The organism is Methylocystis sp. MJC1 (assembly GCF_026427715.1).
Taxonomy (GTDB): Bacteria; Pseudomonadota; Alphaproteobacteria; order Rhizobiales; family Beijerinckiaceae; genus Methylocystis.
The window spans coordinates 3508044-3623386 of record NZ_CP107558.1; the positions used below are offsets into that span (position 1 = coordinate 3508044).

89 protein-coding genes and 1 tRNA gene (2 of these 90 cut by a window edge) are annotated in these 115343 nt (G+C 64.6%); 46 read left to right on the top strand and 44 right to left on the bottom strand.

Translation table 11 applies throughout. From position 1 onward, the window contains the following. Nucleotides 1-865, bottom strand: partial view of a serine hydroxymethyltransferase gene (glyA, locus tag OGR47_RS16935; protein ID WP_165052260.1) — the 5' portion only. 395 nt of this gene lie to the left of the window's left edge; 865 of the gene's 1260 nt are visible here — the first part of the coding sequence; the start codon lies at nucleotides 863-865; its stop codon lies off the left edge, out of view. A 365-nt stretch (nucleotides 866-1230) separates the two neighbouring features. Here glyA and OGR47_RS16940 point away from each other — a divergent pair, with 365 nt between their 5' ends. Beyond that, nucleotides 1231-3066 carry a M3 family oligoendopeptidase gene (locus OGR47_RS16940; RefSeq protein WP_165052256.1) on the top strand — a complete coding sequence of 612 codons (1836 nt, stop codon included), beginning with the start codon at nucleotides 1231-1233 and terminating at the stop codon, nucleotides 3064-3066. A 298-nt stretch (nucleotides 3067-3364) separates the two neighbouring features. Here OGR47_RS16940 and OGR47_RS16945 read toward each other — a convergent pair whose 3' ends face one another. After that, on the bottom strand, nucleotides 3365-3733 hold the full coding sequence (locus tag OGR47_RS16945; protein ID WP_165052254.1) for a hypothetical protein: 369 nt from the start codon (nucleotides 3731-3733) through the stop codon (nucleotides 3365-3367). Between the two features lie 191 nt (nucleotides 3734-3924). Between OGR47_RS16945 and OGR47_RS16950 the strand changes: the two genes are divergently transcribed. Next, nucleotides 3925-4587 carry an O-methyltransferase gene (locus OGR47_RS16950; protein ID WP_165052252.1) on the top strand — a complete coding sequence of 221 codons (663 nt, stop codon included), beginning with the start codon at nucleotides 3925-3927 and terminating at the stop codon, nucleotides 4585-4587. A 216-nt stretch (nucleotides 4588-4803) separates the two neighbouring features. Here the strand turns inward: OGR47_RS16950 and OGR47_RS16955 are convergent, their stop codons facing one another. The 8 genes from OGR47_RS16955 to OGR47_RS16990 form a co-directional block, all read right to left on the bottom strand. Next, nucleotides 4804-5238, bottom strand: a complete 435-nt coding sequence (locus OGR47_RS16955) for a hypothetical protein (RefSeq protein WP_165052250.1) — start codon at nucleotides 5236-5238, stop codon at nucleotides 4804-4806. 161 nt (nucleotides 5239-5399) lie between these two features. Next, entirely contained in the window at nucleotides 5400-5792 is a 393-nt protein-coding gene (locus OGR47_RS16960) for a DUF2946 family protein (RefSeq protein WP_165052247.1), read from the bottom strand. A 55-nt stretch (nucleotides 5793-5847) separates the two neighbouring features. Then, the gene (obgE, locus tag OGR47_RS16965) at nucleotides 5848-6909 is read right to left on the bottom strand and encodes a GTPase ObgE (RefSeq protein ID WP_165052245.1); all 1062 of its coding nucleotides are present in this window, start codon (nucleotides 6907-6909) and stop codon (nucleotides 5848-5850) included. A gap of 7 nt (nucleotides 6910-6916) precedes the next feature. Further along, nucleotides 6917-7519, bottom strand: coding sequence for a GNAT family N-acetyltransferase (locus OGR47_RS16970; RefSeq protein ID WP_165052243.1), 603 nt, complete (start codon nucleotides 7517-7519; stop codon nucleotides 6917-6919). A gap of 190 nt (nucleotides 7520-7709) precedes the next feature. Continuing rightward, nucleotides 7710-7976, bottom strand: coding sequence for a 50S ribosomal protein L27 (gene rpmA / locus OGR47_RS16975; protein WP_165052241.1), 267 nt, complete (start codon nucleotides 7974-7976; stop codon nucleotides 7710-7712). 57 nt (nucleotides 7977-8033) lie between these two features. Next, complete coding sequence (rplU, locus tag OGR47_RS16980) at nucleotides 8034-8336, bottom strand: 50S ribosomal protein L21 (RefSeq protein WP_165052238.1); 303 nt, start codon at nucleotides 8334-8336, stop codon at nucleotides 8034-8036. 212 nt (nucleotides 8337-8548) lie between these two features. Further along, nucleotides 8549-9544, bottom strand: a complete 996-nt coding sequence (locus tag OGR47_RS16985; protein WP_165052236.1) for a zinc-dependent alcohol dehydrogenase family protein — start codon at nucleotides 9542-9544, stop codon at nucleotides 8549-8551. A gap of 288 nt (nucleotides 9545-9832) precedes the next feature. Continuing rightward, nucleotides 9833-10279, bottom strand: a complete 447-nt coding sequence (locus OGR47_RS16990; protein ID WP_165052234.1) for a GNAT family N-acetyltransferase — start codon at nucleotides 10277-10279, stop codon at nucleotides 9833-9835. 7 nt (nucleotides 10280-10286) lie between these two features. Here OGR47_RS16990 and OGR47_RS16995 point away from each other — a divergent pair, with 7 nt between their 5' ends. From OGR47_RS16995 to cydB, 4 genes are all read left to right on the top strand, one after another. Next, entirely contained in the window at nucleotides 10287-11255 is a 969-nt protein-coding gene (locus OGR47_RS16995; protein ID WP_246729695.1) for a polysaccharide deacetylase family protein, read from the top strand. A gap of 372 nt (nucleotides 11256-11627) precedes the next feature. Next, nucleotides 11628-12047: a DUF2267 domain-containing protein gene (locus OGR47_RS17000; protein WP_165052231.1), complete on the top strand. Its 420-nt coding sequence runs from the start codon at nucleotides 11628-11630 to the stop codon at nucleotides 12045-12047. Nucleotides 12048-12483: 436 nt separating this feature from the next. Next, complete coding sequence (locus OGR47_RS17005; RefSeq protein ID WP_165052399.1) at nucleotides 12484-14091, top strand: cytochrome ubiquinol oxidase subunit I; 1608 nt, start codon at nucleotides 12484-12486, stop codon at nucleotides 14089-14091. A 1-nt stretch (nucleotide 14092) separates the two neighbouring features. Then, a complete protein-coding gene (gene cydB / locus OGR47_RS17010; RefSeq protein ID WP_165052229.1) occupies nucleotides 14093-15238 on the top strand; it encodes a cytochrome d ubiquinol oxidase subunit II in 1146 nt (381 codons plus the stop codon). An 11-nt stretch (nucleotides 15239-15249) separates the two neighbouring features. Here the strand turns inward: cydB and OGR47_RS17015 are convergent, their stop codons facing one another. Together OGR47_RS17015 and OGR47_RS17020 are read right to left on the bottom strand one after the other, a co-directional pair. Further along, entirely contained in the window at nucleotides 15250-15645 is a 396-nt protein-coding gene (locus tag OGR47_RS17015; protein ID WP_165052227.1) for a helix-turn-helix domain-containing protein, read from the bottom strand. Nucleotide 15646: 1 nt separating this feature from the next. Further along, entirely contained in the window at nucleotides 15647-15901 is a 255-nt protein-coding gene (locus OGR47_RS17020; protein ID WP_323809330.1) for a plasmid stabilization protein, read from the bottom strand. Nucleotides 15902-16158: 257 nt separating this feature from the next. Here OGR47_RS17020 and secA point away from each other — a divergent pair, with 257 nt between their 5' ends. After that, the gene (gene secA, locus OGR47_RS17025; protein ID WP_165052224.1) at nucleotides 16159-18978 is read left to right on the top strand and encodes a preprotein translocase subunit SecA; all 2820 of its coding nucleotides are present in this window, start codon (nucleotides 16159-16161) and stop codon (nucleotides 18976-18978) included. Between the two features lie 525 nt (nucleotides 18979-19503). Here the strand turns inward: secA and OGR47_RS17030 are convergent. Next, entirely contained in the window at nucleotides 19504-20034 is a 531-nt protein-coding gene (locus OGR47_RS17030; protein ID WP_165052222.1) for a CYTH domain-containing protein, read from the bottom strand. A gap of 103 nt (nucleotides 20035-20137) precedes the next feature. After that, the gene (locus OGR47_RS17035) at nucleotides 20138-21400 is read right to left on the bottom strand and encodes a methyltransferase domain-containing protein (protein ID WP_165052220.1); all 1263 of its coding nucleotides are present in this window, start codon (nucleotides 21398-21400) and stop codon (nucleotides 20138-20140) included. A 362-nt stretch (nucleotides 21401-21762) separates the two neighbouring features. Here OGR47_RS17035 and OGR47_RS17040 point away from each other — a divergent pair, with 362 nt between their 5' ends. The 10 genes from OGR47_RS17040 (at nucleotide 21763) to modC (ending at nucleotide 33792) form a co-directional block, all read left to right on the top strand. Next, nucleotides 21763-22980: a 6-phosphofructokinase gene (locus OGR47_RS17040; RefSeq protein ID WP_165052217.1), complete on the top strand. Its 1218-nt coding sequence runs from the start codon at nucleotides 21763-21765 to the stop codon at nucleotides 22978-22980. 312 nt (nucleotides 22981-23292) lie between these two features. Further along, nucleotides 23293-24558 (top strand): ATP-dependent Clp protease ATP-binding subunit ClpX, encoded by a 1266-nt coding sequence (gene clpX, locus OGR47_RS17045; protein WP_165052215.1) that lies wholly within the window; start codon nucleotides 23293-23295, stop codon nucleotides 24556-24558. 299 nt (nucleotides 24559-24857) lie between these two features. Then, entirely contained in the window at nucleotides 24858-27284 is a 2427-nt protein-coding gene (gene lon / locus OGR47_RS17050; protein ID WP_165052212.1) for an endopeptidase La, read from the top strand. A 500-nt stretch (nucleotides 27285-27784) separates the two neighbouring features. Continuing rightward, the gene (locus OGR47_RS17055; protein ID WP_246729694.1) at nucleotides 27785-28066 is read left to right on the top strand and encodes an HU family DNA-binding protein; all 282 of its coding nucleotides are present in this window, start codon (nucleotides 27785-27787) and stop codon (nucleotides 28064-28066) included. Between the two features lie 253 nt (nucleotides 28067-28319). Beyond that, nucleotides 28320-28395, top strand: a tRNA-Val gene (locus OGR47_RS17060). 240 nt (nucleotides 28396-28635) lie between these two features. Then, nucleotides 28636-29313, top strand: coding sequence for a hypothetical protein (locus tag OGR47_RS17065; RefSeq protein WP_165052207.1), 678 nt, complete (start codon nucleotides 28636-28638; stop codon nucleotides 29311-29313). Between the two features lie 38 nt (nucleotides 29314-29351). Beyond that, a complete protein-coding gene (locus tag OGR47_RS17070; RefSeq protein ID WP_165052205.1) occupies nucleotides 29352-30887 on the top strand; it encodes an acyl-CoA carboxylase subunit beta in 1536 nt (511 codons plus the stop codon). A 558-nt stretch (nucleotides 30888-31445) separates the two neighbouring features. Beyond that, on the top strand, nucleotides 31446-31766 hold the full coding sequence (trxA, locus tag OGR47_RS17075) for a thioredoxin (protein WP_165052202.1): 321 nt from the start codon (nucleotides 31446-31448) through the stop codon (nucleotides 31764-31766). Between the two features lie 266 nt (nucleotides 31767-32032). Next, entirely contained in the window at nucleotides 32033-32719 is a 687-nt protein-coding gene (gene modB / locus OGR47_RS17080) for a molybdate ABC transporter permease subunit (RefSeq protein ID WP_165052200.1), read from the top strand. After that, nucleotides 32716-33792 (top strand): molybdenum ABC transporter ATP-binding protein, encoded by a 1077-nt coding sequence (gene modC / locus OGR47_RS17085; protein WP_165052198.1) that lies wholly within the window; start codon nucleotides 32716-32718, stop codon nucleotides 33790-33792. The genes modB and modC overlap by 4 nt, the downstream gene beginning before the upstream one ends. On the opposite strand, the gene OGR47_RS17090 is transcribed toward modC, so the two are convergent. Next, complete coding sequence (locus tag OGR47_RS17090) at nucleotides 33787-35112, bottom strand: MgtC/SapB family protein (protein WP_246729693.1); 1326 nt, start codon at nucleotides 35110-35112, stop codon at nucleotides 33787-33789. The genes modC and OGR47_RS17090 overlap by 6 nt on opposite strands. Before the next feature lie 159 nt (nucleotides 35113-35271). Here OGR47_RS17090 and OGR47_RS17095 point away from each other — a divergent pair, with 159 nt between their 5' ends. After that, the gene (locus tag OGR47_RS17095; protein WP_165052196.1) at nucleotides 35272-36441 is read left to right on the top strand and encodes an aminotransferase class I/II-fold pyridoxal phosphate-dependent enzyme; all 1170 of its coding nucleotides are present in this window, start codon (nucleotides 35272-35274) and stop codon (nucleotides 36439-36441) included. 274 nt (nucleotides 36442-36715) lie between these two features. On the opposite strand, the gene OGR47_RS17100 is transcribed toward OGR47_RS17095, so the two are convergent. Beyond that, the gene (locus OGR47_RS17100) at nucleotides 36716-39757 is read right to left on the bottom strand and encodes an Rne/Rng family ribonuclease (RefSeq protein ID WP_165052193.1); all 3042 of its coding nucleotides are present in this window, start codon (nucleotides 39755-39757) and stop codon (nucleotides 36716-36718) included. Between the two features lie 716 nt (nucleotides 39758-40473). Between OGR47_RS17100 and OGR47_RS17105 the strand changes: the two genes are divergently transcribed. From OGR47_RS17105 to OGR47_RS17115, 3 genes are all read left to right on the top strand, one after another. Beyond that, the gene (locus OGR47_RS17105) at nucleotides 40474-41733 is read left to right on the top strand and encodes an N-acetylmuramoyl-L-alanine amidase (protein WP_165052191.1); all 1260 of its coding nucleotides are present in this window, start codon (nucleotides 40474-40476) and stop codon (nucleotides 41731-41733) included. A 355-nt stretch (nucleotides 41734-42088) separates the two neighbouring features. After that, on the top strand, nucleotides 42089-44497 hold the full coding sequence (locus OGR47_RS17110; RefSeq protein ID WP_165052189.1) for a penicillin-binding protein 1A: 2409 nt from the start codon (nucleotides 42089-42091) through the stop codon (nucleotides 44495-44497). Between the two features lie 78 nt (nucleotides 44498-44575). Continuing rightward, complete coding sequence (locus OGR47_RS17115; RefSeq protein ID WP_165052187.1) at nucleotides 44576-45376, top strand: enoyl-CoA hydratase; 801 nt, start codon at nucleotides 44576-44578, stop codon at nucleotides 45374-45376. Nucleotides 45377-45494: 118 nt separating this feature from the next. Here OGR47_RS17115 and ccmB read toward each other — a convergent pair whose 3' ends face one another. Then, nucleotides 45495-46166 (bottom strand): heme exporter protein CcmB, encoded by a 672-nt coding sequence (ccmB, locus tag OGR47_RS17120; protein WP_165052185.1) that lies wholly within the window; start codon nucleotides 46164-46166, stop codon nucleotides 45495-45497. Next, the gene (ccmA, locus tag OGR47_RS17125; RefSeq protein ID WP_165052182.1) at nucleotides 46163-46825 is read right to left on the bottom strand and encodes a heme ABC exporter ATP-binding protein CcmA; all 663 of its coding nucleotides are present in this window, start codon (nucleotides 46823-46825) and stop codon (nucleotides 46163-46165) included. Before ccmA ends, ccmB begins: the two co-directional genes overlap by 4 nt. A 217-nt stretch (nucleotides 46826-47042) precedes the next feature. On the opposite strand from ccmA, the gene OGR47_RS17130 reads away from it, so the two are divergent. The 5 genes from OGR47_RS17130 to OGR47_RS17150 all read left to right on the top strand — a co-directional run bounded on the left by OGR47_RS17130 (nucleotide 47043) and on the right by OGR47_RS17150 (nucleotide 52893). Continuing rightward, on the top strand, nucleotides 47043-48287 hold the full coding sequence (locus OGR47_RS17130) for an aminotransferase class I/II-fold pyridoxal phosphate-dependent enzyme (protein ID WP_165052179.1): 1245 nt from the start codon (nucleotides 47043-47045) through the stop codon (nucleotides 48285-48287). A 67-nt stretch (nucleotides 48288-48354) separates the two neighbouring features. Beyond that, nucleotides 48355-49497: a hypothetical protein gene (locus tag OGR47_RS17135; protein WP_165052177.1), complete on the top strand. Its 1143-nt coding sequence runs from the start codon at nucleotides 48355-48357 to the stop codon at nucleotides 49495-49497. 271 nt (nucleotides 49498-49768) lie between these two features. Beyond that, nucleotides 49769-50755 (top strand): fatty acid desaturase, encoded by a 987-nt coding sequence (locus OGR47_RS17140; protein ID WP_165052174.1) that lies wholly within the window; start codon nucleotides 49769-49771, stop codon nucleotides 50753-50755. Nucleotides 50756-50759: 4 nt separating this feature from the next. Continuing rightward, complete coding sequence (locus OGR47_RS17145; RefSeq protein WP_165052172.1) at nucleotides 50760-51407, top strand: sterol desaturase family protein; 648 nt, start codon at nucleotides 50760-50762, stop codon at nucleotides 51405-51407. Between the two features lie 142 nt (nucleotides 51408-51549). Continuing rightward, nucleotides 51550-52893, top strand: coding sequence for a (Fe-S)-binding protein (locus OGR47_RS17150; protein WP_165052170.1), 1344 nt, complete (start codon nucleotides 51550-51552; stop codon nucleotides 52891-52893). A gap of 367 nt (nucleotides 52894-53260) precedes the next feature. Here the strand turns inward: OGR47_RS17150 and ligA are convergent, their stop codons facing one another. The 3 genes from ligA to OGR47_RS17165 all read right to left on the bottom strand — a co-directional run bounded on the left by ligA (nucleotide 53261) and on the right by OGR47_RS17165 (nucleotide 59293). Further along, nucleotides 53261-55378, bottom strand: coding sequence for an NAD-dependent DNA ligase LigA (gene ligA, locus OGR47_RS17155; RefSeq protein ID WP_165052168.1), 2118 nt, complete (start codon nucleotides 55376-55378; stop codon nucleotides 53261-53263). Between the two features lie 433 nt (nucleotides 55379-55811). Then, nucleotides 55812-56408 (bottom strand): 2-hydroxychromene-2-carboxylate isomerase, encoded by a 597-nt coding sequence (locus OGR47_RS17160; RefSeq protein ID WP_165052166.1) that lies wholly within the window; start codon nucleotides 56406-56408, stop codon nucleotides 55812-55814. Nucleotides 56409-56422: 14 nt separating this feature from the next. Continuing rightward, a complete protein-coding gene (locus tag OGR47_RS17165) occupies nucleotides 56423-59293 on the bottom strand; it encodes an EAL domain-containing protein (protein WP_165052163.1) in 2871 nt (956 codons plus the stop codon). Nucleotides 59294-59729: 436 nt separating this feature from the next. Here OGR47_RS17165 and ptsP point away from each other — a divergent pair, with 436 nt between their 5' ends. The 3 genes from ptsP (at nucleotide 59730) to OGR47_RS17180 (ending at nucleotide 63555) form a co-directional block, all read left to right on the top strand. Continuing rightward, complete coding sequence (ptsP, locus tag OGR47_RS17170; RefSeq protein ID WP_165052161.1) at nucleotides 59730-61994, top strand: phosphoenolpyruvate--protein phosphotransferase; 2265 nt, start codon at nucleotides 59730-59732, stop codon at nucleotides 61992-61994. 51 nt (nucleotides 61995-62045) lie between these two features. Next, complete coding sequence (gene prfA, locus OGR47_RS17175) at nucleotides 62046-63116, top strand: peptide chain release factor 1 (RefSeq protein ID WP_165052159.1); 1071 nt, start codon at nucleotides 62046-62048, stop codon at nucleotides 63114-63116. A 175-nt stretch (nucleotides 63117-63291) separates the two neighbouring features. After that, nucleotides 63292-63555, top strand: a complete 264-nt coding sequence (locus tag OGR47_RS17180) for a hypothetical protein (protein ID WP_165052157.1) — start codon at nucleotides 63292-63294, stop codon at nucleotides 63553-63555. Nucleotides 63556-63612: 57 nt separating this feature from the next. Here the strand turns inward: OGR47_RS17180 and OGR47_RS17185 are convergent, their stop codons facing one another. The 3 genes from OGR47_RS17185 to OGR47_RS17195 form a co-directional block, all read right to left on the bottom strand. Beyond that, nucleotides 63613-63933 (bottom strand): cellulose-binding protein, encoded by a 321-nt coding sequence (locus OGR47_RS17185; protein ID WP_165052155.1) that lies wholly within the window; start codon nucleotides 63931-63933, stop codon nucleotides 63613-63615. Nucleotides 63934-64038: 105 nt separating this feature from the next. Continuing rightward, the gene (gene purH, locus OGR47_RS17190; RefSeq protein WP_165052153.1) at nucleotides 64039-65631 is read right to left on the bottom strand and encodes a bifunctional phosphoribosylaminoimidazolecarboxamide formyltransferase/IMP cyclohydrolase; all 1593 of its coding nucleotides are present in this window, start codon (nucleotides 65629-65631) and stop codon (nucleotides 64039-64041) included. Nucleotides 65632-65777: 146 nt separating this feature from the next. Further along, entirely contained in the window at nucleotides 65778-67436 is a 1659-nt protein-coding gene (locus tag OGR47_RS17195; protein WP_267270092.1) for a heparinase II/III family protein, read from the bottom strand. A 268-nt stretch (nucleotides 67437-67704) separates the two neighbouring features. Between OGR47_RS17195 and OGR47_RS17200 the strand changes: the two genes are divergently transcribed. Continuing rightward, nucleotides 67705-68238: a gamma carbonic anhydrase family protein gene (locus OGR47_RS17200; protein ID WP_165052150.1), complete on the top strand. Its 534-nt coding sequence runs from the start codon at nucleotides 67705-67707 to the stop codon at nucleotides 68236-68238. 3 nt (nucleotides 68239-68241) lie between these two features. On the opposite strand, the gene OGR47_RS17205 is transcribed toward OGR47_RS17200, so the two are convergent. Beyond that, nucleotides 68242-68868 carry a transglutaminase-like cysteine peptidase gene (locus OGR47_RS17205; RefSeq protein ID WP_165052148.1) on the bottom strand — a complete coding sequence of 209 codons (627 nt, stop codon included), beginning with the start codon at nucleotides 68866-68868 and terminating at the stop codon, nucleotides 68242-68244. Nucleotides 68869-69056: 188 nt separating this feature from the next. Here OGR47_RS17205 and OGR47_RS17210 point away from each other — a divergent pair, with 188 nt between their 5' ends. Continuing rightward, complete coding sequence (locus tag OGR47_RS17210; protein WP_165052146.1) at nucleotides 69057-69341, top strand: hypothetical protein; 285 nt, start codon at nucleotides 69057-69059, stop codon at nucleotides 69339-69341. A gap of 4 nt (nucleotides 69342-69345) precedes the next feature. Here the strand turns inward: OGR47_RS17210 and OGR47_RS17215 are convergent, their stop codons facing one another. From OGR47_RS17215 to ccmI, 9 genes are all read right to left on the bottom strand, one after another. After that, the gene (locus OGR47_RS17215) at nucleotides 69346-69975 is read right to left on the bottom strand and encodes a transglutaminase-like cysteine peptidase (protein ID WP_165052144.1); all 630 of its coding nucleotides are present in this window, start codon (nucleotides 69973-69975) and stop codon (nucleotides 69346-69348) included. Nucleotides 69976-70367: 392 nt separating this feature from the next. Further along, nucleotides 70368-71192 (bottom strand): MipA/OmpV family protein, encoded by an 825-nt coding sequence (locus tag OGR47_RS17220; RefSeq protein WP_246729691.1) that lies wholly within the window; start codon nucleotides 71190-71192, stop codon nucleotides 70368-70370. Nucleotides 71193-71344: 152 nt separating this feature from the next. Further along, the gene (locus OGR47_RS17225) at nucleotides 71345-72535 is read right to left on the bottom strand and encodes an FAD-dependent monooxygenase (RefSeq protein WP_165052142.1); all 1191 of its coding nucleotides are present in this window, start codon (nucleotides 72533-72535) and stop codon (nucleotides 71345-71347) included. An 86-nt stretch (nucleotides 72536-72621) separates the two neighbouring features. After that, nucleotides 72622-72873, bottom strand: coding sequence for a zinc-finger domain-containing protein (locus tag OGR47_RS17230; RefSeq protein ID WP_165052140.1), 252 nt, complete (start codon nucleotides 72871-72873; stop codon nucleotides 72622-72624). A gap of 117 nt (nucleotides 72874-72990) precedes the next feature. After that, on the bottom strand, nucleotides 72991-74079 hold the full coding sequence (locus tag OGR47_RS17235; protein WP_165052138.1) for a lipase family protein: 1089 nt from the start codon (nucleotides 74077-74079) through the stop codon (nucleotides 72991-72993). 275 nt (nucleotides 74080-74354) lie between these two features. Beyond that, nucleotides 74355-74810: a cytochrome c-type biogenesis protein gene (locus tag OGR47_RS17240; RefSeq protein ID WP_165052135.1), complete on the bottom strand. Its 456-nt coding sequence runs from the start codon at nucleotides 74808-74810 to the stop codon at nucleotides 74355-74357. A gap of 182 nt (nucleotides 74811-74992) precedes the next feature. Next, complete coding sequence (locus OGR47_RS17245) at nucleotides 74993-76969, bottom strand: heme lyase CcmF/NrfE family subunit (RefSeq protein ID WP_165052133.1); 1977 nt, start codon at nucleotides 76967-76969, stop codon at nucleotides 74993-74995. A 139-nt stretch (nucleotides 76970-77108) separates the two neighbouring features. Continuing rightward, nucleotides 77109-77546 (bottom strand): cytochrome c maturation protein CcmE, encoded by a 438-nt coding sequence (ccmE, locus tag OGR47_RS17250; protein ID WP_165052131.1) that lies wholly within the window; start codon nucleotides 77544-77546, stop codon nucleotides 77109-77111. Between the two features lie 181 nt (nucleotides 77547-77727). Further along, nucleotides 77728-78849: a c-type cytochrome biogenesis protein CcmI gene (gene ccmI / locus OGR47_RS17255; RefSeq protein WP_165052129.1), complete on the bottom strand. Its 1122-nt coding sequence runs from the start codon at nucleotides 78847-78849 to the stop codon at nucleotides 77728-77730. Between the two features lie 104 nt (nucleotides 78850-78953). On the opposite strand from ccmI, the gene OGR47_RS17260 reads away from it, so the two are divergent. Beyond that, the gene (locus OGR47_RS17260; protein ID WP_246729690.1) at nucleotides 78954-79463 is read left to right on the top strand and encodes a DUF2721 domain-containing protein; all 510 of its coding nucleotides are present in this window, start codon (nucleotides 78954-78956) and stop codon (nucleotides 79461-79463) included. Between the two features lie 110 nt (nucleotides 79464-79573). Here OGR47_RS17260 and purB read toward each other — a convergent pair whose 3' ends face one another. Beyond that, complete coding sequence (purB, locus tag OGR47_RS17265) at nucleotides 79574-80881, bottom strand: adenylosuccinate lyase (RefSeq protein ID WP_165052127.1); 1308 nt, start codon at nucleotides 80879-80881, stop codon at nucleotides 79574-79576. An 843-nt stretch (nucleotides 80882-81724) separates the two neighbouring features. On the opposite strand from purB, the gene OGR47_RS17270 reads away from it, so the two are divergent. The 3 genes from OGR47_RS17270 to OGR47_RS17280 all read left to right on the top strand — a co-directional run bounded on the left by OGR47_RS17270 (nucleotide 81725) and on the right by OGR47_RS17280 (nucleotide 85209). Next, nucleotides 81725-82351: a VIT1/CCC1 transporter family protein gene (locus tag OGR47_RS17270; RefSeq protein WP_246729697.1), complete on the top strand. Its 627-nt coding sequence runs from the start codon at nucleotides 81725-81727 to the stop codon at nucleotides 82349-82351. A gap of 87 nt (nucleotides 82352-82438) precedes the next feature. Further along, the gene (locus tag OGR47_RS17275) at nucleotides 82439-83680 is read left to right on the top strand and encodes an NAD(P)/FAD-dependent oxidoreductase (RefSeq protein ID WP_165052124.1); all 1242 of its coding nucleotides are present in this window, start codon (nucleotides 82439-82441) and stop codon (nucleotides 83678-83680) included. Nucleotides 83681-84090: 410 nt separating this feature from the next. Continuing rightward, on the top strand, nucleotides 84091-85209 hold the full coding sequence (locus tag OGR47_RS17280; protein WP_165052122.1) for an acyltransferase family protein: 1119 nt from the start codon (nucleotides 84091-84093) through the stop codon (nucleotides 85207-85209). Nucleotides 85210-85279: 70 nt separating this feature from the next. Here OGR47_RS17280 and OGR47_RS17285 read toward each other — a convergent pair whose 3' ends face one another. Then, the gene (locus OGR47_RS17285; protein WP_165052120.1) at nucleotides 85280-86578 is read right to left on the bottom strand and encodes a FecR domain-containing protein; all 1299 of its coding nucleotides are present in this window, start codon (nucleotides 86576-86578) and stop codon (nucleotides 85280-85282) included. Between the two features lie 156 nt (nucleotides 86579-86734). After that, nucleotides 86735-87385: a PilZ domain-containing protein gene (locus OGR47_RS17290; protein WP_165052117.1), complete on the bottom strand. Its 651-nt coding sequence runs from the start codon at nucleotides 87383-87385 to the stop codon at nucleotides 86735-86737. Nucleotides 87386-87604: 219 nt separating this feature from the next. On the opposite strand from OGR47_RS17290, the gene OGR47_RS17295 reads away from it, so the two are divergent. The 8 genes from OGR47_RS17295 to OGR47_RS17330 all read left to right on the top strand — a co-directional run bounded on the left by OGR47_RS17295 (nucleotide 87605) and on the right by OGR47_RS17330 (nucleotide 102223). Further along, on the top strand, nucleotides 87605-88336 hold the full coding sequence (locus tag OGR47_RS17295) for a cytochrome c biogenesis CcdA family protein (RefSeq protein WP_165052115.1): 732 nt from the start codon (nucleotides 87605-87607) through the stop codon (nucleotides 88334-88336). After that, the gene (locus OGR47_RS17300) at nucleotides 88333-89508 is read left to right on the top strand and encodes a DUF1624 domain-containing protein (protein ID WP_165052112.1); all 1176 of its coding nucleotides are present in this window, start codon (nucleotides 88333-88335) and stop codon (nucleotides 89506-89508) included. The genes OGR47_RS17295 and OGR47_RS17300 overlap by 4 nt, the downstream gene beginning before the upstream one ends. 130 nt (nucleotides 89509-89638) lie before the next feature. After that, on the top strand, nucleotides 89639-92239 hold the full coding sequence (locus OGR47_RS17305) for an MMPL family transporter (protein WP_165052110.1): 2601 nt from the start codon (nucleotides 89639-89641) through the stop codon (nucleotides 92237-92239). A 78-nt stretch (nucleotides 92240-92317) separates the two neighbouring features. Beyond that, nucleotides 92318-92953: a DUF2147 domain-containing protein gene (locus tag OGR47_RS17310; RefSeq protein WP_165052108.1), complete on the top strand. Its 636-nt coding sequence runs from the start codon at nucleotides 92318-92320 to the stop codon at nucleotides 92951-92953. 209 nt (nucleotides 92954-93162) lie between these two features. Then, entirely contained in the window at nucleotides 93163-94719 is a 1557-nt protein-coding gene (locus OGR47_RS17315) for an efflux transporter outer membrane subunit (protein ID WP_165052106.1), read from the top strand. After that, nucleotides 94716-95975: an efflux RND transporter periplasmic adaptor subunit gene (locus tag OGR47_RS17320; protein ID WP_165052104.1), complete on the top strand. Its 1260-nt coding sequence runs from the start codon at nucleotides 94716-94718 to the stop codon at nucleotides 95973-95975. Before OGR47_RS17315 ends, OGR47_RS17320 begins: the two co-directional genes overlap by 4 nt. 12 nt (nucleotides 95976-95987) lie before the next feature. Further along, the gene (locus OGR47_RS17325; RefSeq protein ID WP_165052101.1) at nucleotides 95988-99125 is read left to right on the top strand and encodes an efflux RND transporter permease subunit; all 3138 of its coding nucleotides are present in this window, start codon (nucleotides 95988-95990) and stop codon (nucleotides 99123-99125) included. Further along, nucleotides 99122-102223 carry an efflux RND transporter permease subunit gene (locus OGR47_RS17330; protein WP_165052098.1) on the top strand — a complete coding sequence of 1034 codons (3102 nt, stop codon included), beginning with the start codon at nucleotides 99122-99124 and terminating at the stop codon, nucleotides 102221-102223. Before OGR47_RS17325 ends, OGR47_RS17330 begins: the two co-directional genes overlap by 4 nt. Nucleotides 102224-102404: 181 nt before the next feature. Here the strand turns inward: OGR47_RS17330 and OGR47_RS17335 are convergent, their stop codons facing one another. From OGR47_RS17335 to OGR47_RS17360, 6 genes are all read right to left on the bottom strand, one after another. After that, nucleotides 102405-102692 (bottom strand): hypothetical protein, encoded by a 288-nt coding sequence (locus tag OGR47_RS17335; protein WP_165052096.1) that lies wholly within the window; start codon nucleotides 102690-102692, stop codon nucleotides 102405-102407. Between the two features lie 141 nt (nucleotides 102693-102833). After that, complete coding sequence (gene bluB / locus OGR47_RS17340) at nucleotides 102834-103571, bottom strand: 5,6-dimethylbenzimidazole synthase (RefSeq protein ID WP_165052094.1); 738 nt, start codon at nucleotides 103569-103571, stop codon at nucleotides 102834-102836. Continuing rightward, nucleotides 103571-104584: a threonine-phosphate decarboxylase CobD gene (cobD, locus tag OGR47_RS17345; RefSeq protein ID WP_165052092.1), complete on the bottom strand. Its 1014-nt coding sequence runs from the start codon at nucleotides 104582-104584 to the stop codon at nucleotides 103571-103573. The genes bluB and cobD overlap by 1 nt, the downstream gene beginning before the upstream one ends. Beyond that, nucleotides 104581-106038 (bottom strand): cobyric acid synthase, encoded by a 1458-nt coding sequence (locus OGR47_RS17350; protein WP_165052090.1) that lies wholly within the window; start codon nucleotides 106036-106038, stop codon nucleotides 104581-104583. Before OGR47_RS17350 ends, cobD begins: the two co-directional genes overlap by 4 nt. Further along, nucleotides 106035-106796 (bottom strand): cobalt-precorrin-6A reductase, encoded by a 762-nt coding sequence (locus OGR47_RS17355; RefSeq protein WP_246729689.1) that lies wholly within the window; start codon nucleotides 106794-106796, stop codon nucleotides 106035-106037. Before OGR47_RS17355 ends, OGR47_RS17350 begins: the two co-directional genes overlap by 4 nt. Before the next feature lie 101 nt (nucleotides 106797-106897). Beyond that, nucleotides 106898-110413 (bottom strand): indolepyruvate ferredoxin oxidoreductase family protein, encoded by a 3516-nt coding sequence (locus OGR47_RS17360; protein ID WP_165052088.1) that lies wholly within the window; start codon nucleotides 110411-110413, stop codon nucleotides 106898-106900. A 390-nt stretch (nucleotides 110414-110803) separates the two neighbouring features. Between OGR47_RS17360 and OGR47_RS17365 the strand changes: the two genes are divergently transcribed. The 3 genes from OGR47_RS17365 to OGR47_RS17375 all read left to right on the top strand — a co-directional run bounded on the left by OGR47_RS17365 (nucleotide 110804) and on the right by OGR47_RS17375 (nucleotide 114314). After that, on the top strand, nucleotides 110804-111445 hold the full coding sequence (locus OGR47_RS17365) for a DUF1007 family protein (RefSeq protein WP_165052086.1): 642 nt from the start codon (nucleotides 110804-110806) through the stop codon (nucleotides 111443-111445). Beyond that, complete coding sequence (locus tag OGR47_RS17370) at nucleotides 111442-112449, top strand: nickel/cobalt transporter (RefSeq protein WP_246729688.1); 1008 nt, start codon at nucleotides 111442-111444, stop codon at nucleotides 112447-112449. The genes OGR47_RS17365 and OGR47_RS17370 overlap by 4 nt, the downstream gene beginning before the upstream one ends. Before the next feature lie 134 nt (nucleotides 112450-112583). Beyond that, nucleotides 112584-114314, top strand: a complete 1731-nt coding sequence (locus tag OGR47_RS17375; protein ID WP_165052084.1) for an AMP-binding protein — start codon at nucleotides 112584-112586, stop codon at nucleotides 114312-114314. 153 nt (nucleotides 114315-114467) lie between these two features. Here the strand turns inward: OGR47_RS17375 and OGR47_RS17380 are convergent, their stop codons facing one another. After that, nucleotides 114468-115343 carry the 3' portion of an adenosylmethionine--8-amino-7-oxononanoate transaminase gene (locus OGR47_RS17380; RefSeq protein WP_165052082.1) on the bottom strand. It continues 390 nt past the right edge of the window, so the window shows 876 of its 1266 coding nt (coding positions 391-1266); the start codon falls outside the window, past its right edge; the stop codon is at nucleotides 114468-114470.

Genomic DNA, 115343 nt, shown 5'->3' on the forward strand with positions numbered 1-115343 from the left:
CGCGAAACGCCGGCTGCAGCGCCTCGCCCAAACACGCCGCCTTGCCCGCCACGGCGTGCAGCATGACAGAGCCCTGCACGCCGGGAAATATGCCGGCGTCGATGCGCTTGGCGAGCGCTTCGTCATTCCACAAAACCATGCCGCCGCGCGCGCCGCGCAAGGATTTATAGGTCGTCGTCGTCACCACATGCGCATGCGGAAAGGGGTGCGGATAAAGCCCGCAAGCCACGAGCCCGGCGACATGCGCCATATCGACGAGAAGATAGGCGCCGACCTCATCGGCGATGGCGCGCAGCCCTGCAAAGTCGATCGCGCGCGGATAGGCCGAGCCGCCCGCGACGATCAATTTCGGCCGCGCCGCGCGCGCGAGGTCGCGCAATTCATCGAGGTCGATCAGCTCGCTCTCGCGATTCACGCCATATTGCGTGATCGAATAGTCGCGCCCGGTCAGCGTCGCGGAGTGGCCATGGCTGATATGCCCGCCCGCCGCGACATTCATGGAGAGGATGGGCTCGCCGAGCTTCAACAGGCCGAGAAACACGCCGGCATTGGCGTTGGAGCCCGAATGCGGCTGCACATTGGCGAAACGGCAGTTGAACAGCTTTTTCGCGCGGTCGATGGCGAGCGCCTCGATGGCGTCGACGAATTCCGCCCCGCCGTAATAGCGGGCGTAGGCCGCGCCCTCGACGGTCTTGTTGGTGAGGACGGAGCCCTGCGCGGCGAGCACGAGACGCGAGACGATGTTTTCGGAGGCGATCAGCTCGATCCCGTCGCGCTGGCGCATGAGCTCGCCGGTGATCGCGGCTTCGAGTTCCGGGTCGGCTTCGAGGCCGCGCGTGAAATAGCCTGAGGGCGGCTGGGGCATGAAATGGGCTCCTATATTAAGGGATCCAGAGCCAAATCAGCGCCGGCTCTGCTCTAGAACGACGCTGTGCGCAGTCAAGTCGCCCAAAGAAAAGCATATCGGCGGGCAAGCGCGAAAGGCGTGGCGCTGCGTTACCCCCTCCCCAACCCTCCCCCGCTTTGCGGGAGAGGGAGCAGATTGTGGCCTTCATCTACGGTGTCGATCGTGAGCGTCCCCTCTCCCGCAAAGCGGGGGAGGGACAGGGAGGGGGCCGTGCAGCGCCGCCGTGCGCTTGCCGTCGCGGGTTGATCGCCCTCGGGCTTTGCTCATATGAATAAAGCAATTCGCCGCAACGACGTCCCCAACTCTCCCGATGGTTTCTCACAATGCGCTTCACCTCATCCGTCACATTTTCACCCGCGGACGCCGCCGCGGGCCTTTCCGAAACCCTGCCTGAGTGGAACCTCGCCGATCTCTATGAGGGAACCGACTCGCCCCGGCTCAAGGCCGATCTGGCGCGCGTCGCCGAGGATGTGACCCAGTTCGGCAAGGATTATCGCGGCAAGCTGTCAGACCTCGCGACCAGTGCGCAGGCCAGCGCGACGCTCGGCGAGGCGGTCGCGCGCTATGAAGTTCTGCAGGATCTGCTCGGCCGGCTGATGTCCTTCGCCGGGCTGCTCTACAGCGGCGACACCACCGATCCGGCGCGCGCCAAATTCTATGGCGATGTGCAGGAAAAGATCACCACCGCCTCGGCGCAACTGCTCTTTTTCCAGCTGGAGCTCAATCGTCTCGACGACGCCGTGCTGATGGCCGCGGCCGACAAGGCGCAGCTCTCACGCTGGAAGCCCTGGCTCGAAGATATCCGCAAAGAGAAGCCCTATGAGCTCGACGACAAGCTCGAGGAGCTGTTCCACGAAAAATACATTTCGGGCGCGGCCGCCTGGAACCGCCTCTTCGACGAGACCATCGCCTCGCTGCGTTTCAAGGTCGGGGCCGAGGAGCTGGCGATCGAGCCGGTCCTCAATCTCATGCAGGATCAGAGCGAAGACAAACGGCGCGCGGCAGCTCAGGCCATTGGCGTGACGCTGAAGGCCAATTTGCGCACTTTCTCGCTCATCACCAATACGCTCGCCAAGGACAAGGAAATCTCCGACCGCTGGCGCGGCTTCAAGGACGTCGCCGACTCGCGCCATCTGTCCAATCGCGTCGAAGGCGAGGTGGTGGAGGCTTTGGCCAAGGCGGTGACGCAAGCGCATCCGCGCCTGTCGCATCGCTATTACAAGCTGAAGGCCAAATGGTTCGGCAAGGATGCGCTGGACTATTGGGACCGCAGCGCGCCGCTGCCGACGACGCCGTCCAAGCGCTACTCCTGGGAGGAGGCGCGCGGCATCGTGCTCGGCGCCTATCAGGGCTTCGCGCCGCGCATGGCCGAGATCGCCGGCGATTTCTTCGACAAGCGCTGGATCGACGCGCCGGTGCGGCCGGGCAAGGCGCCGGGCGCCTTCTCGCATCCGACCGTCCCCTCGGCGCATCCCTACGTGCTGCTCAACTACCAGGGTCGGACGCGCGACGTGATGACGCTCGCCCATGAGCTGGGCCATGGCGTGCATCAGGTGCTGGCGGCGCCGCAGGGCGCGCTGATGGCGCCGACGCCTTTGACGCTGGCGGAAACGGCGTCGGTCTTCGGCGAAATGCTGACCTTCCGTTCGCTGCTGGCGCAGGCCCCCGACACGACGCAGCGCCGCGCGCTGCTCGCCTCCAAGGTCGAGGACATGCTCAACACGGTGGTGCGCCAGATGGCCTTCTACGCCTTCGAGCGCAAGGTCCACATCGAGCGCCGTAACGGCGAACTGACCGCCGACCAGATCTGCGAGATTTGGATGAGCGTGCAGGGCGACAGCCTCGGGCCGTCGATCCGTCTGGGGCCGGGCTATGAGACCTTCTGGGCCTATATCCCGCATTTCATCCATTCGCCCTTCTATGTCTACGCCTATGCCTTCGGCGACTGCCTGGTGAACTCGCTCTATGGCGTCTACCAAAAGGCGCATGAGGGCTTCGCCGAGCGCTATTTCGCGCTGCTCGAGGCCGGCGGCGCCAAGCCTTACGACGAGCTGCTGAAGCCCTTCGGGCTCGACGCGCGCGATCCGGCCTTCTGGGGCATTGGGCTGGAGATGATCGAGGGGCTGATTGACGAGTTGGAGGCGATGGAGGGCGCGTGAGGCCGCTAGCGCCGGCGCGTCCTCCCTCGTCATGGCCGGGCTCGTCCCGGCCATCTACGCCGTGCAATGACGGCTCATGCCGGGGCGGGTGGGTCTCGTCCCTCCAAATCGAACGTGCCTGGATTGGTCCTTGGCGTAAACCTCGTCCCGTCCCCTGGGTAGCCGCGCCCCTCGGCGTGGATGGCCCGGACGAGCCCGGCCATGACGGTCAGACCATTATCCGGGTAGGAGAAAATCAGCGTTCCAAAAATTAAAACGCCGGCCAAAGGCCGGCGTTTGGTCATCTCTTTAGGACGGCTTATTGCACGCCGGCGCGGATCGTGAACTTCTCGCTGCCGCACTGAACCGGGCCCTCATAGACCTTGCCGGACTCATTCGGCTTGCCGGTCCAGACGCAGTCCTTCTTGCCGTCGGTGCGGTCCTTGAGGTTCAGCGTGTAGACGCCGCCCTCGACCTTGCCGTCGATCTTATAGGTAACGACCGAGCCGTTATCGAGCTGCATGTCGGCGGCGCCGGCAACCTTGTCGCCTTCGGTGCTCAGCTTCCACGTGCCATTGGCGCGCTTGATGCCCGACGTGGAAATTTCCGTGACGCTGTAGCTGGCGGCGAACGCCGTGGCGCTGAAAGCCACGACGGCGATGGCCGTGGTCAAAGCAAGCTTGATCATCTGTTTCGCTCCCATAGATTTCGGCTTGGCGCGCCGGCTCGGCCGCAGGGAGACTGAGGCGCGAGACATGGCCATCCAGCCTTCCCTGTTCCGCCGCATGCTGCGAGCGAGAACCGCGGCACTTCGCACGAAGCGTCGGCCGAGGTCAAATGGTTTCGAGAATGTGGTTCAGCTTGGAATAAGGAGCGGAAATGATAAACCAATGGCGCGCAGTTGATGACTATATCTCGGATCGCCTGATCCCTCCCGGCGAGCGGCTGGGCGCGACGCTGGACGCGAACCGGGCGTCCGGCCTTCCGGCGATCGACGTTTCCGCCCCGCAGGGCAAGCTGCTGCATCTGCTCGCGGCCTCGATCGGCGCGCGGCGCATTCTGGAAATCGGAACGCTGGGCGGCTATTCGACCCTATGGCTGGCGCGCGCGCTCGCTGATGGCGGCAGGATTGTCACCATTGAATTCGATCCGCGCCACGCCGAGGTCGCCCGGCAAAATATCACGCACGAGGGCTTTTCGGCGAAGGTCGATCTGCACGTCGGCGCGGCGTTGGATATTCTGCCGAAGATCGAAGCCGAAGGCGGGGCGCCTTTCGATCTTTCCTTCATCGACGCCGACAAGGCGAACAACGCCGGCTATTTTGGGTGGGCGCTCAAACTGTCGCGGCCGGGGTCGCTCATTATCGTGGATAATGTGGTGCGCGACGGCACGGTCGCCGATCCCCATACGACGGACGACGGCGGCCTGGGCGGCCGCAAGCTCTTCGATCTCGTCGCTGCCGAGCCGCGCGTGACGGCGACAGCCATTCAGACGGTGGGCTCGAAAGGCTGGGACGGCTTTCTGATCGCCCTGGTGAAGTGAGCTCTCGTAAGAACTCTATCGACCAGCGTTGGCCCTTGTCATTCCCGACGGGCCGAAGGCCCGATCGGGAATCCAGGGGCAAAAGAGCGTTGGTTTTGCTCTGGATTCCTTATCGCTCGCCTTGCGAGCGTCGGGAATGACAGCGACGCAACCAGTGGATTTCCTATCAAACAAGTGCGCCCCCGCATCTTTGACGCGGGGGGCGGCGGTTCACCTTTAGACTTCGGCCGGCCATTTGACCGGGCGGTCGATCGGCGCGCCATCGACGCCGAAAAAGGCGGCCTCGACGCGCCGGCCCTCGTCGTCATAGCGCCAGGCGATGCGCGCGGCGCCGACGTCCTTGGGGGCGGTCGGCTTGCCCTCCGTGTTGAAATAGGCCTCCTCGACCTGATTTCCCTGAGCGTCATAGGCCCGCGAGACGCGCGCGGCTCCTAGGCTCTTGCGCTTGATCGGGCGCCCGGTCGCGTCGAAATACATCTCCATCACCTCGACGCGGCCTTTCGCCGTCGCCTCAGCGGTTTCATGCGCGATGCGGATGGAGCCTTCGATCGCTTTGCTCAGCTTGCCGTTCTGCGAGCAGCGATGCTCGCGGGAGGAAACGCGGGCGACGGTTTTGGTCGGCTTTCGCGTGGGTTGGGTTTTCTGTTCCATTGATCCGAAGTCGCTGAACGCGCTCCAGCCGGCCATGGTCGCGACGCGCGGTCCTTCGACCCGCGAGGTGAACGCCGATAATTGCCGGTGAAGTCGCTGCCTGAGAAGAGCCGCCCGTTTTAAGGGAACGGATCGTTCGACGCCGCTCTCCGCGGCGAGCTTCAGATCAGGGCTGGGGGCGCGCGCGAGCCGAGCGGCGGCGTCGCCGCCTCGGCGTTCGGAAGGGCGTGACCGAAAGCGAGCCGCGCCTCGACATAGGAGAGCGCCGGCGGGGTCTCGCCCACGAAAGGCGAGGGAGCCGCCGCGCCGCCGAAGGAGGCCATATGGACGACGCAGCAGGCGTCGCCATGGCGGCTGGTCCGGATCGGGGCGCCAGGAGCGCTGTCGAGCGCGCCGGAGGCTTTGCTTTGACAAATGGCGTCGGCAAAGAGCGCCGCGCCGCGGGCGCTGGTGACGGTACCCGCCGCGAGCCCCTGCAGGATAAGCAAATAGGCGACGAGCAGCGTCGCTGCCGTCGAGCCGAAGTGCCTATGTTTGTCGCTGCGGGTGCTCATATCCTCTAATAGCTAGTGAGTGACCCTGTTAAGGTCAATGGCGCGAGGGTGCGGCTCAAGGTCGCCATTCGACGGGTTCGACCTCTATCGCCTCCGCCGTTTTCGAGGCGTCAATCGCCGCGCTGACAGCGCGCAAAACCTCAGTGACGCCGGCCCCCGAGGCCGAAGACAACGCCAGCAAGGGTCCTCGCGCCTCCGGCGACGGGCCGGCGCTGGCGATGGCGCGCTTCAAGCGCTCCCGCTGCTTCTTGAGCTGCTCGGGTTCGATCGCGTCGACCTTGGAAAGCGCGACGATCTCGAGCTTCTCGTCGAGCCCCGCGCCATAGGCGGCGAGCTCGCCGCGCACGGTCTTGTAGTCCTTGCCCGCGTGCTCGCCGGTGGCGTCCACGAGATGCAGCAGGACGCGGCAGCGCTCGACATGGCCCAGAAAACGGTCGCCCAGGCCATGGCCCTCATGCGCGCCCTCGATGAGGCCGGGGATGTCGGCGAGCACGAACTCCCGTCCGTCCCGGCGCACGACGCCCAGGCCCGGGTGCAGGGTGGTGAAGGGGTAATCCGCGATCTTAGGCTTTGCCGCGGTCACGCTCGCCAGGAAGGTAGATTTGCCGGCGTTGGGCAGGCCGACGAGGCCCGCATCGGCGATGAGCTTCAGGCGCAGGATGATGGTGCGCTCCTCGCCCGGCTGGCCAGGATTGGCGCGGCGGGGCGCGCGATTGGTCGAGGTGGTGAAATAGGCGTTGCCGAAGCCGCCATTGCCGCCCTTGCAGATCACGACCCGCTGCCCGACCTCGGTGAGATCGGCGATCAGCGTTTCCTCGTCCTCCTCGAAGATCTGCGTGCCGACCGGCACTTTCAGCACGGCGTCGGAGCCGCGCCCGCCGGCGCGGTTCTTGCCCATCCCGTGCATGCCGGTCTTGGCCTTGAAATGCTGCTGATAGCGATAATCGATGAGCGTGTTGAGCCCGTCGACGCATTCGGCCACGACGTCGCCGCCGCGACCGCCGTCGCCGCCATCCGGCCCGCCGAATTCGATGAACTTCTCGCGCCGGAAGGAGACGCAGCCCGCGCCGCCGTCGCCCGAACGCACATAGACCTTGGCTTGATCCAGAAACTTCATGTCACGCTCACGTGGACGTCAATTTAGGGCGCCTTGCGCCGAAGGCGGTATGGGCGGCGCCGCGCGAGAGCCGCGTCCGCTCGACCTTGATCCGCCCGCCGCGCGCCGGGGCGTCGATCTCGACTTCGCCGAGGCGCGTGAAGCCGAGCTTCTCCTGCACCCGCCGCGAGGCGACATTGCCCGGCAGCGAGTCGCAGACGATTTCGCCCAGCGACGAGACGCCGTAGATCAGGTCGACGAAGCCGCGCGCGGCTTCCGTCATCAGCCCCTGGCCCCAGAATTCGCGCCCCAGCCAATAGCCGAGATGCGCGGTTCCCCGAAAGGCCGAGCCATGCGCGCCGATCACGCCGATCGGATCGTTCGGCTCTTTCTTGAAGGTCAGGGCCAGGACGAGTCCCTGCCCCGATGCATTCTCTGCGCGGGCGCGGCGCACGAACTGCTCGGCGTCGTCGATATTATAGGGGTGGGGAATGATCGCGGTCTGCGCGGAGACATCCGGATCGCCGGCGCGCTTCGCCAAGGCCTCCGCATCGGAAAGGTGCGGCCAGCGCAGCCACATCCGCTCGGTTTCCAGCCTGAAAACGTCGTCCTGGGTAATCTCGGGGAACATAAAAGACTCCAAGCGAAAGACCGATTGTGGCCCCGGAACGAACAAGGGGAAAGCGTCGGCCGCTTTCCCCTAGAGACCCTTTGGGCCTTTTTTCCGGACATTTCGCTCAGGAGCTTCTTGCTCCCTCGGGTCGAAACGACCTGTCCGCCGGGGAAGGACCGGCGGCGGGTCGCTTGACGATCCGTCCGCCTTACTCTGCGGCCTCAACGGCCGGTACGACCGATACGCTGGCGCGGCCGCGGGTGGATTTGAACTCCACGACGCCGTTGACAAGCGCAAAGAGCGTATGATCCTTGCCCATCCCGATATTGCGGCCGGGATGCCATTTCGTGCCGCGCTGGCGAATGATGATATTGCCCGCGACGACCGATTCGCCGCCGAATTTCTTGACGCCGAGGCGCCGGCCGTCCGAGTCGCGACCGTTGCGCGACGAGCCGCCCGCTTTCTTGTGAGCCATTGTCCTGCTCCGACTTGTTCCTGTTTGGCGACGTCAGCGCCGCCTGAATTCTGCTGCTTAGATCGAGAGAATCTTGACGAGCGTCAAGTCCTGCCGATGACCGCGCTTGCGCTTCGAGTTCTGGCGGCGGCGCTTCTTGAAAGCGATCGACTTGGGGCTGCGCGCCTGCTCGACGATCTCGCCGGCGACGCTCGCGCCCGCAATCGTGGGGGCGCCGACCTTGGGGGTGTCGCCCCCGATCATCAGCACCTCGTCGAAGGTGACCTTGTCGCCCGGCGCGCCATCGAGCGCCATGACCGTAATAATATCGCCAGCGGACACGCTATATTGCTTGCCGCCGGTTCTGATGACTGCGAACATCGTTTTTTCCTGTGTTCGAGCCCGGCTCTCGCATGGCTGTAACGTGGTGCGTTACGCCAGCGGGCCGGCTTTTTGCAGTAGGACCGGTTGCGCTTCGTTTCCGAAAAACGAAAAACGCGGCGAGACCGCCGCGACGAAGCATTGGGTTCTCTAACTTGCTGGCAGGGCGGCTGTCAAGGCGATCGCGAGGATCATTTCGGACGACTGAGGCTTCAAGGAATCAGCACTGCTGCTCCCTGCAAGCGGCCCGCGCGCAAATCGCTCAAGGCCTCATTGGCCTGCGATAGCGGATAAGGGATCGCATGCATCTTCAGCGGAAGGGTCGGCGCGAGCGACAGAAACTCCCGCGCATCCCCTCGCGTCAGATTGGCGACCGATTGCAGCCGGCGCTCGCCCCAGAGCAGCGCATAGGGAAAGCCCGGAATGTCGCTCATATGGATGCCGCCGCAAACGACGGCGCCGCCCTTCTTCACGCTGGCGAGCGCGCGCGGAACCAGCCCGCCGACGGGCGCGAAGATCAGCGCGGCGTCGAGCGGCTCGGGCGTCGGCGCGTCCGACCCTTGCGCGCTCGCCGCGCCGAGCGAGAGCGCGAATTGCGCCGCCGCATGGTCGCCGGGGCGCACGAAGGCGTGCACGCGCTTGCCCTGCAGGATCGCGACCTGGGCGATGATATGGGCGGCGGCGCCGAAGCCGTAGACGCCGATCGTCTCCGCCGGCCCCGCCATTTTGAGTGTGCGCCAGCCGATGAGCCCGGCGCAGAGCAACGGCGCCAAAGCCGCGGCTTCGCCCGTCTCGGGCAAAGCGAAACTGAAGGAAGCGTCGGCGATGACATGGGTGGCGTAGCCGCCGTCGCGCGTATAGCCGGTAAAGAGCGGGTCGTCGCACAGGTTCTCGCGCATCGTGACGCAATAGGGGCAATGGCCGCATGTGTGCCCGAGCCAGGGCGCGCCGACGCGCTGGCCAATCGCAAAGCCCGAGACGTCGGGACCCATCGCCTCGACGCGGCCGACGATTTCATGGCCAGGGACGATGGGGAGCTTGGGATCGGGCAGATCGCCGTCGATGACATGAAGATCGGTGCGGCACACGCCGCAGGCCTCGACGCGCAGGCGCAGCTCACTGGGGCCGGGCGCGGGCAGCGGACGCTCTTCTATCACCAGGGCCGTGTCGGGGCACCGCAGGACCATGGCTTTCATGGTTTCGGTCATTGCTCCTTCCCGCATTCCTCGCTCCGGCCATTCCGGGGCCCGTCTTGGCCGAGCTGGTCCTGGCAACCCACGCCGAGGGACACAAACTCTCAGGGCGGGCCATTGCTATGGACGAAGATACGCAGGCTTCGAGACGCCTCCAAATCCTGCGTTGTAAATTGCTTGCCACGCAGGCCCCCCGCGTCCCGTTCACCCAGCGTTGCTGTCACCTGCATGGCGTGGGTGGCCGGAACAAGCCGGGGCCATGACGCGGGTGGAAACCGCCTCTTCACCCAAAAATTTCAAGACTTATTTGTCGTCGCCAACGAGCCTCTTGCTCAGGTAAATCCGCTTCGCGCCCGGAGGGAAATCCGCGATTTCGCCGCAACGCGCATAGCCCTGCCGCTCATAAAACCCCGCGACCGCCGGATCGAATGTATCGATATAGGCGCCGATCGCGCCTCGGGCGCGCGCCTCGCGCTCCCCTGAGTCGATGAGATTTTTTGCAAATCCCCGGCGGCGCCATGACGGCGCAACCCACAGATGCCTTATATAAAGCCATCGCCAATGGATGACGCCATTGAGCCCGCCCAGAAGCGCGCCAGCAGCGTCGCGGAGGGCGAGGGAAAACGGCGCCTCCTCGCGCGGGCCGAAACGCGCCGCGATCTCAGCGCCGAGATTTGCGGCGACTTCGGCGGATTCCGCCGCCTCGATGACGAGGTTCGGCTTCTCGAACTCAGGCTTTTTGCTAAACATCGCGCCCGTGAAACTGACTCTCTCCGGCCTCGTATTTTGCGCGAGCATCTCAGCCGCCGCAACGGCATGGGCGCAGGAGGATTGTGGCCCGGCGGTAATTTCTCCCACGGCCGGCGCGACCGGGGCGCGCGTGCATGACTATGAGGCTGTGTTCGAGAGTTGCGCGAGGGAGGGCGACACGCGCCTCGCGACGCGCCGCTTGCGCATCGACAGCGAGAAGCTGTTGCTGACGGTCGATCCGCAGTCTCTGAAAACCTCGCTGGAGCGCGCCGCCTGCTGGCGCTGCGTCGAGACGGGCGACGCCGAACAGGCGGAAACCCGCTTCATGCAGGCGGTGCGTCCGCCGCAAGACCCGGGCCGGCCGCCGGCTTTGGTCAACGCCGGGCTCATCCATGGCAAGGGCGCGGGCGCTTTCATTACAGGCGATCTCTGCCCGAGCCACAAGCCGCTCGACCGCGGCTTCATCGAGGAAGTCGCCGCGCAGGGGCCGGGAACGCCGCTGACGCTCGCGGTCTCGGGCGCCTGGATCGCGCAGCATGGCGAGGATTTCGCCTGGCTGCAGGAGAAGGCCCGCTCGGGAGCGCTGGACATTACCTGGGCCGATCACTCTTATTCGCACCCCTATATTCCTGGGCTGCGGGATGCGCAGAACTACCTGCTGCGCCCTGGCGTCGATCTCGACCGCGAGATTTTCGAGACGGAGAAAATCCTCATCGCCCATGGCGAGACGCCGTCGGTCTTCTTCCGTTTTCCCGGCCTCGTATCGGACGGCGCGCTGCTCGAGAAGCTGAAGGAGCGCCATCTCGTGGCGCTGGGGGCGGACAGCTGGCTCGCGCTTGGCCCGCCGCCTAAATCGGGCTCCATCGTGCTGGTGCATCCCAACGGCAATGAACCGGGCGGGTTGCAGATTTTCTCTCGGCTATTGAAGAGCGGGCGGATGCCAAAGCCATTTCGGGCGATCAACGAGGCTCCGTAAAAAGCGTTGCATCCGTGGCGGCGCGCCCTCCTCAGAATGCTAAGAGAGTCGGGGGCCGTCATGGCCGGGCTTGTCCCGGCCACCCACGCCCAGGGGCACAGCCCAACAAGACGCGTTATCGCTATGGATAAAGCTCATACAGAGCTTTGGAGGCTCCGAAGCGTGTTCTTCTTGCCGACGCAAACGTATACCCAGCATTAGCTGCGAATTGCTTGGCGTGGGTGGCCGGGACAAGCCTGGCCATGACGCGGGCAGCGACATGAAGATGTGTGCGTGCGGCAACCTCAGCGTGAGCCCCAAGGGTTTGGCTCAGGGCAAGAAAAACTCCACTAGCGGGGCCCAGTTCAGCGGCCGAACAAGAGTATGTGCTTGATGCCCATACCCATGGATGTTCAACATGCCTCGGAGCAATTCGAGAAGTTTCTTGCCGATGCCCGCGACATCTCAGGTCTTGCGACCCGCAATCAGACCTACACGATGGTCGAAGGCGTACTACAAGTGTTTCGCCGCCGTCTCTCGCTCTCCGACGCGATCCGCTTCGCAGGGGTGCTGCCGCCAATCCTGAGGGCGATCTTCATCTCCGACTGGGACACGGACGAGATCAGGGCGCCCTTCGGCGATCTTGCGTCGATGGCCCTGGAGGCCCAGGCCTTACGTCGCGATCACAATTTCTCCCCGCCGTCCTGTATCAGCGATGTCGCGGCCGCCTTGCGCAATCATGTCGACGTGGCCGATTTCGAAAGGGTTCTGGCGTCGCTGCCGGACGGCGCGGCGGAATTTTGGCGCGTCTAGCAAGCGCTTCGCCTTGAGCGTGGCTCCATGTGGAGGCGACTAAGGTACGTCGTGGCGGGGCTGTCATCCCCGGTGGGCTGAAAGCCCGACCGGGGATCCAGAGCCACAACAGCGCTGGTTTTGCTCTGGATTCCCGATCGCTCGCTGTGCGAGCGTCGGGAATGACACCGAATACTGCGCGGAAGCCGTCTCGAAGCGCAGCGCCTTTTGTCAGCAATCTGAAAGCGGCAGCCCCCTCTTTAGGAACAACATTCTCGCCCGGGCGTTCGGTTGCTTTGGGAGAGCGTTTCATGCCGGCGCGTAACCAAAACTTTGCCAGAGAGATAACCGCGGTTCTGATTGCGAAGGGAATGGCCCTCGCCTTTCTGTATCTGGCGTTTTTCGCTTCCGCTCCCACCGTGCCGCGCGCTGCGGCGTGGCTTTTCGGGGCGCCGTGATGGACGTCGCCGAGCTTTCACGACTGCAATTCGCCCTCACCGCGCTTTATCATTTTCTCTTCGTTCCATTGACGCTCGGGCTCTCGGTTCTGCTGGCGATCATGGAGAGCGTCTATGTCATGACCGGCCTGCGCGTCTGGCGGGACATGACGATATTCTGGGGCATTTTGTTCGGCATCAATTTCGCCATGGGCGTCGCCACCGGCATTACGATGGAATTCCAGTTCGGCACGAACTGGTCCTATTATTCGCAATATGTCGGCGATGTTTTCGGCGCGCCGCTCGCCATCGAAGGGCTGATGGCCTTCTTTCTCGAGGCGACCTTCATCGGCCTGTTTTTCTTCGGCTGGGACCGCCTCAGCAAGCCCGGCCATCTCGCCGTCACTTGGTGCGTGGCGTTCGGCTCCAATTTCTCGGCGCTGTGGATTCTCGTCGCCAACGCCTGGATGCAAAATCCGGTCGGCAGCCGCTTCAACCCCGACACGATCCGCATGGAAGTCACCGATTTCATGGCGGTGCTGTTCAATCCGGTGGCGCAGTCGAAATTCGTGCATACGGTGGCGGCCGGCTATGTCACGGGCTCGATCTTCGTTCTGGCGATCGGCGCCTGGTATTTGCTGAAAGGACGCCATCGCGCTTTCGCGCGGCGCTCCATGACTGTCGCAGCCTCCTTTGGTCTCGCCTCCGCCCTGTCGGTCGTCGTGCTCGGCGACGAGAGCGGCTACAACACGACCGAACATCAGAAGGTGAAGCTCGCGGCGATCGAGGGCATGTGGCGCTCCGAGTCGCCGCCCGCCGCTTTCACGATTTTCGGCATTCCCGATCCCGAGCGCCGGGAGACGCACTACGCCATCCAGGCGCCGTGGATGCTCGGTCTGATCGCGACGAGATCGCTGACGACCATTATTCCTGGAATCTTCGAGTTGGTGGATGACGCAAAGGCGCGCATCGGTCGCGGCGTCGAGGCCTATGGCGCGATGCGCAACCTCAACAACGCCGAGCCGACGGCGGATGTGCGCCAGACGATCGAAGAGCGGCAGAGGGATCTCGGCTACGCCTTGCTGCTGCGCCGCTATACGGACGATCCCGCGAAGGCGACGCCCGAGCAGATCGAGCGGGCGGCCTGGGACACGATCCCCAATGTGCCCGTCATCTTCTGGTCCTTCCGCGTGATGGTGGCGCTGGGCTTCTACTTCATCGCGCTTTTCGCCGTGATGTTCTACGTCTCGTCGCGGCGCGCCTTCGAGCGGCGACGCTGGCTGCTGCGCCTCTCCTTCTGGTCCCTGCCCTTGCCCTGGATCGCGGCGGAGCTCGGCTGGATCGTCGCCGAATATGGGCGCCAGCCCTGGATCATCGAGGGCGTGCTGCCGACGTTCCTTGCGGCGTCGCCGATCCCGGCGGCAAACGTCTGGCTGAGCCTCGTCGGCTTTTTTATCTTCTACTCCGCGCTGCTCGTCGTCGACATCTTCCTGATGGCGAAATATGTGCGGCTCGGCCCCGCGGAGACCTGGGAGATCCCCGATCTCGCGACCCGGCAGGCGCCGCCCGGCGGCGTCGCCCTCGACGACATCGCGCGCGGGATAACGCCTTCGACCCCTGGGGGCTGATATGCATGTCCCGATCGACTACGACACGTTGCGCGTCATCTGGTGGGCGTTGCTCGGCCTATTGCTGATCGGCTTCGCCGTCTTCGACGGCTTCGATCTTGGAACCGCGATCCTGCTGCCGTTCCTCGGGCGCAGCGACATGGAGCGGCGCATTCTCATCAACTCCATCGGCCCGGTGTGGGAAGGCAATCAGGTATGGTTCATTCTTGGCGGCGGCGCGTCCTTCGCCGCCTGGCCGCCGGTCTACGCCGCCTCTTTCTCCGGCTTCTATGTCGCGATGTTCGTTACCTTGCTGGCGTTGATCCTGCGGCCCGTGGCGTTCAAATTCCGCGGCAAGGTCGACAACGCGTTATGGCGTTCGATCTGGGACTGGGCGCTGTTCTTCGGCGGCCTGGCGCCCGCGCTCATCTTCGGCGTCGCCTTCGGCAATCTTCTGCAGGGCGTGCCGTTTCGTTTCGATCAAGACCTGCGGGCGGTCTACACGGGGGGCTTCTTCCAGCTCCTCAATCCCTTTGCGCTACTGTGCGGCCTCGTGAGCGTCTCCATGCTGGTCATGCACGGCGCGGCCTATGTGCAGGCAAAGACGATCGAGCCGATCGCCGGCCGGGCGCGTCGGGCCGGCATGATCGCCAGCATCGTGACCCTTGTGCTGTTCGCCCTCGGCGGCGTCTACGCCTATTCGATGCTGGACGGCTATGCGATCACGAGCCAGATTGCCGCCAATGCACCCTCCAATCCGTTACGCAAAACCGTCGAGGTCGCCGCGGGGGCCTGGATGCGCAACTATGAGCGTTATCCATGGTCGCCGGCCGCGCCGCTCCTGGGTCTCGTCGGCGCCTTGCTGGCCGCGGTGATGTTCGCCTTCCGCCGAGAGACGGCCGCCTTCGTCATGAGCGCCGCGGCCGTCGTGGGCATCGTGGCGACGCCGGGCCTCGCCATGTTTCCTTTCATCATGCCCTCGTCCAGCGAGCCGAATGCAAGCCTCACCGCCTGGGACGCCTCGTCGAGCCATCTGACCCTGTACGTCATGCTCATCGCCGTGGTGATCTTCCTGCCGATCGTTCTCGGTTATACGGCATGGGTCTATCGCCTGCTGCGCGGAAAGGTGCCGTCCCATATTTTCGAGCCGGGCGGGCATGCATATTGAGTGCAATCGCCTCAACGCAGCCATTCTTTCGGCACGTCAAGCGCCAGCGCGATGCTCTCGCGCGCTTCCGGGGAGCCCTGGCTGCGCCCCCGTTCGATATCGCTCAGATAACCCTGCCCCAGCCCCGCCTTGGCGGCCAACTCCTGCTGCCGCACGCCGCGCCAGTCCCGCAGCGCGCGCACCAAGGTCGCGCCCCGTAATAGGGCTGCACTGACCTCTCGCGGCAAGACAGCCTTGGGGTTTTCCTCCAACTCGGCCATGCGCTGGTCGAAAACCGCGACATCCGCAGCCTCCTCCTCTTCCTCCAGCAATTCCCCCGTTCGGAGAAGAAGCGCCTCATATTCGGCGCGCGGTAGGACCACCAACTCCTCGCCTCCGGGGGTGCGGATGATTTGGACCTTGCTCATCTCAGCTCCTGGAATAGGTGGTGGTCTGCCGTCGCCCGACGTAAATCGCGAGGATTGTTGAAAGGTCGGCAGTGAAGAGGACGCGATAGGCCCCAACTCGCAACCGATAGCCTTCGCGGCCAGTAAGCTTCTTCACGTCTCCAACGCCTTCAACAGCGAAGCGCGAGAGCGCCTCGACCACTTGCTCGCGCGCCTCGAGCGGGAGAGCGTTGAGGTCCCGCGCAGCGGCTGCGGTGAATATAATCGTTTTCATCATTGCCTGTAACGATAATATCGCAAAATATCGCGCCAGCGCTGGCGCCGACGCCACAAAATGCGCCGCTACCCCTTACATTGACAAGGGTCCCCCACCCTCTTATCTCTCCGGCGGAAATGCCGCGTCGACCCTGACGCCCGGTGAGCCGGTCGCTGTCGCAAGCGGTTGCTTTTCCATGACATTCGCGTGCTTCGCCCCGCCCGCCGACGACCGGCGCAAGCGTTGAGCGGCGGCGCGCCACAGAAAGGTTCGCGGGAATGCTCGGCGCCCTCGCCAAGAAAGTTTTCGGCACGGCCAACGACCGCCGCCTCAAGACCTATGCGCCGAAAGTCAAAGCGATCAACGCGCTGGAGCCCGAGCTCGCCGCCCTTTCCGACGAGGAGCTGCGCGCCCGGACAGTCGCATTCCGCGAGCAGATCGCCGCCGGCGCCTCGCTCGACAGCCTTCTCGCTCCCGCCTTCGCCACCGTCCGCGAGGCGGCCAAGCGCACGCTCGGCCAGCGCCATTTCGACGTGCAGCTCATCGGCGGCATGGTTCTGCACGAAGGCGCCATCGCGGAGATGCGCACCGGCGAAGGCAAGACGCTCGTCGCGACCCTCGCCGTCTATCTCAACGCGCTCGCCGGCAAGGGCGTGCATGTCGTCACGGTGAACGACTACCTCGCCAAGCGCGACAGCGAGTGGATGGGCCGCATCTATAACTTCCTCGGCATGAGCGTCGGCTGCGTGATCCACGACCTCGCCGACGACGAGCGCGCCGCCGCCTACGCCTGCGACATCACCTATGGCACCAACAACGAATTCGGCTTCGATTATCTGCGCGACAATATGAAATATGAATTCGCGCAGATGGTGCAGCGCGGACATCATTTCGCGATCGTCGACGAGGTGGACTCCATCCTCATCGACGAAGCGCGCACGCCGCTCATCATCTCCGGCGCCGTCGACGACAAGTCCGACCTCTACAACACCATCGACCGCCTCATGCCGAAGCTCGCGGCGGAAGACTATGAGCTCGACGAGAAGCAGCGCACGGTGCATCTCACCGACGCCGGCAATGAGCATATGGAAGAGCTGCTGGCGGAGGTCGGCGCGCTGACCGAAGGCGCGCTCTACGAAGCGCACAACGTCACGCTCGTCCATCACATCAATCAGGCGCTGCGCGCCCACAAGCTCTTCCAGAAGGATAAAGACTACATCGTCCGCAAGGGCGAGGTAGTCATCATCGACGAATTCACCGGCCGCATGATGCCGGGCCGCCGCTATTCGGAAGGCCTGCATCAGGCGCTGGAAGCCAAAGAGCGCGTGCAGGTCCAGCCCGAGAACGTCACGCTCGCGTCGATCACCTTCCAGAACTATTTTCGTCTCTACGAGAAGCTGGGCGGCATGACCGGCACGGCGTCGACGGAAGCGAACGAATTCGCCGAAATCTACAAGCTCGACGTCGTTGAAATCCCGACGAACCGTCCGGTCCAGCGCCGCGACGACGACGACGAGGTCTATCGCACGGCGAAAGAAAAGCTCAACGCCATCCTCGAAGAGGTCAAGGACGCCAGCTCGCGGATGCAGCCGCTGCTCGTCGGCACGACCTCGATCGAAAAGTCGGAGCAGCTCGCGGATTTCCTGATCCAGCAGGGCTACAAGATGATCGACTTCGCCGATCCGAAGGGATTGTCGAAGCTCTATGAGTCGGCGCGCGCAGGCAAGCCTTCGAAAATGCTCGCCGTCCTCAACGCGCGCTTCCACGAGCAGGAAGCCTATATCGTCGCGGAAGCGGGCGTGCCGGGCGCGATCACCATCGCCACCAATATGGCCGGCCGCGGCACCGACATTCAGCTCGGCGGCAACGTCGATATGCGCGTGGCGCATGAATGCGCCGAGCTGGAAGGCGATGCGCGTGCGGCCAAGGAAGCCGAAATCCGCGAGGAAGTCGCCCGCTTCAAGGAGCAGGCGCTCGCCGCCGGCGGCCTCTACATCATCGGCACGGAACGCCATGAGAGCCGCCGCATCGATAATCAGCTGCGCGGCCGCTCGGGCCGCCAGGGCGATCCGGGCCGCTCCAAATTCTTCCTGTCGCTGCAGGACGATCTCATGCGCATCTTCGGCTCCGAGCGCATGGATTCGATGCTCGTGAAGCTCGGCCTGCAGGAGGGCGAGGCGATCGTCCATCCCTGGATCAACAAGGCGATCGAGAAGGCGCAGCACAAGGTCGAAGCCCGCAACTTCGACATCCGCAAGAACATCCTCAAGTTCGACAACGTCATGAACGACCAGCGCAAGGTCATCTTCGAGCGCCGGCGCGAGATCATGGGGGAGGAGAGCGTCGAGGAGCAGGTCTCCGACATGCGCGCGGAAGTCGTCGAGGCGCTGGTCTCGACGCATATTCCGTCGGACGCCTATGCCGAGTCCTGGGATGTCGCGGGCCTTGCCGAGGACGTTCACGCCAAGCTCAATATCGACGCGCCGGTTGCGGATTGGGCGAAGGAAGAAGGCATCGCCGACGAGGAGCTCAAGGAGCGCCTGCTGGAGGCCGCCGACAAAGCCTATGAGGAGCGCGTCGAACGCAGCACGCCGCCGCTGATGCGCATGATCGAGAAGCAGGTCGTGCTGCAGTCGCTCGATACGCTGTGGCGCGAGCATCTCATCGCGCTCGATCATCTGCGTCAGGTGATCGGCTGGCGCGGCATGGCCCAGCGCGATCCGCTCAACGAATATAAGTCCGAGGCGCTGGACCTTTTCCGCAGCCTGATGAGCCGGTGGGACGAGGCCGTCACGGCGCAGCTGATGCGCGTGGAGGTGAGCTTCGAGGCGCCGCCCTCCGCGCCGCCGGAGCTGCCGCCGATGGAAATGTCGCACCCCAATCCGGTGGCGCTCTCGGCCGGCGCCAGCGTCGAGCAGACGGCGCTGGAGGACTTGAACGCCCGCCTCGCCGCCATGGATTTCTCCGCGCAGGCGGCCGAGCCGGGGGCGGCGCGCGACCCCTCCGATCCCACGAGCTGGGGCAAGGTCGGGCGCAACGAGCTCTGCCCCTGCGGCTCCGGCAAGAAATACAAGCACTGCCACGGGCAGCTGGTCTAAGCTCCGCCTGCTGAACCGCAGGCCTTCGTGCCCGCAGAATTCGCGCCTGAGGATAGTTTGTCGGCAAACTTCCGAGGCAGCCTCGTCCTTCGAGACGGGCGCTTCGCGCCCTCCTCAGGGTGAGGCCTAAGTGCGTGCGCAGATGCAGAAGCCCCTCGTACTGAGGAGCCTGCGCAGCAGGCGCCTCGAATTACGAGGGGCGTCGACGCCACTTTGAATTACGAGGGGCGTCGACGCCACTTTGTGGTTCTGTGCGCGCCTTAAGGGCGCGCGGTCCGGCTGCGGGCTTCATCTCATCGTCGCCCATCCGTCGCAAAAGCTTCCACGGAAACCGCTACCTCTCCGAGCGTCCGCTCAGCTATGGAGGCAGAAAATGGACGGTTTCATTATTCCCGCGGCTATGCTCCTGATCGTTATCGGCGGCGGCATCTATATCGCCCGCACCAGCCGTAACGTGAATTCCTGATCTATTAACCTTACCTCTGGGAAAACTTGCCCCTCCGCGCCTTGCGAGAGGGGCCTTTTTTATTGCTCCTGCCCCACGCTGCTCGACGGCGCGGCTCGCAAAAATGCGCCCCCATGCGCCTCGCTCAATGCCGCAAGCCGTGCGGCGAGCATGTTGCTCTGGCGATAATCGGGATCGTGGGTGACTTCCCGCCCGACCCACGGCGGCAATGGAACGAAGACGTTCTCGCTCATGAGCTCGACTTCCGCGATGACGACGCCTTCCAAAACGCCGTCATATTCGTCGATTTGCCAGGTAAAGCCCATGTGTTCGACATAGTGGCGGGTCTTGGCGAGCACCTTTTCGCCGCTGTGCTTCGCGATCAGCTCGGTCGCGTCGGCGATCGGGATGTCATATTCGAACTCCGTGCGTTTCAGCCCCTCTCTCGCGCTTTTGACCGTGAGCGTGGCGCGCGTCTCGTAAAGTCTCACGCGAATTTTACGACCTTCGGCCGATGCGAGGAGGCCATCCACCAGCCGCTCGCGCATGTGGCTCAATGCGCGCCAGGCGTTGCTCGACAGGACGAATTTACGCTCGATTTCGATCGCCATGGCCTTATCCGTCAAATATGCCGCCAGAGCATACGCTGGATGGCGGGAATTTGACCGAGGCGTTTTGCCGCGGCGTTCGTCTGTCACCTCTTAGGGAATGGGCTCAGCGCAGCGCCGGCCTCCGGCCTTCCTTTCGGCCGAACATTTCGAAATGCGCGAGAGGGTTCATGCCGCCCGTCGCGACGTCGGGGTTGCGGTCGAGATATTTGCGGCTCGAGAAGAAAGGTCCGGGGTCGAGCCCCTGCTGTGCGCCTTTGAGAAGATAATGCAGAGCGGGGTCGCCGACGCCGCCATAGCTCTCGATGTAATGCAGCGGATCGAAAAAGACCGAGCGGCTGATCGCGAGATATTGCTTGGCGAGAAACGGGTCCCGCCGGCGCATGAGCAGCGCCAGCGCGCGCGCGCCAATGGCGAGCGGGTTCCGGCCCGTCGATCGGCTAAGGATGTGAAAGCGCTCCAGAATTTCGAGCTGGCAGTCGCTTTTTGCGACGCTCCAATCCTCCCTCACAATGGCGCGCAGCTGCGCTTCACGCGCGGCGTAATAATCCTCGGTCTCGGCTGGTGAGAAGGTCGTATAGCCGACGAGCCGCAGATGCGCGACGAAGTCAGATTGTCCGGTGTCGGTCGCCTCTTCGACGACGAAAGGCGATAGTCCCAGGAAAAACAGATCGGAAAGGAGAAGGCGGAAGCTCGCCGGCGTAAAGGTCCAGCAGTGGACGTCATGATAATGCGGATCGTTGCCCGTCCGCATGCTCTCCCAGGCGTCGAACGCCTCGCGGAGCCTGCGCTCGGGAACGATCTTCTCGAGCTTTTCGTCGAGCAGGAAGCAGACAAGCGACCTTTCTCCATCGACGAAGCGGGCCATTTGAGCGTTTTGCTCGAAAATCTGGCGGTATGTCGGCCGGCTTCGGCCATCGTGAAAGGCCTCGATCATCGCACCCAGACCCGTCAGCGGGCGGAAGAAATCGAAACAGGCGCGCTTGTCGGGCAACGCCATGGAGAGCACGCCGTCCTTTTTCAGAACGCGCCCGCAGGCCTGAAGAAAAGCGATTGGGTTGGGAAAATGCTCGAAATTATGCGACGAGAGAATGTAATCGAGATCGCCCGCGACACCAGCGTCGCGGCAGAGCGCGTCGATGTCGGTGGCGCTGCCGACGAGGTCGACAGGCTCGATCAGATCGACCGCCCCATTAGGCAGGCTCGAATCTACGCGCGCCCGATGCCTGACCGCTTCCGTGTCGAAAACATCCAGCGAGAGGCAATTGTAGCCATCGCGTTTGGGCGCCAGCGGTGAGAAATAAGGGCCGATCTCAATCCCGCGCGCCTCTTTGGAAACATGCTTCAGAAGTTCCTTTTTGCGATCCATTAATCCCACCGGAAAAGACCTGGGCATACAAACGGCTGACGCCGGTTCGCGCGCTACGGCAAGGGTAAGGCTCCACCCACCCGACGCAGCATCGCTGCTCCACCCTCCCAGCAAAGACAGTGACGGCTATTCTGCGGCTGCCCCGGGCGAGGGCGGTTCGGCCCGGGCCGCTTATATAGAAATGACGCGTCTTTGGTAATAAGACTGTGCCGCGCGGCGGACGCCCCCTCCTATTTGGGAAGGTTCGGCGTTTTCTATTCGCACCGGGCTCATTTCCTTACCGCCCGGCTCTGCGGATCGCCGGCCGTCGCCATCCCTCTCGGGGAGGCGCGAACTATGCAGCATTGGGACAGGAGCCTCGCGTGTCGTCCATCGATTTTTCCAAAGTGGTCGTCGCACAGGGCGGCGGACCGACCGCCGTCATCAACCAGTCGCTCGTCGGAGCGGTGCTGGAAGCGCGCAAGTTTCGCGAGGTCGAACGCGTCTATGGCGCCTTCCACGGCGTGCGCGGCATCGTCAATGAGGACTTCGTCGATCTCACCCAGGAGACGACCCATAATCTCGAGATGGTGGCGAACACCCCTTCCTCGGCGCTCGGCTCCACCCGCGACAAGCCGGACCTGAAGTATTGCCAGGAAATCTTCAAGGTGCTGCGCGCCCATGGCGTCGGCTGCTTCTTCTACATCGGCGGCAACGACTCCTCGGATACGGTCCGCATCGTCTCGGAAGAGGCCCAGAAATCCGGCTATCCGCTGCGCGCCATGCATATCCCCAAGACCATCGACAATGATCTGATGGTCAACGACCATACGCCGGGCTTCCCCTCGGCGGCGCGCTGGGTTGCCCAGGCCTTCGCCGGCGCCAATCTCGACAATTGGGCGCTCCCGGGCGTCTATATCGCGGTCGTTATGGGCCGCCACGCGGGCTTTCTGACCGCCGCCTCGGCGCTCGGCAAGAAATTCCCCGATGACGGGCCGCATCTCATCTACATCCCCGAGCGCGCCTTCGTCATCGAGAAATTCCTGGCCGACGTAAAAGCGACCATGGACAAATATGGTCGCTGCGTCGTCGCCATCTCGGAAGGCGTCAGCGACGAAAACCATGTGCCGATCGCCGAGAAGCTCGCCGAACAGGTGGAGCGCGACGCCCATGGCAATGTCCATCTGGGCGGCGGCGGCCTCGCCGACGAGCTCACCGAGCTCGTCAAGAAGCGGCTCGGCTACAAGCGCGTGCGGGCGGACACTTTCGGCTATGTCCAAAGGAGCTTCGTGGGCTGCGTCTCGGACGTGGACCAGCGCGAAGCGCGGGAAGTGGGCGAAAAAGCCGTCCAATACGCCATTTGGGGCGATCGTGACGGCTCAGTGACAATCCACCGCACCGGCTTTTATTCCGTCGACTATCAGCTCACGCCACTTGAACAAATTGCTGCAAAAACAAAAGTGATGCCGGATGAGTTCATCAGCCCCTGCGGCACGGACGTCACCGACGCCTTCCGTATGTATTTGCGGCCCCTGCTCGGCAGCGGCATGCCGGACGCCTACCGGCTGCGGCTCAACCGCGTACCCAAGATACTGACCTAAAAGGGGATTCAACAGAGTCGCGGCCGGGGTCCTCCCGGCCCGGCGAGCGCAGGCGCAGCGGGGCGCGAATCTTGCTAACCAACAGAGTTGCGGCAAGGTTGCAATTCCAGGCGCGCCTCAAATAAAGTAGGGCCGCGCGGAGGAGCGAGCGGCCCGCGCGGCTCGGAGGGCGCCAATATATGCGCCAAGGGCCTACCTCGAGAGTCGGAGAGACGCGCGACATGCGCTCTCCACCTTTTGTTAGGCCGGAGCCGGTACCTAATTTGTGTTTGGATCGATTCGCGCCATGGATCGGTTCATCGGGAGAACATCATGAGCAAAGTCGGCGGCGGCGATTCGAAGAATACGCTTTACTGCTCGTTTTGCGGCAAGAGCCAGCATGAAGTCCGCAAACTCATCGCCGGCCCCACTGTCTTCATCTGCGACGAGTGCGTCGAGCTTTGCATGGACATCATCCGCGAGGAGAACAAATCCTCGCTGGTGAAGCAGCGCGACGGCATTCCGACGCCCCGCGAAATCTGCAAAGTCCTCGATGATTATGTGATCGGCCAGGCGCAAGCCAAGCGCGTGCTCTCGGTCGCTGTCCATAATCATTACAAGCGCCTGAACCACGCGACGAAGCATGGCGACGTCGAGCTCGCGAAGTCCAACATCCTGCTGATCGGCCCGACCGGCGTCGGCAAGACGATGCTGGCGCAGACGCTCGCCCGCATCCTGGACGTGCCCTTCACCATGGCCGACGCCACGACCCTCACCGAGGCGGGCTATGTCGGCGAGGACGTCGAGAACATCATCCTCAAGCTGCTGCAGGCCTCCGACTATAATGTCGAGCGCGCCCAGCGCGGCATCGTCTATGTCGACGAAATCGACAAGATCTCCCGCAAGAGCGACAATCCCTCGATCACCCGCGACGTGTCGGGCGAGGGCGTTCAGCAGGCCCTGCTCAAGATCATGGAAGGCACCGTCGCCTCCGTGCCGCCGCAGGGCGGGCGCAAGCATCCGCAGCAGGAGTTCCTGCAGGTCGACACGACCAACATCCTCTTCATCTGCGGCGGCGCCTTCGCCGGGCTGGAGAAGATCATTTCGTCGCGCGGCCGGAGCACGTCGATCGGCTTCGGCGCCAGCGTCCAGGCTCCCGACGAGCGCCGCACCGGCGACATCTTCCGCCAGGTGCAGCCGGAGGACCTGCTGAAGTTCGGCCTCATCCCCGAATTCGTCGGCCGCCTGCCGGTCATCGCGACGCTCGAGGACCTCGACGAGGACGCGCTCAAGAAGATCCTCACCGAGCCGAAGAACGCTCTGGTCAAGCAGTATCAGCGCCTCTTCGAGATGGAGAATGTCGAGCTCACCTTCCAGGACGACGCGCTTTCCTCCGTCGCTCGCAAGGCGATCGAGCGCCATACCGGCGCGCGCGGCCTGCGCTCCATCATGGAAGGCATTCTGCTCGACACCATGTTCGACCTCCCAGGTCTGGAGGGCGTCGAGCAAGTGGTGATCGGTCCGGAAGTCGTTGAAGGCAAAGCGAGACCGCTGTATATCTACGCAGAGCGTAGCGAAAAAAGCGGCGCCAGCGCTTAAAGCCGCGCCGTCTTTCGCCAATAGGGCGCGCCGGGCCCGAGCCCGGCCCCCGTTTCACCTCTCCTTGAATCGGCGATTTGCGTTTCCCATTTCTGCGTTGACGGGGCTATTCGGGCGTTTCGCCGCGGCTTCGTTAGGCATGCAGGCGCGAGAGCGAGCGGCTGTGCGGCCAAGTCTTACTAGAAGGTCAGCCGACTCATTGCGGCCCAACTCTTGCTAGTTTAGACAAACTCTAAGTTCGCTCGCAATTTTCGCATTGCCGCCGGGCGGGGTGCGCAAACAAAAGCAGGATAATCATCATGAGCAACGAAAAGCGCGACGCCATTACGCCGGGAGCGGTTGAAAGCTATCCCGTCCTTCCTCTGCGCGATATTGTGGTGTTCCCCCATATGATCGTGCCGCTCTTCGTTGCGCGTGAGAAATCCATCCGCGCCCTGGAAGAGGTGACGAAGAGCGATCGCCTTATTCTGCTGGCGACGCAAAAGAACGCCGGCGACGACGATCCGGCGACCGACGCCATCTACCCAATCGGCACGCTGGCTTCCGTGCTGCAGCTTTTGAAACTGCCCGACGGCACTGTCAAGGTTCTGGTCGAGGGCGTTGCCCGCGCTTCGGTGCGTAATTATTCGCGCATCGACGACTTCTACGAGGCGGACGCCGAGGCGCTCGCCGACGACGCGGGCTCGCCGGTCGAGGTCGAGGCGCTGGGCCGCTCGGTGATCTCCGAGTTCGAAAGCTATGTGAAGCTCAACAAGCGCGTCTCCTCCGAGGTCGTTGGAGCGGTCACGCAGATCGATGACTTCTCCAAGCTCGCCGACACCGTCGCCTCGCATCTCTCGGTCAAGATCGCCGACAAGCAGGACGTGCTGGAGACGCTCAACGTCGCCAAACGTCTGGAGAAGTGCCTCTCGCTGATGGAAAGCGAAATCTCGGTCCTTCAGGTCGAAAAGCGCATCCGCACGCGCGTCAAGCGCCAGATGGAGAAGACTCAGCGCGAGTACTATCTCAACGAGCAGATGAAGGCGATCCAGAAGGAGCTGGGCGACGAGGAGGGCAAGGACGATCTCGCCGAGCTCGAGGAGCGCATCAAGAACACCAAGCTCTCGAAGGAGGCGCGCGACAAGGCCGTCGCCGAGTTCAAGAAGCTTCGGCAGATGTCGCCCATGTCGGCGGAAGCCACCGTCGTGCGCAATTACCTCGACTGGATCCTCTCGATCCCGTGGGGCAAGCGCTCGAAGGTCAAGCGCGATCTCGAACAGGCTCAGGAAGTGCTCGACGCCGAGCATTTCGGTCTGGAAAAGGTCAAGGAGCGCATCCTCGAATATCTCGCCGTGCAGAGCCGCGCCAATAAGCTGACGGGTCCGATCCTCTGCCTCGTCGGCCCGCCCGGCGTCGGCAAGACCTCGCTCGGCAAGTCGCTCGCCAAGGCCACGGGACGCGAATTCGTTCGCATGTCCCTGGGCGGCGTGCGCGACGAGGCTGAGATCCGCGGCCATCGGCGCACCTATATCGGCTCGATGCCCGGCAAGATCATCCAGTCGATGCGCAAGGCCAAGAGCTCCAATCCGCTCTTCCTGCTCGACGAAATCGACAAGATGGGCATGGATTTCCGCGGCGATCCGTCCTCGGCGCTGCTGGAGGTGCTCGATCCCGAGCAGAACCAGAGCTTCAACGACCATTACCTGGAGGTCGACTACGATCTCTCCAATGTGATGTTCGTCACGACGGCGAATACGCTGAACATCCCTGCGCCGCTGATGGACCGCATGGAGATCATCCGCATCGCCGGCTACACCGAAGCCGAGAAGCTGGAGATCGCCCGCAAGCATCTCATCCCCAGCGCCGTCCATAAGCATGGGCTCGCGCCGGAAGAGTGGATGGTCACCGAAGACGGCCTGATGGAGCTCATCCGCCGCTACACCCGCGAGGCGGGCGTGCGCAATCTTGAGCGTGAAATCTCCAACCTCGCCCGCAAGGCGGTGAAGGAAATTCTGCTCAAGAAGGCCGAGAAGATCGTCGTCACCGCCGAGAACATCTCCAACTATCTCGGCGTGCAGAAGTTCCGCTTCGGTCAGGCGGAGCTCGAAGATCAGGTCGGCGTCGTCACGGGTCTCGCCTGGACGGAGGTCGGCGGCGAGCTGCTGACGATCGAAGGCGTCATGATGCCCGGCAAGGGCAAGATGACCGTCACCGGCAATCTGCGCGACGTGATGAAGGAGTCGATCTCGGCGGCTGCGTCCTATGTGCGCTCGCGCGCGGTGGACTTCGGCGTCGAGCCGCCGCTCTTCGACCGCCGCGACATCCATGTGCACGTGCCGGAAGGCGCGACGCCCAAGGATGGCCCCTCGGCGGGCGTCGCCATGGCGACGGCCATCGTCTCGATCATGACAAGTATCCCGGTGCGCCGCGATATCGCCATGACGGGGGAAATCACGTTGCGCGGTCGCGTGCTGCCGATCGGCGGCCTGAAGGAGAAGCTGCTCGCGGCGCTGCGCGGCGGCATCAAAAAGGTGCTGATCCCCGAAGAGAACGCCAAGGATCTGGCGGATATCCCAGACGCGGTGAAAAACGGCCTGGAAATCGTGCCGGTGGCGCGGATGGACGAGGTGCTTCAGCACGCCCTCGTCTCCCTGCCCACGCCGATCCAGTGGGAGGAGGACACCTCCGCCCTCTCGAAGCGGGCCGCGGCTCTGGCCGAAGACGACTCGGGCGTGCGCGCCCACTGAGCCTTGGGAAAATAACTGCGAAGAGCCCCGTCCCTCGGATGGGGCTCTTTTTTTGACAAACCTCCAAGGCGGCCTCCTCCTTCGAGGCGCGAACGTCGCTCGCGCCCCAGAATGAGGCATAAGTGTTTGATGTAGCTTTAGAAGCTCCTCACGCTGAGGAGCCGCGCAGTAGGCGTCTCGAAGCACGAGCGGCGTCGGCGTCACTTTATCAACAGTCCGAGCCCCCCTCTTTTCGGATGGGGCTCTTCTTTAACCTGTCATTTTCTTGGGTTGGGGCGCTCAGCCTGCGCAAAACCGCCACAATTGCGAAGCTTTTCTGCACTGCAGCGCTTGTTTCCCCGGATTTCCCGCGATTTCTGGGGGCCGGCGCCGCCAATCCCTTGCGTTTCGGGCGATTCCAACCCAACACTCCCCCCACGCTTCGCGCCGTCGATTCGACACCGCCGCCTCGTCGCGCGGACATCCTCGGCCTCGCAGCGCGTCAAGAGAAGGAAATGACCATGAACAAATTGGAACTGGTCGAGCACGTCGCGGCCGAGACCGAGTGCTCCAAGGCCGCCGCCGCCGCTGCGATCGACGCCGTCCTCAGCGGCATCACCGATGCTCTGAAAAAGGGCGAAGAAGTCCGTCTGGTCGGCTTTGGCACCTTCTCGGTCAAGGAGCGCGCCGCCGGCACGGGCCGCAATCCGGCGACCGGCGCGGAGATCGAAATTCCCGCCTCCAAGAGCGCCCGTTTCAAGCCCGGCGCGACGCTGAAGACCGCGCTCAACGACGGCAAGTAAAACCCCCCGGAACGTCTAGGGTCAGGCACGGCCGTCGGACCAACCGCGCGGCGCTCGCCGCCATCGCGAGGGCAGCGAAGCAATCCACCGCAACCATAAATGGCTTTGGGTTGCTTCGTCGCTTCGCTCCTCGCAATGACGCGCTTCGCCCGCGAGGCTCATTCCGCGGCCGTTCGCCATTTTGACTTATGGCGCTTGCCTATGGTTCGCGCCCTCACTAAAAGCGTGCCGCCGGCCTCGAAAAGCCGGGCGTGGGCGGTTAGCTCAGCTGGTAGAGCATCTCGTTTACACCGAGAATGTCGGGAGTTCGATCCTCTCACCGCCCACCATAAATCGCTTTCTGCCTAAATCTCTCCATGCAAGCTGCTCGCCATTCCCGGCGCTTCGCGCCAGCGCCCTCCGATGGCTTGACGCGGCTGGCGAGGCCCCGTAACTCGCATCCCCAATGGGTGGGCCGGCGGCGCGCCCTCGCCTCCGACCTTTTCATGGTCGTCGTGCGAAAGTCCTTTGCCGCTCGCGTGTTGCGAATTAGGCTGGGGCCGGTGAGGACACACGTGATGCGGGCGATCATGAAACTGCGGACTTTGGCGCTCGGCGCCCTCGGCCTCTTTGCTCTGGCGACCTTCTCTCCCCCCGCGGGCGCCGCCGAGGAAATGAACTTTCGCGTCGTCGGTCTCGACGGCGGCAATTGCGGCGCGCATTGCCCACAGGTCATCGCCGCCCAGGGCGAGATCGGCGAAAGCACCCCGAACGCCTTTTTGAGCTTCGTGCGCGAGAATGTCGGCGGGGGAAATCTGCACGGCATTTTACTGCTCGACTCGCCCGGCGGGAAGGTCGTCGCCTCCATGGAGCTCGGACAGGCGCTACGGCGTCTCGGCATGGCGGTGATCGTGGCGCGCCCGGCGGCCGAACAGGCTTCCCGGAACATGGCGCTGGTCTCTGGCCGCTGCTATTCCGCCTGCGTCTATGCGCTGATGGGAGGCCGGAAACGGGTCATTCCGCCGCAGAGCCGCGTCGGCATCCACCGCATGTTCAACTATTCGACGAGCTTCGACCTGTCGGAAGGCTTTGTCCGCGAGCGCAATTACGACGACGGCGGCATGCGCGCCATGCTCGCGCGCTACGCCAGCGGCATGGGCGTGAATCCGGAGCTCGTCAATCTCGCGGAGCGCACCTCGCCCGATCAGCTTTATATGCTATCGGGAGCCGACATTGCGCGCTGGCGTCTTGGATCGCGCAAGCTATAAAGGCGCCAAAAGACATAACGAAAGAAACAGGGCTGGACATGAAACATATTCTCGACGGGCTCGAACAGCGCCGCGCCTCGGCGCGTCTCGGCGGCGGCCACAAGCGGATCGAAGCGCAGCATGCGCGCGGCAAGCTGACGGCGCGCGAGCGCATCGAGCTCCTGCTGGATCAGGGCTCGTTCGAGGAATTCGATATGTTCGTGACGCATCGCTGCACGGACTTCGGCATGGACCAGGGCGAGAAGACCTCCGGCGACGGCGTCGTCACCGGCTGGGGCACGGTCAATGGCCGCGCGGTCTTCGTCTTCGCCAAGGACTTCACCGTCTTCGGCGGCTCGCTGTCCGAGACCCACGCCCAGAAGATCATCAAGCTGCAGGACATGGCGCTGAAGAACCGCGCGCCCATTATCGGCATTTTCGACGCCGGCGGCGCGCGCATCCAGGAGGGCGTCGCGGCGCTCGGCGGCTATGGCGAGGTCTTCCAGCGTAATGTGCTGGCCTCGGGCGTCATTCCGCAGATTTCCGTCATCATGGGCCCCTGCGCCGGCGGCGACGTCTATTCGCCGTCCATGACCGACTTCATCTTCATGGTGCGCGACACGAGCTATATGTTCGTGACCGGCCCGGACGTCGTTAAGACCGTCACCAATGAGACCGTCACGGCCGAGGAGCTCGGCGGCGCCTCGGTGCACACCACCAAGAGCTCCATCGCCGACCGCGCCTATGACAATGACGTCGAGGCGTTGCTGCAGATGCGCCGGCTCATCGACTTCCTGCCGGCCAACAACACCGAGACGCCGCCGGAATGGCCGAGCTTCGACGAGGTCGACCGGCTCGACACGTCGCTCGACACGCTGGTCCCGGACAACCCGAACAAGCCTTATGACATCAAGGAGCTGATCTCGAAGGTCGTCGACGAGGGCGACTTCTTCGAGATCCAGGAGGCCCACGCCAAGAACATCGTCGTCGGCTTCGGCCGCGTCGAGGGCCGCACGGTGGGCTTTGTCGCCAACCAGCCCATGGTGCTCGCCGGCGTGCTCGACATCGACGCCTCGAAAAAGGCGGCGCGCTTCGTGCGCTTCTGCGACTGCTTCAATATTCCGATCGTCACTTTCGTCGACGTTCCGGGCTTCCTGCCCGGCACTGCGCAGGAATATGGCGGCCTGATCAAGCATGGCGCGAAGCTGCTCTTCGCCTATGCCGAGGCGACCGTGCCGAAGGTGACCGTCATCACGCGCAAGGCCTTCGGCGGCGCCTATGACGTCATGTCCTCCAAGCATCTGCGCGGCGACGTCAATTACGCCTGGCCCTCGGCGCAGATCGCCGTCATGGGCGCGAAGGGCGCGGTCGAGATCATCTTCCGCGCCGACCTCGGCGATCCGGAGAAGATCGCCCAGCGCACCAAGGAATATGAGGATCGCTTCCTGTCGCCCTTCGTCGCCGCCGAGCGCGGTTATATCGACGAAGTGATCATGCCCCACTCGACGCGCAAGCGAATCGGACGGGCTCTGGCGCTGCTCCGACACAAGGAGCTGGAGAACCCCTGGAAGAAGCACGACAACATCCCGTTGTAACGCACTCTCGATACTACAACTTGTAGTAGGCGCGGCGTCGAGCCGCGCCTTTTTCTTTCGTGCCGATTTGAAACGACTTGGCGCTAAGTAATGCTTAAATGGAGGGCGCCCGTCTCGAATTTTCGCCAGCTTGCACAATTTCGAGTGACAGACATTTTATTTTCGCCTAATGTCCCCTCGCCAAGTTGGTTGGGTAAGCCTAAGCGTTTGTAGCGTTTAGCCTTCAATTTCCCAGCAACGGTCCAAGTCGGGGAGGACGCCGGAGGGAACGCGACTCGCAATAAGGCTCGACGAACGAGCCATAGCGAGCGGTTATCGGAGCGCTTAAGACTTCGGGACCAGGCGTTCAATTCGGTAAAGGACAGGGTGCCAAAGAGTGGGGAGCGGCCCGGCCGTCCCCGCTCTTTGTGTTTGAGGGGGCATTATAGAGATTTCCTCTTAATCCATAGCCCCATCGCCAAGCCGTCGCCGGCGTGACCGCTGCTTGACGCACAAGAATCCCCTTCCTACGTTCCAACCACCAGATTCCCGCCGTCGGCCCGAAACGAAAGGCCCCTCATGTCCACGCAAAAAATTACCGACGCCACTTTCGAGCAGGAAGTCCTGAAATCCGCTGAGCCCGTCGTCGTCGACTTCTGGGCCGAGTGGTGCGGGCCCTGCCGCATGATCGCCCCCGCGCTCGAGGAAATCGCCGCGGAGATGAAGGGCAAGATCAAGGTCGTGAAGCTGAACATCGATGAAAATCCCGCCGTCGCCAGCAAGCTCGGCATCCGCTCGATCCCGACGCTGATCATCTTCAAGGACGGCAAGGCCGCCTCGCAGAAGGTCGGCGCCGCGCCCAAGGGCGAACTGGCGCGCTGGATCAGCGGGGCCGTCTGACATGATTTTTGCGAGCCCGAAGGCTCGCGGTCCGGGAATGCCCTGGATCGCGAGCCTTCAGGCTCGCTCCGTTTGTTGACAAACCTCCGGGGCGGCCTCGTCCTTCGAGACGCGAGCTTTGCTCGCTCCTCAGGATGAGGCCTAAGCGACGTGCAGAAGCCCCTCATGCTGAGGAGCCTGCGCAGCAGGCGTCTCGAAGCGCCAGGGGCGTCAACCCTTTCGTCGGCAGGCGCTCTTTTTAGTAATCCTACGAGGCGTTGCGACTCTTGTTCGATTTATCGCCAGACGATCTCGCGGCAATATTTCTCAGCCTAAAGGTCGCGAGCGCCGCCACCGTCTTTTCCCTCCCAGCGGCCGTCTTCATCGGCTATGCGCTGGCGCGCTGGAGCTTCCCGGGCCGCACGGCGCTGAACGCCCTCGTTCACCTCCCCCTCGTCATGCCGCCGGTCGTCACGGGCTTCGCGCTTTTGCTGCTGTTTGGCCGGCATGGGCCCATCGGCGGCTTTTTCGATCAATATCTGGGCATCGTCTTCGCTTTCCGCTGGACGGGCGCGGCGCTCGCCGCCGCGGTGATGAGCTTTCCGCTCATGGTGCGGCCGGTGCGCCTCGCCTTCGAGAGCGTCGATCCGCGTCTCTCCACGGCCGCCCGCTCGCTCGGCGCCAGCCGCCTTTGGGCCTTCGCGCTGATAGAATTACCGCTGGCCGCCAACGGTCTTCTCGTCGGCGCCATTCTCGGCTTCGCCAAGGCGCTCGGCGAATTCGGCGCGACCATCACCTTCGTCTCCAGCATCCCCGGCGAGACGCGCACGATTCCCGCCGCCATCTATGCGCTGTTGCAGGCGCCGGACGGCGATTTGTCCGCGATAAGGCTTGCCGCGATCTCGGCGGCGATCGCCGTCGCCGCTCTCGTCGCTTCCGAAGCGCTGCAAGCTCAACTCGGCGCCCGGAAATGATCTCTCTCGACGTCCGGTTGAAGAGAAAGGGCTTCGAGCTCGCCTGCGCCCTGCAGAGCGACGCGCGCGTCCTCGCGCTTCACGGCCCTTCTGGCGCGGGAAAGTCGACGCTCGCCCATCTTATCGCCGGGGTCGCTCGTCCCGATAGCGGCCGGATCGTTGTCGACGGCGTCACGCTGGTCGATACGGAAAATCGCGTCTTTCTGCCGCCTGAGAAGCGGCGCATCGGCGTCGTCTTCCAGGACGCTCTGCTCTTCCCGCATTTGAGCGTGAAGACGAATATCCTCTTTGGACAGTTTTTCACCCCCAAGCCGGAACGGCGGGCGCCTTTCGACGCCATCATAAACACCCTCGGCGTGGGGCATCTTCTGGAGCGGAGCCCCGAGACGCTCTCTGGCGGCGAGCGCCAACGCGTCGGCCTCGCCCGAGCGCTGCTCTCCTCGCCCCGGCTACTGCTGATGGACGAGCCCATGGCGGCGCTCGATCACGCGCGGCGGCTCGAGATCATGACGCTCATCGAAAGGCTGCGGGACGAGTTCAACACGCCGATCGTGCTGGTTTCGCATTCGGCGGAAGAGATCGCCCGGCTTGCGGACGAAGCGGTGATCATCAACAAGGGGCGGATCGTCGCGCAAGGGCCGCCGCTCGACGTATTGCCCGGCGCGAGCCGGCTCATCGAGGGCGGGCGCTTCGGCCTCATCAATACGCTCGCCGCGCGCATCGCGGCCGTCGACGACGCTTATGGCGTGACGCGGCTCTCTCATCCGGCGGGCGAGATCCTCGTCGCCGCAAGGCTCGCCGAAACGGGCGAGGCGCGCGTGGCCATCAAGGCGACCGACATCGCGCTCGCCCGATCGCCCGCCGAGACGAGCGTGCGCACGATCCTGCACGGGCGCATCGCGCGGATCGAGGTGAACGGCAATGCGCTCGCCTTCGTCACGCTGGACCTCGAGGGAGGCGACAGGCTCATCGCCGCCGTCACGCGGCTTGCCCTCGACGAGCTGGGTCTGGCGGAGGGCTCTGAGGCCTATGCGCTGGTGAAATCCGTCGCGCTCGACGAGCGCGCTTTATAGGCCCGCAACCGCCGGAACAAGGAACAGCGCAGCGCCGCCGGCGGCCATTGCGAGGGCCGATGCTACCGCCAGGCGCAGTCCCATCGCCCGACCGCCCATCATCCAGGCCATGCCCGACTTGGCGACTGTGTTGGAAAGTACAGCGAGCAGCACTGTGAGCGCGGCTGGCGCAAAGCCGATCTCCGCCTCCCCATGCCGCGCCATGGCGAGCGAAATGGCGTCGACATCGGCTACGCCGGAGACCAACCCCAGCACATAAGCGCCCGGCCCGCCGGCAAATGTCGTGGCGATCTTGGCAAGAACCATCACCACGGCGAGCAGCGCCCCGAATTTCAACACGGCGGGCAGATCGAGCGGATTAGTCATCGCCGGGGGATTTTCCGCCTCGTTGCGGGTCCCGCCACTGCGCCACATCAAGACGCCGCCGGCGATCAGATAAACGATCCCCACGCAGACGAGCGGCGCCGCAAGACGCAGGCCGAAGGCAGGATTGATGACGATCAAAACGGCAAGCACACGCGGCCCCATGACGGCATTGGCGAAAGCCGCGCCGGCCGCCAGTATGTCCACGTCGTCGGGGCGTTCGCTCGCCAGACGCGACATGGCGGCCGTCGCCGCAGTCGACGAGGCCAAGCCGCCGGCGAGTCCCGCGACCGCGACGCCGCGCCGATAGCCGATAAGCTTGACGGCCACATAGCCCGCAAAGGAAATGGCGGCGATGAGCACCGTCATCAGCCAGAGCTCGTGGGGATTGATCGCGCCCCAGCGGTCGATGGGCCGATCTGGCAGCGCCGGCAGAAAGATGAAGCTCATGACCAGCAGCACGAGGCCGGAGCGCAGCTCCTCCAAGGTGAGGCGCGCAAGCCGCTCGTGCAGGAATTCCTTCAAGGCCAAAATCGACGCCGTGGCGACGGCGCCGGCGGCGGCGGCCGTTTCGTCGCCGATGACGGAATAAGCGCCGAGCGCGAAGGACAGCATCATGGCGACAATGGAGGTAGCGCCGAAGGTCCGGTCGCGCAGCGTCTCGCGGTAGCGGAACACGGTCATCGCCGACGCATAGACGACGAAGGCCGCGCCGAGCGCGATCGCGCCGCCCTGATAGGCGAATTGCCGGGCAATCGCGCCCCAAACGCCCCCGAGCAGCCCCGCAAGGCCGTAGGTGCGCAAGCCCGCAGTGCGCTCGCCCTCCTCCTCCGCCCGGGCGCGCCAGCCGCGCTCCAGGCCGATGAGCAGGCCGACCGCCAGCGCAAAGACAAGGCGCTGAATGAGCTCGGCGGCGGTGAGGTCATACATCAGCGCAAGCCCCCGAATAAAAGCCATCGCGGAAAGGCCTGCGACGCGCTTTCCTGGGCGTGTCCCTCGATTTTAAGTCCGGGGGCTTTTTGTTTGCCCGAAAATGTCTTTATTCAGCCGGTCGATCGAGGGGTCCGAGCGCCCCGATCTTAACCGTGGTCTGGTTAAAATATAGGAAGCCGCCGAATGCCGCCGCGCCCCTCCCGCCGATCCGCCGTCGCGCCCTTCATGGCGATGGACGCCCTACGAGACGCCAAGGCGCTCGAACGCGCGGGCAGACACATCGTGCATATGGAATTGGGGGAGCCGGGCGCGCCGGCGCCCCTTCTCGTGCGCGAGGCGGCGGGCGCAGCGTTGCGCAACGGAAAGCTCGGCTATGGCGAAGCGCTGGGCGACCGGGCGCTGCGCCAGCGCATCGCAACCCATTATGGCGCGCGATATGGCGCCTCGGTTTCGCCCGACCGCGTAAATGTCACCACAGGCTCATCGGGCGGCTTCATGCTGGCGCTCGTCGGCGCCTTCGACGCCGGCGCGCGCATCGCCGTCACGGCGCCGGGCTACCCGGCCTACGCCAATATTCTCTCCTCCCTCGGGCTGGAGGCGGTCCCGATGGAGGTCGGCCCGGAAACGCGCTTCGCGCCCACCGCCGCCATGCTCGCGGCCGCGCATCGCGAGAAGAAGCTCGACGGCGCGCTGTTCATGAGCCCGGCCAATCCGACCGGGTCCATGATCGAGGCGGACGAACTCTCGAAAATCTGCACATTTTGCGATGAGGCGGGGATCGTCCTGGTGTCGGACGAAATCTACCATGGGCTCGAATATGAAGCGCCGGCCGAAACGGCTTTGCGCTTTACCCCGAACGCTATCGTCGTGAATTCCTTCTCGAAATATTACGCCATGACCGGCTGGCGGCTCGGCTGGCTGATCGCGCCGGAAGAACTGATGCGGCCGCTGGAGCGGCTGCAACAATCGCTGGCGATCTGCGCTCCAACCATCTCGCAGCAGGCGGCGCTCGCGGCCTTCGACGCCACGGAGGAGCTGGAGGAAAACCGAGCGGCCTATGCGCGCAACCGCGCCTTGCTGCTCGAGCGTCTGCCGGCGATGGGGCTCGCCCGCTTCGCGCCGCCGGACGGCGCTTTCTATATTTACGCCGATGTCTCGGATTTTACCGGGGACTCGATGGACTTCTGCAAGCGCCTGCTCGTGGAGGCGGGCGTCGCGGCGACTCCCGGCCTCGATTTCGACCGAAGCCGCGGACGAACGACGGTCCGTTTCTCCTATGCGGGCGCGGAGACAGAAGTCGCAGAGGGCGTCGCCCGGCTCGGGGCGTGGCTTTCCACCCAGCGCGTTGGGTGACGCCTAGCAACTCACGTCGGGCATAGCCGGGGCAATGCGTGAGCCCGTATCCCTCCCTTATCCGGCTGCCGTATGCTCACATGGGCCCTTCACAGCCTCGTCATGGCCGGGACAAGCCCGGCCATGACGCTCCCAAAATGCGTGGTCCCGCTTCACGGGGAGGAAGCGGGGTCGGGTGGGATAAGGCCCCACCACTATCGTTGCGGCGCGAACCCCACCCGGCGGCCTTTGGCCGCCGACCTCCCCGTAAAGGGGAGGTATTTGAGGCGCCGTTTTACTCCCCGAAGGGAGTCTTCACCCGCTGCCACCAGCCGCCTTTTTTCGGCGCGGATGGATCGGCCTTGGTGATCACCACCTCGGTCGGCTTCCTTGGCGTGACCGACTCGGGCGCGGGCGCGGCGGCCTCGGACGGGGCCGGCGTCTCCGCCGCCGGCGGGGTCGACACTGGCTCTGCCGGCGCAACTTCCGGCTGGGTTTCGACCTCGGCGACCGCAGCCTTCGGCGCCTTTACTGGAGCCGGCTCGGGCGCGGTCGGCGCCAAAGGCGACTCCGCCGGCAGTTGCGGCGCAGGCGTCGCTATGGTCGACGCAGCGCCCTCCGCCTCGGGCGCTAAGTCCGGCATATGCGCCTCGCGCGGGGTCACCAAAGCTTCCTGCTCCTGCGCGCCCTCGTCGGACGGGAAGAGTGCGGAGGGATCGCGGAACTCGTCCGGCAGCGGCGCCGAACGGCGCCAGCGGCCTGGACCGCGGCCGCGTGTCGCCCGCGGCTCCCGCGCCTCGCGGGGCGCGGGCTGTCCTTCGATCGCCGCCATGAAGGCGAGGCCCTCGTCGGACGGCTGCTCGGCGCCAGGGGTCAAAACCGCCTCACCATTGAGCCCGCCGCCGCGACCGCGACGGCGACGGCGACGGCGGGAGCGCTGGGCGCTCTCTTCGCCTTCTTCCCCATTCGCGTGACGCGGCTCGCGGCTCTCGCGGCGACCATTGGCGACAGCAGGCTCTCCAACCTCGGCGATTTCTTCCTCGGCGAAAGCCTCTTCTTCGAGGATTTCCTCCTCGAGCGGTTCAGCCTCGACCGAATCGACGCGCAGCGGCGCCGGCGCGGCGGGGATGCGCGGACCGGAGGCCGGCTCGCCGCGCTCCAGCGCGTGATAATTGGCGCCCGTCAACGTATCGTCGGCCGCGACGGTGATGTGCACGCCGAAGCGATTCTCCATCGCCTGCAGATGGGAGCGCTTCTGGTTGAGGATGTAGAGCGCAACGACGGCGCGGGTGCGCAGCGTCACGTCATGCGACGCGCTCTTGAGCAGCGCCTCCTCCAGCACGCGCAATACGTGCAACGCGACCGAGGCGGTGGACCGCACATGCCCGGCGCCCGCGCAATGCGGGCAGGGCACGGTCGAGCCCTCGACGACGCCGGCGCGGATGCGCTGGCGTGACATCTCCAAAAGGCCGAAATGCGAAATGCGGCCGACCTGGATGCGGGCGCGGTCGTTCTTGAGCGCATCTTTCAGCCGCCGCTCGACAGCGCGATTGTTGCGGCTCTCCTCCATGTCGATGAAATCGACCACGATGAGGCCGGCGAGGTCGCGCAGGCGGAGCTGGCGGGCGACTTCGTCCGCCGCCTCCAGATTGGTGCGCAGCGCCGTGTCCTCGATATTGTGCTCGCGGGTCGAACGGCCGGAATTCACGTCGATCGCGACCAGCGCCTCGGTCTGGTTGATGACCAGATAGCCGCCGGACTTCAGCGTGACGTTATTCGAGAACATGGCGTCGAGCTGCGCCTCGACCCCCGCTTCCGCGAAGATCGGCACCGGCTCGCGATGCTGCTTCACATTCTTCGCATGGCTCGGCATGAGCATGCGCATGAAGTCCTTGGCCTCGCGATAGGCGTCGTCGCCGGAGACCACGATCTCCTCGACGTCGCGCCCGTAGAGGTCGCGGATGGCGCGCTTGATGAGCGAGCCTTCCTCATAGACGAGCATCGGCGCCGAAGAGCGCAGCGTCAGCTCGCGCACGCTCTCCCAGAGCCGCAGCAGATATTCGAAGTCGCGCTTGACCTCGGCCTTGGTGCGGGTCGCGCCGGCGGTGCGCAGGATGACGCCCATCCCCTCGGGCACTTCGAGGTCGTGGACGATCTCCTTGAGGCGCTTGCGGTCAGCGCCGTCGGTGATCTTGCGGGAAATGCCGCCGCCACGCGCGGTGTTGGGCATCAGCACCGAATAGCGGCCGGCGAGCGAGAGATAGGTGGTGAGGGCCGCGCCCTTGTTGCCGCGCTCCTCCTTGACGACCTGAACGAGCAGCACCTGACGGCGCTTGATGACTTCCTGGATCTTATACTGGCGGCGCGGACGCACCACGCGGAAGGGCGCCTCGTCCATGGCGTCGCCGCCGATGTGCTCGACGTGCTCTTCCTCGTCGTGGTCGTCGTCGTCGTGGTCGTCGTCGTGATGTTCTTCCTCGGCCGGGGCGCGGGCGTGGATCGCGGCCTCTTCTTCATCGGCCTCCGCGCCTTCCTCGTCCGAGCTTTCCTCGTCCTCTTGAGCTTCGTCCGTGTTTTCCTCGCGGGCGCGCTCGCGCTCTTCGTCGCGCTCGTCCTGGCGACGGGCCTTCAGCTCATGGTCGGGGGCGGAAGACTCTTCGGCGAATTCTTCGGCCTCGCCCTCTTCCACCGAGCCGAACCCCGAGGGATCGACGGATATCGTGTGACGCGCCTCTTCGGCGACAGGCGCAGCGGCCTCCTCGGCCTTAGCGGATTCAGGCTGAACCGTTTCGGCCTCGACTTCGACGTCCGTCGGCGCGACCGCTTCGGAAGATTCGGCCGACTCGGCCTCGACGACGATCGTCGGCGCGCCGGCTTCCGCGTCGGGGGCTTCGCCCTCCTCGGCGGCCTCGATCAGGGCCTCGACGTCGACCGGCTCGCTGACGAGCGTCTCATCCTCGGCGGCGCGCTTTTCGGCCGTCTCGTGCTGGCGGCGGCGGGAGCGGCGGCGACCATGCGGGCGGTGCTCCTCCTCCTCATGCTCGCGATGCGCGCGGCTCTCTTCCTCGATCAGCGCCTGACGGTCAGCGACGGGGATCTGGTAATAATCCGGGTGAATCTCGGCGAAGGCCAGGAAGCCGTGGCGATTTCCGCCGTAATCCACGAAGGCGGCCTGGAGCGAAGGCTCCACGCGGGTGACCTTGGCGAGATAAATGTTGCCGCGGAGCGGTTTTTTGTCTGCGGCTTCGAAGTCGAATTCCTGGACGCGGTTACCGCGCAATACAACGACGCGCGTCTCCTCCGGATGGGAGGCGTCGATCAGCATTTTGTTTGCCATGGGGGACTCTTTGCGGCGTTGCGCGCGCGACGGCCGGGGGAGCAAGCCGCGATCCGTTCAAGGATGCGGCGGCCGCTGTTCGGCGAAGCGCGAGGGCGCGAACGCTTGTTGTCAGGGAAAAGGGAAAAGGCCGAAGGCCTCGAACACGCTGGCCGGCGCTAAGGCCGGCGGACAGGTCGCCTGGGCGGATCGCCGCGACTGCGGCGATCGACCGAATAAGATGACGATCCCGAACGCGACCATTTCTGGAGTCGCGGTCCATCGGGCAAAGATCACGAAGCGCAAGATATGAGCGCAGCCGCATCGCGCGGACGAACCGGGCGAGACGAGCCTTCGCTGCAGCGCTTATCATGGTCGTAGCCATGAGATCGTCAAAAAACCTTTCGCGACGCCCAGAGGCGGCGAGTATGCGTCACAACTGGCACAAGGCCGCGCGTGACGAAAGACGTCAGCCCGTCCTGAAAATCCATCGACCGCCAATGCAAGGGGCGCCTGCCCCGGCTGCGGCGACAGACTTCCACAGAGCGCTTCGCACTTCATAGCGGTCGGCCGCAAGACGCGCAAGCGTCGCTTCTGCGACATTTACTACAGCATGGCTCCAAAAAAGAGACGACTCTCAGGCTGAAGCTGTGGATGCTAACGGTCCCTTAAGGGACGCGCTTGAAGAATCGTTTATATAGTCTTCCAGTTTGACGCAATTTTGCGGGATTCGGGCCATGCGACAGCCGCCTTTCTGCCGGAAAAAGACCAGCTCGCGCCTCGCTTTCGGCGCGGCGGCGGCCGTTCTGGCCGGCTTGGGCGTCGCCCGGGCCGCGGAGCCCCCCGCCCCTATCTCGGCGATCGCCGGCCACGTAGAGACGCTCGCCGACCACGCCCGCCTCGTTTTCGAGCTGACGCAAGCTGTGAAGGCGAATGCGCATGTTTCCGCCAATCCGGCGCGCGTCATTGTCGATCTGCCCGAGGTCGCCTTCCATATAGACCCCAAGGACGGCCACGCCTCCGGCAAATCCAAGCTCCTGAAATCCTACCGTTACGGCCAATTCGCGCCAGGCCGCTCGCGGGTCGTCATCGACCTTGCGGCGCCGGCGCAGATTTTACGGGCCGAGAGCGAGCCCGCCGGCGACGGGTCGCGACTGATCGTCGAGCTGGCGCCGACCTCCGAAGCGCAATTCAACGCCGCCGCCGCCCAGAGCGCCGCCGCCCTGGCGCAGGCCGAGCCCACGCCCGCCGAGGCGACAGCCGCCGCGACGCCTTCGGACAAGCCGGTCGTCGTCATCGACCCCGGCCATGGCGGGGTCGACATGGGCGCGACGGGCAAGCACGGGGAGCAGGAAAAAGCCGTGGTTTTCGAATTCGCCCGCGCGCTCGCGGCGAAGATCGAGGCGGGCGGCCGGCTAAAAACCGTGCTGACGCGCAATGAGGACATTTTCCTGCCGCTCAATGAGCGCGTCCAGATCGCCCATCGCAACAACGCCGCGCTCTTTTTGTCGATCCACGCCGACACGCTCGCCGAGGGCCATGTCGAGGGCGCGACGGTCTATACGGTTTCGACCAAGGCCTCCGACGCCGAGGCCGCGAAAATCGCGGAAAAGGAAAATTTGGCGGACAAGGCGGCGGGCGTCGAGAGCAAGCAGGACGTCGAGCAGGTCGGCGACATCCTCTTCGAGCTCACCCAGCGCGAGACCCGCGCTTTCAGCGCCCAGTTTTCGCAAACGCTGATCTCGCATTGGAAGGAGGCCGGCAGCCTCAATAAGAACCCCGCGCGCGCAGCCGGATTCGTCGTGCTCAAATCCTACGACATTCCCTCGGTGCTGTTGGAGCTTGGCTATCTTTCCAGCGAGAAGGACCTCGCGCGATTGACTTCGGTGGAATGGCGCGATCGCGCCGCAGGCAAGACCGCCGAAGCGATCGAGGCCTTTTTCGCCGCGCGTTCGCGGGAGGCGCGCGCGCCCGTCAAGCAAGAGCGCCCACAATAAAACACAAAATCGGGTCATTCAGGAGAAGGCGCCGTCAGAGAGCGCGGCTCGCTGCGCGCCAGAAACAGACCGGCGAGCTCACGCCTGGCCACGACGGCGGCGCGACGATCGGCCAAAAGCCACTGGATCGGCGGGCGTCGGCGATGCTAAAGCATCGGCCGCGCCACGAGGCGAATTGACGGGTGATTTCCGTTTCGAGTGGGCCCCATCCAGAAAAGCTAATCGCGCGCGTGGCGGCGGAACAACGCCGAATTGCGCGCTTGCCGGCCAGCCCTAGCGAAAGGGCGGGCGCCGGCGCCATATAAGGTCAGGCGAAAAGCCACGGGCTTCCCGGCCCGCTGAGAGGAAGAATTTCATGCGACTTCTCGCAAGGTTTCTAGGCTTTGTCTTCGCGACCGGCACGATCGTCTTTTTGATCGGCGCCGTCGCGGCCTCCGCGCTGGTCTATTACTATTCCAAGGATCTGCCGGATACGGCGCAGCTGCGAAACTACGAGCCCCCGGTCACGACGCGTCTCCACGCCAATGACGGCTCGATTCTGGCCGAATACTCCCGCGAGCGGCGCCTGTTTTTGCCGAGCTCCGCCATTCCGACGCTCGTGAAGCAGGCCTTCATCTCCGCTGAGGACAAGAATTTCTACACCCATAACGGCATCGACCCTGAAGGCGTCGTGCGCGCCCTGGGCGTGCTGGCGCAGGGCGGCCGGCATGTGCAGGGCGCCTCGACCATCACGCAGCAGGTCGCTAAGAACTTCCTCGTGGGCAACGAGCGCTCGATCGACCGCAAGATTCGCGAGGCGCTGATCTCGTTCCGCATCGAGGCCGCCTATTCCAAGGAGCGCATCCTCGAGCTCTATCTCAATGAGATCTACCTCGGCCTCGGCAACTATGGCGTCGCCGCGGCGGCGCTCAATTACTTCAACAAATCGGTCAATGAGCTGACGCTCGCCGAAGCCGCCTATCTCGCCGCGCTGCCCAAGGGCCCCAACAATTATCACCCCTTCCAGCATCGCGACCGCGCGATCGAACGCCGCAACTATGTCATCGACCGCATGGAGGCCGATGGCGTCGTGACGCATCTGGAGGCGGACAAGGCCAAGGCGGAGCCGCTCGGCGTCAATCCGCGCGCGCTCTCGCCCAACACTTACGTCGCCGGCTATTTCGCCGAGGAAGTGCGCCGCGAACTGCTCGACCGCTACAAGGACAAGGGCCTTTACGAGGGCGGCCTGTCGGTGCGCACGACGCTCGACCCCAAGATGCAGGCCTGGACCCGCAAGGCGCTGGCGGACGGCCTCGTGCGCTTCGACGAGGCGCATGGCTTCCGCGGCGCCATGAACCATATCGACGTCTCGTCCGACTGGGGCGTCCCGCTCGCCGGCATTCCCGCGCTCGGCGACATCAAGCCCTGGCGCCTCGCCGTCGTGCTCGACATGAGCGACGGCGGCGCCCGCGTCGGCCTGCAGCCCGGCCGCGAAGCGTCCGGCGAAGTGGCGCGCGAACGCGAGACCGGCCTGCTCACGACCGAAGGCATGCGCTGGACCGGCCGCGGACCCCGCGGGACGCTCACCGTCGGCGACGTGATCTATGTCGAGCCCATGGTCGGCAATCCGGGTCACTACCGCCTGCGCCAGATCCCCGAGATCTCCGGCGCCATGGTGGCGATGGACCCCTATACGGGCCGCGTCTTCTCCATGGTCGGCGGCTTCTCCTTCGACCAGTCGGAGTTCAATCGCGCCAGCCAGGCGCTGCGCCAGCCGGGCTCCTCCTTCAAACCCTTCGTCTATGCGACGGCGCTCGACAACGGCTATACGCCCTCCTCGTCGATCCTCGACGAGCCGATCTCGATCCAGCAGGCGGATGGCAGCTATTGGACGCCGGAGAACTTCGAAGGCGGCCACGGCACCGGCGCGCATCCGCTGAACTACGGCGTCGTCCACTCCAAGAACATGATGACGGTGCGTCTCGCCAAGGACGTCGGCATGCCGCTCATCGCCGAATACGCCAAGCGTTTCGGCATCTACGACGACATGGGCCCCTATCTCTCGCTGTCGCTCGGCGCCGGCGAGACGACGCTGCTCAAGATGGTCACCGGCTATTCGATGCTGGCGAATGGCGGCAAGCGGATCAAGCCGACGCTGATCGACCGCGTGCAGGACCGCTGGGGCAAGACCATCTTCCGCCACGACGAGCGCCAGTGCCTGGGTTGCGACGCGGCCAAGTGGGACAATCAGAATGAGCCCAAGCTGATCGACAAGCGCGAGCAGGTGCTCGACCCGCTCACCGCCTATCAGATCACCAACATCATGGAAGGCGTGATCCAGCGCGGCACGGGCGTGTCGATCAAATCCGTTGGCAAGCATCTCGCCGGCAAGACCGGCACGACCAACGAGGCGAAGGACCTCTGGTTCGTGGGCTTCTCGCCCGACCTCGCCGTCGGCGTCTATATCGGCTACGACCGCCCGCGCTCCATGGGCAGCCACGCCCAGGCCGCGCTCTTCGCCGCGCCGATCTTCCGCGACTTCATGACGGTCGCCCTCAAGGACAAGCCGGACACGCCCTTCCGCGTGCCGCCGGGCATCAAGCTGATCTCGGTCAATCCGAGCACGGGCCTGCGCACCGCGAGCGGCGGCGAGCTCTGGCCGTTCAAGCCGGGCACCGCGCCGCCCGATTCCTACTCTGGCGGCGGCGAAGGCGGCCCCCGCCAGCTCAATACGCCGCATGACGTCGACCAACAGGTCGGCAGCGGCACGGGCGGGCTTTACTGATCAAGAGGAAAGCGGCTGGAGACGAAAGTTTCCGGCCGCTCTATTTTTAATCTGGACGTTTCAGGAGAGCCCTCACCCATGACCGCAGAAGCCGACAGCAGTGAATTCGTTCTCCTGGAAGAGGCGGGGCATGTCGCGCGACTGACGCTCAACAAGCCGGCGTCGCGCAACGCTTTGTCGATAGCGATGCTGCAGGCGCTGTCGGAGCGGCTCGACGCCCTTGAGAAGCGCGGCGACATCCGGGTCGTGGTGCTGCAGGCCGAGGGCCCGGCCTTCTGCGCCGGTCACGATCTCAAGGAGCTGACGGCGCACCGCAATGACCCGGACGGCGGGCGTGAATTCTTCGACGAGACGATGCGCGCCTGCTCGGCGCTGATGCAAAAGGTTGTCGCCCTGCCGAAACCCGTTATCGCCGCCGTCGACGAAATGGCGACTGCGGCGGGCTGCCAGCTCGTCGCGAGCTGCGATCTCGCCGTCGCCGGCCCAAACGCGCGCTTCTGCACGCCGGGCGTCGACATCGGCCTGTTCTGCTCGACGCCCGCCGTGGCGCTCTCCCGCAATCTCGCGCCGAAACACGCCTTGGAAATGCTGCTCACCGGCTTCCCTATCGGCGCGGAGGCGGCGCTGCGCATCGGGCTCGTCAACCGCGTCTCGCAGGACGGCGCGCGCACGGGCGCGCGGGCGCTCGCCGAGCTGGTCGCGGCGAAGTCGCCGGAGGCGATCCGCTTCGGCAAGAAGGCGTTTTACGCCCAGCGCGAGAAGCCGCTCGCCGAGGCCTATGATCTCGCAAGCGCCGTGATGGTGGAGAATATGCTCGCCGCGGACGCGAAAGAGGGGATTGCGGCGTTTCTGGAAAAGCGGGCGGCGGAGTGGCGATAGCCGTGATGTGGCAATGACAGCAGGTCCGTCATTGCGAGCGTAGCGAAGCAATCCAGAGCCGCATCGGGGCTCCTGGATTGCTTCGTCGCTGCGCTCCTCGCAATGACGGCAGTCGTCCCTATTCCCCCAAATGCCGCAAAGCCGCCGCCGCCGCGAAGGGGCAGAGTGCCAGCGCAACCAGCGTGATGGCGCAGAGGATTGCGAAGGGCGAAAAGAAAGGCACCGTCCCGCCCGTCGCCGCCTCGCAGGCCGAGACGCCGAAGATCAGCACGGGAATCGTCAGCGGCAGCACCAGCAGCGCCATCAGCAGACCGCCGCGCCGTACGGTGACCGTCGCCGCCGCGCCGATGGCGCCGATGAGGGTCAGCGCCGGGGTGCCCACTAAGAGCGTCGCGACCACGCCCGCCAGCGCCATCGTCTCCTGCTGCAGCATCAGCCCCAGAAAGGGCGCTGCGATGATGAGCGGGAGCCCGGTCGCGGCCCAATGCGCGGCGCATTTCACCAGCACGGCCAGCTCCAGCGGCGTCTCGCCCAGATGCAGGAGGTCGAGCGAGCCGTCCTCGGCGTCCGCCTGAAACAGCCGATCGAAGGCGAGCAGGCTCGCGAGCAGCGCCGCGATCCACAGGATCGCCGGGCCGATGCGGGCGAGGAGGTTCGGGTCCGGCCCCACGGCGAAGGGGACGATGGTCACGAGGGTGAGGAAGAACACCACCCCCATGGCCCCCGAGCCGCCGACGCGGCGGGCGATGCGCCATTCGCGCAGGAAGAGCGCTCCGATCGGCGAGGTCATTTCGCGCCTCCCAAAGCAAGTTCGCCAGCTTCCTCGAGCCCCAGCGGCTCATGGGTTGCGGCGATGATGAGGCCGCCCTTGGCGCAGTGATCGCGCATGACGGCGGCGAATTTTTCCCGCGAGGCTCTGTCGAGCGCGGTCAGCGGCTCGTCGAGGAGCCACACCGGGCGGAACGCCACGAGGAGCCTTGCGAGCGCGGCGCGGCGCTTCTGACCCGCCGAGAGCGCGCCGAATGGGGCGCGCGACGCGAATAAGAGGCCGACGGTGGCAAGCGCCTCTGAAATCGCTCGGGCGCGCGGATCGGGCGCGGGCGCGAGATAGGCCGACCAGAATTCGAGATTTTCTTCGAGGGAGAGCGCCGCCTTCATCCCATCGGCATGCGCGAGATAATGCGCCTGCTGGGGCAATTCGGCCTCCTCGCCGGCGCCCTCCAACCGCATCTCGCCGGCCGCGCGCGGCAAAAGGCCCGCGAGCGTGCGCAGCAGAGTCGATTTCCCGGCGCCGTTGCGGCCCGTCACCACCAGCGCCTCGCCGCCCGAAAGGGCGAAGCTGACATCGGCCAGCACGGGCCGGCCGCCGCGGGAGACGGCGAGATTCTCCACGGTCAGCCGGAGGGCCGAACGGACATCTGCATGGGGGCGATGCGGGCTCATTTCCATGAGCAAAGCCAATAGAGAAAGCCGGGCGCAAGCGCCATAGGCGCGCTCGCGCTTTCCTGCCCGCCTGCCCTGAGCGCAGGCGCACTGGCGCGAGGCCGAGGAGGGTGCTAAGGGACCCGATCAACTTCCGGGCGCCCTGAGGGCTCAGGGCGCCTTGATTCTTCGGGAAAAGCAAGCGCGCGCGGCCGCGCCCGGCCATTCAGGGACTGCGAATTCAGTGACGAGACACAGAAGCCTCCCCGACTATGCCTCGCGGAGATTCCGCTTCGCGGGCAACGCCCTGCTCGAGTTCAACAACCCCTTCTTCGCGCAGATCGACAAGCTCAAGGCGGACTTCGAAGCGCAGGGGACGCATTTCGTCAGCTTCGCGAATTACGACTATCTCGGCCTCGCCAATCACCCGCGCATCCGCGAGGAAGCCAAGCGCGAGGTCGACGGACTCGGCGTCGGGGCGCTCGCCTCGCGTCTCGTGGGCGGCGAACGCACCACACATAAGCAGTTCGAGGCGGAGATCGCCGAATTCATCGGCATGGAGAGCGCGCTGGCGCTCGTCTCCGGCTATCTCTCGAACGTCACCACCATTTCCTATCTGATGAACGGCAAGCGCGACGCGATCTTCATCGACGAGCTCGCCCACAACAGCATCGTCTATGGCGCGGAGGGCGCGCCGGCCCATGTCATCAAGTTCCGCCACAACGACATGGATCATCTCGACCATCTGCTGGCGCGCCATCGCGAGGAATATCGCAACGTGCTCGTGGTGGTCGAAGGCGTCTACAGCATGGACGGCGACACCGCCGATCTGCCGCGCCTTTACGAAATCAAGGACAAATATCAAATCTGGCTGATGGTCGACGAAGCCCATTCGCTCGGCGTTCTGGGCGATCACGGCCGCGGACTTGCCGAGCATCAGGGCGTCGATCCGCAGCGCATCGACCTCATCATCGGCACGCTCTCCAAATCGCTCGCCTCCTGCGGCGGCTATATCTGCGCCAAGAAGGAAGTGATCGAGTGGTTCCGCTACACGCTGCCGGGCTTTGTTTATAGCGTCGGTTTCTCGCCGGTCATTCTCGCAGCGGCCCGCACCGCCTTGCGGCTGATGCAGGAGGAAACCTGGCGCATCGGCAAGCTCGCGCAGAACGCCGAGCTCTTCCGCCAGGTCGCGCATGAGAACGGCTTCTCCACCGGCCCGGCGATCGGCCGCGGCGTGGTGCCGATCCTTTTCGAGAACGATCTCGAGACCATGTGGGCGGCGCGGCATCTGCTCGAAAAGGGCTATTACGTGCCGCCGGTCGTGCGAGTCGGCGTGCCCAAGGACGGACCGCGCCTGCGCTTCTTCTTTTCGGCGAACCATACGGAGGCTGAAATCCGCGGCGTCATAAAGGCATTGCGGGATACGCCGCCTGTGTCGGAGGAGGCGCAGCGCATCGTGGCCGCCGCCATGTCCGGCGCCGCCGCCTGATACGACAGCGCGGGCGCGTCATCATGACGCTTTCCGCGTTCCCCCGCAAAGGCATAAGGAATCAAGCATGGCGCGAATCGAGATCGTACCGGTCGCTGGGCTCTCGACGTTCACGACCTTCTGCAAGCTGCCGCGCCTTCTCTACAAGGGCGCGCCGGGTTTCGCGCCGCCGCTCGACATCGAGCGCTGGACGCTCTTCGCCCATATGCTCAACCCCCATTACAAGCTGGTCGAGGATCAGAAATTCCTCGCCCGCCGCGACGGCGAATGGGTCGGCCGCATTGCCGCGCATGTCTATAAGGAAGGGATCACGCCCGTCGCCGCGAGCCCGGCGCAATTCGGCGCGCTCGACGCCGTCGACGACCTGGAAGTCGTGCGCGCACTCGTCGAGGCCGCGGAGAATTGGCTGAAGGCGAAGGGCGCGACGCGGATCAACGGCCCCTTCTCGCCGACGATTAACGGCGAAGTCGGCATGCTGATCGAGGGCTTCGAGGCGACGCCCATGTTCCTCACGCCCTGGCATCCGCCCTATCTCTCGCGCCATTTCGCGGCGCTCGGCTATGAGAAGGCCAAGGACCTCGTCTCCTATCGCATAGCCATCGACGAGACGTTCCTCAATGAAAAGCCCCTCATCTCGAACCGCAAGGAATGGCGAGACCGTTTGAAGCTTCGCCCGCTCGATCTCGACAATCTGAAGACGACCGAGACAGCGCTGATGGAAGAGCTCTTCAACGACGGCTGGCGCGATAACTGGGGCTTCGTGCCCTTCACCAAGGCGGAATTTGATTCGACCGCCGACGCTTTGAAATATGTCATGCCGCCGGAATTCGGCGTCATGGTGGAACTCGACGGCGAGCCGGTGAGCTTCTTGGTCGCGCTTCCCAATCTCTTCGAGATCGTCTCCGACTTCGACGGCCGCTTGTTCCCCTTCGGCCTGCCGAAGCTGATCTCGCGCATGCGCAACCACAAGTTCGACGCCGCGCGCGTCGTGCTGCTCGGCACGCGCAAGGCGCTGCAAAACAGCGCGACGGGCGGCGCCATTCTGCTCTCCATGATCGAGGAGATGCGTCGCCGCGGCGCCAAGGCCTCGGTCACCCAAATGGAGGCGGGCTGGGTGCTCGAAGACAATATGGCGATGCGCAAGCCGATCGAAATGTTCGGCGGCAAGATCGACAAGGTTCACCGGATTTATGAGAAGCGTATCGGTTGAGTTCAGGTTCCAGTGGGGGCGTCGGGCGTGAGCCAATCCCTCCCCTTTACGGGGAGGGTGGCCCCGCGCAAGCGGGGTCGGGTGGGGTAAAGCCCCATCAGAGTCATTGCGGCGTGAACCCCACCCGGCGGCCCCGCAGCTAAGTTTACGCAGGCTGCGTAGACTTGCCTGCATCCGCCGACCTCCCCGTAAAGGGGAGGTATTGGAGGGCTAACGACGCCAGTTACTATCCACCCGATTGCTCCGCTTCCAACTGAAGGAAACGTGATCCATGAACGGCATTTCGGTCACCGCCCAGGGCGCCGACCGCTCGCATGTCGAGCGCCGCCGCTTGATCTTGGAAAAATATCCGCAGGTGCGCGAGCTTTTCGGCAGAGACCCAGTGACCTTCAAGATCACGGCCGGCATCTTCGCGGGCCAATTCGTGATCGCGGCCGTCATGGGCTGGCTCGGGTTCTCCTATTGGTGGCTGTCGCTGCTGCTGGCGATCTGCGTCGGCGCCTTCGCGAACCACGCGAATTTCGTCATCATCCACGACGCGATTCATAATTGCGTCTTCGAGGACCCGCTCGCCAATAAATGGACGGCGATCCTCGCCGATCTCCCCAATGGCTTCCCCACGGCGATGGGCTTCCGCTGCTATCACATCAAGCACCACTCGCATCTCTCGGCCTATGACTATGACGCCGACGTGCCGAGCCAGTGGGAAGTGGAGTGGGTCGGCAATAGCGCTTGGCGCAAGGCCGCCTGGCTTTTTGCCTTTCCCGCCATCCAGCTCGCGCGCCTGTCGCGGCTGAAGGGCACCGTGCCGATCATGGGCAAATGGACCTATATCAACATCGCGGTCATCATCGCCTTCGATCTCTTCATGCTCTGGGCCTTCGGCCCCAACGCCTTGCTCTATCTGTTCCTCTCCTTCTGGTTTTCGGTTGGCGGGCTGCATCCATTGAGTGCGCGCTGGCTGCAGGAGCATTTCGCCTTCGGGCCCGATCAGGGCACATTCGATTATTACGGCCCGCTCAACAAGCTCGCGCTCAATATCGGCTATCACAACGAGCATCACGACTTTCATGAGATTCCCTGGAACCGCCTGCCGGAGCTCACGGCCATGGCGCCGGAGTTCTACGACACGCTGCGCTGCCACCGCTCCTGGTTTGCGCTGCTCGTCACCTTCATCTTCGATCCGACCTATTCGCTCGGCACGCGGTCGGTAAATGTCACGCAAGCGGCGCAGCAGATCGCTGCCCCGGCGGAGTAAAATCATGACGCAGGACACACGCACAGAAGCGCTGGACGCCTCGCCGCGCATTTTCGAGAACGACCTTCTCGACCGTTTCTCGCGCGTGCATCACCTCACGCCCGTGATCATCTACACGCCGATCATTCTGGGCCTGCTCTTCTATTCCTTGTCGCTGCAGGGCGCAGGGCTCGTTCTGCTCGGCCTCGTGATCGGCTATGTCGCCTGGACGCTGACCGAATATTTCGGCCACCGCTATCTCTTCCACACGGTGTTTCCGCTGCCTTTCGGCTTCGGACCGCGCTTCCAGTTCCTGATCCACGGCGTGCATCACATCTATCCGAGCGACCCGCTGCGGCTCGTCATGCCGCCGCTGCTCTCCGCGCCGATCATGCTCATCGCGCTGACGATCATCCGGCTGATCTTCGGCGCGACCTTCGCCTGGCCGGTGCTCGCAGGCTTCATGGCCGGCTATGTGGCCTATGACTGCGTGCATTACTGGACGCATCACGGCCAGCCGACCTCCGATTTCGGCAAATTGGTGAAGCGCCTGCATATGCTTCACCATTTCCGCGACGCCGAGAAGGGTTTCGGCGTGCATGCGATCTGGTGGGACTATGTCTTCGGCACGGCCTACCAGAAGGGCGAGACGCCGGGGACCAAGGCCGTTTGAGCCTTTGAATAACGCGCTTAGGGCCGTGTCATTCCCGGCGGGCTGACAGCCCGACCGGGAACCCAAAGCCAAAGTAACGCTTTTGTGAGTTTCCCCATCAGCGGCCCCGATTTTGCTTTTTGCTGCCGGAAATGGACCCGGCATGAAAACCTTTCTCGATTGGTCGGCTTACGACACCTACGGCATTGGCGACGCCTATTCGGGCATCCCGGCCACGGGCGGCAATTACGCCAAGGCTGTCGCTGTGTGCATGCACAGCCGCGATTGTCAGAAAGCCGGCAAGGGCGTCATGTGCCCGAGCTACCGCATCACCGGCGACCCCAAACATTCCACCGAAGCGCGCGTCGCGGCCTTCAAGGCCGCCCTCAACGACCCCGCCAATGAGCGCGCCTTCGCGGATCCGCGCCTCGCGGAAGCGATGGATTTGTGCGTCTCCTGCAAGGCCTGCAAGAAGGAATGCCCCAGCGCCGTCGATATGACGCTGATCAAGACGGAATATCTCGCCCAGCGCCACGCCATCACGGGGGTTCCGTTGCGCACGCGGCTCTTCGGCGGCGTGCCGGAATGGACCGGCCGGCATCGCGCTGTGCTGGGCTTCGCCATCCGCCTGCGCAATCGTTTCTCGGCGCTCGCCAAATTTGCGGAGAGACGGCTCGGGATCACGGCGCGCCGCCCGCTTCCGGAGCTGGCGGTGAAACCCTTTACTCCCGCCAAAGCGGCAAGCGCGGGCGCGCGCGGCGACGTCATTCTGTTCGTCGACACTTTCTGCCATCACTTCGACCCCGAGATCGCCGAGGCCGCCGTCGCGGTGCTGGAACACGCGGGCTACAGCGTGCGCTTCGCCAGACCCGCGCCGACCGACGCCGAGCCCAACCGGCCGCTCTGCTGCGGTCGCACCTATCTCACGACCGGCATGGCGGATAAGGCGAAGGGCGAAGCCAGCCGCGTTCTCGCCGCCTTCCGAGGCGCGATTGCGGCCAAGACGCCGATCATCGGGCTGGAGCCGTCCTGCCTTCTCTCCTTGCGCGACGAGCTTTACAGCCTGGGACTGGGGCCCGAGGTCGGCGATCTCGGCAAGCAGCTTTACCTCTTCGAGGAATTTCTGGCCCGCGAGCATCAAAACAACGGCCTGCGGCTGGAGCTGAAACCGCTGGATTTGCCCAAGGCGCTGCTGCACGGCCATTGCCACCAGAAAGCCTTCGGCGTGATGAAGGCGACGCGCAAGGTGTTGAGCTGGATACCGGGCTTTTCCTTCGAGGTGATCGACTCGAGCTGCTGCGGCATGGCGGGAAGCTTCGGCCTGGAGGCCGAGCATTACGAGGCCTCCATGGCGATGGCCGAGCAGTCGCTACTGCCGGCGGTGCGCGCCGCGTCGGAAGACACGCCGCTGATCGCCAACGGCTTCTCCTGCCGTCACCAGATCGAGCACGGCAGCGGCCGGAAAGCCCGGCACATCGCGCTGCTGCTGCGCGACGCGCTCGCGTGAGGCTTCTTCAACCCTCGGTCGGGACGTCATTCCCGACGCTTCGCGTCAGCGAAGTGATCGGGAATCCAGAGCCAAAGTAGCGGGCGTTGCCCTGGATTCCAGATCGGGCCTACGGCCCGTCTGGAATGACGGTCGCCATCGTGGCGTACCCCTTGCCCAGTCCCCTTGAGCACATCGCGCTTCTGCTACGCGATGCACTCGCGTGAGACTCTTCAACCCTCGGTGGGGACGTCATTCCCGACGCTTCGCGTCAGCGAAGTGATCGGGAATCCAGAGCCAGCATAGCGGAGGTTGCCCTGGATTCCAGATCGGGCCTACGGCCCGTCTGGAATGACACGGCCCCGGCCCAAGAGACTCATTAGGGCGACTACTCCTGCCCCGTCCGCTTGAACCACTCGTCTTCCGTAATCACCTCGATGCCGAGCTCCTGCGCCTTCGCGAGCTTCGAGCCGGCTCCGGGCCCCGCCACCACCAAGTCGGTTTTCTTGGACACGGACGCCGCGACCTTCGCGCCGAAGCGCTCGGCCTGGGCCTTGGCCTCGTCGCGGGTAAGGCGCTCCAGCGAGCCGGTGAAGACCACCGTCTTGCCGGCCACAGGCGAGGACGACGCGACCTGCGGCATCGGTTCGATCGTCACCTGCTCGAGCAGAGCGTCGAGCTCCTTCTCATTATGCGGCTCGGCAAAAAAGTCGTGCAAAGCCTCGGCGACCACCGGGCCGATGCCGTCGATGCAATCGATGCGGGCGCGCGCCTCCGTGCCGGGCACAGCGTCGCGCGCCGTCTCGCGCAGAGATGCAAAATCGCCGAAGTGTCGGGCGAGGCGGCGCGCATTGGTCTCGCCCACATGGCGGATGCCCAACGCAAAGAGGAAACGATTGATCGGGATGACCCGCCGCGCCTCGATGGCCGCGAAGAGATTGCGCACCGAGGTCTCGCCGAAGCCCTCGCGATTCTTGATCCTGGTGAGGCTCTTTCGATCGCGCTCTTCGAGCGTGAAAATATCCGAGGGCGTTTTGATCAGGCCTTCGGCGAAGAAATATTCGATCTGCTTGTCGCCCAGCCCCTCGATGTCGAAGGCGTTGCGCGAGGCGAAATGTTTCAGCCGCTCGACCGCCTGCGCCGGACAGACCAGCGAGCCCGTGCAGCGGCGCACGACATCCGCCTCGCCGGTCTTTTCATCGATCTCACGCAGCGCCGCCGAGCCGCAGCGCGGGCAGACTTGCGGGAATTCGTAAGGCTTCGCGCCATGCGGGCGTTTGTCAGCCACTACCTCTACGATCTGCGGGATGACGTCGCCGGCGCGCTGCACGATGACCGTGTCGCCGATGCGGATGTCCTTGCGGGCGATCTCATCCTCGTTGTGGAGCGTGGCGTTCGACACGACGACGCCGCCGACTGTCACCGGCTCCAGCCGCGCGACGGGCGTCAGCGCGCCGGTGCGGCCCACATTTATCTCGATGTCGCGCAGAATGGTCGTCGCGCGCTCGGCCGGGAATTTATGCGCCACCGCCCAGCGCGGCGCCCGAGAGACAAAGCCGAGCCGCTCCTGCAGCGCAATGTCGTCGACCTTGTAGACGACGCCGTCGATGTCATAGCCGAGCGTGGCGCGATCCGCTTCGATCGCGTGATAATGCGCCACCATCTCCTCGACGCTGTCGCAAAGCCGGGTGCGCGGATTGATCTTCAGCCCATAGGCGTTGAAGGCCTGCAGCACGCCCCATTGCGTTCTGGCCGGCAAGGCGCTCACCTCACCCCAGCCGTAAGCGAAGAAATGCAACGGCCGTTCGGCGGTGATCCGCGAATCGAGCTGGCGCAGCGAGCCTGCCGCCGCATTGCGGGGATTGGCGAAGATCTGCTTGCCCGCCGCTCTCTGGCGCTCGTTGAGCGCGGCAAAGGCCGCATGCGTCATATAGACTTCGCCGCGCACCTCCAGCACCTCTGGCGCGCCGTCGTGCAGGCGCTGCGGCACTTCCTTCAAGGTGCGGATATTGGCCGTGACGTCCTCGCCCTCATAGCCGTCGCCACGCGTCGCCGCCTGCACCAGATGGCCGCGCTCGTAACGCAGCGAGCAGGAGAGGCCGTCGATTTTCGGCTCGGCGGTGCAGGTGATGGGCGACGTCTCGGAGAGGCCGAGAAAGCGACGCACGCGCGCGACGAAGTCGCGGACCTCCTCATCCGAAAACACATTGCCGAGCGAGAGCATCGGCACGGCGTGCTTCACTTTCGCAAATTTTTCGCTGGGCTTGGCGCCGACTTTTTTCGTCAGCGACTCCTCAGAGACGAGCTCGGGAAAGGCTTTTTCCAGCGCTTCGTAGCGGCGGCGCGCCGCGTCATAGTCGGCGTCGGGAACGAGCGGCGCGTCTTCCTGATAATAAGCGCGGTCATAGCGGGCGATGTCTTCGCCGAGGCTCGCATGTTCGGCGCGCGCCTGCGCGAGCGACAGTTCTTCAACGGGCAGGGAATGCGTGGCAGGCTTTTTTGTCATGTCGCAATGCGGGCCTACAGCCGTCATTGCGAGGAGGCGAAGCCGACGAAGCAATCCACAACCGCATTACGGCTCTGGATTGCTTCGCTTCGCTCGCAATGACGGGGAAATACGAAGCGGTGCAACCTACCGCGTTCGGGGCGGCGGCGCGAGGGGCTCTGCCGCGAGAGCAAATCGGGTTAACGGCAATCTTTCCGAGCCTTCATGGCCGGGCTTGTCCCGGCCACCCACGCCCAGGCGCACAACCCAACAAGACGCGTTATCACTATGGATAGATGCAGGGCTTTGGAGGCTCCAACTCCGAAGAGATGTATGCCCAGCTTGAGCTGTCATTTGCGTGGCGTGGGTGGCCGGGACAAGCCCCGCCATGACGCGGGCAGCGACATGAAGGTGTCACTCTGGGCGTTACCCGCTCACGACCCTCGACGAGCGCTCATCCGGCAGCCGCCATCTCCAGCGCCTGATCCAAGCGGTCGCCGCCCCAAAATAGCTCATCCTTCACGAAGAAGCTGGGCGCGCCGAAAACGCCCCGGCGGATGGCCTCGTCCGTATTCGCCCTCAGCCGAACCTTGATGTCGTCCTCTGTCCCGCGCCGAAGCAGTTCTTCCGCCTCAAAGGAAAGACTGCGCAGCGCTTCTTCGAGGACTGCCGGGTCGCTTATGTCGCGGTCCTGCGCGAAATTCGCGCGGTAAACCGCCCGAGCGAAGGGGGCCAAACGGTCCGTCCCTTCGAGAGCGACCGCCACGCGCGCCGCCAGAAGACCGCTGCGCGGGAAAACGCTCGGACGCCGCCAAGCGATCCCTTTTCTCTCGCAGAGCCGCTCCATGTCGCGCCACATATAGGCGCCCTTGGCCGGATAGAGATTAAAAGGCGAGTCCGACCAACCCTGGCCGGCAAAAATCGGCCCCAACAGGAACGGTCGCCAAATCACCTCGACATTAGCCGCCCGGGCTTTTTCCTCGATCTCCTCCGCCGCGAGATACGAGTAGGTGCTCGCGAATTCGAACCAGAACTCCAGCCGCGCCGCCATAGGCCTCTCCGATGCTACGCCGCCTCCGGCGCTGCGCCCACGAGACGGCGGGCTTCCTGCGCGCTGATCGGGCGCCCAAAGGCGTAGCCCTGCGCATAGCCGCAGCCGAGCTGATAAAGTTCGATCGCGTCGGCCTCGGTCTCCGCGCCCTCCGCGACGACATCCATGCCGAGATCATGCGCCAGCGCGATGATCGAGCGGAGGATGACGGGGCGCGCGCCCTTGCCGCTCTGTTTGACGAAGGAGCGGTCGATCTTGATCGTATCGAAGGGGAAGCGCTGCAGATAAGAGAGCGACGAATAGCCCGTGCCGAAATCGTCGAGCGACAGCCCTGCCCCGAGCTCCTTGATGCGCGCCAGCATTTGCGCGGCATATTCGGGGTTCTCCATCACCAAGCTCTCGGTGAGCTCCAGCTTCAGGCTGCCCTTCACAATGTCGTGATGCATCAGCACGCTTTTGACGTCGCGCAGGAGATCGTGACGCAGAAGCTGGCGCGAGGAGACGTTCACCGAAGCGAAGATCGGCGGATCGACCGCCAGCGCGCGCTGCCAGGCGGCAAGCTCGCGCGCCGTGCGCTCCAGGGCGAGCAGGCCCATGTCGATGATGAGGCCGGTCTGCTCGGCGATCGGTATGAATTGGCCGGGCTCCAGGCGGCCGAGGCGCGGATGGTCCCAGCGCAGCAGCGCCTCGAAACCGGCGATGGTGCGGTCTTCCAGCCGCACGATCGGCTGAAAGAAGACCTTCACCTCGCCGCGCTCCAACGCGCGGCGCATATCGGCTTCGAGCGTCAGACGGTCGGAGCGTTGCGCGCGCATAGAGGGACGGAAAACCTCGATGCGATTGCCGCCCGTGCGCTTGGCGTGCCGCATGGCGATCTCGGCGTCCTCCAGCATGTCGTCGGCGCCGGGGTGAATTTGCTGGTCGTAGAGCGCGATGCCGATGGAGGCGAAAAGCGCGATCTCGCGATCCGTGAAACGCACCGGCGTCGCCAGCGAGCGGCGCACCGAGTCGGCGAGCGTAATCACATGGTCGGCGTGCGTCTCGGAGGCGAGGATGATCGCGAATGCGTCGCCATGCAGCCGCGCCAGCGTGTCCTGCGGCTGCAGCAGGCGCGTGAGGCGATGCGCGACGGTGAGCAGGATGCTGTCGCCCATGGCGATGCCGACCTGCTCGTTGATCTGCTTGAAGCGGTCGATGTCGATGACGAGCACCGTCGGGCGCACGTCCTTCTCCATGCGCGCGAACACCAGCGCCGCTTCGAGACGGTCGAAGAACAGCTCGCGATTGGGCAGGCCGGTCAGATTGTCGTGCACCGCGTCGTGCAGCAGGCGCTCCTGGGCGTTGCGCTCATCGGTGACGTCGGTCAGCGTGCCGACGACGCGAATGACTTCGCCATCCGGCCCGACCACGGGCCGCGCCCGCAGCCGATAGGCAAGATAATGGCCGTCGGCGCCGCGCAGGCGGAACTCCTGATTGATGCGGCCCCGGCGCTGCTCCAGCAGCGCGTCGAGGCAGGCGCGGTAGCGGTCCTGCTCAAAGGGGTGCAGAAGGTCGAGCCAGGAAGAGGCGGCGCCCTCCAGACCGCCGCGGTCGAGGCCAAGCGCGGCCTCCGCCTCGGGGCTGACGTAAATATGGTCGGACGGCACGTCCCAATCGAAGACGATTTCATTGGCGCCGGTCATCGCCAGCGCCTTGCGCTCGACGTCGCTGATGGCGCCATGGGAGAGTCCGCCTGTGGCAAAGGCGTTTTGCATCACCGTGAAGCCGATGAGCATGACGATGAGCACGAGGCCGCCGACAAGCGCGGGCGACACGAGGTCGTTCGTCATCCAGCCGGCGACGGCGAAGCCCGCCGTCGCCACCCAGACGACGAGCAGGAACCAGGTGGGGATCAGCATGATGGCGCGGTCGAAACCGTGCGAGGCGAGATAAAGCACCAGCACGAAGCCGACGACCGCGACGGTCGCCAGAGAGATGCGCGCGACGCCTGCCGCCACGGGGGCGTCGAAGACGGCGAGCCCGGCGAGATCGAGCAGAATCAGCAGCCACAGCGCCGCGACATGCCAGGCGCGCACATGCCAGCGATTGAGATTGAGATAGGCGAACAGAAAGACGACCAGCGTCGCCGACAGCACGGTCTCGGCGCCGGCGCGCCAGATGCGGTCGGCATTGGCGTCCGAGCCGAAAATCTTGTCCCAGAAGCCGAAGTCGATGCAGACATAGGCCAGCACGGCCCAGGCGAGCGCCGCCGCCGCCGGGAAAATGACGGCCCCCTTCACCACGAAGACGATGGTGAGGAAGAGCGCCAGCAGGCCGGCGATGCCGATGACGATGCCCTTGTAGAGCGTCAGGCTCGTCACCTTGTCCTTATAGGCGTCGGGCTCCCACAAATAGAGCTGCGGCAGGTTGGGCGTGCGCAGCTCCGCCACATAAGTGACGGTCGTGCCCGGATCGAGCGTCAGGCGGAAGACGTCGGCGTCGGCGGAATCTTCGGCCTCCGGCGGGAAGCCCTGGCTCGCGGTGATCGCGGAAATGCGCGTCGAGCCGAGATCGGGCCAGATGACGCCGGAGCCCTGCAGGCGAAAGTGCGGCGCAACAATCAGGCGCTCGATCTGCTCGTCCGTGTCGTTCGTAAGGGCGAAGACGATCCAGTTCGGGCGGCTGCCAGCCTCCCTGGCGCCCACTTCGATGCGGCGCACAATGCCATCCGAGCCCGGCGCGGTGGAAACTTGCAGGCGGTCGCTTTGCGAATAATGCTTTTCCACCACATGGGTCAGGTCAATCGCCCGCGCGCCCTGCGGCACGCGCACCGATTCGACTGAAAACGCGGCGGTCGTCGAGACCAGGAACCCAAAGAGGGCGATCAGAATCGTTTGGAGACGCACATTCACTTCTCGGCTGTGGAGCCTGTCGCTCGAAGGGGCGGTTCGCTATGCTCGGATCGCGGCCACGGCGAGACGATTGCGCGGCCGAAACTTGCAACTCGCCGCCATCCCGCCTACTGGAAGCCAGAATATTGGACGCCACGCAACTCAGTCCGCGATGCGCCTCCGGGCGAGGCCGGCGCCGCGCCGAGCGGCTTGAGAAGCCCGAAAAATCAGTAGAGCCTTCGGCTCTCGTCCGCAAGTCGATTCAAGCTTGCCGAAAATGCGGTATGGTCTTTGCGAGGGAAATTCGGCTGCGCTTGCGGACGGCGGAAGCCGTAAATATACGCTTGAGGATGTCAGCAGCGCGGCGCGCGCGGATCTCCGACAAAGGTGAACGGCAGTTTTTCGCGACGCTCCGGCCGCGGGCGGCGCGCTGTGGATAGGAATGGAACGGATGCGTAGCGCCCTTGGCGGCCCCCGCCTTTTGCTGCGCCGACTGCGCGAGATCAGCGCGGAGTCGGTGAGCGCGCAGGCGCGTCTCGACAAAATCGTTGTGCAGATTGCCGCGAATATGGTCGCCGAGGTCTGTTCCGTCTATGTGCTGCGGGCGGACCAGCGGCTGGAGCTCTATGCGACCGAAGGCTTGAACCGCGAGGCGGTCCACCAGACGACCATGCATGCGGGCGAGGGCCTCGTCGGCCTTATTGCCAGGAGTGCGGAGCCGCTCGCCCTCTCCGAGGCGCAGGACCACCCCGCCTTCGCCTATAAGCCGGAGACGGGCGAAGAAGCCTATCACTCCTTCCTCGGCGTGCCGATCCTGCGCGGCGGATCGACGCTCGGCGTCCTCGTCGTCCAGAACAAGGTCCGCAGGGTTTATTCCGAGGAGGAGGTCGAGGCGCTCCAGACGACCGCGATGCTGCTCGCCGAGCTCATCGCCTCGGGCGAGCTGCAGGCGATCCAGGACCCGCGCGACCTCGCGCTGTATCGCCCGGCCTCGCTGCGAGGCGCCCCCATGTGCGAGGGCGTCGGGCTCGGCCATGTGCTGCTGCACGAGCCGCGCGTCGTCGTGAAGCAGCTCGTCGCGGAAGATCTTTCGCGCGAATTGAGCAGGCTGGAGCAGGCAGTCGACGCCATGCGCGCCTCGATCGACGAGCTCGTCGCCCATGGCGACCGCATGGGCGCCGGCGAGCACCGCGACGTGTTGGAGACCGTCCGCATGGTCGCCTATGACCAGGGCTGGGTGCGTCGCCTGCGCGAGGCGGTGAAATCCGGCCTGACGGCGGAAGCGGCGGTGGAGCGCGTGCAGAACGACGCCCGCGCCCGCATGCAGCGCCAGACCGATCCCTATCTGCGCGATAGGCTGCACGATCTCGACGACATCGCCAACCGCCTGCTGCACCAGCTGACCGGCCAGAGCTATGTCGCCGACCGGGAGAGCGTGCCGGACAACGCCATCATCGTCGCCCGCACCATGGGGCCGGCGGCGCTGCTCGATTACGACCGGGCGCGGCTGCGCGGCCTCGTTCTGGAGGAAGGCGGCCCGTCGAGCCATGTCGCCATCGTGGCGCGCGCGCTCGGCGTCGCGACCGTGGGCCTCGTGCGGGGGATCATCGACCTCGCCGAGACGGGCGATCCGATCATCGTCGACGGTTCGACCGGCGAGGTGCATGTGCGTCCGCAGCCGGACGTGCAGAACGCCTACGCCGAAAAGGCGCGGCTGCGCGCGAGGCGCCAGGAGCAATACGCCAAGCTGCGCGACGTGCCGGCGATCAGCAAGGACGGCGTCGAGATCGCGCTGCATATGAACGCCGGCCTCGCCATCGACGTGCCGCATGTCCACGACACAGGCGCGCAATCGATCGGGCTGTTTCGCACGGAATTGCAATTCATGCTCGCGTCGCGCTTCCCGCGGATGGACGAGCAGTATCGCTTTTACAAAGGCGTGCTCGACGCCGTGCCAAATCGCCCGGTGACGTTCCGCACGCTCGACATCGGCTCCGACAAGGTCCTTCCCTATATGGCGAAGATCGAGGAGGAGAACCCGGCGCTCGGCTGGCGCGCGATCCGAATCGGTCTCGACCGCCCGGGCCTCTTGCGCATGCAGCTGCGCGCCATGCTCAAGGCCGGCGCCGGACGAGATTTGCGCATCATGTTCCCGATGATCGCGAACGTCTCGGAATTCGAGGCGGCGAAAGCCATTGCGCTACGCGAGTTGGAGCATTTGCGCCGCCATCGCTATCCCGAGCCCCGCACGCTCAAGCTCGGCGCCATGGTGGAGGTGCCCTCGCTCCTCTGGGAGCTCGACCTCATCGCCGCGCGCGCGGATTTTCTGTCGGTCGGCTCGAACGATCTCGTGCAGTATATGTACGCCGCCGACCGCGATAATACGCGCGTCTCGAAGCGTTACGACAACCTCTCCGCGCCGGTGCTGCGTGCGCTGGAGCGCGTCGCCGACGCCGGCCGGCGCGCTGGAACGCCGGTGACGCTCTGCGGCGAGATGGGCGGACGTCCGCTCGAGGCGCTGGCGCTGATCGCCATTGGTTATCGCTCGCTTTCCATGGCGCCGGCGGCCATCGGCCCGGTAAAGTCGACGATCCTCAGCCTCGATGTCGACGAGGCGCAGGTTTATCTCGCGACCCTGCTCGCCTCCGACGACGGCGCGCCCTCCGTGCGCGAGAAGCTGCGCGACTATGCCGTCGCGCGCGGCGTGCCGCTGTAGCGGCGCGCGTCGCCTTTACTTGACGATTCCACTCCGACACCGAAATTCGCAATGTTCGCACAAGACAAGCTCGATCTCATTCTGCGCCGCTATGAGGAGATCGGCGAAAAGCTTTCCAGCGGCGCCGACGGACAGGCCTTTGTCGCGCTCTCGCGCGAGCGTGCGACGCTCGACGAGGTGGTCGAGGCGATCCGCGCCTATCGCGCCGCCGAACGCGAGGCGAATGATCTTGCGGCGATGCTCGCAGACGCGTCGCTCGACGCCGACATGCGCGCGCTCGCCGAGGCGGAAGTGGATGAGGCGCGCGAGAGACTCGCAGCCGCCGAGCAAACGCTGCAATTCGCCTTGCTGCCGAAGGACGAAGCCGATGAAAAGGGCGTCATCCTCGAAGTGCGCGCCGGCACGGGCGGCGACGAGGCCGCGCTTTTCGCAGGCGATCTCTTCCGCGCCTATCAGAAATTCGCCGCGCTGAAAGGCTGGCGCGTGGAGCTTATTTCGGAGAGCCCGGGCGCGCTCGGCGGCTTCAAGGAAATTGTCGCCGAGATCACGGGCCGCGGCGTCTATGGAAGGCTGAAATTTGAATCCGGCGTGCATCGCGTGCAGCGCGTGCCGGAGACGGAAACGCAGGGCCGCATTCATACCTCCGCCGCCACGGTCGCCGTGCTGCCACAGGCGGAGGAGGTCGATCTCGACATCGACGAGAGGGATTTGCAGATCGACACGATGCGCGCGCAAGGCGCCGGCGGCCAGCACGTCAACAAGACGGAATCCGCCATTCGCATCACGCATATCCCGTCCGGCATCGTCGTGATGATGCAGGAGGAGCGTTCGCAGCACCGCAACAGAGCGAAGGCGATGAACGTGCTACGCTCGCGCCTCTACGACGCCGAGCGGCAGCGGCTCGACAAGGAGCGCTCCGACGACCGCAAGGCGCAAGTCGGCTCAGGCGACCGCTCGGAGAGAATTCGCACTTATAACTTTCCGCAAGGGCGCGTCACGGACCATCGCATCAATCTAACGCTGTACAAGCTCGATCGCGTGATGGAAGGCGAATTCGACGAAATATTCGACGCGCTGACCACGGACCATCAGCAAAAGCTCCTCGCGCAAAGCGAGGCGTGACTTCATGGACCGCGAGCCTTCGGGCTCGCATGCTGCTGAGCGAGCCTGAAGGCTCGCGGTCCAGGCGTGCGCCGGCTGAATTTTGTCATGTGCGAGGACGCACGGCGCCCAAGCGCGAAGCCGTCTAGTCTCTCTCCATTCGCAGCGAGACTGCGAAAACAAAGAGGAGAGCGTCATGTTCAAATCAAAGAAATCCCTCGCCGCCGCGATCGCCGCCACTGTCGTCGCCGGCTCGATCGCCAGCGCCACGCCGGCCTCGGCTTATTACTGGCATCACCACGGCTATGGCTGGGGCCCCTATGCGGCCGGCGCGGCGGGCGCGGTTGCTCTTGGCCTCGTTGCCGGCGCCCTTGCGGAGAGCGAGAGCTGCTATTATGAGAGCCGCCCGGTTTATCGTCACGGCTATTTCGTCGGCTACCGTCAGGTTCAGGTGTGCTGAGCTCGGCGTATGAGGAAAGCGACAAGGGCCGGCGGGCGCCGGCCCGGATCGCCGCGATTACCACCAGTTGTCGAAGATCGTGCCCATCTCGGTGAAGCGCGTCGGATCGTTTCTACGAAAATCCTGTTGCTCGAGAAAATAATTGTCGTTGGCGTGCGCGTTCGGCTGCAGATTGCCGGTGGCCGGGTCGCCTGCTCCGTCGTTGAGCCAGTCCAGGTTCGACGTCAGCTCCTTGGGCAGCGGAATCGGAAAGTCGTTGCTTTCGACGACGGCAGGCGGCGGCGCGGGCGCCCGCTTGCGCGATTTCGCCAGCGCGTCCCCAGACAGGAACACGCCGGCCAGGGCAAAACAAAGTGACAGGGTCAAAGCGCGACGCATACGCGAACTCCGGAAAGATTTGCGGAGCGCCACCCTAACGCGCGTCCCGCTCGCACGGAATCGCGCGAGCGCCAAGAATTCGCGCCATCCTTTACGGAATGCGAACTAGTGCCGGAAGTGGCGCACGCCGGTGAACACCATGGCGATGCCCTTCTCGTCGGCGGCGGCGATGACATCCTTGTCATTGACCGAGCCGCCCGGCTGAATGGCCGCCGTCGCGCCAGCCGCCACCGCCGCGAGCAACCCGTCCGGGAAGGGGAAGAATGCGTCCGAGGCGACGACCGCGCCTTTCGCCAAGCTCTCGGCGAGCCCCGCCGCCTGCGCCGCCTCGCCGGCCTTATGCGCGGCGATGCGCGAGCTGTCGACGCGCGACATCTGCCCCGCGCCAATGCCGACCGTGGCAAGATCCCGCGCATACACAATGGCGTTGGACTTCACATGCTTAACGACGCGGTAGGCAAATTTCAGATCGGCGAGTTCCTTTTCGCTCGGCGCGCGCTTGGTGACGACCTTCACATCCATGTCGTCGACCACGGCGTTGTCGCGCGACTGCGCCAAAAAGCCGCCCGCGACGCTGCGGAAGGCGAGACCGCGCGCGCGGGGATCGGGCAGTCCGCCCGTCAGCAGCAGCCGCAGATTCTTCTTCGCCGCGACGATCTCGATCGCCTCCTGCTCAGCGTCGGGAGCGATGATCACTTCGGTGAAGATCTTCACGATCTCGCGCGCCGCCTGCGCATCGAGCTTGCGGTTCAGGGCGACAATGCCGCCATAGGCCGAAGTAGGATCGCAGCGCAGCGCCTTCACATAGGCGTCTTCGAGCGAAGCGCCCTCCGCGACGCCGCAAGGATTGGCGTGCTTCACGATGACGACGGCGGCCGTGCGCGCAGGATCGAATTCCGCGACGCATTCGAAGGCGGCGTCGGTGTCGTTGATGTTGTTGTAGGAGAGCTGCTTGCCCTGAACCTGCCGCGCCGTCGCGACGCCGGGCCGAGCTTCGCCGGTGAGATAAAAGCCCGCCGACTGGTGCGGGTTCTCGCCATAGCGCATGGGCTCGGAGAGCTTGCCGCCAAAGGCGCGAACCGGCGGCGAAGCCTCGCCGAGTTCTTGCGCCAGCCAGTTGGAGATCGCCGCGTCATAGGCGGCCGTGCGAGCAAAGGCCTTTTGCGCAAGGCGCCGGCGCGTCGCGCGGGTCGTCGCGCCTTCGGTCGCCTTCAACTCTTCCACCATGGCGGCGTAGTCGGCGGGATCGACCACAACGGCGACGTCGTCGTGATTCTTGGAGGCCGCGCGGATCATCGCCGGCCCGCCGATGTCGATGTTCTCGACGCATTCCTCGAAAGGCGCGCCTTTGGCGAGCGTCGCTTCAAAGGGATAGAGATTGACGACGAGAAGATCGATCGGGCGGATGTCATGCGCAAGCATGGCCGCCTCATGCTCGGGATTCTCGCGTATCGCGAGCAACCCGCCATGGACCTTGGGATGCAGCGTCTTGAGCCGCCCGTCCATCATCTCGGGAAAATGGGTGAGGTCGGAAATATCCTTCACCGCAAGGCCCGCGTCCGCCAACGCCTTGCGCGTGCCGCCGGTGGAGACAAGCTCGACCCCATGGCCCGCGAGGGCGCGCGCGAATTCGACGAGGCCCGTCTTGTCGGAGACGGAGAGAAGCGCGCGCGCGACTTTACGCTGATCGACCGGCATGGGATGGATGTCCTTCCTAAAGGGAATTTACGCCGCGCTTATCACACATCCTTAAGTCGCGGAACCTTGGCCCCCGCGCTTTGGACCGCGAGCCTTTGGCTCGCTCGCTGCGCGCCCGAAGGCGCGCGGTCCTAATTCAACGCCCCTCATCCCGCGCGCTGGAAGGACCAGCTCACTTCGGCGCCAGGCGCGGCCTTTCCGCGCAGCACGATCTGGGCGCATTTGCGCGCGCCGCCGGGCGAGGCGAAAAATATGCTTTCCTCGATGGCGGGAAAGGCGCCCTCGACCTCGAAAATGAGCGTCTCGCCATTCGCGAGCTGTAATTCGATCGCCTCCGAGAGCTCTACGGCGCGCACGCGCGGGTGGAGGTGGAAGCGGATCGTAAATTCCAGCTCGCCCGGCCCGAGGCCGCCGGCTTCGACGCCGAGCAGCCTGTCCCTGCCCGCCAGCGCAGACCCGTCGGCCGCGAGGATCAACTCGCGCTCGTGAATGAAGCCGAATGATTTGGCGTAGCCATCATGGGTGAGCAAAAGCGTCGTCCCGAACGGCCCGTCGCTGCGCTCGACCGTGACATGGCGCGGCCCCTCGAAAAGCCGGCCGGCGCGCCAGCGCCCGGCGTCCTTGCTGGCGATGCGCGCGGAGGAGCGGTCGCCGATGACGAGCGTTGAATGGGCGGCGGTGGCGCGCGCAAGCTCGCGCAGATCCTCATGGGGCGGCGCCGGCGCGCCGCAATTCACCACGACCCGCTCGGTCCCGAGCGAATACTCGAAGGACAGGCAGCCCGCATTGGAGACGAGCGAAAATTCGGGCGGCGGGGCAGCGCCGGCGTCGACCAGAACGACCGCATCCGCCGCTTCGAGCCGCTGATAGCCTGCGTAAGGCGCCTTCAGGGGCGCCGCGCCGCGCGTGTCCTCATTGGCGAGCACGCTCGCGAGGCGGTCGAGCTCCGTCGCCCCCATGCCGTTGAAGAGCGCCAGCGAACCGTCGCCATGCTGCAGCATGCGCAAGGTCGGCATCATGCGGTCTATCGCGCGCAGCATGGCGGGCGGCGTCTGCAGCCCGCGCGCCGCGAGCACCTGGCGCAACGGCAGAAGATCGAGGAGCAGATCGACCAAGATCTGCGGATTGCGGCTGACATGGCCGCCGTCGCCCAAAATCTGGCGGTCGAGCTCTGCAGAAAGCGCATGCGACACCTGCGGCGCGATCTTGCGGCCCGTGTCGGCGCAGACCGCGAACTCGGCCAGGGCGATCGCGGAAAGCGCGCGATCGGCCGCCTGAGCCTGGCCGGTCGCCAGCGCGCGCCAAAGCAGCCGGGCGCTCTGGGCCAGCGACAGCATGAAGGCGTCGTAGAATTCGGCGTCGGCCCCTTCGAGCAGCACGGGCGACTGCGCCAGGAAGGAGAGAAGACGGCGCGCCGCCACCGCGGGCTCCAACGCCGGATCGTCCGGCGGCAGCTTTTTGATCGCGAGAAAATCGGCAACGAGGGCGCGCGCGTTCTCCTGCGCCAGCGTCTTGTCGGCGGCGCGCAAATGTCTCAGCCAGGAAAATCCCGCCAGCGCCCGTCGCCAGGCGGGCGACGGCGGCATGAGCGCGAAGGGCGACTCGCCGTAGCTTTGCAGCGTTTTGCCGGCGAAGGAGAAATAACCCGCGTAGATTTCGTCGGCGACAGTGGGATCGGCCGTACGAATGTCAGGCGGCGCGATTCGCAGCCGCTCCGGCGGCGCGATCGCCCTCGACTTGACAATATGATAGGGGGTTGCGGCGGAGCGCGCGACGGCGTTGGCCGCCGCCAATACGCCCGACATCCGCATCCGGTCCCAAGAGCCGCCGTCCAGGTCGCATCCTCCATTCGCCGGCGCGCCTGACATGGCGCGAAATCTAACCGGCAAACTGCCCGCTCCATGGCTGAGAGAGAAGCGCGCGCAACGGTTTATACACTATTTTCCGAGATTCGACCGGACGCGATTGCGCTTTCTTGCGCCAAGCCCACGCCATCCATTGGCCGTCGCAGCTTTTCGCGCGCGCCCGGAAATGGCAATGTCCGGCGCGCTCAAGCCTTGTAGGAGAAACTGAATGCCGCTTTACACGCTCGACGGCGTCGCGCCGCGCCTGCCCGCCGAGGGACGCTATTTCGTTGCGCCCGGCGCGCATCTCATCGGCCGCGTCGAGCTGCAGGAAGACGCCAATGTCTGGTTCAACTGCGTGCTGCGCGGCGACAATGAATGGATCACGATCGGTGCCCGCACCAATATCCAGGACAACAGCATCCTCCACACCGACATGGGCTTTCCGCTGACGATCGGCGCAGACTGCACTATCGGCCACAATGTCGTCCTGCATGGCTGCACGATCGGCGACAACAGCCTCATCGGCATGGGCGCGACGATTCTCAACGGCGCCAAGATCGGCGCCAACTGCCTTGTCGGCGCCAATGCGCTGGTGACGGAGGGCAAGGAATTTCCGGATAATTCGCTGATCGTCGGCGCGCCGGCCAAGGTCATTCGGGTTCTCGACGCCGATTCGCGAGAGAAGTTTCTCGAGTCCGCCAAGCATTATGTCGAAAACAGCCAGCGCTTTGCAAAGGGGCTGGTCGAGATCGTCCCTTAAGCGTTACTTCGCCACATACATCGGCGCGCTCGTCGGCGCGCCGACGGCAACCCAGACGTTCTGATTTTCCTGCGACTGGCGCTTGACGAAGCGGTAGGGCGTTTGCGCCCAGGGCGTCACCTCGTCGGCGAGATTATCGAGCACGAAATCGCCACGGCTGGTGCGGACCATGAGCACCGAATGGCCGTCGCCATGCTCGTCCTTCACCACAGCGAGCAGCAGCGCGCCGCGTGGAAACCCAGCGCGCATCAGCAGGCGGCGCTTCATCAGCGCGTAATCCTCGCAATCGCCCTTGCCGTCCTCGGGATAGTCCCAAGCGTCGGGAACGCCGGCGTGCTGGGGGTCGGAAACGGGCTCGATCTGATTATTCACCAGCGCATTGACGCCTTCGATCTTGCGATAGGCGCCCGCCGTCAGCTCGATGGTCTGCGCCGGTCGGGGCCCGTCGTCGCATTCGCCGCTATAGCGTTGGCAAAAGTCGAACCATCCAAAGGGAACGCTCGTCTCCGGGCCAAGCGGCGAGAAACTCGACACCGGCAAACGGGCGCCGGCATGCGCGGCGGAGACCGAGAGGCTCAGCGCGGCAAAGGCGAGAACGAAACCCTGCAGGATGCGACGCGCGACATACATCTTAACGCAACCCTAAGCATCAACTGACTGTTAAGGAATTTTTAACAGTTGCGGCGGCTTTGCCAAGATGCGCGTTAGGAAGACCTTAACTTATGGTTTACGGGCCTGCCGCGCCGGCGCCGCGCAGCCAAATGGCGCAAGGGGGATTTCAGTGCTATCCATAGAGGCGCGCCCGAAGGAGCCTCGCCATGCTCATTAAATTTCAGAGACGGCTGTGCGCATTTTTGGCCATTCCCATAGTGGTCTGCTTTTCCGCGGGCCACGCCGCGCGCGCCCAGCAGGCAATCAACCCCACCGTTCTGGCGCCCTCGTCGGGCAACGCCCTGCCTCACGGGACCATGCAGACGGCGCCGTCCAATGCGCGGGCGGGCGGCCAGCCCACCATCGTGCGTCCGCATCCCGACGCGAAGTGGCAGACCGCCATTCCCGCGCACCGGCGCCACCGACACTACAAACCGTTCCGCGACGAGTGATTCCTCACGGTCCGTTCGACACATAGGCCGGAGCGGATGTCGGCGCGCCGATGGCGACCCAGATATTCGGGTCCTGCTGGGACTGGCGCTTGACGAAACGATAGGGCGCCTTGGTCCAGGGCCGCACCTGGTCGGCGAGATTGTCGAGAATGAATTCGCCGCGATTTGTGCGAATGGTCAGGACCGAATGGCCGTCGCCGTTCTTCTCCTTGACCACGGTCAGGAGCAGCGCTTCCCTCGGGAAGCCTTCTTCGATCAGCATGCGCCTCTTCAAAAGGGCGTAATCTTCGCAATCGCCCTTGCCGTCGGTCGGATAATCCCAGGCGTCCACCAGGCCCCAATGCTCGTTATCGGCAATGGGGGTGATATTCTTATTCACCCAGAGATTGATGCGGGCGATCTTGTTGAAGTTGGCGGCGGTGAGATCGATGTCCTGAGGCGTACGGTAATCGGTCTGACATTCGCCGCGATAGCGCTGACAGAAATCGACCCAGCCATAGGGGATGCTGGTCTCCGGACCAAGCATAGCGAAGCTCGACACATCCGGCCCGGCGAAGCTCGTCGCCACGACCGCGACAAGCGCCGTCCCAGCCATTCCGAGCGCCATGACCGATTTGCCGATAAACCCAACCATTTCCCGTCTCCTGTAACGAGACGAGAATAGGTTTCTTCTTTTGCTGTCCCTGAAAGTAATTCATGCGCATTTTAGGCGAAGACGTTTAGAATTGTCCGGGCGATAGTTAAGTATAATTTTTCCAAACCGGAATGCCTAAAATTCGCGAGATCAACATAGACCGCTGATTCTAATCATGAAGTTCTGACGCGCCGTTGCACCGCCGCCCGACCGCGCCTCGCCTTTTTCAACTTGTTGTTCGTCTCAGTAAATACAAAGGCCGCCCGCAGGTTAACAGGCGAGCGCGCGGACAATCCCTGTGGCCGAGACGCGGCCAAAAAGGGGCCGGCGCCGCCGTCGCGAGATCAGCGCGCCCGACAAGAGCGCGATGAAATCAACGAGATGAGCGCCGATTACTGAAACGGATTATGGACGATGAAAGAGTAATTGAGTGCGAGACCAGCGTTGAACTGATTGCGCGAGCCGATCAAATTGGGGATCGGGCTCGAACCCACGCTGCCGAGCAACCGCTGACCGCCGCCATAGATCGATACGCTCACCTTGTCGTTGAGCGTATAGCGCGCCGTCGCCATGCCGCCGGCTGCGGTGAAGCCGCCGGTCGCCGTATAGGGGGTGAGGCGCCCGTTCAGCAGCGCCTCGAAGGGCGTCACCGAGAAATAGGCGTTCGCATAGGAATTGTCGCCGAAATTGAGTCGAGGCCCCACGGAGAAGCGGAAGGGGCCGACCGACTCATAGGCGTCCGCGTAGAGGGCCGCCACAAAGCCCTTGTGCCCGTCGATTCCCTGCCGCATCTCCGCGCGCATGCGGAAATGGTCGAAGGGATGAAGCTCGACGAAGCCGCCCACCTCATGGGTCAAAGCGACGCGATGCAGACCGAAAAGCCCGTCGCGCTGGCCGCGCTGGAAGACGAAGTTCGCGACCGGACCGGCGCGCACATAATCCAGATCGACGACGGGGAAGCCGAAGCCCTCATCCGGCGTGGAGAAGGTCTCGGCCTCGCCGACCCGGCGCACAGCGACCGCCGGGAAGGGATAGGGGCGGACCTGGCCAGAGCCCGGAAAGCTCGGCGATATCGCGCCGATGACGCTCACCGTGACGATCCAGCCATTTGCGTCTGTCTTGGGCGGGGGAATCAGTTCCGCCGCTCCGGCGCCGCCGGCGCAGGACCAAGCGGCGACGGCTGCCGCGCCCCAAATTTTGACGACTCCGAATCGCAACGAAAACAGCCCTCACAACACGCTTCTTGATAGTTCTTTAACAAGCCCCGGCCCCGCTTGTCACTCTCTGCCACGCTAAAGCGTCAGCATCTTGGCAGGCGTAGCCGTTGCGCAACACTCTGATAGGCGGGCAGTCCTCACGAACGGGGTTCTCAGGGCTGGCGGTAGAGCCAGGCGTTGCGGGCGAGCATGCCGCGCCCGCCCAGCGCCCGGATCGCAAGATCGCGCGCCAGCGCCGTCGGACCGGCGAGGTGGAAATAATCGCCCTGCCGGCGCGAGGCCCGAACGATTTGCGAGGCGCGAGGGATTCGGGCCTTTTCATAAGCTGCAAAGGCCGTCTCGGCGGTCGCGCCGAGCTGCAGAAAGGCGCGGCCCAAAGCCTCGGCGTCTTCGATCGCCTGAGCCGCGCCCTGCGCCAGGAAGGGCAGCATGGGATGGGCGGCGTCGCCCAGCAGCGTCACGGCGCCCTGGCTCCAGTTTTCGAGCGGCGGGCGGCCGAAAAGCGGCCAATGCCGCCAGGACGCGCCCGCCTCGATCAGCGCCCGCAACTCCGCGGCGGGACGCAGACGCTCGAGCGCGCGGGCGAGCTGCGCCCCATCGAGAGAGAGGATCGAGGCGCCCTCGCTCTGGCGCGGCGGTTCGGCGACGATCACGACGACATTGATGATGCTTGCGTCGCGCAGCGGATAATGCACGACATGGGCGCCTGGCAGCATCCACAAATTGCTCTCGCGGGCGCGAAAGACGGCAGGCGCCAGCTCCGCCGGCACGAGCGCGCGCCAGGCGGTGAGGCCGGAATAGACAGGCGCGTCTTTTTCGGTGGGCAGAAGGCGCCCGCGCACCGCCGAGCGCAGCCCATCGGCGCCGACGAGGCCGGCGCCCTCGATTTCCTCGACGCCGTCGCCGGCGTGGACGCGCAAGCAGACGCCGCCCCCACGCGCTTCGAAATTGCCCACCCGCGCGCCCGCGCGAACCTCGATCGCCTCATGGGCGAGCGCCGCCTGCAGCAGAACCTGCTGAAGATCGGCGCGGTGATAGACCCGGAACGGCGCGCCCCAGCGGGCGCGGGAATCTGAGAGATCGAGCTTGGCGAGAACGGCGCCGTCGCGTCCCCGCCGGATATTGATGGCTTGCGGCTCCAGGGCGACGGCGGCCAGCGCCTCTTCGAGGCCGAGGCCCGCCAGAATCCGTCCGGCGTTGGGGGCGATCTGGAAACCGGCCCCGACCTCCTCGATCCTGGGCGCGCGCTCCAACACGAGCGCGCGCTTTCCCGCGCGGGCCAGGGACAGCGCCGCCGTGAGGCCGCCGACGCCAGCGCCGGCGATGACGATGGGGGCGCTCATGGGCGCGCTTTCCGGCTAAGCTCGTTTTCGCGATCGGCGTGGTTGGCCATGGCGGAAGGAGCCCCCAGGGCGGTCACCGAAAATTGTCAGGCCGCGTCGGCGGCTTGATCGTGATAGACGCATTCCGCCGGATCGGCGCCGCCGTGAAGCGAGGCGTCGTAGACGTAAAGCGTCGAACAATAGGGGCAGACCGCCTGCGTATCGGCGCCCATATCGATATAGACATGCGGATGGTCGAACGGCGGCAGCGCGCCGATGCACATGAATTCCTTCGCCCCTACGCGAATCTGGGCAACGCCGGGCGTATTGTGGAAGTGGGGCGTGGAATGTTCGGCCATGGTCCGCTCTTTCAGGTGACGCCGCGCCGGCGGCTCGACAACGCTGCCGCCCCCTATATTGCAGCCCAGCGGAATTGGATAGGGGGCGCGGGGGCGTCCCCCCGCGCCTGAGTGGACTTAAGCCTTCTTAGACTTCAGCAGCAAGTTCTCGCGGCTCCTCACCTGCGACAGCAGGCGGTAACGGGAGACGCGCCGTTTCGGCCGGCTTCGCGCGGCCAGGCTTGGACCGATGTCGATCGAGGTTCCCCCGAGCAGGCGCATATAGGTTCCGGTATGGTGCTGCATGTAGGCCTGCGTGTACCAGTCCGCCGGATAGAGCTCGAAGCATGTGCCCGGTAGCGGGGCGTTATTGGCTTGCTGCTGCAAATAGCTTGCGCCTTCGAGCAGCAGCGAGTCCTGCCATAGGACGAGGGCGATATAGGCTGCGTCCGGGATCGGGATGCCGCAGGGCTCATAGATGGTCGAGACGGCGTCCAAATTGCCCCAGGCGAGCGGCGCGACGTCCAGCGTGTTGTAGTAGCGGGGGCAATAGCTGAAGGTCGATGTGTAATAATCGGCAAAGGCGCTATTGCCCGCCGTAAGGGCCGCGAAGGTCGCCGGAACGATCGGGTTGGTGACGCCGACAGCGGCGAGCGAGGCTTGCAGCCAAGGCGCCAGCACGGTGGTGACGCATCCGCCGAGACTATGGCCCGTGCACACGAGAACCGGGTTGTCATTCTGCGGCGACTGGAGGAAATCGGCCAGGAACGCGGAAAGCGACACCCCATTGGAGGTGAAGCCCTGGATCGTCTCCAGCGCGTAAAGCGTTCCGTCGGCCACGAGCGCCGGGCTATCGGCGGGCAACCACGGCGGCGTGCTCTGGAAGATGACGTAAAAATCCTCGAAGGCCTGCTGCAGGACGCCCCAAAAATCATCGACGTCGACATCCGTGCCGCGGGTGACGACCGCGGCGAAAGTCGGCGGCAGGCCCGGGCCGTCATAATAGGCCGCGACGAACACGAGGTTCGCCAAATCGTCGCTTTCCGCCGGGCCCCAAACGCATTCCCAGCGGCCGTCGGCGCTGAACGGCGGCATCTTGTTATTGACGAGGTACGGGATGGATGAGGGGAGCGCGTAGGAGATCTGGCAAAGCTGGAGATAGGCGACGCCAAAAATGTCGGTTGGCCCCGCCGGTTGCAACATTGCTTGCTTCAACTTGTCGGACATAAGCATTTCTCCGAAACAACTAGAAAGATGCACAAAGCGCCAGCGTCTCGCGCACTTACGATGAACGACTCAGAGCGCGCGCAGTTGACATCAAAAAACAAAAAACGAACGCGCGCATAAAAAAGTCGCCGCTCATCGTTCCGCGGCGGCGTAGCCAGCCATTTTGACCATATGGCCGAGCAGAAAGTAAAGCGAAGCCGTGCGCTTACCTAATAATAAGCCTTCGACGCCTCGACCGGGCGTCGGATTAAAAGCGGTTGAAAACAACCTCGACGTCACATTGATTGATCAGGGCCTTGCGTGTCGGAAAGCCCCAAGGCCTCGAGCCGCGCGCGCTCCTCCGCCGTAAGCTCTATGGAACTCGCGGGCGCCCGTCGGCGCGAGGCGATCCAGACGGCCGCGGCGCCGGCGAGCAGCGCGAGGAGCGGCGCGGTCCAAAGCAGGATCGTCTCCAGCTTCAGCGGCGGCCGCAGCAGAACGAAGTCGCCATAGCGCGAATGGACATACTCCTTCACCTCCGCGTCGCTCAGACCGTCCTTCAGCTTCTCGCGCACGAGCACGCGCAGATCCTTCGCTAGGGAGGCGTCGGAATCGTCGACCGACTGATTTTGGCAGACGAGGCAGCGCAGCTCGCTGGTGATGGCTCGGGCGCGGGCCTCCATGGCCGGATCTGGGAGCATTTCGCCGGGGGTGACGGCGTGGGCGGGGGTGATGAAGAGCAAAGCTATCATTGCTACGGCCCCCACCCCAGCCCTCCCCCGCCATAGCCCGTCGAAAGACGGGCGTCTTGCAAGACGCCCTCCGGCGGGAGAGGGGGCCAGATTGCCGTCGCCGCGCGAGATCAGCTCACGCCGATCGTGAGCGTCCCCTCTCCCGCGGCAGTGGGGGAGGGACAGGGAGGGGGCCTTCCACATCATTCCGCAGCCTCCGGCATCGCGACCGCGCTCGCCCGCCGAGCCACGCCGATCCGCAGCCGCCGGTCGGCGAGCGACAAGCCGCCGCCAAAGGCCATCACCAGCGCGCCGATCCAGATCAGCGTGACGAAGGGCTTCCAATAGAGCCGGGCGTCGATCGTCCCGTCCTCATGCGAGTCTCCGATCGCGGCGTAGATCTGCCCGAGGCCCAGCGTGACAATGCCGGCCTCGGAGCGCTGCATCTTGCGAGCCTGATAGAAGCGCTTGGCAGGTTCGATCTTGGCCACAGTCTCGGCCCCCGAGCGCACCGCCATCACGGCGTAGGTTTCGGAATAGTTCGGGCCGTTGCGCGGCGAGATTTCTTCTATGCCGAGCTTATAGGGCCCCACATCGTAATAATCGCCGGGTTTCATGGCGACGATGGTCTCGACGCCCCAGCCGGTCGCAGCTAGGCCGAGCAGCGTCAGTCCCATGCCGGCGTGTGAGAACGACGTGCCCCAGGCCGAGAGCGGCAGGCCGCGCAGGCGCGCGAACACAGCGCCCGTCGAGGACGCGCGGAAGGTCGCGCGCTGGGCGATATCGCTTACCGCGCCGACGACGAGATAGACCGCGATACCCCCCGAAATGATGGACAGGAAAGGCGTTCCATAGAGGGCGCCGAGCGCCGCCGCCGCCAGCACGCCCACGGCGAAGGCTGCGCGAAGGCGCTGCAGCGCCGCCGGCAAGTCGCCGCGCTTCCAGGCGAGCATCTGGCCGATGGGCATGAGCAGCCCGAGCGGTAGCGCGATCGGGATGAGAACCGTGTTGAAGAAAGGCGGGCCGACTGAAATCTTCTCGCCGGTAAGCGCCTCGAGCGCCAGCGGATAAAGGGTGCCGATGACGACCGTCGCGCAGCTCGCAGAGAGCAGGAGGTTGTTCACCACCAGCGCGCCCTCGCGCGAGATCGGCGCAAAGACGCCGCCGACAGGGAGCGACGCCGCCCGCAAGGCGAAGAGCGCCAGAGCGCCGCCGATGAAGAAAACCAGAATCCCGAGAATGAAGACGCCGCGCTCAGGATCGCTGGCGAAGGCGTGCACCGAGGTGAGCACGCCAGAGCGCACGAGGAAGGTGCCGAGCAGCGAGAGCGAGAATGCCAGAATGGAGAGGAAGATCGTCCAGACCTTGAGCGCCTCGCGCTTCTCCATCACAGCGGCGCTGTGCAGGAGCGCCGTGCCCGCGAGCCAGGGCATGAGCGACGCGTTCTCGACCGGATCCCAGAACCAGAAACCGCCCCAGCCGAGGGTGTAATAGGCCCAGTAGGAGCCCATGGCGATGCCGAGCGTCAGCGCGGTCCAGGCGAAGAGCGTCCAGGGCCGGGCGAAACGCGCCCAGGCCGCGTCGATGCGGCCGCCGATCAGCGCGGCGGCGGCGAAGGAGAAGACGATCGAGAAACCAACGTAGCCCAGATACAGCAGCGGCGGATGGATCGCGAGGCCGGGGTCCTGCAGGATCGGATTGAGATCGCGTCCCTCCCACGGCGGCTGATCGACGCGCGCGAAGGGATTGGAGGTCAGCAGGATGAACAGCAGAAAGGCCGCGCCGAGCAGGCCCTGAACGGAAAGCGCGTCGGCGCGCAGCCTATCCGGCACGGCGGACGAGAAAATCGCAACGAGCGCGCCGCAGAAGGAAAGGACCAGCACCCACAGCAGCATGGAGCCTTCGTGATTCCCCCACACGCCGGAGATTTTATAGACGAAGGGCTTCAGCGAGTGCGAATTCTCGATGACGTTGACGAGCGAGAAGTCGGAAACGACATGGGCGTAAGTCAGCGCGCCATAGGCGAAGGCGACGAAGAGGAACTGTGCAATCGCCGCCGGCCGCGCGACGCGCATCAGCGAAGGATCGTTCAGCCGCGCGCCGGCGGAGGGAATGACGAATTGCAGCAGCGCCAGGGCGAGCGCGAGAATGAGCGCGTAATGTCCGGTTTCGACGATCATTGGGGTGTCTCCTCCTTCTCCCGCCTGCGGGAGAAGGTGTCGCCGCGAAGCGGTGACGGATGAGCGCCTTCACCCGGCCCTCGCTGACGCGAGGGCCACCCGCTCCCGCTTGCGGGAGAGGGGAAGGGCGCCGGATGCTTCACTTCTTCTCTCCCTGCCACACGCCCTGCTGTTTCAGCTTGTCCGCGACGTCGCGTGGCATGTAGCGCTCGTCATGCTTGGCGAGCACGCTGTCGGCTTTGAATTTGCCATCGGGCTGCAACAGCCCGTCGACGACGACGCCTTGCCCCTCGCGGAAGAGATCGGGCAAGAGGCCCGTATAGGCCACGGCAAGGTCCTTGGTTTTATCCGTGACGGTGAAGGCCACGTCCTTGCCGTTCTTAACGACGCTCCCCTCCTTGACGAGCCCGCCGATGCGCAGCCGCGCGCCGGGCGCAACCTGCTTCTGGGCCAGCTCCGAAGGCGTGTAGAAGAAGACGATATTGTCGCGCAGAGCGAAAAGCATCAGACCCGCCGCAAGGCCCAAAACCGCCAGCGCCCCGATGATCAGCGTCAGTCTCTTGCCTTTGCGCGTCATGTCTGTTCCGCCGTTTTGCCCCCTCCCCAGCCCTCCCCCGCTACGCGGGAGAGGGAGTCGGGCCAGGGCCTTCATCGATGCAGCCGCTCACGCCGCTCGTGAGCGTCCCCTCTCCCGCGCAGCGGGGGAGGGACAGGGAGGGGGCCGCGCGTCCTGCCACAATCTGGCGTGGGCCGCATTCTCACCCCCCGATGTTCAATTCCTTCGCCAGCGCCTCGATGCGGGCGACCTCATCAAGTTTGCCGGCGAGCGCCTTGCGGGCCTCCTCGACAGCCTTTTTCGCCTTTTCGGGCTCCGACAGCACGCTATAAGCGCGGATGAGCCGCAGCCAGCCTTCGACGTCGTCGCCTTTGCTTTCCAGCCGCGATGCAAGCTTGTCGACCATGCCCTTGATCGTCGCCGCGCGTTCGTCGGCCGGCATGGCGGCGATGGCCCTGCCCTGATCGCTCGCGGGCCCCTGCGCGAAGGGCGGCCGCTCTTGCGTGTTTTCGCCCCGCAACGCCGCCAGCCGGCGCTTCACGACCGGAAGATAGGACGCGTCCGCCGAGGCTTCGGCTTCGAGCTTCTCAAAAATCCCGACGGCCTTGTCCTTCTCGCCCGCCTGCTCTGCGCCGACGGCGAGATAATAGGCGGCCATCACATTGCCCGGGTCGAGCGCCAGCGCCGCCTCGAAATCCTGCCGCGCCGGCGGCGTCACCTTGCCTTCGGCGACGATCATGCGGGCCTGGCCCAAATTGGCGTGGCGCTCCGCCGTGGCCCCGAGCAGCATCAAAGCCTTGGAATAAGCGTCGATCGCCTCCTCGCCCCGCCCGGAGCGCAGGTAATAGGGCGCCACCACCTCGAAGCCGCGGCCATCCTCGGGATGCTCGCGTAAATGCTGCTCGATGCGGGCGACGGCGCCGGCGAGATCGCCCCTGTCGGGCTGGGAGTCGAGCCGCGCCGTCAGCGGCATGTCGGGCATCTCGACTTTGCCCAGGCGCAAATAAAGCGGCACCGAGACCGCCGGGACAATGACGATCGCCGCAAGCGCCGCCGCGAGCGCCGCCTTGCGGGAGCCCTGAGCCCTCGCCTTCGGAGCCGCTTCGGCGCGCAGCAGGCGCCGGGCGGCCTCGGTCTTCGCGGCCTCGGCTTCGACGGGGTCGAGGCGGCCCTCCGCGCGCTCGCGCGCGATTTCGGCGAGCTGCTCCTCGAAAAAGGCGATATCGGCGTCGCCCGCGTCTTTCGCGTCGCCCCGCATGGCGAGCGGCAGGAGAACCGCCATAACCGCGGCGCCGGTGAGGAGAGCGAAAATGAGCCACATCATGGAAGCGCTGTTTAAGGCTTTGCCGGGCGCTTTGAAAGAGAAATGCGGCTTCCGCCGCGATCCGCTCAGGCGGGACATCCTCCCGGCGGAGGAAACGCTATAAGATGCGTCAGGCAAACTTTCATGCGAGACCGCCGATGCTTTTCGACGCGCCGACCATCGAGCAGCTTTCCATTGTGATATCGCAGGTGACCGCCCCAGCCTTTCTGCTCGCCGCCGAGGCGCAGCTATTGGGCGTGCTGGTCTCACGGCAGGATCGGATCGTGGATCGCGCGCGCGAGCTTGCCGACCTCGACGACGGGCACGCCCGGGCGCATCGCAAGCTCGAGCTGCCGATCCTGCGTGACCGCGCGGAGCTGATTCACCGCTCGATCTATTGGGGCGTTGCGAGCTGCGTGGTGACGAGCTTTCTCGTCATCGTGGCCTTCGCATCGGCGTTTTTCCGCTTTCGCCACGAATTCGGCGCGGGGCTTCTTTTCATGATCGCCATGACGCTTTTCACCGGCGCGCTGGTCGCCTTCGCTTTGGAAATAAAGCTCGCCTATACGGAGATCGACGCGGCCGCCATGCTGATGAAGCAAAGGGACCGGCTAAAGGCGCCCGCCGAGGGGTGATACCATTTCCATTTGAATAGCTCGCATGGGGACATGTCATTCCCGGCGGGCTTTCAGCCCGTCCGGAATGAAGCGCGTCACGCAGGCTAATTATCAGGGAGAGGCTGGCCTCAGCCCTCCCCGAAGACCCGGCGGAAGATCGTATCCACATGCTTGAAGTGGTACGAGAGGTCGAACAGCTCGTCCAACTCCGCCGCCGAGAGTTTGGCGCTCACATCCTTGTCCTTGCCGAGGAGATCGCGGAACTCGCCCTCGCCGCGCCAGACCGGCATGGCGTTTCGCTGCACCATGGCGTAGGCGTCCTCGCGCGAGACGCCTTTTTGCGTCAGAGCGAGCAGCACGCGCTGCGAATGGACGAGGCCGCCGAGCTTGTCCAAATTCTTCTGCATATTCTCGGGGTAAACGAGAAGATTCTCGACGACGTTGGTGAGCCGCGCCAGCGCGAAGTCGAGAGTGACGGTCGCGTCGGGGCCGATCATGCGCTCGACGGAGGAATGCGAAATATCGCGCTCGTGCCAAAGCGCCACATTCTCCATGGCCGGAATCGCCATGCCGCGCACGAGGCGCGCGAGGCCGGTGAGATTTTCGGTGAGCACCGGATTGCGCTTATGCGGCATGGCCGACGAGCCCTTCTGGCCCGCCGAGAAATATTCCTCGGCCTCCAGCACTTCCGTGCGCTGCAAATGGCGGATTTCGATGGCGAGCCGCTCGACCGAAGACGCGACGACGCCGAGCGTCGCAAAGAATGCCGCGTGGCGGTCGCGCGGAATGACTTGCGTCGAAACGGGCTCGGCGACGAGGCCCATCTTGTGCGCCACATATTCTTCGACGCGCGGGTCGATATTGGCGAAAGTGCCGATAGCGCCGGAGATGGCGCAGGTCGCGACTTCCTTGCGGGCGTGAACAAGCCGCTCGCGGGCGCGGGTGAACTCCGCATAGGCCTGCGCCATTTTGAGCCCGAAGGTCGTGGGCTCGGCGTGAATGCCGTGCGAGCGGCCGATGGTCGGCGTGAATTTATGCTCGAAAGCGCGCTTCTTGATCGCCGCGAGCAGCGCGTCGACATCGGCAATCAGCAGATCGGCGGCGCGCGACAGCTGCACGGCAAGGCAGGTGTCGAGCACGTCCGAGGACGTCATGCCCTGGTGCACGAAGCGCGAATCCGGACCGATGAATTCGGCAAGATGCGTGAGGAAGGCGATGACGTCATGTTTCGTCACGCGCTCGATCTCGTCGATGCGGGCGACGTCGAACTCGACGAAATCCGCGTTGTCCCAGATGTTCTTGGCGCTTTCCTTGGGGATGACGCCGAGCTCGGCCAGCGCGTCGCAGGCATAGGCCTCGATCTCGAACCAGATGCGGAAGCGCGTCTGCGGCTCCCAGATCGTGGTCATCTCGGATCTAGAATAGCGAGGGATCATGGGCGCAGCTCAGGTCTGGAACGCATTGGAGGGCTCGCGCTAGCATAGCCCGGCGGAAAGCGCAAAAGAGCGCCTCGGACCGCGAGCCTTCGGGCTCGCAGACCGCCCATCCCGTCATTGCGAGCGTAGCGAAGCAATCCAGGGGCAGCCATCGCGGCTCTGGGTCGCGTCGTCGCTTCGCTCCTCGCGATGACGGCTCTGATGGAGCCGGTTATGATGGGAGCCGCAAGCAGAGCGGTGGCGGGTCTCGGGAGGCCAAGGATGGAGCAGGAACGTCTAGCGCGGATCAAATCCGGCGTCGTGGAGGAGGGAAAACAGCTCCTCGTCATCTTTCTTTATCTCTGGGTCCTGCTGACCCTGTTCTCGTTGCATAGAGCTTTCATTTTCAACGAGGATCTCCTGACCTATCACCAGGGTCTGGCGCTCGTGAACGCGCTGGCGCTCGCCAAGATCATCCTCATCGGCCAAAAGCTGCATCTCGGCGAAGCAAAAAAGGACTCGCCTGTCGCCGCCCCCGCGCTCCTCAAATCCCTGCTCTTCGGCGTCCTGCTCGTCGCCTTCCATGTCGTTGAGGAAACGGCGATCGGCGTCTTCTTCCACGACAAGACGGTCGCGGAGGCCATTCCCAAGCTGGGGGACGGCTCGCTGCAGGCGATCCTGATGGCGGCGATCATCGCGAGCGTCGGGCTCATTCCCTTCTTCGCCTTCGTGGAGCTCGAACGCGTGTTGGGGACGGAAGAGCTGCGCACGATCCTCTTTGGGCATCGCGCGAAAGCCGCGTCGGGCGAGCATGTCGAGCGGCATTTTCTCAACTCCGAGACGGTGCGCGACGTCGTCATCGGCATGGCGGACGGCCTTACGGTCCCCTTTGCGCTCGCAGCGGGCATTACGGCGGCGATCGCCTCCACCCGCGTCGTGGTGACGGCAGGCCTCGCCGAGATCGTCGCGGGCGCGACCGCCATGGGGCTGGGCGGCTACCTCGCCGCGCGCAGCGATCAGGAGCATTTTCACTCCGAAGAGAAGCGCGAATATGCCGAGGTCGAAAAGCTCCCCGACCAGGAGAAGCGGGAGCTGCGCGAGATTTTCGGCGAATATGGGCTCGGCAAGCCCGAGGTCGATACTGTCGTCGCAGCGCTTTCGGCGGATAAGAAGCGCTGGGTGGATTTCATGATGCGCTTCGAGCTCGGCCTCGAAAAGCCCGACCCCAAGCGCGCGCCGATCAGCGCCGCAACCATCGCCGCAGCTTACTTCGTCGGGGGGCTGATCCCGCTCGCGCCTTACATGATCGAGAGCGACATCAAAAAGGCGCTCATTTACTCAGCGGGATTCACCGGCCTTGCTTTGATCATCTTCGGCGGGGTGAAGGGCAAGCTCACGGGCGTCGATCCGTTCAAGTCGGGCTTTCAGACCTTCCTTGTGGGCGGGCTTGCCGCGGGCGCCGCCTATTATCTCGCCTCGTTTTTCGGCTGACGAAACGGGCGGCCTGTTGCATGGCGCTTGCATCGGCGAGGCTGTATTGCAAAGCGCGCGCGACCATATGAGAAACCTGGAGGCGGCATGCAGACCACGGATGTCATCGTTCTCGGCGCGGGCATGGTCGGCGTATCGGCGGCGTTGAACCTACAGGCGCGCGGGCGCGCGGTGGTCATGATCGACCGGCGCGGCGCGGGGCTCGAGACGAGCTTCGGCAACGCCGGCCTCATCGAGCGCGCCTCGATCTTTCCCTATGTCTTCCCGCGCGACCCGGCGCGGCTCGTCAAATATGCGCTCAACCTTTTGCCCGAGGCGCATTACCATTTGACGGCGCTGCCAAGCGTCGGCCCCTGGCTCCTGCGCTATTGGCGCGAGAGCGCGCCTGAGCGCGTTGCAAAAAGCATCGCCGCGCGCCTGCCGCTGATCGAGCACAGTCTCAGCGAGCATGAAGCGCTCATTGCGCAGGCCGACGCGGGCGCACTGCTGCGCCACACCGGATGGATGAAACTCTTCCGCAGTGAAGCGACCTTCAAGGCCGGCGTTGCGGACGCCGAGAAGCTGGCGGAATATGACCTCCATATCGACATCCTGGATTCGACCGATGTCGCCGCACGCGAGCCGCATCTCGCGCCTGTGGCGGGCGCTGTGCATTATCTCGACACCGCCTCGGTGAGCGATCCCGGCGCCCTGGCGAAGGCTTACGCCGATCTCTTCCTCGCGCGCGGCGGACGTTTCGTTCACGGCGACGCCTTGAGCTTGACGCAGGAGGCGGACGGGCGCTGGAGCGTCGCGGGGCCAGAGGGACGCATCGTCGCAAGCGACGCCGTCGTGGCGCTCGGCCCCTGGTCGGACCAGATCTTCAAGCCGCTCGGCTACGATATGCCTTTCGGCTTCAAGCGCGGATACCACATGCACTACGCGCCGGGAGAAGGCACCAAGCTCAATCACCCTGTGCTCGACGCCGATAACGGCTATCTGCTCGCGCCCATGGCCAAGGGCATAAGGCTGACGAGCGGCGCGGAATTTGCGGCCCGCGACGCCCCGCCGACTCCCGTGCAGATCGAGCTGTGCGAGCCGATCGCGCGGCGCCTCTTTCCGCTCGGGAAGGCGCTCGATTCGGCCCCGTGGAAAGGCGCGCGGCCTTGCCTGCCCGATATGCTCCCGGTCCTCGGCCCCGCCCCGCGCCACAAGGGTCTGTGGTTCGACTTCGGCCACGCCCATCACGGCCTGACCCTCGGGCCGGTCAGCGGGCGGCTGCTCGCGGAGATGATGACGGGCGAGACGCCTTTTACGGACCCGTCGCCCTATCGGGCGGATCGGTTTTAGGCCGTCATTGCGAGCGAAGCGAAGCAATCCAGGGCCGCGATGGCTGCCGTGGATTGCTTCGTCGGCTTCGCCTCCTCGCAATGACGGGCCCGCGTCGTCCAACAGGGCTCCGAATTCGGGTTAACGAGCAGATGTGTTCCAGCGTCATGGCCGCGCTTGTCGCGGCCATCCACGCCGCGCCGACGCGGAAAGCTGGAACATGAGCGGAACAACGCCGCTTCTTCTTCCCGCTCGTCGTAATGTCCTGGCGTGGATGCCCGCGACAAGCGCGGGCATGACTGCGGCTGCGTAGGGTTTGTTAACCTGGATTCCGAGCCTCGCCTCGTCCAACCGTAGGCTTCACATTAGCGTCATGATCTGAAATTTTCGGGCCCACCCGAATCGCGCCGCCGGGCGCCTATGGATCAGACATGCGCGCGCCTGCCACGAGACTTGCCTATATCGACGGTTGGCGCGTGCTCGCGATCATGCTCGTCTTCCTCGATCATCTCGGCGCGAACCGCGAGATCGGCGCCTTTTACGAGGCGAGCCCGATCGGCTTTATTTCCCAATATGGCGAGACCGGCGTCTTCATCTTCTTCTTCATCAGCGGCTATGTCGTCAGCCGCGCCTGCCTCGCCGAGGTCGAAAGCTCCGGCGCGTTCTCCGCGCCCGCTTTCTATGCGCGCCGCTTCTTCCGCATCGTCCCGCCGCTGATGCTCTATCTGGCGTTCTGCCTCGCTTTGGGCGCGGCCGGCTACATCGACTTTTCTCTCGAAAACGTGCTGAGCGCCGCATTTTATCTGTGCGACACGACGGCGCCGGGCGTCTCCTGCAACTGGTATGTCGGCCACACGTGGAGCCTCGCCTTCGAGGAGCAATTCTACTGCCTCTTTCCCGTGGCCCTGGCTTACCTCGAATTCGGCAAAGCGCCCCGGCCGATCATCGCCGCCGCCGTCCTGCTCTTCGCCGCGGCGCCTTTCGTCTTCACCGTCTGGTGGATCGGCAAGACAGGTTTCGTCATTGCCTATGCGCTGTTCTTCGCCGGCTATGCGGCGGCGAAACACGGCGAGCGCGTGGTCGCGGCGGCGCAGGGCTTTCGCGTCCCGGCGCTGATCGTGGCGATGCTGATCGTCTTCCTGCCGCGCGGCGTCGTCGCCGCCTTCGGGCAAGACGAAGCCGCGCGGGCGGAGCTGATCGCCTATTATCGGCTGCTTTATATTGTGGCCATCCCGGCCATGGTCCTGCTGTCGGGGGCGACAAGCCTGTTCCGCAGCATCCTCTCCGACCGGGCGCTCTCCCATCTCGGCCGCGCCAGCTATTCCATCTATCTTTGGCAACAGCTCTGCAACGGCCCCGTCTTCAACGGCCTCGACGCCGTTTCGCAACTGGCCCTGCTGGCGGCGGTCGTATTGCTCTGCCTGCTGCTATTCCCGCTGGAACTGAAGCTCGTCGGCTATGGCCACGCGCTCTCGAAACGCTTTCAGGCTTCGCCTGGCGCAGCCTCGGCGGGCGGCGTCCCGCCCATGGCTGCGGCTGTTCTCGAATAGGATCGCGCAAATTCAAAAAGCTGGAGCGCATTCTTTTCGCAAAAGTCTGTCGACTTTTGCGGAATGCGCTCTACCGGATAAGGCGGGCCAGATCGGCCGGCGAGAAGCCGAAATTCACGCCGAAACGAATGCCGTGCATGGCGCTGTGGTCGCCGACAGCAACGGCCCCGGGCGCGGCGCTGGTGGTGTAGGCCGGATAATGGTGCTGGAGCTTGATGTAGAGATATTCGGCGTTGACGGAGATGTTCTGCGTCAGCGCGTAGCTCACGCCGCCGCCCACCGACCAGCCCGGCAGGAAGGCGTGGTCGAGGCTCGCGCCGGTCGAATAGCCCGCACCGCCGACGTTGAAGCCGGAGTAGCTTTTGGGCGCGATAATATGGCCGTAGGCAAGACCGCCTGTGCCGTAGACCAGGATACGGTCGAAGGCGTAGCCGAACTTGAGGCGCGCCGTGCCGATATAGCCCGGCCGCGAGCCGGAAACGGAGCCCTCGCCGTTGGATGAGCCGCCGATCGACGAACGAAATTGCGCGTCGGTCTCGAAGCCCGCGACAATATTGGCCCAGATCGGCAGCATATAGCCGATCTTGAGGCCGCCGGCGAAGGCCGCGCCGTTGAGCGGCACCGGATCGGCGAAATAGCTGTTGCCGACGACCGAGCCGGCGGTGAAGCCAATCGTGGGACCGCTCCAGTTGAAGCTTGGCGCCTCCCCGCCCGGCGGGGGCGGCGGCGCGGGTTCGCCCGGCGGCGGGTTGGAGCCATGGTCCGAGGGCGGCGGCGCGCCCTTGCACGTATTGTCGAAGCTCCAATCCTTCTTGCCGACCTTTTTGGGCTCGGAAACATGGTTCGGCGTGACCGTGACGGTGGTGCAGGGCTTATCCAGCACGCGGCACTGAGCGCCCGTCGAGTCGCAAACCTCGATCGCGCCGGCGTAGAGGACGGCGTCCGTCCGGCCCGGGGTCACCCGCACGCCGTAATTGGTGCCGCGCACGCCAATCGTCGCGGTGGGAGTGCGCACGTCATAGGGCTTGTGCTCGCCGGGGGCGGAAACGAAACGAAAAGCGCCCTTGGCGGCGTTGAAGGTCGCGCCCGCGCCGCCCGCATAGACGAAATTGTCGAGCTTCACACGCGACGAAGGTCCCATCTGCAGGTCGGTGCGGTCTGCAAAGACGAATTTGCCGCGGCTTGCGGCGCCGGTCGTCAGCACCTCGTCGAAATAGACCTCGTCGCCCTTTGAAAGGCGCATGCTGCGCCCACTGGAAGCGCCCTGCACGTCCTTCTCGATGGCGGCCGCGGAGCCGATCGTCTCTTCGGCGGCCGCCGGGAAAGTCAAAGCGCAGAGAGCGGTTGTCGCGATCGCGGTTCTGCGCATGAAGGTCCCCCGGAAATGCCAGATTTGGAAAAACGGCAACAACTGCCTCTATTTGCCAAATCTATCTCAACGCCCGAGCGGAGACGCAACCGGCCGTGGCCGAAATAGGGCTTAATTTCCGGTTAAGTGGCTTTTTCGTCACATTTGGCTGAAGCGTCAAAATCTGAGCATGTCGGAAATCTGCCCCTCTTCGAAATACTCGTCGAACTGCGCGACAAGACCGCCGTCGAAGATGCGCGCCACCACCGCAGTCTTGACCCCGAGCGACACCCGCTCTCCGATCATGGCTTGCGCCGAGGTCAGGACGCTGATTCCAGAGAGCGAGACATCATTGATCCGCGCCACATTTTCCCTACCGGCGGGCATGCGGATCATCGTCCACGGCATTCGCGGGACGATGCGCTTGTGCCGGCGAGCGTCCGGGAGACCGCAAACCTCCCGATTGGCAAACCAGACAAGCTGCGCCGCCAGCTTGCGCCGTCGCGTCACGGAGAGGTCGAGACTGATGGCGAAGCCACCGTCCATCTGACGCTCAACATTTCCCTCGAAGCGACCAAGCTCCAGAACATGAACGATAATCCGGTCCCCATACCGCGGCCGGGCCGGCGTCGAGAGCGTCATTTCTCCGGTGGATGCCGCGATGATTCGGCATGAATACTCGGATCCGTCAGGCGAGCTGAAACACGCGTCCAGATCGACGCCAACGGCCGGGCCATGCAGCGGCGTCCGGCTAATGTCGATTTCAAATCCGGGTTGTAGCGCCATGCTGCCCACCGACGACGAGGTTTCGAAAGCCAGCGTCAGCAAAAAGTTCTCATATTAAGTTAACGGATTAACGGAAATTAATCCGTTCGACAGCCACTCGTTTGTGCAATGGCCTTTGCGCCGCGCCTGGGCTATGGCACAAACGCGTCAAATCCTTCCAAGCAAACGCGCCGACGAATGGCTGCTTGGATTTCTCTCGACTTTGCATCTTTTCGGGAAACCGCGACCGGTTTTCCGGAGAAGACGCTTTAGAGGATGACCATGGCGGCGGACGTCACTTTTCCAGCGGCTGCGGCGGCGGGGCTTCTGTCTTTCCTCTCCCCTTGCGTCCTGCCACTGGTGCCTCCCTATCTGACCTATCTGGCCGGCGTCAGCATGGAGGATTTGGAGATCGAGTCGCGCTCGCGCGCAAGGCGCGACGTTCTCGTGTCGGCTGTCCTCTTCGTTCTCGGTTTTACCACCGTATTCGTAGCGCTGGGCGCGACGGCGAGCGCCTTCGGCGCGGTGATCCGCGCCAATCTCCAAATCCTGTCCTGGGTCGCCGGGGCGATCATCATCCTGATGGGCCTCCACTTCGTCGGCCTGCTCAAGGTGAGCCTGCTCTATCGGGAGAAGCGCGCGGAAATTTCGAAGCCCATGGGGCTTTTCGGCTCTTATGTGATGGGTCTCGCCTTTGCCTTCGGCTGGACCCCCTGCATCGGGCCGATCCTCGCGGCGATTCTCGCCGTCGCAGGGACGCAGGATACCGTGGCGCGTGGCGCCGCCTTGCTCGCCACTTATTCTCTGGGGCTCGGGCTGCCCTTTATCGTCGCTGGCTTTGCGCTCGGGCGCTTTCTGGCCTTCGTCGCCCGTTTTCGTAGACATTTCGGCAAGGTCGAGAAGATCGTCGGGGTCCTGCTGATCTTCACGGGCGTCGCTTTCCTTACCGGCGGCGTGCAGGAAATGTCCTTTTGGCTCCTCGAATTGTTCCCGGGGTTGGCGACGCTGGGATGAGCGCGATCCCCAGCGAGGAACGGTCAGACGATCCACGTCTGCCGGAAATCGACCGGCTGCGCGGTCTCGTCATGGTCGTCATGGCGCTGGACCATATGCGCGACTTCTTTGACGCCGACGCGCTGCGATTCAGCCCCACCGATCTCGACCGCACCTATCCCTTTCTGTTTTTCACCCGCTTCATCACCCATTTCTGCGCGCCGACATTCGCCGTCCTGGCCGGCGTCGGCGCCTTCCTTTACGGAGCCAAGCGGAACCACAAAGCGCTGAGCCTTTTCCTGGCGACGCGAGGCGTCTGGCTCATCCTGCTCGACGCTATCGTGATCAGCCCGGTTTGGGGTGGCCCGGGGCGCATCAGCTTGGGAACGCTTTGGGCGATCGGTTGCGGGCTTCTGGCGCTCTCGGTCCTTTCGCTCGCGCGGCCGGCGGTGGTTTTCGCCATAGGCGCGGCGATCATCCTTGGCCATAACCTGCTCGACGGCATTCACGCCGCAGACCTCGGAGCCTTCGCGCCCTGGTGGCGACTGTTGCATGAACCCGGCGCCTTGCCGCTCGACCTCCCCGGCCGCGTCCTGTACCCGGCCCTCCCCTGGATTGGGGTCCTGGCGCTCGGCTATGGGGTCGGACCGCTCTTCCAACGAAGCGCGCAGGAGCGCGATTCTATCCTGCTCAAGGCGGGGCTCGGCGCGCTGGCGCTTTTCATCCTGCTGCGGGCCCCCAATCTCTATGGCGACCCCCGCGCCTTCGCGCTGCGGGCGGATGGGATCGGCTCGGCGCTTTCCTTCCTCAACGTCACAAAATATCCGCCGTCGCTGCTCTATTTGCTCGTCACGCTCGGCGGCGCGGCGCTCGCCCTGCCCGCGCTGGAGCGCCTTGGCGGCGCTGCTGGTCGCGCGCTCGCGATTTTTGGCCGCACGCCCCTCTTCTTTTACGTTCTGCATTTATATGTCGGCGTCGCGGCCGTCTTGGCGCTCGCGGCTTGGCGGGGCTATTCGCTCGAAGACATCGCCGCTGTCGTCAAATCCGGCGCGCCGCCAGACGATTTCGGGACAGGGCTTGCCGGCGCCTACCTCATCTGGATTCTCGTGGTCATAGGACTTTACCCGCTCTGCCGGTGGTTTGCCGAAATCAAACGCCGCAGGAGCGATCTCTGGTGGCTGAGTTATCTGTAATCCTTAACGCTTGTCAGCAATTGTCTATCCCGGCGCCTTGGTGCGCGGACTGCGCTCGCGTATAGAAGAACACAATAATTGGCGCTTATTCCGCTGAATGAACGTCGCAAATATGGTCCGGGGTCGGGTAATGTTAGAAAAACTGGTGGCCTTCTGTCTTCGTTGGCCCTGGACAGTGGTTCTTCTCACGCTGGCCCTGACGGGCGGGGGCGTTTACCTCACGGTCGACCGTTTCGCGATCGATACGGATACGACAAATCTTTTCTCGCCGAACATGGCATGGCGGAAAAACCAGACGGCGCTCTATCGCGCCTTCCCCCAGCTCGAGAATTCGATCGTCGCGGTCATCGACGCGAAGACCGGCGAGGCGGCTGACGACGCGGCGGCGCGGCTCACCGCGGGGCTCACGGGCAAGCCGCTGATGCAGCGCGTCTGGCGCCCGGACGATCCCGCCTTCTTCATGAAGAATGGCCTGCTCTACCTCGATCTGCCCGAGGTCGAGCATACGGTCGGCATGATGATCGGCCAGCGCGACGTGCTGACGCCGCTCGCCGAAGACCCGACCTTGCGCGGCCTCTCCAACGTCCTCGTCGCCAATCAGAAACGCGCCGCCGGCAGCGAGCGCGCGACCGCCATGTATCTCTCCGGCCTCGATGAGTTTTCGCGCGCTTTCGAGCAGGCGCTCGCGGGCCGGGAAACCCAGGTCGACTGGGAGAAGCTGCTTTCTGGCGGCAAGGCCGACGCCGCCCCGCCCGGCCCGCCGCCCGAGAAGCGCCGCGTCGTCCTCATTACGCCCGTCCTCGACTTCACCGCCCTTCAGCCCGCCGCCGACTCGATCGCGCTTGTGCGCAAAACCGCGGCGGAGCTCGGCATTACAAAGGAAAACGGCTTCGTCTTCCGCCTGACCGGCGAGGCGCCGCTCGCGGATGAGGAATTCGCCACGCTCTCCGAGAACATGGCGCTGAACACCGTCGGCACGCTCGTCGTCGTCTCGCTCATCCTTTTCGCCGCGCTGCGCTCGCCCAAGCTTATCTTCGCGGTGCTCCTCACCCTGCTCGCGGGCCTCGCCATCACCTCCGGCTTGGGCGTTCTGCTGATCGGCCGCTTCAATTTGATTTCGGTCGCCTTCGCCGCGCTTTTCATCGGGCTCGGCGTCGACTTCGGCATCCAATTCGCGACCCGCTATCGTGAAGAACGCCACGACCAAGGCGATCTGGAACGCGCAATTCTCGAGGCGACCCGCGGCATCGGGGGGTCGCTCACTCTCGCCGCCGTCTCGTTGCTCGCCGGCTTCTTCTGCTTCCTGCCGACGAATTTCCTGGGCGTCGCGGAGCTGGGCCTCATCGCCGGCGTCGGAATGATCATCGCCTATCTCGCGACGCTCAGCTTCCTGCCGGCGGCGATCAAACTCCTGCGTCCGCCGGCGGAGCACGTGCCGATCGCGACCCATTCGCTTGCGGCGGTCGATCATTGGATCGCCCATCACCGAAAGCTCGTTCTCGTCGCCACCGCTACCGTCGTTCTCGCCGGAACGCCCTATCTCTTGCGGCTGCGTTTCGACTCCAACCCGATGAATTTGCGCGACCAGAAAGTCGAGTCGGTCGCGACCTTCCTCGACCTCAACAAGGACCCAAAAACCGCGCCCAACAAAATCGAGACGCTGGCCTCTTCTTTTGAGGCGGCGCGCCAGCTCAAGGAGAAAATTCTAACCTTGCCCGAGGTCGATCATGTGGACTCGATCGATTCGCTCATCCCTGTGGATCAGGACGAGAAGCTCGCGCTCATCGAGCGCGCGTCAAAGGAGCTGCATGGGGCGCTCTACCCCAAGACCAAGCCGGCGCCAACCGACGCGGAGACCGTCAAAGCCCTGATCGGCGCCGCCAAGGCGCTGCGCGCGGCCGTCGCCAAAGCGCCTTCGCCGCAGACGCTCCGCTTCGCTGCGGCGCTCGAGGGCCTCGCCAAGGCAAGCCCAGCGACCCGCGAAAAGGCCCGCGCCGCCGCCTTCACCGGCTTCGAAAAGCTCATCGGCCAGATGCGCGACGCGCTAAAGGCCCAGCGCGTGACGCCCGACTCCTTGCCTCAGCAACTGCGATCGGACTGGATCTCGGCCACCGGCGTCCTGCGGCTCGAGACGACGCCCAAGGGCAATGGCAATGATCTCGAGGTGATGTCGAAATTCGCCGACGCGGTGCTCTCGGTCGCGCCGGAGTCGAGCGGCGCGCCGGTCATCATTTCGGAAGCGGGAAAGACCGTGACCCGCGCCTTTCTGGAGGCAGGCCTCTTCGCTTTCCTTGCCGTCTTCCTGATTCTCGCCATCGCCCTGCGCAACGCCAAGGACGTCGCGCTCACGCTCGGGCCGCTCGTGCTCGCCGGCGTCATGAGCCTTCAGGCGGCGGAATTGCTTGGCGTGCCGCTCAATTTCGCCAACATCATCGCGCTGCCGCTGATGTTCGGCGTGGGCGTCGCCTTTCATATTTACTACGTGGTCGCCTGGCGAAAGGGCGTCGTAGATATGCTGGCGTCGAGCCTGACGCGTGCGATCTTCTTCAGCTCCCTGACGACGGGAACGGCCTTCGGCAGCCTCTTCTTATCGAGCCATCCCGGCACGGCGAGCATGGGCGAATTTCTGACGCTTTCGCTTTTCTTCACCCTGCTTGCGGCCTTCATCATCGTGCCGGCGTTCCTCGGACCGCCGCCACATCCTGCCCAAGGCGAGGCCGATGCGCCTTGACGGCGCCGCCATTCGGTTTTTCGCTATGCGAAGAGCGATATATTTTAGGAAGCGAATCGGGTCGGGGGCCGGGCTGTCATGAAGAGACTATTGCAGAGCATCCTCGCCGCGACGGCTATTTGCGGGCCCGCCGCGGCCACCACGACGGAAATCTACGGCGTCTGGGCGCGCGACGGCCACCCGACCGATAAGCTCGAATTCTTCGATTGCAGCGGCAAGCTCTGCGCGAAGGGCATACTTCCGATGCGCGACGGCAGCCCGCCGCCGCTGATCCTGCGTTACGCGACAAAGACGGGCCCCAATAGCTGGAAGGGCGACCTCTACAATCCAGAGGACGGCAAAACCTACACAGGCAAAATTACCTTTGAGACGTCTGATCAGCTGACGCTGAGCGGTTGCCTTGTCGCCTTCCTTTGCCAAAGCGAGACATGGACGCGCATCTCCGGCCCGACGAAGACCGTCGCGCCGGTCGATAAGACGGAAGCCAAGGGCGCCAAGGCTCAAGCGCCCGAGGCCGCCAAATCCGCCGACAAGGAAAAAGACAAAACCCCGGCAAAAGCGGCGGCTCAGGACGCCGCCAAGGGCGCAAAGCTAGCGCCCCGGCCGAGCGATTCGAAATCGGCGCCCGTAAAGCCAGCGCCAGCAAAGGCGGCTCCAGCAAAGCCTGCTCCGGCAAAGCCGGCCGCGCCCAAATCGGGCGACGGCGAGGAATGAGCGGCTTTCGCCGCGGGTTAACGATAGGTAACTTGACGCTTGCAGTGCGGTAGGCGAGCGTCCGGGCAGACCCGGCGCAAGCGTCGCATGGGCGGCGTTGACCTTTTCCTGCCCTGACTGGCTAATTCCGACATGTTCGATAGAGTTATCTTGACCGCGGCCTGTTTTTGGCGGACAGACCTCTGCGGAAAAACAAGGACGAGCTTCCGTTGAGGGCTGACGTCGTTTGCGCTTTTGCTGGGAAGAAACGACGAGCCGCGTTTGGCGCGGCGGCTGCGCTTTGCCTGTCGTCCTGCGACCTCGAATGGGAGAAGCCGGATCTCGCGACGCCGCCGCCCGAAACCTTTCGCGAGGCCAAATCCGCTTCCGCCAAACCCATTGCGCGAGGCCCGGATTTTGCGGCAAGGTTCGGCTCGAAGGAGCTGACGGCGCTTGTAGAGCAGGCGGTCGGCGACAATCTCGACATCGCCGCCGCCGTGGCCCGCATTCAGCAGGCGGACGCCCAGGCGCGCGTCTCGAGCGCGGCGCTCTGGCCGAACGTCGCCATGCAGGACATCGCGCGCAGAACGCGCACCCCCGGCACGACGACCAATATCGGCTCGGCGAGCACCGGCTTGAGCCCGGCAACGTCGACCTCGACGACCACGTCTTCCTCCACGGGCTTCAGCGCGCGCGAATATAATTTCTTCCAGCTCGGCCTCACGGCTAGCTATGAGATCGACTTCTGGGGCAAAAACGAAGACGCCTCCTACGCCTCGCGGCTGCTCGCCAACGCCAGCCGCTTCAACCGGGACACGGTCGAGATCTCCACGATCGCGGCGGTGCTGAACGCCTATTTCCAGGTGCTGACGGCCCAGGACCGACTGAATATCGCCCACAATAACGTCGCCATCGCCGAGCGTGTGTACCGCGCCATTCAGGCGCGCTTCGAGGTCGGCGTCGCCAGCGTGCTCGACACGGCGCAGCAGGAGACCGTTGTCGCCCAGCAGCGGGCGTCGATCCCGCCGCTCGAGCAGACCTTGCGGCAGACCCGCAACCAGCTCGCCGTTCTCGTCGGCCAAACGCCCGAGAGCCTCTCCGTCAAGGGCGGATCGCTCACCAAGCTCGCCTATCCGAAAGTCGCGCCGGGCCTGCCGTCAGAAATGCTGCTGCGCCGCCCAGACGTCGCCAACGCCGAGGCCCAGCTCGCCTCGCAGGAATTCTCGGTGCTGCAAGCCCGGGCGATGTTCTTCCCCTCGATCACGCTCACCGGCCAATACGGGGTGCAGACCGCCTTGCTGCATAATCTTCTGCGCCCCGAAGCGATCGGCTGGCAAATCGCCTCGAATCTCGCCCAGCCGATTTTCGACGGCTATAATCTGCAGGGGAATTACGAGCAGCAGAAGGGCCGCTACGCCGAGCTTGGCGCGCTCTACAAAAAACAAATCCTGACGGCGCTGTCCGACACGGAGAACGCGCTCATCGCCTCGAAGGAGACCGCGCAAGCGGTCAGGCTCCAGGGCCTCGCCGTCGCGGCCGCCCGGCGCGCGCTGACGGCGGCGGAGATGCGGCTGCAGGAAGGCACGATCGACATCGTCACCCTTTCGACGACGCAGAACACGCTCTTCCTGGCGCAGGATCAACTTGCTCTGGCCCGGCTGTCTTATTTTCAATCGGCGACGAGCCTATATCAAGCTCTCGGCGGCGGTTGGTCACCGACCACGCGAGACGCCGAAATCGCTTCCGCAAACGCCGCCTATGAGGCGGACAAAGGGATTCATCCATGATACGCGCCGACAGGCGTATTCTCATGGCGCTCGGCGCGCTCGCAGTCGCTCTTGCCGCGGGCGGGGCCTATCGCGCTGGCGTGCTGCCCGGTTTTCCTGCCGCCGATAAATCCTCTGCCGACCAGGCGGATGGAAGACGCGGCCGCGGCGACGCCATCGTGACCGTAACGACGGCGCAAACGCGCATCCAGGACGTTCCGGTGACGATCGATGCGGTCGGCACGGTGCAGGCGCTCAACTCGGTCGTTATTCGAACTCAGGTCGACGGAAGGCTGCTGCGCCTCGACTTCACCGAGGGTCAGGACGTCAAGAAAGGCGACGTCCTCGCTGAGATCGACCCGGCGCTCTACAAGGCGCAATACGATCAGGCCGTCGCCAAAAAAGCGCAGGACGAAGCCAATCTCGCCAACGCCCGCGTCGACATGGCGCGCTACGAAAAGCTCGTCGCAGGCAAATTTCTGTCGCAGCAGCAATATGCGACCCAGAAAGCGCAAGTGAGCCAACTCGAGGCGCAGGTGCGCGCCGATCAGGCGGCGATCGACAACGCCAGGACGACCCTCGAATACGCCACGATCCGCTCGCCGATCGACGGACGCGTCGGCATCCGCCTTGTCGACGTCGGCAATATCCTTCACGCTTCCGACCAGAGCGGTATTGTCGTCATCACGCAGCTGAAGCCGATCAACGTCGTCTTCACATTGCCGCAGCAAGCCCTACCCGCGGTGCAGAAGGCGCAGGCCAATGGCGTCGCCAAGGTGCGCGCGCTCGGCTCCGACAACGCCAGCGTGATCGAGACCGGCGAGCTGAAAGTGGTCGACAACCAGATTGACCAGCTCACCGGCACCGTAAAACTAAAGTCCAGTTTCGCAAATGATAACCTCGCTCTTTGGCCCGGCCAGTTCGTCAACGTCCGGCTCATGCTCGACACGATCCGAAACGCGATCGTCGCGCCGAGCCCCGCCGTTCAGCGCGGACCGAATGGCGCCTTCGTGTATGTTCTCGGCGAGGACGGTCACGCAAATATAAGAAGCGTCACGACCGGACGGCAGGATGAGAACATCGTCGTCGTCACATCGGGGCTGGAACCCGGGACGACCATCGTGACCAGCGGCTTCTCGCGCCTCTCCGAGGGCGCCAAGGTCCATGTGATCAAAGCCGAGGAGCCCGTCGCCGCGGCGGCCGGCCCCGAAACCAAGCCAGAGCAGATCAATCGCCGCCAAGGCGGCGCAAAGGGAGAGGGCTCTCCCGGAAAGTAAACAGAAAGCGGCATGAATATTTCGGCGCCCTTCATCAACAGGCCGGTAGCGACCTCGCTCATGGCCTTCGCCGTCCTGCTGTTCGGCCTGCTGGGCTATTCGCGTCTTTCCATCTCGCCGCTGCCGCAGGTCGATTTTCCGACGATCCAGGTCACGACGCAGCTTCCCGGCGCCAATCCCGACACCATCGCCTCGCTGGTGACGGCCTCGCTCGAGCGGCAGTTCGGACAGATTCCCTCGCTCGCCAGCATGTCGTCGCAGAGCTCTTTCGGCCTGTCGCAGGTCACGCTGCAATTCGCCCTCGACCGCGACATCGACGCCGCCGCGCAGGATGTCCAGGCGGCGATCAACGCCGCCGCCTCGACGCTGCCGCGCGATCTCCCCTACCCGCCGGTTTACGCCAAAGTGAACCCGGCCGACACCGCGGTGCTGACTCTCACGCTGCGCTCCAAAACCGCGACGTTGCGCGATCTGAGCGATCTCGCCGACACGCTGATTGCGCCGCAATTGTCGCAAGTCTCCGGCGTCGGCCGGGTGTCGGTGCAGGGCGGCGTGCGCCCCGCCGTGCGCATCGAGGCGGATCTCGCGCGGCTCGCCGCCAACCGCATCGGCATGGAGGATTTGCGTCAGGCCGTCGCGGCCGCCAATAACGCCGGTGCCAAGGGATCGCTCGACGGAAAGCGGCAGTCCTACACGCTCGACGCCAACGATCAGATCCTTCAAGCCAAGCAGTATGAGACGATCATCGTCGCCTGGCGCAATAATTCGCCGGTCATGCTGCGCGACGTCGCCAAGGTCGCGGACGGACTCGAAAACGCCCGCGTCGGCGGCTGGTACGACGGCGAGCAATCCATTGTGCTCGACGTGATGCGCCAGCCGGGCGCCAATATCATCGCGACGGTCGAGCTGGTCAAAGAAACGCTGCCGAAGCTGCGCGGCGAGCTGCCGGCCGGCATGAGCCTCGACATCGTCAACGACCGCACCGACACGATCCGCGCCTCTATCCACGAAGTGGAGATGACGCTTCTCATCGCCGGCGGCCTCGTCGTCGCGGTCGTGCTGCTGTTCCTGCACAGCTGGCGCGCGACGCTCATCGCCGGCGTCAGCTTGCCGCTCTCGATCATCGCCACCTTCTTCGTCATGTGGGGGATGGGCTTCTCGCTCGACAATCTCTCGCTGATGGCGCTCACCATCGGCACCGGCTTCATCGTCGACGACGCCATCGTCATGATCGAGAACATCGTGCGCAATATCGAGCGCGGAAAGAAGCCGCTTCAGGCGGCGCTCGACGGCGCGCGTGAGATCGGCTTCACCGTCGTTTCGCTGACCGTCTCGCTCATCGCGGTTTTCATTCCGCTCTTGTTCATGACCGGCATTGTCGGGCGCATGTTCCGCGAATTCGCGCTGACGCTCTCCATCGCCGTCGTTATCTCGGCCGTCATTTCGCTCACGCTGACGCCAATGCTCTGCGCGGTGCTGCTCAAAAGCGCGCCGACGCGCGCGCATTCGACATGGGAAATCGTGTCACTGTGGCTCGACCGTCTCTACTATCGCTCGCTCGACTGGGCGCTGAAGCGCGAGACCTTCATGCTCGCCCTGACCGCCGGCACACTCGCTTTGACGGTGGCGCTCTACATCGTCATCCCGAAAGGCTTTCTCCCGCGCCAGGACACGGGCGTGCTGAGCGTCGTTATGGAGGCCGCGCCCGACGCGTCCTTCGAGCGCATGAAGGCGCTGCAGGCGCAGGTGACGCAGGTCTTGCGCAAAGACCCTGAAGTGACCGGCGTCACGTCGGTGCTCGGCGTCGGCCCGCTCAACGCCACGACAAATGTCGGCCGCCTCACCGTAACCCTGCGCAGCCGCGAAATTCGCGACACCAGCGCCGACGTCATCGCCGATCGGCTGAAAGCTGCGGGGGAAAAGGTCGCCGGCGTCTCGCTGTTCATCGAGCCGGTCCAGGATATCCAGATCACGACGCGGCCGAGCCGCTCGCAATATCAATATACGCTGACCTCCGCCGACTCGGGCGAGCTCATGCTCTGGTCCAACCGGCTCGTCGACGAATTGCGCAAAACGCCGGGGCTCAAGAATGTCGCCGCCGAGACCCAGGACGGCGGCCTGCGAGCGCTGATGAAGATCGACCGCGAGAAGATGGGCCGCCTCGGCATTTCGGCGCAGGACGTCGATAATGTGCTGAACGACGCGTTCGGGCAGCGGCAGATTTCGACGATCTACACGCAGTCGAATCAATATCGCGTCATCCTCGAAGCGGCGCCGCAATATTTGCGCGACATGTCGGCTCTCGAGAAGCTCTATGTGGCGCCGGTCGGCGGCGGGCCGCAGACTCCGGTCGCGACTTTCGTGCGCGTCGAGAACAAAGCTGCGCCGCTTTCCGTGGCGCATCAGGACCAGTTCCCTGCTTCGACCATTAGCTTCGATCTTGCGGACGGCGTCGCGCTCGGCGACGCGGTGAAGCTGATGGCGCAGGCGCAGTCGGCGATCGGCATGCCCTCGTCGATCATCGGCGTCTTCAGCGCCGACGCCGCCGAGTTCAACAAATCGCTGGCGAGCGAGCCCTGGCTCATTCTGGCGGCGATCATCGCCATCTATGTGGTGCTGGGCGTGCTCTATGAGAGCTTCGCCCATCCCTTCACTGTGCTCACCACTTTGCCGTCGGCAGGCGTCGGCGCGTTGCTCGCGCTGATGATCCTGGGCATCGATATGTCGATTGTCGCCCTGATCGGCGTCGTGCTGCTCATGGGCATCGTGAAGAAAAATGCGATCATGATGATCGACTTCGCCCTCGAGGCGGAGCGTGACGAAGGGATGTCGCCGCGCGAGTCCATTGTACATGCCGCGCATATGCGTTTCCGGCCGATCATGATGACGACGCTCGCCGCGCTCTTTGGCGCCCTGCCGCTCGCCCTCGCGACCGGGCCGGGCAGCGAGTTGCGCATTCCGCTCGGCGTCTCGATCATTGGCGGCCTGCTGCTCTCCCAGGCGCTGACGCTTTACACGACGCCGGTCATCTATCTGCAGGTCGACCGGCTGCGCCGCCGCTTCTTGAAGCCGCTGCGGCAAGACGACGAAGAGGAAGCTTTCGGGGCGGCGACCGAGGAGACGCCGCAACGGCGGGAGGCGGCGGAATGAATGTTTCGGAGCCCTTCATCCGGCGGCCGGTCGGCACGACGCTCCTCGGCGCCGCGCTCTTCCTGATCGGCGCCGTCGCCTATTTCTTCCTGCCGGTCGCGAGCCTGCCTGCGGTGGATTTTCCCGCCATCGGCATCGGCGCGTCGCGTCCCGGCGCCGACCCGGAGACAATGGCCGCCTCCGTCGCTGCGCCGCTCGAGCGGCGCCTCTCCGGCATATCGGGCTTGAACGAGCTGACCTCGACGAGCTCGCTCGGCAGCACGCAGATCATCGCGCAATTCGACATCGACAAGAATATCGACGCCGCCGCCCGCGACGTTCAGGCGGCGATCAACGCCGCCCTCGTCGATCTGCCCACCGATCTGCCCACCGCGCCGAGCTTTCGCAAAGCCAGCCAATCCACCATGCCCGTCCTGGTGCTGGCGCTGACCTCCGACACGCTGCCCACGAGCGCCATTTTCGACGCCACCGATTCGGTGATCGCGCAACGCATCTCGCAAGTGCCCGGCGTCGCCGAGGCGCGCATCGCCGGCGCCGAGCAGCCCGCCATTCGCGTGCAAGTCGATTCGGCCCGCTTGGCCGCGATGAATCTCGGCGTCAACGAGGTGGGCAAGGCGCTCTTCACCGCAAACGCCCACGCCGCCGTCGGCGCCCTCTCCGGTGGGACGCAGGAAATCACCTTCGATACGACGGACCAGCTCTCGACGCCGGAAGATTATCGCAACATCGTCGTCGCGTCGCGCAATGGCGCGATCGTGAAGCTTGGCGACGTCGCCAGGGTTGAACGCGGCGTGCGCAATCGCATGTCCGCCGGTTGGTTCAACGGCAGATCCGCGGTCATCATCATCGTCACCAAGCAGCCCTCGGCGAACGTCATCGAGACCGTCGACCATATCAAGGCGCTCCTGCCGCAATTGCAGCAGTGGATTCCCGCTGGGATCAAGATCAACGTCCTCGCCGACCGCACCCAGACGATTCGCGCCAGCATCCACGACATCCAATTGACGCTCGCGATCTCGATCGCGCTCGTGATGATGGTGGTCTTCTTCTTTCTGCGTCGCGCGACGCCCGTCATCGCCGCCGGAATCACAGTGCCGCTCTCGCTCGTCGGCACTTGCGCCGCCATGTGGCTGGCCGGCTTCTCGATCGACAATCTATCGCTGATGGCGCTCACGATCGCAGTGGGTTTCGTCGTCGACGACGCGATCGTGATGATCGAGAATATCGAGAGCTATCAGGAAAGCGGCCTGAGCCGCCTCCAGGCGGCGCTCGAAGGCTCGAAGCAAATCAGTTTTACGGTTGTCTCGATCAGCCTGTCGCTCATCGCCGTGTTTATTCCACTGCTCTTCATGGAAGGCGTGATGGGGCGGCTTCTGCGCGAATTTTCGGTGACCCTCACCTTCGCCATCCTGATTTCGACGGTGGTCTCGCTCACAGTCACGCCGATGATTTGCGCCTGGCTGCCGGCGCCGAAACGAGACCACAAGACGCGCTTCGATCGCTTGATCGAGAACGGGCTCGACAAGATCGTCTCCTTCTACGCCCGCACCTTGCGGCCCGTCGTGGACCATCCCTGGATCACGCTCGTCGTCATTCTGGTCTCCGTGCTCTGGACGGTGCAGCTCTACCGGACGATCCCGAAGGGCAATCTTCCCCAGGATGACATCGGCCTCATCAATGGCACGTCGGAAGCCGCGCCCGATGTCTCCTTCGAGGAGATGGTGCGGCTGCAAAGGCAAGTGAACGACGCCTTGATGAACGACCCCGACGTCGCCAATGTCGGCTCCTTCATCGGCGCCAATTCGCTCACAGCGTCTGGAAATCAGGGGCGCGTTTTCGTCGCGCTGAAGCCGATCAGCGAACGCAAGTCATCGAGCCGGGAAGTCATCGACAGGCTGCGCAAGTCTTTCGCAAAAATCGCGGGCGTGAGCGTTTTCATGGTGCCCTCCCAGGACCTGCGCTCGGGCGGCCGCGTCAGCAAGGCGCAATATCAATTCACCTTGTCCGACGCCTCGCTGGACGAGCTCGAAGAGTGGCGCGTGAAGGTTCTCGATAGGCTCAAACGGCTGCCACAGCTCGCGGACGTGACGTCGGACAAAGAGCTCGGCGGGTTGCGCGCGCAGCTCATCATCGACCGCAACGCCGCCTCGCGGCTGAATGTGCCGATCGCCGCCATCGACAATGCGCTCAACAGCGCCTTTGGTCAGCGGCAGGACACGATCATCTACACGCAGCGCAACCAATACCGCGTCATCTTCGAGACGCCGCCGTCGCGCCAGCGCGACATCCGCGACCTCGCGGGAATCTATGTGTCGAGCGCTACGGGAACGCAGATTCCGCTCACCGCAGTGGCGCGCGTGGAGCGTAGCTCCATGCCGCTCGTGGTGAATCACCAGGGCGTGCTGCCGGCGGTCACCCTTTCTTACAATGTTGCGCCGGGCTCAACCCTCGACGCCGCCACCGCAGCCGTTGAAAAGGCGGTCGAGGAGATGAATCCGCCGAGCAGCCTGCATGCGGGTTTCGCGGGCGACGCCGCAGACTTCCGCAAAGTGGCGCGCGGCATGGCGGCGCTTATCCTCGCCGCGCTGCTCGCGGTCTACATCATCCTCGGCATTCTCTATGAAAGCCTGGTGCATCCGATCACGATCATCTCGACCCTGCCTTCGGCGGGCCTCGGCGCGCTCCTTGCCCTCGACGTCTTCGGCGTGGAGTTCACTGTAATCGCTTTCATCGGCATTCTGCTTTTGATCGGCATCGTGAAAAAGAACGGCATCATGCTCGTCGACTTCGCGCTTCACGCGGAACGCGAGCGCGGCCTTTCGATCCATGACGCCGCGCTGGAAGCAGCGAAGGAACGCTTCCGCCCGATCCTCATGACGACGCTCGCCGCCATGTTCGGCGCGCTGCCGCTCGCTTTTGCTGGAGGAATCGGCGCCGAGCTGCGTCGCCCGCTCGGCATCACGATCATCGGCGGATTGCTGCTGAGCCAAATGCTGACACTCTATTCGACGCCGGTCATCTATCTCTTGATGAGCAAGCTGCGTCGCAAACGTCGCGAGGAGGCGTTTGCGCACGAGCGGACGGCGCCTGCCGAGTAGACCGAATCTGCTTAGTCGTTAACGTCGTCCTCGACGCTCGCAAAGTGAGCGATCGGGGATCCACAGCAAAACCAGCGCTTTTGTGGTTCTGGATTCCCGGTCGGGCTTTTAGCCCGCCAGGAATGACAAGCACCGATGCGAGCTGTTCAACTGGGAAGGACGTGAGACGCGCGCCGCGCGCTCAATGCGCCTCGGTCTCGGGCTGTTCGAAGAAGAAGCGCAGCACCTGCGCCTTGCCGCAATCCTCGACCGGAACGTGCCAGAATTTAGAATCCATGAAAGGGAAGCGCTCCATCGGCAGTTGGATCTGCGTGAGGCGCGCGTGGTTATCGAAGCCGCGAAGCATTGCGCGTTCGAGCAGCTTTATAAGCTCCTCCTCGCATTCGGGCACCTCAGTCACGGTGAGGATCAAATTATTGGCGATAGGGAATGTCTTGTCGAAAAGCTGTTCGAATCGCGCCGTAGCCATCTCTGTCGTCTCCGCTGCCCCTGCCATGGAGCGTCGCGACTATCTTTCGGGTATGGCCGCGTCTAAATCAGCCTGGCTTCCGAGGCTTAAGATGCGGTTGACAGCCGAATGACTCTTCGCTGAAGGATTTATTACGGAGATTTAAGGCGCCTTTGTGAACGGGCAAGACACACCCCAGCGGTCTTGGAAAACCAGGCTTTCAAGCGGCAGGCGCGACGCCCAGCGTTTCACCTCGAGCTCCGGCCGCCGATAGGCGCGTTCGACAAAACCCACGCAGAGATAGGCGACGACGGCGATTTCTTCCGGGATTCCCAGAATTGAGCGCAGCTCCTCCTCGCGCATGATGCTGACCCAACCGACACCGACCCCTTCGACGCGCGCCGCAAGCCATAGATTTTGCACCGCGCAAGCCGTGCTCAAAAGATCGGTGTTGGGCTGTTGCGTGCGCCCCAGCCCCGTTGGGCCGTGGCGATTGCGGTCGCACGTCACGCAAATATTGAGCGGGGCTTTCAGAATGCCTTCGAGCTTGAGGTTGCGGTAATGCGCGCGCCGTTCGGGAGCGAGCATTTCAACCTCGGACTGCGCGCCGCGCAAAAAAGCCTCATGCACCGCGCCGCGCACCGCTTTGTCGCGAATCACGATAAAATTCCACGGCTGCATGAATCCGACGGAGGGCGCGTGATGGGCCGCGTCGAGAAGGCGCATCAGAAGATCCTGCGGGACATCGTCCTCCAGGAATTCATTGCGCACATCACGGCGGGTGTAGATCGCGCGATAGACCGCCGCGCGCTCGACCTCGTCAAAGGGCGCAGCGACGCCGATGTCGCGCTCGATCTCAGCCGCGTCGAAAGGCGGGTTATCCCCCGGATCGCCCGCCATCAGCCGATCTCCAAAGCGGCGCTTAACCGCATCCAAGCCGTCTCCGACCCCGGGAGTCCGAATCGCAGCCAATTCGGTCGCTCGGGAAAGGCCCGCACAAGGACGCCCTTCTCGCAGAGGCGCACAAACCAATCCCGCGCCTTGTCGTGACGAAACAGTCGAAAGAGCGACGTGCCGCCCAGGAGTTCAAATCCTGCGAGCGTCAGCGTCGCATCGAGACGCGCGGCCTCAGTCGCGCAGGCTGCTGCGGCGGCGTCTCGCCACCGCGAATCAGCGAGCGCCTGGGCGCCGATAGCGAGCGCCGGGCCGGAGACCGCCCAGGGACCTAGCGCTGCGCGCAGAATCGCGGCGCGAGCGGGCGCACAGAGCGCGAAGCCGAGCCGCAGCCCGGCAAGCCCATAGGCTTTTCCAAACGACCGAAGCACAACGACGCCTTCCAACGATGCAAGAGGCGACGCACTGTGATCGAGCGCGAAGTCCATGAATGACTCGTCGATAATGAGCAATCCGCCCTTGCGCGTCATCTCTTGCGCCAGCGGGCCGAGGTCGCACGGGAAAGCAATGCGGCCATCGGGGTTATTCGGGTTGACGACGACCGCGACGTCGAAGCCCATGAGTTCTTCGATTGTCGCAACCGTCTCGACCTTTGCGCCGTTAGCGGCCCAGCAGGCGCCGTGCTCCGCATAAGTGAAGTCCAACACGCCGACGCGCCGCGCCGGGAAAACGCGCGGCAACAACTGAATGAAAGCCTGCGCGCCGGCGCCCGCGACGATCGCGCAATCGCGCGGCGCGCGATAAGCCGCGCGCGCCGCAGCCTCAAGGCTGGCGAAAGCCGCCTCATCAGGGAGCCGCGTCCAAGCTTCGGGCGCGATCACAGGCAAGGAGTAGGGTGTCGGATTGATCCCTGTCGAAAGGTCGATCCAGGGCTCAGGCGCATTCGGATAAGCGCGGCGCGCAGCGTCGAGGCGGCCGCCATGCGCAATCGGGGACGAAAGCGGCGCATGCGCGCTCATCGCGCGATCTCCAACAAGGCGTCGAGGTCGATATGCGTTTCGCAATGCGCGGCGAGCGCGTCGAGCGTTTCCTCGATCATGTCCTCGAACCGCAGCGGCGACGCCTCGGCGCCGACCCATCGCAAGAAGGCCGCGCGAAAGGCGCCTTCGGAAAAGAGGCCGTGCACATAGGCGCCCATGACAAGGCCATTGCGCGATATGGCGCCGTCGAGGCGACCGTCGTGAAAACGCAAAACCGGCCGCCCGCAATCTTCGCCCGAGGTCTCGCCTATGTGCATTTCATAGCCATGGAAGCGCGCGTCGAACGCGATCGCCCGCCCCGTGACGCTCGTGAGCGTCTTCTTGTCTGTGAGCCTCGTCTCGATGTCGAGCAGGCCGAGTCCCGGCGCCAGCGCCACATCGCCTTCCATGCGCTGCGGATCGCAAATCGCGCGGCCGAGCATTTGATAGCCGCCGCAAATGCCGTAGACGCGCCCGCCGCGCCGCGCATGCGCGAGCAGATCGATGTCCCAGCCATTGGCGCGTAACGCCGCAAGATCGGCGATTGTCGCCTTGGAGCCCGGAAGAATGACGAGCGCCGCCTCGGCCGGCAAAGGCGCGCCGGCCTGAATGAGACGCAGATCAACTGCCGGCTCCGCCTTCAACGGATCGAGATCGTCGAAATTGGCGATATGCGGCAACAGCGGAACGGCGATGACGACGCCATTGCTCTTGCCGCTGCGTGCGGCACGCAGGCCGAAAGCATCTTCGGCCGGCAGCCTTGTGGCCGCTTCGAAATAGGGAACGAGGCCCAGAGCCCGCCAGCCGGTGCGCGCGGCGATGAAGCGCATGCCGTCATCGAACAAGGAGGCGTCGCCGCGCATCTTATTTACGATGAAACCCTGAACCATCGCCGCGTCTTGTGGATCGAGCACGGCCTTGCAGCCGACGAGCTGCGCAATGACGCCGCCCCGGTCGATATCGCCGACGAGAATGACAGGCGCGTCGGCTTCCCGTGCGAAGCCCATATTGGCGATGTCGTTGGCGCGCAGATTGATCTCCGCCGCGCTGCCGGCGCCTTCGACAATGACGAGGTCGCTTTGCGCCTTGAGGCGTGCGAAGCTTTCCATGACGGCGGGCTTCAGGCGCGGCTTCCAGTCCTGATATTCGCGCGCCTTCGCCTGTCCTGCGATGACACCGCGCACCACCACCTGCGATCCGTTCACGCCCTGCGGCTTCAACAGCACGGGATTCATGTCGACCGTCGGCGCCAGCCTGGCCGCGCGCGCCTGCAACGCCTGGGCGCGGCCGATCTCGCCGCCATCCGCCGTCACCGCCGCATTGTTCGACATATTCTGCGGCTTGAAGGGCGCGATCCTGAGGCCGCGATTGACGAAGGCGCGCGCGAGCCCTGCGACGATGAGCGACTTGCCGACGTCGGACCCGGTGCCCTGAATCATCAAGACCCGGCTCATGACGCGAGGAGCGCCATGACAGCGTCGATACGATACGCGACGGCGACGCCCCCGCGCGGCGGCGGCTGGATCATGACGACAGGCAACCCGAGCTCGCGCGCGGCTTCGATCTTGGCGTAGGTGAGCGCGCCGCCGCTGTTCTTGCTGACGACCACATCGATGCGCTTTTCGCGCATGAGTGCGATTTCATCCGTACGCGTGAAGGGGCCTCGCGCGGACATCACCTCGCATTTGGGCGGGAGGTCGCTTGCTTCAGGCGGCTCGATCACGCGCAGCAGGTACTCATGCTGGGGCGCCCCGCGAAAATCCGCGACGCCCTGCCGGCCGATGGTGAGAAAGACGCGGCGGGGCGCGCCGCCCAGCGCATGAACGGCCTCAAGATTGCTGTCGACCTCGATCCAGCGATCTTCGGCCATGGGCCGCCAGGGCTCTCGCGCGTAGACGACCAGCGGCAAGGCAAGCGCGGCGCAGGCGGCCTGCGCATTGGCGGAGATTTGCGCCGCGAAAGGATGCGTGGCGTCGATGACATGCGTGATGCGCTCGTCGACGAGATAACGCTTCAGCCCCTCTACCCCGCCAAAGCCGCCGATGCGCGTCGGCAAGGCGAGCGCGATCGGCGCGCTGGTGCGGCCGGCGAGCGAGGCGATGGCTTCGTCGCGCGCCTCGGCCGCAATGCGCTCGGCGAGCGCGCGCGCCTCGCTCGTCCCCGCCAGCAGAAGGATACGGCGGCTTTCGTCATTGCGAGCGAAGCGCGGCAATCCAGGGGCCGCGTCGTGGCGCTGGATTGCTTCGTCGCCTTCGGCTCCTCGCAATGACGGCGAGGGAGTTTTCGGAGCGTCAGCCAATTTCACTGCGGCTTTCACTCTGCGGCGAGCTTCACGGCCGCAGGGCTGCGGAATTCGGCGAAGAGCCTCTCGCGCTCGGCGTCGGCGGCCGCGATATGGCGCGCCTTCACATTGCCGAAGCCGCGGATTTTCTCCGGAACGCGGGCGAGCGCCACTGCGACGGCGTGGTTCTCCGGCGTCAGCGAGGCGAGAAGCTCGTCGATCAGCGCCTCATATTCCGCCAGCAGCCGCCGCTCCACGATGCGGTCATTGTTGAAGCGCGTGAAGTCGAAGAAGGAGCCGCGCAGCCATTTGAGCCTGGCGAGAACCTTCATCACCTTGAACATCCAGGGGCCGAAGGTGATCTTGCGCGAGCCGCCGAAGTCCGTCTTGCTCTGCAGGAAGGGGATGGGCGGCGCGAGATGCAGATCGAGCTTGAGATCGCCTTCGAAGGTCTCCGAAAGCTGGCGCTGGAAAGCCTCGGTCGTATAAAGGCGCGCGACTTCGAACTCGTCCTTGAAGGCCATGAGCTTGAAGAGGTAGCGCGCGACGGCTTCGGTCAATTCCTGCGCGCCGGGAACGCGGGCCTTTTCGAGCTGGGCGACCGCCGCGACGCGGGCGTGGTAATGCGCGGCATAGGCCTCGTTCTGATAATCGACGAGATAGGCGGCGCGGCGCTCGATCAGTTCGTCGAGCGTCTTGGAGCGCTCACGCGTCTGCGTCGGACGCTGCAGCGACTCGACCACCGCCTCGACGCTCTCCATGTCATGCGCGGCGCGACGGCCCCAGAGAAAGGCCGAGTGATTCATCGGCACGGATTCGCCGTTGAGCTCGATCGCGCGCAGGATGGCGGCCTCGGAGAGCGGCAGATAACCTTTCTGCCAGGCATAGCCGAGGATGAAGACGTTAGCGGCGATGGAGTCGCCGAGCAGCGTTTGGGCGAACGCCGTGGTGTCGATGAAAGCAGCGTCGGGCCCACCGGCGCGCCGGATCGCCTGCTTGACCTCCTCCGAGGGTAGAACGAAATCGGGATTGCGCTCGATGTCGCCGGGGAAGACCTCGGCGCTGTTGACGAGCACATGCGTCTTGCCGTGCTCGACCGTCGCCAGCACTTGCTTCGCGCCGGCGACGACGAGATCGCAGCCGAGCAGCACATCGGCCTCGCCCGCGGCGATGCGTATGGCGTGAACCTCGGCGGGCGTGCGCCCGATCTTCACATGGCAATAGACGGCGCCGCCTTTTTGCGCGAGGCCGGCCATGTCGATCACGCCGACGCCCTTGCCTTCGAGATGCGCCGCCATGCCGAGAAGCGCGGAAATCGTCACGACGCCCGTGCCACCGAGCCCCGCGATGAGAATGCCGTAAGGCGTTTCGCCGATCCCGGCGACATTGGGCTCAGGAAGCGCCGGCTGGCCGCTCGTGTCTTCCTTGGTGGGCAGTGGCGCCTTCTTCATGCGCCCGCCATGCACGGTCACGAAGCTCGGGCAGAAGCCCTCCAGGCAGGAGAAATCCTTGTTGCAGACAGATTGGTCGATGCGGCGCTTGCGGCCGAATTCGGTCTCGACCGGCTGCACGGCGACGCAGTTCGACGCCGTGCCACAATCGCCGCAGCCCTCGCACACCAGCTCATTGATGATGACGCGCGCGTCGGGGTCGGGGAAGAGGCCTCGCTTGCGCAAACGGCGCTTCTCGGTCGCGCAAGTCTGATCGTAGATGAGGACCGTGACGCCCTCGGTCTGCGCAAGCTCGCGCTGAACCTCGTTGAGGACGTTGCGGTGGTGGATGGTGAGACCCGGCGGCCAGGCGATGCTCGGCGGGTATTTTTCGGGCTCGTCGGAGACGAGCGCGATCTTTTTCACGCCTTCGGCGGCGACCTGACTCACGATCGCTTCGACGGTCAGCTCGCCTTCGTGCTTCTGGCCGCCAGTCATGGCGACGACGCCATTGTAGAGAATCTTGAAGGTGATGTTGGTCTTGGCCGCGACGGCGAAGCGGATGGCGAGCGAACCGGAATGGTTGTAGGTGCCGTCGCCGAGATTCTGGAACATATGCTTGCGCGTCGAAAAAGGCGCCTCGCCGATCCAATTGGCGCCCTCGCCGCCCATATGCGTGTAGCCCTCGGTCGAGCGGCCCATCCATTGCGCCATGTAATGGCAGCCGATGCCCGTATAGGCGCGCGCGCCTTCCGGCACATGGGTCGAGGTCGAATGCGGGCAGCCGGCGCAGAAATGCGGCACGCGCACGGTGACGTCGGTCATCGTCTTGCGCCGGTCCTGCAGGCGCTCCAACCGGCGCACGCGGGCGTCGAGTTCCTCCGAAGGATGATATTTCAACAGCCGCCGGCCGATGGCGATGGCGATGTCATTGGCGTCGAGCGCGCCCTTCACCGGGAAGAGCCAGTCGCCGCGCTCGTCCTTCTTGCCGATGCAGACCGGCTGATGCGCCGAGCCGTATAGCGCCTCGCGCAGCTGCACCTCGATGAGCGAGCGTTTCTCCTCGACAACCATGATGAGGTCGAGGCCGCGCGCGAATTCGTGCAAACCTTTGGGTTCGAGCGGCCAGGGCGCCGCGATCTTATAGAGGCGCAAGCCGAGATCATTGGCGCGCGCCTCGTCGATGCCGAGATCGTCGAGCGCCTGACGCACGTCGAGATAGGATTTGCCGACGGTGATGACGCCGATCTTGGGATTCGCGCCGCCCGAGGTGATGATGCGGTTGAGGCGATTGGCGCGGATGAAGGCGAGCATGGCGTCGCGCTTGCTCTCCTGCAGCCGCTCTTCCTGCGCCAGCACGGGATCTCCCGGACGAATGTTCAGCCCGCCCGGCGGCAGGACGAAATCCTCCGGGATAATCGGCTGCACGCGATCGAGAGAAGCGTCGATCGAAGCGGTCGACTCCACCGTGTCCTTCAGAAGCTTCAAGCCGACCCACACGCCGGCGAAGCGCGACATTGCGAAGCCATAAACGCCGTAATCCAGAATCTCCTGCACGCCGGCCGGCGAGAGGATCGGCATCATCACATCGACGAAATGAAAGTCGGACTGATGCGCAGTCGTCGAAGATTCCGCAGTGTGATCGTCGCCCATAAGCGCCAGCGCGCCGCCAAAACGCGATGAGCCCGCCAGATTGACGTGGCGCAGCGCATCGCCGCTGCGGTCGACGCCCGGCCCCTTGCCGTACCAGATGGAGAAGACGCCGTCATATTTGCCTTCGCCGCGCATCTCGGCCTGCTGCGCGCCCCACACGGCGGTGACGGCGAGATCCTCATTGAGGCCCGGCATGAAGAGAATGTCATTGGCGTCGAAGAGGGCTTTCGCCCTGTGCATCTGCGCGTCGACGCCGCCGAGCGGCGAGCCGCGATAGCCGGTGATGAAGCCCGCTGTGTTGAGCCCGGCCCGGCGGTCGCGCTCCTTTTGCATCAGCAGCAGGCGCACAATAGCCTGCGTGCCGGTGATCAGCACGCGGTCGCGGGCAAGGTCGAAACGATCCGAGAGCTTGGCCTCGGCAAAGGCGGAGCCGGGGTTCAAGGCGCCGGCGACGTGATCCGTCATACAATAACTCTCCTGCGCGAAAGGGCGCGCGCTTGGCCTACGCGCGACAAACGCAAAAACGACTAGGAACGAGCATAGGGGCCCTCTCTCCGAGGACCCAATCGCAAGGCGCGAGCCGCTGCCTGCCTCTCATCCCATGGCCATCCGCTGGCGCCCCGGGGAGCGCGGCTCTCCATGATCGTATTTTATGACAGAGCCAATAACCTTTTCAAGAACCCATGTAGAGAGACGCACAGGCGCTGGCGCCGCGCCCTGTTTTCGCCGATTTCCGGCCCTAAGCAGCCATCCCGTTGGCGCCCAACGGAATGGCTGCTAGATTCGTTGACCGGCAGGATTTCTATCGGAAAACCGCAACGCGCTTTTCCGAAATCCCGCTCAGTCGGAACAGACATGAAGCCCCTCAAAATCTCGATCCTTTCCGCTTTGGCCCTGGCCTGGGTCGCCGTGGCGCAAGCCCACCCGCATGTCTGGGTCGCCGTCCGCAGCGAGGCGGTCTTCGGCCCCGAGGGGAAGATTCTGGGCGTGCGCCATGCCTGGGAATTCGACGAAATGTATTCGGCCTTCGCCGTCCAGGGGCTTGGCAAGGACGGCAAGCCGCCCACACGGGACGAGCTTGCGCCGCTCGCCAAGACCAATGTCGAGTCGCTCGCCGAGTTCGACTATTTCACTTATGCGAAGCAGAACGGCGCCAAGGCCGCCTTCAAGCCGCCGGAGGGCGTCTATCTGGAGGCGAACGACAAGAAGATCGTGACGCTGCATTTCTTCTTGCCGCTCGAGACGCCGGTCGCCGCTACCAAACCCTTTTCCTTCCAGGTCTATGATCCGACCTATTTCGTTTCCTTTGCCTTTGAAAAGAAAGACCCGGTCAAGCTCGCCCAGGCGCCGGGCGGCTGTTCGGTCAGCCTTGTCGAGCCGGCCCCGCTGGTGGCCGCTGATAATCAAAAGCTGAGCGAAGCCTTCTTCCAGAACATGTCGCCCGGCGCCGATTTCGGCGTGAAGCTCGCGACCCGCGCCATCGTGGCCTGCCCGTGACGCCGAGACGGTTGGGGTTTCTTGCGGCGGCCGTCCTGGCGCTCGTGCTCTGCGCGATCGAGCCCGCGGCCGCCCAGCGCCACCCCTTCGCCGTCGGCGGCGGCGAGGCGGCTTGCGGCGCCGGGGGCCTCGCCGGGCTTATCCTCGCCTGGCAAGGCAAGTTCAACGCCGAGCTGCAGGCGGCCGCACGCCTGCTGAAGAGCGACGCGAGCGCCTTTTTTGCCCTCGCCGCGGCAAGCTTCGCCTATGGCGTTTTTCACGCCGCCGGGCCCGGCCACGGCAAGGCCGTGCTGACCTCCTATATGGTCGCCAATGAGGTGCAGCTGAAGCGCGGGCTGGCGCTGGCCGCCCTCGCCGCTTTGCTGCAGGGGGTGGTGGCGATTGCGCTGGTCCTCGTCGCCGCGCTCGTCTTCCGCGCCACGGCGGGCCAGATGACGAACGCCGCACGCGTCATCGAAATCGTGAGCTATCTCGCCATCGCCGCGCTGGGCGCGAGGCTCATATGGTCCAAGGGCGCTGGCCTTCTCGGCGCTCTGCGCCAACCGGCCTTGGCGATCGCTACAGCCAACGGCTCCGGTCGGTTCCTATGCGAAGCAATCGACGATCCAAACCATATGCATGGTCCGAGCTGCGGCTGCGCGCCTGATCCGGCGACACTTTCAGGCCCAGGCTTTCGCTGGGGAGACGCTCTCGCGACCGTGCTCGCGGCGGGATTGCGGCCCTGCTCCGGCGCCATTCTCATTCTGGTCTTCACGCTATCCCAGGAGACGCTGGCTGCGGGCGCCGGCGCGGTTCTGGCGATGTCGGCGGGCACAGCCGTGACGACCGGCGCGCTCGCCGCCGTCGCGGTCTACGCCAAGGACCTGGCGTTGCGCGTGAGCGGCGGCGGCGCGCGGCGCATGGCGATCGTCGCGCGCACAGCCGAGCTTCTTGCCGCGCTTCTGGTTTTCGGCCTTGGCGTCGCGTTGCTCGCCGGCATGGGCATTTCTTGCAGCGCATCGTAAGTTTCGTGCGCCGCAGCACAATTCCCGCGACGCGGCTGCCGTTAAACGCCTGACACACGCGCTATTTTGATTGCAGAAAACGATTCGGCGCCAGACCGTTCGAATTGCCAGATTCCTTTTTTCGAGGGTGGAAAATGACGAGCCCAGAGCAACAGCACGACCCCTATGCGGCGCGGCCCTGGCTCGCCTCCTATCCGGCGGGCGTTCCGGCCACGATCGACCCAGGCCGTTCGACCCTCGTCGATCTCCTGCGGAAAAGCACGGCCGCCTATGCCGATCGCCCGGCAATGGAAAGCTTCGGCGCGCGGCTCAGCTATCGCGAATTGACGCGCGCCGCCGAAGCCGTCGCGTCCTGGCTGCAAAGGCAAGGGCTGGAGAAAGGCGACCGCGTCGCCATCATGTCGCCCAATGTTCTCGCCTATCCGGCGATCCTCTTCGGCGTTTTGTTGGCGGGCGGCGTCGTCGTGAACGTCAATCCGCTCTATACGCCGGTCGAGCTCGAATTCCAGATCAACGATGCGGGCGCACGTTTCCTCTTCGTTTTCGAGAATTTCGCACATACCGCGCAGGCCGCATGGCCACGCATGAAGGTCGAACGGGCGATCATCGTCGCGCCCGGCGATCTCATGGGGCTGAAAGGCTTCCTCGTGAATTTCGTTTCGCGGCAGATCAAAAGGGCGGTTCCCGCCTATGCGATTCCAGAAAGCCTGTCCTTCACCGATGTTTTGCGCGAAGGCGGCAAGCGCCCGTTCACGCCGGCCCAGGTCGCGCCTGAGGACGTTGCTTTTCTGCAATATACGGGCGGCACCACCGGCGTGGCCAAGGGCGCGATCTTGCTCCACCGCAACGTCGCCGCCAATGTCGAGCAGACCTGGGCCTGGCTCGAGTCCTATCTCGGACCGACCGGCCCGCATGTGATGGTGACGGCGCTGCCGCTCTATCACATCTTCGCGCTCACGGCCTGCTGCATGCTGACGATGCGGGCCGGCGGCTGCTGCCTGCTCATCGCCAATCCCCGCGACCTCAAGGGCCTGATTGCGACGCTGCGCAAGACCCGCTTCACGGTTTTCTCGGGCGTGAACACCCTCTACGCCGCCCTCGCCGATTACCCGGGCATCGCACAAGTGGATTTCTCGACTCTCAAGATGAACATCGCCGGGGGCATGTCGACCCAGCAGGTCGTCGCGCAGAAGTGGAAGGCGATATCGGGCAAGCCCATCCTCGAAGGTTATGGCCTCTCCGAGACATCGCCGATCCTGACCGTCAATCGCCCGGATATCGTGGAGTTCACTGGCGGCATCGGCTATCCGCTGCCCTCGACGGAGATCACCTTGCGCGACGAGCACGGCGATGTGGCGCCCTTTGGCGAGCGCGGCGAACTCTGGGCGCGCGGCCCGCAGGTGACGCCGGGCTATTGGCGCCGCCCCGACGAGACCGCCAAGGCCATGACGCCCGACGGCTTCTTCAAGACGGGCGACGTCGCCGTCATGCAACCGGACGGCATGTTCAAGATCGTCGATCGCCTGAAGGACATTATTCTCGTCTCGGGCTTCAACGTCTATCCCAATGAGGTCGAGGCGGCGCTCGCCGAACACCCGAAGGTGAAGGAGGTCGCCGTCATCGGCGTGCCCTTCGCCCATTCCGGCGAGGCGCCCATGGCTTTTGTCACCGCGCGCGATTCGAGCCTCACAGCGGAGGAGCTGCGCCGCTTCGCCCATGAGCGGCTCACCGGCTACAAAGTGCCGCGCTTTTACGAGTTCCGCGAGAGCCTGCCGAAAACCAATGTGGGCAAGATTTTGCGCCGCGCGCTGCGCGACGAATATTTCGCGCGGCCCAAGGCGCCTGCCAATGAGGAGCAGGCGTAGGCCCCCTCCCTGTCCCTCCCCCGCTAAAGCCCGTCGAACGACGGGCGTCTTTCGACGCCCTATGGCGGGAGGGGAACGCTCACGAACAACGTTCTGCATGAAGGCCGCGCACTGCCCCCTCTCCCGCGAAGCGGGGGAGGGTTGGGGAGGGGGTCAACCTCCAAATTGGCGCGCCGCCTCGTCGATCCCCGCGTAAACGAGGTCCAGCTCCTCGCCCGTCACGCAATAAGGCGGCAGCGCATAGATCGTTGGCCCGAGCGGGCGCAGCAGCAATCCGCGCGCGTTGAAGAAGCGCATGAGGTCGAGGCTGATCGTGGCGAGATAGCCACTCTGCGCGACTTTCATATCGAGCGCCACGATCGTGCCGAGATGACGCACGGACGAAAAACGGGGGTCTTGCGCAAAGCGCGCGGCGCGTTCGGCCTGCATGGCGCAGAGATTTGCGACTCGCGCGCGCGCGTCGGTCTTTTCCCACACTTCTAAATTGGCCAGGGCGGCGGCGCAGCCGATCGGATTGGCGGTGTAGGAGCTCGAATGGAAAAAAGCGCGGGCGCGGTCCGGCGCATAATGCGCTTCGTAGATCTCGCGCTTGCACATGGTGACGGCGAGCGGCACGGCGCCGCCGGTGAGGCCCTTCGAATAGCAGGCGATGTCGGGCACGATGCCCGTCTGCTCGCAGGCGAAGAGCGTTCCCGTGCGGCCGAAGCCCGTCATCACTTCATCGGCGATGAAGAGCGTCCGGTATTTTTCGCAGATGCGCTTCATCTCGCGCAGCACTTGCGCGCTGTAAGTCAACATGCCGCCGGCGCCGAGGATCAGCGGCTCCACGATAAAGGCCGCGGCGCCCTCGCGACAAAACTTCTCCAGCGCGTCGAGCGTTTCCTGCTCGGCGCCTGCATGCGGAAAGGGCGCGCGCGCGACGTCGAAGAGCAAGGGCTCGTAGGACGCATTGAACACTGTCCGCGCGCCGGCCGACATGGTTCCAACCGTATCGCCGTGATAGGCGTACTCCAGCGCGATCACGCGCGC

What these genes read in the sequence shown, in the direction of transcription:
- ligA (WP_165052168.1), bottom strand. Translation starts at nt 55,378, where the DNA reads ATGACAAAAAAGCCTGCCACGCATTCCCTGCCCGTTGAAGAACTGTCG.
- OGR47_RS17030 (WP_165052222.1), bottom strand. Translation starts at nt 20,034, where the DNA reads ATGGCGATCGAAATCGAGCGTAAATTCGTCCTGTCGAGCAACGCCTGG.
- OGR47_RS17145 (WP_165052172.1), top strand. Translation starts at nt 50,760, where the DNA reads ATGACGCAGGACACACGCACAGAAGCGCTGGACGCCTCGCCGCGCATT.
- OGR47_RS16950 (WP_165052252.1), top strand. Translation starts at nt 3,925, where the DNA reads ATGATAAACCAATGGCGCGCAGTTGATGACTATATCTCGGATCGCCTG.
- OGR47_RS17305 (WP_165052110.1), top strand. Translation starts at nt 89,639, where the DNA reads ATGTTAGAAAAACTGGTGGCCTTCTGTCTTCGTTGGCCCTGGACAGTG.
- prfA (WP_165052159.1), top strand. Translation starts at nt 62,046, where the DNA reads ATGTTCGCACAAGACAAGCTCGATCTCATTCTGCGCCGCTATGAGGAG.
- rpmA (WP_165052241.1), bottom strand. Translation starts at nt 7,976, where the DNA reads ATGGCTCACAAGAAAGCGGGCGGCTCGTCGCGCAACGGTCGCGACTCG.
- OGR47_RS17225 (WP_165052142.1), bottom strand. Translation starts at nt 72,535, where the DNA reads ATGAGCGCCCCCATCGTCATCGCCGGCGCTGGCGTCGGCGGCCTCACG.
- OGR47_RS17285 (WP_165052120.1), bottom strand. Translation starts at nt 86,578, where the DNA reads ATGCGCAGAACCGCGATCGCGACAACCGCTCTCTGCGCTTTGACTTTC.
- OGR47_RS16960 (WP_165052247.1), bottom strand. Translation starts at nt 5,792, where the DNA reads ATGAGCACCCGCAGCGACAAACATAGGCACTTCGGCTCGACGGCAGCG.
- OGR47_RS17150 (WP_165052170.1), top strand. Translation starts at nt 51,550, where the DNA reads ATGAAAACCTTTCTCGATTGGTCGGCTTACGACACCTACGGCATTGGC.
- OGR47_RS17180 (WP_165052157.1), top strand. Translation starts at nt 63,292, where the DNA reads ATGTTCAAATCAAAGAAATCCCTCGCCGCCGCGATCGCCGCCACTGTC.
- OGR47_RS17105 (WP_165052191.1), top strand. Translation starts at nt 40,474, where the DNA reads ATGCGACAGCCGCCTTTCTGCCGGAAAAAGACCAGCTCGCGCCTCGCT.
- OGR47_RS17360 (WP_165052088.1), bottom strand. Translation starts at nt 110,413, where the DNA reads ATGACGGATCACGTCGCCGGCGCCTTGAACCCCGGCTCCGCCTTTGCC.
- cobD (WP_165052092.1), bottom strand. Translation starts at nt 104,584, where the DNA reads ATGAGCGCGCATGCGCCGCTTTCGTCCCCGATTGCGCATGGCGGCCGC.
- OGR47_RS16970 (WP_165052243.1), bottom strand. Translation starts at nt 7,519, where the DNA reads ATGTTCCCCGAGATTACCCAGGACGACGTTTTCAGGCTGGAAACCGAG.
- OGR47_RS17095 (WP_165052196.1), top strand. Translation starts at nt 35,272, where the DNA reads ATGCCGCCGCGCCCCTCCCGCCGATCCGCCGTCGCGCCCTTCATGGCG.
- OGR47_RS17230 (WP_165052140.1), bottom strand. Translation starts at nt 72,873, where the DNA reads ATGGCCGAACATTCCACGCCCCACTTCCACAATACGCCCGGCGTTGCC.
- OGR47_RS17210 (WP_165052146.1), top strand. Translation starts at nt 69,057, where the DNA reads ATGCTCATTAAATTTCAGAGACGGCTGTGCGCATTTTTGGCCATTCCC.
- OGR47_RS17000 (WP_165052231.1), top strand. Translation starts at nt 11,628, where the DNA reads ATGCCCATACCCATGGATGTTCAACATGCCTCGGAGCAATTCGAGAAG.
- OGR47_RS16940 (WP_165052256.1), top strand. Translation starts at nt 1,231, where the DNA reads ATGCGCTTCACCTCATCCGTCACATTTTCACCCGCGGACGCCGCCGCG.
- OGR47_RS17055 (WP_246729694.1), top strand. Translation starts at nt 27,785, where the DNA reads ATGAACAAATTGGAACTGGTCGAGCACGTCGCGGCCGAGACCGAGTGC.
- clpX (WP_165052215.1), top strand. Translation starts at nt 23,293, where the DNA reads ATGAGCAAAGTCGGCGGCGGCGATTCGAAGAATACGCTTTACTGCTCG.
- OGR47_RS17335 (WP_165052096.1), bottom strand. Translation starts at nt 102,692, where the DNA reads ATGGCTACGGCGCGATTCGAACAGCTTTTCGACAAGACATTCCCTATC.
- OGR47_RS17115 (WP_165052187.1), top strand. Translation starts at nt 44,576, where the DNA reads ATGACCGCAGAAGCCGACAGCAGTGAATTCGTTCTCCTGGAAGAGGCG.
- OGR47_RS17300 (WP_165052112.1), top strand. Translation starts at nt 88,333, where the DNA reads ATGAGCGCGATCCCCAGCGAGGAACGGTCAGACGATCCACGTCTGCCG.
- obgE (WP_165052245.1), bottom strand. Translation starts at nt 6,909, where the DNA reads ATGAAGTTTCTGGATCAAGCCAAGGTCTATGTGCGTTCGGGCGACGGC.
- modC (WP_165052198.1), top strand. Translation starts at nt 32,716, where the DNA reads ATGATCTCTCTCGACGTCCGGTTGAAGAGAAAGGGCTTCGAGCTCGCC.
- OGR47_RS17110 (WP_165052189.1), top strand. Translation starts at nt 42,089, where the DNA reads ATGCGACTTCTCGCAAGGTTTCTAGGCTTTGTCTTCGCGACCGGCACG.
- OGR47_RS17160 (WP_165052166.1), bottom strand. Translation starts at nt 56,408, where the DNA reads ATGGCGGCGCGGCTGGAGTTCTGGTTCGAATTCGCGAGCACCTACTCG.
- lon (WP_165052212.1), top strand. Translation starts at nt 24,858, where the DNA reads ATGAGCAACGAAAAGCGCGACGCCATTACGCCGGGAGCGGTTGAAAGC.
- OGR47_RS17215 (WP_165052144.1), bottom strand. Translation starts at nt 69,975, where the DNA reads ATGGTTGGGTTTATCGGCAAATCGGTCATGGCGCTCGGAATGGCTGGG.
- OGR47_RS17070 (WP_165052205.1), top strand. Translation starts at nt 29,352, where the DNA reads ATGAAACATATTCTCGACGGGCTCGAACAGCGCCGCGCCTCGGCGCGT.
- OGR47_RS17195 (WP_267270092.1), bottom strand. Translation starts at nt 67,436, where the DNA reads ATGTCGGGCGTATTGGCGGCGGCCAACGCCGTCGCGCGCTCCGCCGCA.
- OGR47_RS17235 (WP_165052138.1), bottom strand. Translation starts at nt 74,079, where the DNA reads ATGTCCGACAAGTTGAAGCAAGCAATGTTGCAACCGGCGGGGCCAACC.
- ptsP (WP_165052161.1), top strand. Translation starts at nt 59,730, where the DNA reads ATGCGTAGCGCCCTTGGCGGCCCCCGCCTTTTGCTGCGCCGACTGCGC.
- OGR47_RS16990 (WP_165052234.1), bottom strand. Translation starts at nt 10,279, where the DNA reads ATGTTTAGCAAAAAGCCTGAGTTCGAGAAGCCGAACCTCGTCATCGAG.
- OGR47_RS16945 (WP_165052254.1), bottom strand. Translation starts at nt 3,733, where the DNA reads ATGATCAAGCTTGCTTTGACCACGGCCATCGCCGTCGTGGCTTTCAGC.
- trxA (WP_165052202.1), top strand. Translation starts at nt 31,446, where the DNA reads ATGTCCACGCAAAAAATTACCGACGCCACTTTCGAGCAGGAAGTCCTG.
- ccmB (WP_165052185.1), bottom strand. Translation starts at nt 46,166, where the DNA reads ATGACCTCGCCGATCGGAGCGCTCTTCCTGCGCGAATGGCGCATCGCC.
- OGR47_RS17020 (WP_323809330.1), bottom strand. Translation starts at nt 15,901, where the DNA reads ATGATGAAAACGATTATATTCACCGCAGCCGCTGCGCGGGACCTCAAC.
- OGR47_RS17185 (WP_165052155.1), bottom strand. Translation starts at nt 63,933, where the DNA reads ATGCGTCGCGCTTTGACCCTGTCACTTTGTTTTGCCCTGGCCGGCGTG.
- OGR47_RS17330 (WP_165052098.1), top strand. Translation starts at nt 99,122, where the DNA reads ATGAATGTTTCGGAGCCCTTCATCCGGCGGCCGGTCGGCACGACGCTC.
- OGR47_RS17350 (WP_165052090.1), bottom strand. Translation starts at nt 106,038, where the DNA reads ATGAGCCGGGTCTTGATGATTCAGGGCACCGGGTCCGACGTCGGCAAG.
- OGR47_RS16985 (WP_165052236.1), bottom strand. Translation starts at nt 9,544, where the DNA reads ATGACCGAAACCATGAAAGCCATGGTCCTGCGGTGCCCCGACACGGCC.
- OGR47_RS17005 (WP_165052399.1), top strand. Translation starts at nt 12,484, where the DNA reads ATGGACGTCGCCGAGCTTTCACGACTGCAATTCGCCCTCACCGCGCTT.
- purH (WP_165052153.1), bottom strand. Translation starts at nt 65,631, where the DNA reads ATGCCGGTCGATCAGCGTAAAGTCGCGCGCGCGCTTCTCTCCGTCTCC.
- secA (WP_165052224.1), top strand. Translation starts at nt 16,159, where the DNA reads ATGCTCGGCGCCCTCGCCAAGAAAGTTTTCGGCACGGCCAACGACCGC.
- OGR47_RS16955 (WP_165052250.1), bottom strand. Translation starts at nt 5,238, where the DNA reads ATGGAACAGAAAACCCAACCCACGCGAAAGCCGACCAAAACCGTCGCC.
- OGR47_RS17065 (WP_165052207.1), top strand. Translation starts at nt 28,636, where the DNA reads ATGAAACTGCGGACTTTGGCGCTCGGCGCCCTCGGCCTCTTTGCTCTG.
- OGR47_RS17200 (WP_165052150.1), top strand. Translation starts at nt 67,705, where the DNA reads ATGCCGCTTTACACGCTCGACGGCGTCGCGCCGCGCCTGCCCGCCGAG.
- OGR47_RS17035 (WP_165052220.1), bottom strand. Translation starts at nt 21,400, where the DNA reads ATGGATCGCAAAAAGGAACTTCTGAAGCATGTTTCCAAAGAGGCGCGC.
- OGR47_RS17135 (WP_165052177.1), top strand. Translation starts at nt 48,355, where the DNA reads ATGGCGCGAATCGAGATCGTACCGGTCGCTGGGCTCTCGACGTTCACG.
- OGR47_RS17205 (WP_165052148.1), bottom strand. Translation starts at nt 68,868, where the DNA reads ATGTATGTCGCGCGTCGCATCCTGCAGGGTTTCGTTCTCGCCTTTGCC.
- OGR47_RS17365 (WP_165052086.1), top strand. Translation starts at nt 110,804, where the DNA reads ATGAAGCCCCTCAAAATCTCGATCCTTTCCGCTTTGGCCCTGGCCTGG.
- OGR47_RS17270 (WP_246729697.1), top strand. Translation starts at nt 81,725, where the DNA reads ATGGCGGACGGCCTTACGGTCCCCTTTGCGCTCGCAGCGGGCATTACG.
- purB (WP_165052127.1), bottom strand. Translation starts at nt 80,881, where the DNA reads ATGATCCCTCGCTATTCTAGATCCGAGATGACCACGATCTGGGAGCCG.
- OGR47_RS17245 (WP_165052133.1), bottom strand. Translation starts at nt 76,969, where the DNA reads ATGATCGTCGAAACCGGACATTACGCGCTCATTCTCGCGCTCGCCCTG.
- rplU (WP_165052238.1), bottom strand. Translation starts at nt 8,336, where the DNA reads ATGTTCGCAGTCATCAGAACCGGCGGCAAGCAATATAGCGTGTCCGCT.
- bluB (WP_165052094.1), bottom strand. Translation starts at nt 103,571, where the DNA reads ATGGCGGGCGATCCGGGGGATAACCCGCCTTTCGACGCGGCTGAGATC.
- OGR47_RS17100 (WP_165052193.1), bottom strand. Translation starts at nt 39,757, where the DNA reads ATGGCAAACAAAATGCTGATCGACGCCTCCCATCCGGAGGAGACGCGC.
- OGR47_RS17320 (WP_165052104.1), top strand. Translation starts at nt 94,716, where the DNA reads ATGATACGCGCCGACAGGCGTATTCTCATGGCGCTCGGCGCGCTCGCA.
- OGR47_RS17140 (WP_165052174.1), top strand. Translation starts at nt 49,769, where the DNA reads ATGAACGGCATTTCGGTCACCGCCCAGGGCGCCGACCGCTCGCATGTC.
- OGR47_RS17375 (WP_165052084.1), top strand. Translation starts at nt 112,584, where the DNA reads ATGACGAGCCCAGAGCAACAGCACGACCCCTATGCGGCGCGGCCCTGG.
- OGR47_RS17090 (WP_246729693.1), bottom strand. Translation starts at nt 35,112, where the DNA reads ATGGCTTTTATTCGGGGGCTTGCGCTGATGTATGACCTCACCGCCGCC.
- ccmI (WP_165052129.1), bottom strand. Translation starts at nt 78,849, where the DNA reads ATGATGTGGCTCATTTTCGCTCTCCTCACCGGCGCCGCGGTTATGGCG.
- OGR47_RS17295 (WP_165052115.1), top strand. Translation starts at nt 87,605, where the DNA reads ATGGCGGCGGACGTCACTTTTCCAGCGGCTGCGGCGGCGGGGCTTCTG.
- OGR47_RS17260 (WP_246729690.1), top strand. Translation starts at nt 78,954, where the DNA reads ATGCGTCAGGCAAACTTTCATGCGAGACCGCCGATGCTTTTCGACGCG.
- OGR47_RS17015 (WP_165052227.1), bottom strand. Translation starts at nt 15,645, where the DNA reads ATGAGCAAGGTCCAAATCATCCGCACCCCCGGAGGCGAGGAGTTGGTG.
- OGR47_RS17280 (WP_165052122.1), top strand. Translation starts at nt 84,091, where the DNA reads ATGCGCGCGCCTGCCACGAGACTTGCCTATATCGACGGTTGGCGCGTG.
- cydB (WP_165052229.1), top strand. Translation starts at nt 14,093, where the DNA reads ATGCATGTCCCGATCGACTACGACACGTTGCGCGTCATCTGGTGGGCG.
- ccmA (WP_165052182.1), bottom strand. Translation starts at nt 46,825, where the DNA reads ATGGAAATGAGCCCGCATCGCCCCCATGCAGATGTCCGTTCGGCCCTC.
- OGR47_RS17310 (WP_165052108.1), top strand. Translation starts at nt 92,318, where the DNA reads ATGAAGAGACTATTGCAGAGCATCCTCGCCGCGACGGCTATTTGCGGG.
- OGR47_RS17240 (WP_165052135.1), bottom strand. Translation starts at nt 74,810, where the DNA reads ATGATAGCTTTGCTCTTCATCACCCCCGCCCACGCCGTCACCCCCGGC.
- OGR47_RS17275 (WP_165052124.1), top strand. Translation starts at nt 82,439, where the DNA reads ATGCAGACCACGGATGTCATCGTTCTCGGCGCGGGCATGGTCGGCGTA.
- ccmE (WP_165052131.1), bottom strand. Translation starts at nt 77,546, where the DNA reads ATGACGCGCAAAGGCAAGAGACTGACGCTGATCATCGGGGCGCTGGCG.
- OGR47_RS17325 (WP_165052101.1), top strand. Translation starts at nt 95,988, where the DNA reads ATGAATATTTCGGCGCCCTTCATCAACAGGCCGGTAGCGACCTCGCTC.